This is a genomic window from Abyssisolibacter sp. ZYX002, assembly GCF_056892235.1.
This window is the reverse complement of sequence record NZ_JARMXH010000003.1, coordinates 346,030-461,372: the sequence shown is the minus strand read 5'-3', so window position 1 is coordinate 461,372 and position 115,343 is coordinate 346,030. Positions and strand designations below refer to the sequence as shown.

Below are 115,343 nucleotides of genomic sequence, written 5' to 3'. Positions count from 1 at the left end.
TGGCTCTAGAGTAGGATTTTCTGTCTCTGTAATTGTATCACCCACTCTTGCTTCTCCTACATTTTTGATACTTGCTGCTATATATCCAACATCTCCTGCTTCTAACTTGTCTACTGCTACCATTTTAGGGCAGAATATTCCTACTTCTGTTACTTCAAACTCGCTACCTGTTGCCATCATCTTTATTTTTGTGCCTTTTCTAACTGTCCCTTCAACCACTCTCGTATACGCTATAACACCTTTATATGCATCATAGTATGAATCAAATATAAGTGCTTTTAGTGATGCATTTTTGTCCCCAGTTGGAGGTGGTACGTTGTCAACTATATCTTCTAACACATCTTCTATGTTTATACCATCTTTAGCAGATATAAGTGGTGCATCCTGTGCATCTAGCCCTATTATGTCTTCTATTTCTTGCTTAATTTCATCCGGTCTTGCACTCGGTAGGTCTATTTTGTTGATAACTGGAAGTATTTCTAAGTCTTGATCTATAGCTAAGTAAACATTTGCAAGTGTTTGTGCCTCTATTCCTTGCGCTGCATCAACTACTAGCACTGCTCCTTCACAAGCAGCTAAGCTCCTAGATACTTCATAGTTAAAATCAACATGACCCGGTGTATCTATTAGATTCAGTATATATTCATTTCCATCCTTAGCTTTATATATTAATCTAGTTGTTTGTAGTTTTATTGTTATTCCACGTTCTTTTTCTAAATCCATGCTATCTAATATTTGGTCTGTCATTTCTCTTTTTGTTAACAATCCCGTTTTTTCTATCAATCTATCCGCCAATGTAGATTTTCCATGATCTATATGTGCAACGATAGAAAAATTCCTTATTCTATCTTGTCTATTCATATTATCCTCCTTAGTTTTAATGGAAGTAGTCTTTTACAATTATACCATAAGATTATTTTAGATAAAATAAATATTATTTTATAACATAATATTTACACTTAAAAAAAGAGAAAACCATCCGTCTTTCTCTTTTTTGTTCTTATTTTATCACTTTTCTTATGGAATCATATACATCTTCAGCTTTTTTAATTATGGTATCTTTTAAATTATCTATTAATTGTTTTTCTACTGTATAGTTCTTGCCAAATATCGTTGCTGTGTATTTTTCATTCTTACTATCTATGTAAAATACTCTCTTATTTTTTATACCCATAAACTCTGAAAAACTATTGTCTACTATCACTATTCCTATTAGTAATAAATTTATAATAACCAATAAAGCCATGAATTTTTTAAATTTGTTCTTCTTTCTATTTTTATATCGCTCTATTCTACTATTCACAAAAATCACCACGTGATTATTATAGTCAATTTTTAATCATTGTATACTATTTTTAGTCTAATACACCAAACCTACCATCAAACGGAAAATATCTAAATACGGCTTTTCCTTTAACTGCATCTACTTTCACTGTACCAAAGTATCTACTATCTTTACTAGCTCCCATATGTCTATTGTCCCCCAGTACAAAAATCTCCCCGTCTGGAACTTTTATTTCTAAACTTCCTTCTGTTCTAATGTCTGATTCAGTATAGTTCTCCACATAAAGCTCGCCATTGACGTAAACATGACCATCTATTATTTCTACTTTATCTCCTTCAATTCCTACTACACGCTTAATATAGTCTTTGTTAGGATCATCTGGCGCTTTTATGACAACTATATCTCCTTGTTTTGGCTCTGTTAGTAGATATCCAATTTTGTTTGTAAATAGTCTGTCTTTGTTATGTAATGTTGGAAACATTGAACTACCTACTACGTATGTTGTATCAAATAAAAACATTTTTATAATAAATGCTACTACTACAGCTACTACTATACTTCTAATCCATTCTTTGATTTCTTTCTTAACTTCTCTCTTATTGTTCATAAATAATCCCCCCATTACATGGCTAAAAACATTATAACACTTTTATAGATAAATTAAAAGTTAACCTAATACATCTATAACGATAGGTTAACTTGTTGATATTTGATTATTTTATAATATTCTTTATTGCTACATCTAAAACATCTGCTAGTAATGTTGCAGTGTGATTTGCTTCTTCTATTGTATTAAGATTACTTCCTACCTCTAGTAGCATTGAATAATCACTTATAAACAAATTATATCGTCCATATGGTTTTATCACTAAACCTTTACAAAGCCCTGGATACATACGCTCTGATATTGACATTATGTATTTTGCAAACTTAGTAAGCTGGGTTTTATTTTTACAATCTGATCCTATAACAAATTTAAATGTAGCGGCTTTTTTATTATTTATATCTACCTTGGCTTCCTTTTTGGATCTACTTAGATATGCTGCATTAGATGGTATGCCATCTCTATGTATGTCAATTAGAAATTTAATATTTTTTTCTTTTTTCATTTCACTTCTTATTGTGCTTAATGATCTGTCATATGATTTATTGTAAGACGGTAAATCGTGATATGTTTGTACTTGTTTTATTTTATGGCCTTTTTTATTTAACTCATTTGCTATTATCTCCCCTACCTTCATAACACTGAATTCTTTCTTCTTTGAATGAAAATTGTCGTCTTTTATTGGTAGATATACTTCTGTAGCATGTGTATGATATATCAAAACATATGGCTTATCTTCATTTACAATTTGTTTGCTGTTATAACCTAGTTCGCCTTTAATTTTGTTTATGTCTGCCAAACTTATGCTTCTACTATTAGTTTTAGTAGTTTTAGCTGTTTTTAATGCTTCTTCTATTATTATCACATCTTCTAATATTTTATCTTTAGGTATGTCAATACCTTGCGCATCTTTTATTTCTTCTAGTAAGGGTGTTGTATTTGTTTTATACACTGGCGTAGCTATCTGTGGACCATCTAGCTCTTTGTTATCCTCTCCCGCTACTGCGTCTTTATCTGATGATGGCAATTTGCTAGCTATGTAATTTTGGATTCTATCGCTATTAAATATATATGATAATGCGCTTCTTATAAGGCTTTTTTGAGCATTATCTTCACAAACCTCTGCGTATGTAACCTGCATAAAAGAATTGCTAGACATTATAACATTTAAAAAAAAATCTAATCCTTTGTTGTCCAGTTTTTCTTTTGTTTCTATATTACTAACGGCTTGTACCGAACCTTTACTTGATATTATATTTTTAACACTAAAGAATCCAACTATAAAAATCATTAAACATATTCCTGCTATTGTTACATATTGTAACCCTTTATCTTTGATAAGTACTCCTTTAGACATAAAAACACTCCTCTGAAACATACTTTATCTGTTTACGTTTTCTTATCGTGAGTATATAAGATTATATTCCAGAGAAGCTATAATTATGTGTATAATTTTATTTATTAGTTAATGTATCTATTAACATCTTTAAGGTCTATTCCGTGATGCAGTGATATATTTAATCCGTTTGCTATGATAAGTGATATATCGTCTATTATAGTATCTACCTCTTTAGGTGTAACCATTAAATTTCCCATATATGGATTAAGCATTTGGGAAATCATTTGGTACTTTTCTTGATCCTCTAAACCCTCTAATAACCCATAGAATTCCCCACCTTTCTCTGTATGGTTTTTCATGTCTGTTATTATCAGATCTATAGTATCATTAACCATTGTAGCTGCATCTACTACTGTAGGAACTCCTATCGCATAAACTGGTACTCCTAAATATTCTTTGTTTAGTGATTTTCTATTGTTGCCAACGCCTGCACCTGGGTTTATTCCTGTGTCTGATATCTGAATAGTACTACTGACTCTCTCCATCTTTCTAGATGCTAATGCGTCTATAGCTATTACAACATCTGGTTTTGATTTTTCCACTATTCCTTTGATAATTTCACCAGTTTCCAGTCCAGTAATACCCATTACACCTGGTGATATTGCAGATACATCAGCCATTGTATCATCCTCTGTTTTGTTATACGCCTTAAAAAAATGTCTCGTAACAAATACTTTTTCTACTACCTTGGGCCCTAACGCATCAGGTGTAACATTCCAGTTTCCTAAACCTACTACTAAGCTTTTAGTATGCTTGTCAGTATTTATTAATGCTTTTAACTCTTTTGCTAACACTTGGCTTATTTCATCTTTTAAGTCTTGGTCAGCTTGCTTTAAAGCAGCTGATTCTATAGTTATATAACTTCCTATTTTTTTACCTAATTTTTCTTCTCCCTCTTTGTTTAGTACTTTAACTCTAGTTATCTTATAGTCTTTCTCTTCTTTTACATCAACCTCTACACCCGATATTTCTACATCTCTACCTTCTTTATAGAGTTCTCTACTCTCTATGGCTAAGTCAGTTCTGACTTGAAACACAATACCCACCTCACTTTTTTTGATTATTTTTATGTTTACTCTAATTTAAAAATTTATTCAAAAACACATATATTAATCTATCCCCTTATATATTTTATATGTATTAACCCTTGCTTTTTTATGATATTCGTGGTAAAATACTGTTTGTTAAGCTACAAAGGAGGTGTACTGATGGCTAATATTAAATCAGCTAAGAAAAGAATAAGTGTTATAAACACTAAAACAGCTCTAAACAGACAAAGAAAATCTGAAGTTAGGACATATATCAAGAAACTTGATAAAGCTATAGAGAGCAAAAACTTTGATGATGCAAAGATGTTATTAAGAACTATTGAGAAAAAACTTGATAAAGCGGTTGCTAAAGGAACATTCCACAAGAGTACTGCATCAAGAAAAATAAGCAGACTTAATAAAAAAGTTAATGCTGCTATGTAATAATAAAATGTTGAAAACTCACGTGAATTTTCAAAACTTCGGACTATAGCCGAAGTTTTTTTATTTTCTCAATAATGGGGTCAGGCTTGAATTGTTGAATAATTAATCTCTATTTATTGCTTTTGATATAGCTGACAATGAAATATTTAACCTCTTTGCTAGTTCTGTATTTGTTATGTTGCAATCTCTTTCAGCTTTTAGTATTATCTTTTGTCTAGCTTTTGATATGCTTCTTGCTCGCCCTTTTGACATTAATTTTTCTATTGTTATTTGTTCTTCTTTTACTACCTCATTTATAATTTCTTCTATATCTTTTTGTTTTCTTTTTTGTTTTTCTGCAGTAACTTCTTCTAGTATCTCATACTCTGCTTTTTCTATGTTTTCTATTTCCTTATCAATGAACTTTGTGTATTCCTTTATTGCTATTGTTTTATTTGGAGATATCATATTAAGCACAAAATCAATGTCTGCTAGTTCGCCTATACCTTTCTGATATTCTTTATAACTACTCCACTCGTACTCAATATCTCCTTTTAACATTGCATTTCGTGGATTCATATGTATATATTTTGTTAAGTACAACAAATATCCATCCTTTTTACACAATATAGCTTTATACCTCTGTTGGAACACATGTCCTGTCCTTTTATTCTTTTTGTTATATCTTTGTGTGTATACCTGTTGTATTCCTTGCATTATTTTTGATAACGGTGTTTTTGCTACCTGTATTAGCATATGTACATGATTGTCCATAATACAATATGCATATAGTTTAAAGTCATATTTTTTCTTATATCTATATATTAAATCTTTGTAACTCTTCTTTTCACTTTCTTCTTTTAATATGTATTCTCCGTTATTTCCTCTTACCATCACATGATATAATGCACCTTCGTAGTGGATTCTCTGTTTTCTAGCCATTTATTTTCACCCCTTTTGTTATATTATACCACCTATTTCGTCAACTTTTCAAGCCTGACCCCATTTGGGGAAAATGGGATATTTGCTTATCCCTTCATAGTCAAATCTACAATCAACATTTCTACTGCTATCCTACTGTCTTTAGAGCTTACTTTGATACTTTTGTCTGTTTGTAAGCACCTCATTAGTGCTTTGCTTAATTCATTTTTGGTAAATGATCTGCTCTGATCCATTAGTTTTCTAGCAATAAAGCTTTGGATTTTCATCTCTTTAGCTATATCACTATAACTATATCCCTTTAATGCTAGTAACTTCGCTTCTGTTAATAATCTAAACTGCCTTATAATCATATACATAATTTTAGGAATTGGTTCTTGGTTTATTATTATGTTGTTAAGCTCTTCTAAGCAAACTGTAGTATTTTTTAGACCTATTGCATCTACTAGCCTAAATATATTATTGCTTATGGATTTAGTTATAACCTTGTCAATGCCAGAGTCTATTACATCTTCTCTATCTATGTTATAATCACAGATTTTTATTATTTCATTTTTTACATCAAACATACTCTTGTCTAAACTTTTATCATAATAATTAATCATTGATATAAAGTACTCTATTGTAGCTGTACTTATTTTCTTCTTCCTTGATTTAAACTCTTTGTTAACCCAAGAATATAACTCTCTTTCATTTATTTTGTTAAGCTCTATTATTCCTCCATGCTTCTTTATGAGTTTTACTATCTTTCTTCTATTATCTACTTTCTCTACATTGCAATAAAAAATAAGACACGTGCTATTATTTGGAGACTCAATATAATCTAATATCTCCTGTGTGATATTTTCACTCGTCTTTGATAAAAAAACTTCGTAGTCCTCTATTACTACTATTTTTTTTTCTGACATAAACGGAAGTGTTTCACATGCATTTATTATATCAGATGGTTTTATATCTTCTCTTATATGTATGTAGTTTAAATCAAAAAAAGCTTTGTTTATGTATTTTTTGATTATTTCATTAAGAACGACTGTTTTGAGATAGCTTTCTATACCATAGCATAAATACACAGGTTTTAAACATCCTTTTTTTACATCGTCTAATATAATTTTGTAACTCATTATCCCGCTCCTTCTGCAAATTATCACTATACATATAATCGTTTTTCTAGTGATACCATATTTTTTACTTACAACTGAAATTATACCATATTCCTGTTCACTTTTCTTAAAGAAATTTGCTGTAGATTGATATTTTACTACTATATGTATCGGTTTTAATTATTTGGAGCATAAAAAAAAGATATTTTTTCAATATCTTTTTTTGAGTATTTTATTCTTAATCAACAGATGTAAATAATTTATAAACTATCTTCCATCCCCCTTCAATGCAAAAGATGGAATCAGGCTTGAAATATTGAATAATTATTTTTTTTATTTTTCGCTTTTGATATAGCTGACAGTGATATTCTATTGTTTTATTCCCGAGTTTAGTCTAGATAATAGTCACAATAAATCTCTTAATAATAAGCAAAATCTTACTTCCTATTCTCTATCTGTTAATCTTCTCCATATTAATTTGACCTCTTTCACAATGATTCACATAGCCTATCTTTTTATAAAGGCCTACTGCATTTTCATTTAATACATCAGCATGTAAAAAACTTCTTTTAGCTCCTCTTTCAATTCCCCAGTTTATACAATGATTTAATAGAAGCTTACCTATCCCTTGGTTTTGCTCAGATGGCTTGACTGCTATTAATCTTAACCATAAACAAGTTCCTTTTTCAGAATCAAATCCGTAAAGATTAACCAATGCTATTCCAACTAACTTTTGATTTTTTTCTACTACAAGTATATCACTTGTTGATGATTCATTCCACTGGGTTAATTTTTCTACCTCCATACCATCAAAACCTCTAGACAAACCTGCACAAGCAAATGTTATTTTACTTCCTAATGCATATTCTTCATTATTTATAGGTCTTACTTTGATGTCATTGCTTTTATATAGGATATCCTGAATTTTAAGATCTTGATTCCAAAAATCCATAAATTCACTAACAACTCTAAACCCTTGTTGCTCCATATCGGGTAAAAATGAAGGTGGAATAAATTCAATATATATAGTTTTTTTGAATTCATTTATTACTTGGTTTAGTCCTTCAATAAAACTTTCCTTATCATTACTAGCCCAATACACATGTATCTTATTATTTGAATTTCCTAACTTATAACCGAAGAATGTATCTTCTTTAGCTATCAATACATTAACTTCTTCTAGAACTTCTTCTATCTCTTCATTATCCATATATTTAAAAGAAGTATACTTAAATGTTCTATATGTATTTAAATCATAATTCATTAAATCAGTCCTTTCTGTAATTATAACTTAGCTGTCATATTCATTGTTTATAGTTATTCTATATGTCACCAGTCAGATTCTATACACTCTATAAATTCTAAACTACAATAGGTATTACATTTTTTATTTCTTATGGTTTGTAACATTGTTTCCTCCTTGATATTTTTACCTTTTTTACCATCAACAAATCTTGAAGATTTTAATACACTATCTCCTTTTATATTGCCAAATGTTATATTTTATACTTTATTATACATGGTTTAAGCAATACTTTCAATTTGTTTAATAAATTCTTTGGATTACTTTTCTACTATTATTAGTTGTTATTTTTAGATAACAAGATAACAGACTGTAGTAAATGTTCAAGTTCAAGGCGTGTTAAAATTGAGTAGCAGAGCTTACTTAGAGGTAAGTGAGCAACGGAAATTTTAACACGGGCACAGAAATTGGGCTTTTCTCTACAGTCTGAAAGTTATTATTTAATATCTTTTTTCCAATATCTTATTCTTAATCAACAGATGTAAATAATTTTGAAACTATCTTCCATGTCCCTTCTATATTTTGTAGATGATAGAAATTAACAAAATCTTTACCCATTAGATTTGTTTCTATCAAAGTTGCACAACCAACAACTCCTTGTTCATCTACATTAATAACTCTAGCTGTATATTCTTTTTCTGCTGTTTTCCCATCTACATCATTGAAAAACATCTCCGGTGAGTCACCTACTAATTTATTTCCTACTAGATTCCCTGACATTATAGCTTTTTCGTGAAATAAACTTCTCAATAATTTTGAATTACCTGTCTTTGTTCCTTCTATATATAACTGCATTACTTTATATATAGCTTCCACAGCTTTTAAATTTTTCATTGTAACCCTCCTAGTAAATTTTATTAAAAAAAGTTTGTTCTTCTGAAAATAAATATGATAAAATAATTATAAAAGACTATAGCTATATTAGTCAATGTTTATTAATATTTTAACTAAATAAATATACTTATAATTTTTATTTTAATAAGGAGATGATAAATTTGAGTCATTTTGAAATAGTTAGTAAAGTTGAGGCGGGTGTTGATTCGTTAAAAGAAATTCAAAGTATCGTATCTAATTATTCTGCTAATAATATTTTACTTATAACTGACAAAGGAGTTAGAGCTGTTGGTTTAGTCGATAAGGTGCTAGAAAATATAGATACTACTAAACATAATGTATTGATATTTGATGAAGTTATGCCTAATCCTACTGATACTATGATTGAATCTTGTGTAAATACTTATAAAGATCAAAATATTGACCTAATTATTGCTGTCGGTGGCGGAAGCGCTATTGATTCTTCTAAAGCAATAAACGTATTACTATCGAACTCTGGTCAAATCAGTGACTATGAAGGCATGAACAAAGTCAAAAATGAAACACTACCATTAATAGCAATACCGACAACTGCAGGTACTGCTAGTGAAGTAACTGGTGTTTCTGTTATTACTGATACTAAAAGAAAAGTTAAGATGGTTATAGGCGGAATCAATGTTAATGCTGATTTTGCAATAGTTGATCCTACCTTGACATTAGGTTTACCACCAAGCATAACTGCTTCAACAGGAATGGATGCTCTTACTCACGCTTTAGAATCGTATGTATCAAAATTTGCTACTGTATTTACTGATACATGTGCACTTAGAGCTATAGAACTTATATCTAATAATATAGAGGAAGCTGTGCACAATGGAAAAAATATAGTTGCTAGAGAAAATATGATAAACGCTAGTGTATTGGCTGGCTTTGCATTCAATTGTGCTGTTCTTGGTCTAGTACATGGTATTGCTCACCCATTAGGTGCTCATTTTAATGTTCCTCATGGTATTGCCAATGCTATAATGTTACCATATGTTGTTGAATACAATGCTCCTTTTATGGGATCTAAGTTAGAGAATATCGGTAAGGCTATGAATATTGATGGTGATATAACAGCTGAAAAAGTTGTTGCTAAAATAAAAGAACTTAATGACAATATTAAAATTCCTAGCTTATCTGATACAGGAGTTAAGGAATCCGATATTGATTTAATCGCAGATGCTACTATGAAAGAACCTAGTCTTTTTATGAATCCTAGAGAAGTAAAAATAGAAGAAGTTAAAGACATACTATTAAAAGCTTTAAGTGATAAGTAAACAACAGTATACGTATACGTTACAATAAATAAAATAACCTTTAACCTAGCCAAATAAAAATGATCGTTAATTTCTGTTATAATTATTAATGATCATTTTTTATATTTTCATGATATTAATATATTAAAAATAATAAAATTTATTTAGTTTATAATCATTTTTAATTCATTTAAACTTATCAGATTTACAAAACTCTTCTTTTTTATTAATAAACTTAATATGCACACAAAAATTGTATTCCATATAATCATTTTAAATACCTTAAACAATCCTATCAAACTGTTTTTGTTCATATTGTAACTAGTTATATTATAATCATCTTTAGTGATACTTATAGTTATCAACCCATCTGTATCTGTTCTAAAAACTTTTGTATTATACATACCTAATCTATCTATAACTGCTTTGTGTGGATGTCCATAAACATTTGTACCGACTGAGATTATACCATATTCGGGTTTGCTTTTTTCTAAGAATTTTGCACTAGATGACGTTTTGCTACCATGATGAGCAACTTTGAGTATGTCTATGTCTTCTATATCATTTATAATTTTTGATTCTGATTCTAGCTCTATATCTCCTGTGAACAGTATTTTAGTGTTAAAAATCTTCATTAACATAACTATTGATTTGTCATTAGCACTTAATCCTTTTTCATTGTTTGATTTGGGATATATTATCTCTATGTTTGAATTAGAATCAATACTTAATTTATCCCCTTTTTTTAGTATTCCTATATCTACATCACTTTCTTTTGCTTTAATTATGATCTCTTTTGACAGTTTGTTATTGTAATCTATATATGATATATATAGTTTGTCCACGGATAGATTGTCTAATATATAAGGTACTCCAGCACAGTGGTCTGTATCAAAATGTGATATGAAAATACCATCTAAGTGTGTTATCCCGCTTTTTAATAGATAAGGTACTACTACCTTCTCGCCTGCACTAAATGAGCCATATAATATCCCTCCTGAATCTATGAGATAGTTTTTATTCCCAAGCTCTAAATGCATGCAATCACCTTGTCCAATATCTATAAACTCTATCTTGTAATCGTTGTAAAGCATATCTGTGAGTCCGATGCATAACACCACTAATACTGCATATACAAAAATTACGCGTTTTATTTCTCTACTTAAATCCTTTAATTTTATATACCCAAATAACATAAAAATACCCATGTAATACACTATTATTTCTGCTGTAGTCAATGATGGCAATATCATATTTAAACCTAGAATTTTATATAGTAAAATACTCATATATCTAAAAGATAAAATCAAACCGCCACAAAGTATACCTATTGCAGAACATATTTTAATACTTATAAGTGAAACTATCATCATTATAAATAATATTACTATAATCAGTGATATCAATGGTAGTGCTATGAAATTTACTATGATAGCAAATATAGGTACTTGATTAAAATGATAAGCTATAACTGGTAATATACCTAATTGAACTGCTATTATTGCACTTATTGATGAATTTGGAACTACCTTTTTTATTACTGGGGTAAGTAATAACAACGATATCGCAGCTGTAAATGAGAGTTGAAAACCAACACTAAAAATCCATAGTGGTTTAAACATAAGTATTAAAAAAGCTGCAAAACATAGACTATTTATAGAGTCATTTTTTCTATATATTACATCTGCAAACATACCACACGATAGCATTATCAATGCTCTTAGTACAGATGGTGGATATCCTATCAACCCTCCATATAACCATAGTAGTATCAAGCATACAATCACTCTGATTCTCTTTTGATATATGAACAATTTTAATAAGTATAGTATTATAGCACTTAGTATCCAAACATGAAAACCTGATACAGCTATTATATGCGCCATACCTATACTTCTGATAGTTTTGCTATCCTTCTCACTTAACGCTGTTTTGTCACTAAATATAATCGCCTTTGCTATTTGACTACATTCAGGCGAAAGCGAGATATCCATACTTTTTTTTAGTTTTTCTTTAACGTCAATAATAAATTTAGGTATTGTTGATAATCTACTTCTTTCTATTATTTGTATGTCAACAGCTTTGCACTTTGTCATAGTAAATATATCATCCATCATTAAATATAATCTATAATCAAATAATTTGGGGTTCGTATTGGTACTCGGTAAGCTTACTTTTGATTTATACTCTACATAATCACCTATTTTAAGCTCATTATTTCCTATACATTTAAGGATAATTTTTTCGCTTACCTTTAAAAACTCCTCTTTATTTTTTATATACTCTGTTTTTACTATATAATTTGTACTGTACTCATTCTGCGATATTTTATCTGAAATAATGCCTCTAATTATAACCATATCACCATTAAAATTTGTCATTTCGCTCTTGTGCAAATTTAGCTGTATTACTATCATGCCTAGTAACGTAACAAGAATCAGAAATGTTATATTGTTATGCATATAAACTGTGATAAATACTAAAATACAACTAAGTATTATAACTATATATAAATCTATATCTATAAAAAAACCAGCTAATAATCCCAAAATAAAAAATATAGTCAACATTGCAAAAGGTTTTTTCATATCATCAGCCTTTCTTTAGAGAGTTAACTATATTTTATAATATTTGGTTGTTTTTGTATATATTCTTTTATATTCCATATTTCCGATGTCTCTGAACTGTATACCCACAACGAACGACCTTCCCTGTAGTGGTGCTATAGCACCCAATGAAGAGATGTGCGTAGCAAACGAAAAATATGTTAAGTAAAATTACATACGGAAACACCTTATATTTAACCTTAAAATTATCTGTATAGTTTCTACAAATTACTGTTTAACTTCCTTGTGATTATCAAGTTGCTGTTGTTTCTTAACTTTTGTACACTTTTTTATGCCCAATAGATCAAATCTCTATTCTATTGAATTAATATATCTTTCTTCTATCAAACTAGCTAATCCCTTTGCTCCAATATTATTCAAATGAATGCCATCAATAGTACTTGCACACCCTCTCTTATTACTTATATATTTAGAAAATGGTAAATAAGTAGTTAAAACTGTATCATATATAACATCAAAAGGTTCTTTAGATATGAAATATGCATTTTGTTCATTTTTTGCTTTAATCACCTTTTTTTGCCATGCATTGAAATCAATATAGTCAATACTAAACTCTTTAGTCAAAATATTTATAGCTTCATTAAAAATATCAACAGTATAATTTAGTTTCGTATTTAATTCTTCTCCTATACATGGAATGCTTACAATCTTAATATTTTTTGTGTAGTTTAAAAGCATATGTATTAATTGACGATATTTAGACTTAAATTCCTCCTTATTTTTACATGGTATGCTTCCCCGTTTAAACAAATAATCTGTTTTTATTCTCCATTTAACTGAGTATGTTCTTAGGTATGGTAGTAGTATATCATTTGCACCAATTTCAATTAAGTAATCGTTGTAATTTGAATTTTCCAAAGTATATGTTATTCGTTTGCAGACACCAATTAATGTATCCCCACCTAAACCATAGTTTTTAAATCCTTTTTTGCTTTTAATGTATTTTAAGTATGTAAGTCCTGGTCTACCCTGTGTAATACTATCTCCAAAGCATAAAACCATTTAATCCTTAACTCCTTTAACTATTTAAAATAAAATATTTTTCTATGATATAATTATATCATTTACCTCTATAGAAGTCTTCTCTAAACATCTGAAAATACAGCTAATTATTATAACTATATATAAATCTATATCTATAATAAAACATCTAATAATCCGAAAATAAAAATATAGTAAACATCACAAAAGGTTTTTTTATATCATCAGCCTTTCTTTAGAGTTTTACTATATTTTATAATATTTGGTTGTTTTTGACATCAATCGCTTTATATTTACTTAAACTATATTATTAGAAATACAAAAAATATAAAACCCGCAAAATCAATTATAGCTATTGCTACAACTAAATTCTTAAGATTAATATTTCTTGATGTAGATAATAGATATATTATTATAACTGCATCTATAATTATATAGTAAACACAAAAATATATGTTACTTAAGAATTTTACCAATAGCAACTTATTATGTAATAGTATTAGCATTAGTATCCATTTTCCTATGCTTATGACTTCTGTTTTTATTTCTCCTTCGCCATAATCTTCGCTATAATATCCTTGTGAATTCACTGCTTCCTTTATTATATCTTTGTCTCTATACATTTTTCCCCCTTTATAATTAAAATCATAGTCATTTCAAACTATATATCTTTATGTCATCTTTTTAATATACAAGTACATATAATACAAAACCTATGAGTGATAGTATTAGACCTGCTTTTCCATAATTCTTCAAATTTGCATTGTTAGAACATATTAATGCTATAGTTGTGATGATATTAACTATAGGTATAGCAGTAGCTATCAATATCAGTATCCAGCACCCCACGCTAACTGTATCATCACCTCCACCATAGTATCCATTTGATTTTGATGCATTATTCATCATTTCATAATCATTCATAAGATTCCCCCTATTTTATTTTAATACATAAAAAGAAACTAGTTAATTGTCAAATCTAGCTTCTTTTTTAAGTCATATTTTATGCAGTTATAACTGTTCCACTTTCTCCTTTTAATGCATCTTTTGCTTTTGCTAATGAAGCTATTAATGACTTCCTTCCTTTTTTCGATTCTGCAAACATCATAGCTGCCTTTACCTTTGGCAACATACTACCTGGTGCAAAATGTCCTTCTTCTATATATTTGTTAGCTTCTTCTATGCTCATAGTTTCTAAATCTTTTTGATTAGGTTTACCAAAGTTAATAGAAACTCTATCTACTGCTGTTAATATGACTAACATATCAGCGTCTAAATCTTCTGCTAATTTTTCTGAAGCTAAATCTTTGTCAATAACAGCAGCTGTTCCTTCTAAGCCATTTGCTGTCTCTATTACTGGTATACCTCCACCGCCTACTGTTATGACTATTTGACCTGCATCTATTAGCGTTTTGACTGTCTCTATCTCTACTATTCTCTTAGGCATTGGTGATGCTACCACTCTTCTGTAACCTCTTCCTGAATCTTCTACTACATTGTAACCTTTTTCTTTTACTAGTGCATCTGCCTCTTCTTTTGAATAAAACGGCCCTATGGGCTTTGTTGGATTTAAGAAAGCGTTGTCCTCTTTATCAACAACTACCTGTGTTACTATTGATGATACTGGACTTTTGATTCCTCTACGCCTTAACTCATCTCCCAGACTTTGTTGTATATGGTATCCTATCATACCTTGGCTCATAGCACCACAAACATCAAATGGCATTGCTGGTGTTACACTGTTTGCAGCTTCGTTTTGCAATACGATTCTTCCCACTTGAGGACCATTACCATGTGCTATTATCAATTCGTACCCTTCTTTTATAAGGTCTGCTAAGTATACGACTGTTTTCTTTATAACTTCTAGCTGCGAATCAGCTGTAGCTGGTTTTCCGCTCTCTTGTAGTGCATTACCCCCTAAAGCAACTACTACTTTTTTCAATTAAATCCCTCCTAATATAAATTGGGTGATGATAAATCAACACCCAATTTTATTTATGTGTATTGTTTATAATTATTTGCCTAAAGTAGCAACCATAACAGCTTTGATTGTATGCATTCTGTTTTCTGCTTCATCAAACACTACAGAATGTTTACTCTCAAACACTTCGTCAGTTACTTCCATTGCATCTATTCCATATTTTTCATATGTTTCTTTCCCAATAGTTGTATTTGTATCATGGAATGCTGGTAAGCAATGCATAAATAAAACTTCTTCATCAGCGTTCTTGATCATATTCATATTAACTTGGTATGGCAATAATTCTTTAATTCTCTTAGCCCATACTTCGTCTGGCTCACCCATTGATACCCAAACATCAGTGTAGATTACATCTACTCCTTTTGTTCCTTCTTCTACTGAGTCTGTTGTTGTTATCTTAGCTCCTGTCTCTTTAGCTATTTCTTTTGCCTTTGCTATCAAGCTTTCTTCTGGGAATAAATCTTTTGGAGATACGATTCTGAAATCCATACCCATCTTCGCTGCACCAATCATAAGTGAGTTACCCATGTTGTTTCTTCCATCTCCTACATATGCAAACTTGATATCTTTTAAGTGTCCTTTGTGCTCTATTATAGTTAAGAAGTCAGCTAATATTTGAGTTGGATGGAATTCATCAGTTAATCCATTCCACACTGGTACTCCTGAATATTTAGCTAAAGCTTCAACTTTATCTTGTGAAAATCCTCTATACTCTATTCCGTCGTACATTCTACCAAGCACTCTTGCAGTATCAGCGATAGATTCTTTTTTGCCCATTTGGCTACCTGTTGGTCCTAAGTATGTAACTCCAGCACCTTGATCCATAGCTCCAACTTCAAAAGCACATCTTGTTCTTGTAGACGCTTTCTCAAATATTAAAGCAACATTTTTACCTTCCATAGTCTTTTGCTCTGTTCCTGTATATTTAGCCCTTTTTAAATCCCTAGATAAATCTAATAAAAATTTTATTTCTTTAGGTGTAAAATCTAACAATGTTAAAAAACTTCTTCCTCTTAAATTAACTGGCATTTTAATATTCCTCCTTATATTCGCTTTTTCTAATTTATATTTATAATTTTGTTATTATAAATCATCTCTAATCAAAGGCATACTCATACACCTAGGTCCACCTCTACCTCTTGAAAGCTCAGAACTTGGTATGATGTGTGTTTTTATGCCATGCTCCTGCAAAATTTTATTAGTTACATGGTTTCTAGAATATACTATAACCTCCCCTGGAGATATTGCTAATGTATTTGAACCATCATTCCATTGCTCTCTTGCCGAGTCAATAGGGTCTCCTCCTGCACACCTTATCAATGTAACTGAATCTAAATTTAGATATTTCTTCAATATCTCACTTAGATCTGCTTGTTCTTTTGCTATCTTAAAACCGTTTGCGCTATTGATATCTTTTTTAATTGAATATACAGTGAGTGGTCCTTCTATCTCTGGATGTATTGTGAATTTATCGTAGTCAATCATAGTGAAAACTGTATCAAGATGCATAAATGCCCTTTTCTTTGGTATATCAAATGCTAATATAGTCTCAAAGCTCTCTTCACTTATAAATAAGTTTTGAGCAAACCTCTCTATTGCACCTGCATCTGTTCTCTGAGATATACCTATTGCTAATACTTTATCGCTTAAAACAAGCTCGTCTCCACCCTCTAATGAAAGTTCTTCATCTCTATTAAACCATATTGGGATATTAAAATCTCTAAATCTTGGGTGGTATTGGAATATATATTTTGCAAATATAGTTTCTCTGTTTCTTGTTTCTGTTCTCATATGGTTCAGCGTAATACCCGTTCCTATTGTAGCAAATGGGTCTCTTGTAAAATATAAATTTGGTAAAGGATCTAGTATGAATGGATAGTTTGATTTAACCATCTCTGAAAGTGATATTTTCTTATAAGATTTAAGCTCTTTTGTCCTTATACCCGACATCAATTTGTCTATTAATTCCTTATCATTAAACTGTTCAAGGTATTCCTTTAGTTGCTCTTTAACACCTATTCCTCTTATTCTTGATTCATTTAAAAACCGGTCTATAAATTTATCTCTTACTATCTCATCAACTATAGACTCAGCCATTAGATTTTCTAGGTACAACACTTCTACTCCATTGTCACTAAGCACATTTGCAAATGCATCGTGCTCTTTTTTTGCAACTTCTAGATATGGGATATCATCAAATAGCAATCTCTCCATCAATGCAGGTGTAATATTTTCTATTTCTTTACCTGGTCTATGTAGTAATACAGTTCTTAATGTACCTATTTCTGATTTAACATTTAAAGGTGTTTTTGCAGATTTAGTCAAAACTTTAGCCTCCCTAAAAATAATGATAGTCTTAACTAATTTGCCTCAATTTTGATTATATTAACTGCCCCAAATTTTGTCAAGACTTGTAGTTTGACGTATTTTTATAACTCATGCATTTTTATGCATTTTGCGTATATTGATAAGGTTTAATATTTACTCATTACAATTAATCGCCTCTAGATCTTTTTTTACTTGTAGATTATATACTCATTTGAGTTATATTTATACATCAAAAATATTTATTCTTAACTATAATCTTCCCCATAAATAATATGTATATTCTCTTTTTCATTGATTTAAAATAGCACATTGACACAATAAAAATAGATGCCATAAAGACATCTATTATAAACCTATACTCTATATACCTTCATAATTTCACTAAGCTCAAATTCTACTCTACTTTCTGCTAAAGCTTCTCTTTTTATTTCCTTTAGATCATACTCAGGCCAAAAATGTGTTAATATAAGCTTTGTGACATTTGCTTTTGTAGCTACCTCAGCAGCTTGTTTTGCTGACATATGTGGAGTATCTTTTTTTCTATCTTTTTCTAAAACTCCTGCTTCACATAAAAATACATCTGCATCGCGTGCAAAATTGATAATATTTTGACTATATGCTGTATCAGCTGAATAAACAAAACTCTTATTATCACATCGAACTTTTATTGAATAACATTCAACTGGATGCATTGTCCTCTTAAATGTTACTATTAGTCCTTTTACACGTATTTCCTGTTCTTCTTTTATAGGCATAATATTAAATGATTCATTATAATTCATGAGTTGCAATATGTTCTCGTTGTCCATTGGTGTATATAGTGGCATTGATACTTTATCAGTTTTATCCATATTTAGTCCAATTGCATATCTCATTATAAATATATCGCTAACGTGATCTGCATGTAAATGAGAAATAAATATAGCGTCTATTTCATCTATAGGACAAACTTTTTTTAGATTAGATAATACTCCATTTCCACAATCAATCAATATCTTAGTATCTTTTGTTTCTATAAGATACCCAGAACATGCACCTCCTGCTGTTGGATAAGGTCCATTATTCCCTAAAATCGTTAATTTCAAAAAACGTCACCCCTTAAACTAATATTCACTATACATATTATGATATAACAATTATTAGTTTTTATCCAACATTTTATTTATTGTATTAGTTTTGCTTATAGCAGATACTATTAAATACGCTATAACACTCCCTAATATGAATTGTAATATATTTGCTGGTATGCTGAATATAGGCACTACCATATTTCCTTTTAGTATACCTCCTGCAAAATAGTATCCTATTATCATCCACACTCCTGCTAGTGACATGCCTAACATATTGTTTATGTTCATGTATTCGTTCTTTTTATTAGATAGTATTGATATTGTAACTATAAGTAATGGTATTAATATAATAGCTATTGTTATAATATGCTCGACTCTTGTTATCATTTTTGACAGCTCGCCTACACTAGTTAACTCAAACTTTTCTATAAGTAGCTTTGTTATATCTGGTTTTTTTAGTATACCTGAAAGTAAAGTCCTTATCCAAAATGCTAGACCAATCCACACCGTTATCAATGAACCACTAACTATTACTCTCATCTTCATTGATCTCTTATTTGAGTTGTGAGCTATCACTCCAACTATTAGACCCATAAGTCCTTTTATTATTAATGTTGGTAATGCCCAATGTGGGTATTCTAAGTACAAATCGGCTAATGCTGAGCCTAGTCCTCCAGCTATTGCTCCATATTTCCACCCAAACAATATCGCTGAAATAAATATCATACTATCGCCTGCATTAACGTATCCTTCTGTAAACGGCACTGGAATATGTGGTATTATTGCTGTTGCTACAAAGACCAGTGTAATACACAACCCACCAAAAACTATAAATCTAATTTTGTCTCTACTCATTATGAACCACCTCTACAATTGTATCGTTGTTTTCTCACTAATTATACTACAATACAATTGCATTTAGAATCGTTATAGCATAATCCAGCTATACGTTTTTCTTTTGTATGGGTACACTTATGTTATGCTTCTATTTCTTTCTCTCTTTTGAATATTGCAACTATACTTCTTCCTTTGCTGTTATTGTTAATTCCCACTAACTCCCATCCTTGATTTCCTAGCTCGTTTAGTTTCTCTTCATGTTGCTTTGTCAAAACCATAGATACCATTCCATGTGTTCTTAGATTTTCTATCTTATACTCAAATTTTTTCAAATTCATCACCTCATTATATTATTCTACCTAGCATTATACTAATTTATTTACAATAATTTATCAATATTTTATTTATAATTATCTCTAAAAGAAGTATAATATTTGTATTAACTACTGTGAGGTGGAGTTACATGAAAAAATATATTAGCTTTATTATTCTAATATCGTCTATGTTGTTTTTGATTGGCTGTTCTAATAAAAAACAAGAATATCTAACTCAGTATATAACTGTTGATTTAAAGCCAATTATAGATACTCAAAACGAGATTTTAGATGAGTACGAAAAGCTAACACAAAATAAATCCATAGAACCTGAGACGATGTTAAACGCTCTTGATAAGTCTATAATACCTAAAAGTAAAAACATTATTTTTAGCTTAGAAGGTATTCATAGTGAGTCTGCAGAAATAACTAGGATTCATAAAATTTTAGTTGATGGATATAAGCATCAATTTAGAGCTTTTATAACCTTTAGAGAAGGCTTATCAACAGATAATACTAATGTAATTTACTATGCCGAAAAATTGCTTGATGAAGCTAAAAAGCATATGTCCGATTTTAACAATGAAGTAGAGAAATTGAAAAATCTTAATTAACAAAGGGGGGCTTATTTATGACAGTAAAATTGTTTCTTGAAAATCCGTATATTAAACAAATCAAAGCAAATGTGGTTGATATAAAACACGAAGATGATAAATGCACTGTAGAACTTGACAAAACACTATTTTATCCACATATGTGTGGTGGACAACCTAGGGATAAAGGCAGTATTGATAATGTTAAAGTTATAGATGTAATCAAGGAAAATGAAAAAATAATACATATACTTGATAAAAGCATATACAATAAAGAAGTCTCTTTGTCCATTGATTGGCAAACTAGATTTGATCATATGCAACAACATACTGGCCAACACATACTTTCAGCATGCTTTAAAAAGTTGTACAACGTAGATACTGTAGGTTTTCACTTAGGTAGCACCTACACTTATATTGATGTAACTATGCATAACATCTCAGCTCAAGTTATTAAGAAAATAGAAAAGCTTGCTAACGAGGTAATATACTCTAATCTTCCTGTTAAAAACTTCGTTGTTCAAAAAGACATGTTAAAAGATATCCCGATCAGAAAAGAACCTATTGTAGACAAAGATATAAGAATTATTGAGATTGAAAGTATAGACTGCACTCCATGCGCTGGAACACATGTAAAAAATACTGGTGAAGTCGGAATTATTAAAATTAGAAAATGGGAGAACTATAAAGGAAATACTAGAATAGAGTTTGCTTGTGGTCAAAGGGCGTTGCTTGATTATGATAACAAAAACACTCAAATCAATAATATATCCAACTTGCTATCTGTGAAAGATACAGAATGCCAACAAGGCGTAGAAAATATTTTAAGAAATATGAATGAATATAATAAGCAAATCATAACTTTAAAAAAAGAAATTGCAGTTTATAATAAGCAAGCATTACTAAGCGCTAAACAAGCTTATAATAATGTAAATATTATAAAGCATATATTTAATGATGAAGACATTAATTTTAATGTACTTAGAAAAATTAGCCATGATATTATTAGTAATAATGAAAACTATGTTATAATAGTTGCTATAAAGTCTACCCATAAATGCCAGTTAATCATTGCCACTAGTGAAAATATTAGTTTAAGTGCTAAAGATATATTCTCTAGTGTTATTAGCATCATTGATGGAAAAGGTGGTGGCAACAATACTCTAGCACAGGGTGGTGGCACTAAGGTTGATAATTTGAGCCATTGTCTTTATATGGCTGAATCAATGATTAAAGAAATATTATAGAAAAGAGGATTAAAATGGCTATATACTATAGAAACAGAAATAGTAATAAAACTATAGAGGAAAAAGTAGCAGGTGTGAAGTATCTAAAATGGCTATCTGATTCATACTGCGGAAAGCTAACACTCAAATTTTTAATAAGAAAAAAACTTTTTTCTGTCCTTTATGGTAAACTACAAGACTCTAAATATAGTAAACGAAAAATCAAAGATTTCGTAGATAATTTTGGTATAGATATGAGTGAAGCTCTAAGAGAAAATATAAACGATTATAAGCATTTCAATGATTTCTTTACTAGAAAACTAAAAAAAGAAAGCAGAAAGATAGATGCTAGTAGCAATGTACTTGTATCTCCTGCTGACAGTAAGGTGTTTGCTTATGAAAACATAGACATAAATAATTTAATACAAGTAAAAGGATCTTATTATAGCCTTTATGAACTATTAGGTAATGATAAAAAGCAGGCTGAAAAGTATAATAATGGATCATTGTTTATATTTAGATTATGTCCGACCGATTACCATCGTTTTCACTTTCCTGATAGCGGTAGAATAAGCAAAGTAAAAAAAATTAGCGGAGAATATTATTCTGTTAATCCTATTAGCTTATCAAGTATACCTAAGGTTTATTGCTCTAATAAAAGACATATCTCTACTCTAGACTCTGATAATTTTAAAGATATATGTATCATTGAAGTTGGAGCTACTTGCGTCGGAACAATCGAGCAAACTTACACAAAAGAAATTGTTGGCAAAGGCGATGAAAAAGGTTATTTTAAATTCGGTGGTTCAACTGTGATAATGTTATTAGAGGAAAATGTCATAAAAATAGATGATGATTTAATTCAAAACACTAATGAAGGAATTGAAACCAGTGTATTTATGGGTGAAAAGATAGGAATGAAAGTATAGTTCTAAATGTATAAAAAACAGGGTCATTTGACCCTGTTTAGATTGATGACAAAGTCATCAAGATAGCAGACTTTAGTAAAAGTTCAATTTTAAGGCGTGTTAAAATTGAGTAGCAGAGCTTACTCAGAGGTAAGTGAGCAACGGAAATTTTAACAACAACGCAGAAATTGGGCTTTTGTCTACGGTCTGAACAGGGTCATTTGACCTTGTTCCCATTTACAAATCTCTCGTCTTATATAAAACTTGCGAAAGTATCATTGATATAATATACAATATTATTACTCCTAATACTGATAATAATGATATTTGATTGGCGTTGTACTTACTAAATGTCTTACCAAGCCAATTTGCAAAATTAGTACCTTTAACAAAACTTTCTATAATAGCTGGACTCATAATTATAATTAATGTTATTAACGAATTAATTAATTGTAATTTTTTGCCTCCAAATCTGAAATAAAATGGATAATATAGTGAAAAGTAAACCATAATTAACATTAAACTTATTAGTACACTCCATCCATTACAAGCTTGCCCCTCTATTGTATATAAATTATATGCCTCAATAACGAATACAGTTAAATTTGATACTACTAAAGCAATTCCTCCAATCAAAATTGTAGTTAATACTGTCGAAATGTATTTAGATATCACCACATCCTCCTTTTTGACCGGTAAACTACTAAAATATACTTCTGAGTTATTTTTATCATCATAACTATTTATCCAATACATACTTAAATATGTCAAATAGAATATCACCACAGGATAAATTAATATAGCTTTTTCAAATAGTGAAATTATCGGAATTCCTATCATAATTAAAAGTGGTATTAATTTTCTAATACATCTTATTAAAAATATATCTCTCATCAATAATCTAATCATATTGCATCAACTCCAGACCCTAAAAATTTTTATTGCTGTATATTCTTGCGGAAATAATGTAAGATATACATAGCATAGCTAGCAATATAGCTGGAATAACTGTATATATAATACTTTCACTAATAACCAATTTAGTTAGTATTGCGTCAATTAATGCTTTATTGGAGAAAAAAATAAATATTAAAACAAAAGACATTATCCATATAATTTTTGCTTTTTTATATCCTAACTTAAAAAACAAAGGGAACATAACACTTGACACTATTATAGGTATGCCTAATATTATAACAAAAGTTCTCAAATCTATTAATTCAAGTGGATTCATGGATACCTCCATCAGATTTAGAACCCCTAACAACTGAATAACAGCAAATGAAGATATAAGTGCTAAAACAAGAAAAATAATTACTCCTACATATCTTGATTTAACAAAATCTCTTCTTGTTATAGGTAGTGAATTCATTATAATTTCAACTTTACTCATATCATCATATATAAACGATGTTGATATAAATGTTAAAGCTATCACAAAAAATATTATTGGTATAAAATCAGTACCTTTTGTTTTAGCAAATACTAAACTCAGTAAAAATACAGATACAAGAGTCGTCAATATATTTCTCTTGGAAAATACTACTCTGATATCTCTCATTATTAAATTAAACATACTTATTACCCCCTAACAGTGTAAACCATTATATCCTCTAATGTTGCCTTTTCTATTACTGCATGGTTTCTATATAATTTTTTTATTTTTTCGCTATTTGTCAATGCCTCAAACCCATATGAATTTTTCCTTAGTCCAATAAAGTGACCCTTACTCTCTTCATTTATTAGCTCTAGACCACCTTTTATGATTGAATACTTTTCAAATATCTCTTCTTTTGACTCTGAAAACACTATTTGCCCTTTATTTATAAACGTTATATAGTCAGCTATTTTGTCTAAATCTGTTGTTATGTGTGTAGAGAAGAATATTGCTTTATTCTCATCTTCAATTAGTTCATATAATATATCAAGTATTTCACTTCTAAACACTGGGTCTAGACCTGCTGTTGGCTCATCCATGATTATGAGCTGTGCGTTATGTGATAATGCCACTGCAAGCGAAAACTTCATCTTCATTCCTTTAGATAGCTCTTTTATTCTTTTATCTCTATCTAAGTTAAACTGTAATAGATATCTATCAAATGCTTTATCATCCCACTCTTTATAAAATGGCGCTATGATTTTCTTCATTTGAGATATTTTTAAATCATCATAAAAATAGTTCTCATCATAGACAAAACCTATACGTTGCTTTACTTCTCGCTCGTATTTTATATTATCCTTACCAAAAATATTAATCTGACCACTATTTTTCTTTAATAAGTTCATTATTAGCTTTATAGTTGTACTCTTACCTGCTCCATTAGGTCCAATAAAACCCATTATATATCCTTTTTTCACAGTAAAACTGATGTTATCTAGTTTGAATTTATCGTAATCTTTACTTAAGTTTTTAATTTCTAAAATATTTTCGTTCATGTTATACCCTCCTAAATATCTTCAAATAAAATTGTAAGCATATCTATTAATTCTTGTAATGAAATCCCTAGCATTTTGCTTTCATTAACTGCTTCAGACAGTTTATCTTCTATAATTTTCATCTTTCTTTCTTTGAGTAACTCTTTGTTCTGAGGTGCTACGAATGATCCCTTTCCTCTTACTGTTTCTATAAATCCCTCTCTTTCTAATATCTCATAAGCTCTCTTGGTTGTTATGACACTTATTTGAAGCTCCCTTGAAAGCTTTCTGATTGATGGCAGAGCATCGCCTTCTTCTAAATCATTTTGCAAAATTAAAGTCTTGATTTGGTCAACTATTTGCTCATATATAGGTTGACTTGATGAGTTGGAAATTATTATTCTCATAATTCACCTCATTTCATGAAATCACACTGTGTATTTCGTATATACTGTATATATATTATATGAACAGTATATACACACTATTACTTTTTGTCAATACTTTTATAATAAAAAATAACACCTATGCTAAGGTGTTATTTAACGGTGTATTTAAATGTTAGTATATAACCTATTTCTTTTCCAGATCAAGTCCCATAAAAACACAACTGTAGTATTTTCCATTGCTAAAATTTTCTTTTGTTAATATTCCTTCCTCTACAAAACCCATTTTCTTATACAACCTTATTCCTCTAGCATTGTCTTCTCTAACTCTCAGGTTTATTTTGGTTATACCATTTGCTTTTGCCCACACTATCAAATAATTTATAAGATGCGTACCTATTGACAGACCCCAGCTTTCTTTGTCTATCATTATACCTAGCTCTCCTACGTGCTTAGTCTTTTTACTATTATTGCTTCTAAAATTGAGCATACCAATTATCTTTGAATTTATTTCTGCAACTATATATAGTAGATTGTCTCTTTTGCTGAATCTTTCCAGCATGTTTTGCAGCTCTTTCACCGATAATGAATATTCATCTTTACCAAAAGGCAAAAAGTCCGTTTGCCCTCCCCCTTTATTTAATAACTCAATTAATTCTTTAGCATCTTCTAAAGTGGCATTTCTTATTATTAGTTCACTCCCATTTTTGAGATTATATTTATCCATAATTTCTCCCCTTATATTGATTTAATCTATTGCTATACCCATAGCAATACTACTATAAAAACTTCCTTCCATGTAAAAATCTCTAGTTATTACACCTTCTTTTACAAAGCCTATTTTTTCGTATAACTTTATTGCTCTTTTATTGTCCTCTCTTACTCTTAAATTTATCTTTCTAATATCATTTTGTTTTGCCCATTGTATCATATAAACGATTAAATATTTACCTACCTGCATACCCCAGTATTTTTTATCTACACTTATCCCAAATTCTCCAGTATGCTTAATTCTTTCTCTGTAACCTGCAGCAAAGCTTAAATTTGCTATTATTTCTCCCTTTACTTTTCCTACTACGAATAACTTATTGCTAGATTTGTTACTCTCTTTAATCATGTTTTTTTCTTTCTCTTCTGTAATACCAAATTCACCTTCTCCAAAAGTCAGATAATCTGACTGACCTGCAACTTTATTTACGTAATCAATTAATGCTTTTGCATCATCCTCAGTTGCTTTACTTAGAACTAAAACATCTCCATTTTTTAATTTAATTTCCAAGCGTCTCACCTCATTTTTTATTCTTCACATTGTTTACATGTCAGCAAAGGCTCGTACATCATGAGCGCATGATTTTCTGCTACGTACTCGTCACCTACTACACTACCTTGAAGGTTGTACACTCTTCTGTTAATTAGGTTATGTCTAACATAGCCTCCCCACACTTCGTGCGTTATCTTATGCTCTTTTTCATATACCTCATATCTCTTTGTAGGTTCATGTGTACTGTGCCAGCTTCCTTCTAGATATTTGTCTGTTACTTCTAATTTAAGTTGAAATGCTACTGGTGTATCATTGTATATCTGCAAGTCTCTATAGTTATATACGCATGTCGCACCAGAACCAAAAGGTTGTGTTCTTTTTGTATCCGGAAATACATCGTAGCTATGTCTATATCTTTCCACTACTTTTAGAGGTGTATGAAGCGTCATGAAGTATATCAAATTAGACAGTTGGCACAATCCTCCTCCTGTACCAGTTGTATATTTACCATACTTTAAAAACATTCCATCAACATACCCTTTTTTCTTTGTAGGTTTTCCTATAATCCTCCAATATGAAAGTGTCTGCCCTGGGTATACGATTATACCACTGAGTTTCTTGGTTGCTATTTTTAAGTTAATTACTTTGTTTTCTTGTACCCACATATCTACATCTTTAAGTTTTCTATAAAGTGGTGTTTTATGGGTATAATGAGTATAGCTAAGCAAGTCTTTTGATTTCACTCTTGCAAACTTTTTATGTGATAATAGCCATTTAATGTATCTTTTATATGTATAATAATTTTTACCTAAAAATATTCTAAAACTGCTTCTGTTTTTTGGTTTATATGAATGCAAGATTAATCACCTCTTTTCTATAATTTTAAAAAAAGAGCCTACTTTAGAGACTCTTGATTGATGACAAAGTCATCAGGATTGCAGACTTTTGTCTACGGTCTGAGAGTCTACTTGAGAGACTCTTTTTTATCTATGCTAATCTTTGTTTTATATAAGCATCTACTTTTTTTCTATCTGCAGCTTTTATTTTCATTGATACATCTCTACTTTTACTACCTAACCATTTAAAGCTACCTTTTTTCTCCTTTGTAGTAAAAGTCAATACGTAATACCTAGTTACTCCCTTTCTATTTTCCTTTGACTGTTTCGCACTCCATTTATATGACCCTATTCTATCCCAATTGAAGCTACCTTCTTGTGTAGATACTCCTATATCATTTATATAGTCTTTATCAGCTCCTTTTAATATCCAAAATACACCTATACTGAACCAAAGTATTGCATTTAGTAAATACACTGAAGCATCTAGCAGTGTTTGATTACTCGGATCAGGTGTATATGTTAGGTATCCTCTAAAATATCTATAAGCTAGATATATAAATACAACGGAAAGAATCATTAACAATGAATTATACCTTCTCAAACCTTTTACATATGCTTTTTTTAGTCTCAACATTACTATAAGCCTAAAACCTATAAGTGAAAATATCAGACTTCCAAAAATTATAGTGCTTGGAGTTATCCTCAAATCGTCTCTTCCTTTCTTTATTGGTACTTTATATATTTTTATCACCAATAATATTATACTACGTTAGAACTCTTTTTTAAACTAAAAATGTCTATGTTCTGTTCTAGTTATTATTTCATCCTGTAATTCTTTGTTCAAATTATTGAAGTAATCGCTATACCCTGCTACTCTTACTATTAGATTTTTATACTCCTGTGGATTAGCTTGTGCTTTTTTAAGTGTATCTAGGTCAACCACATTAAACTGGATATGGTGACCATCCAATTTAAAATATACACGTATTAGTTCTTTCATACTCGCGATTCCTTTTTCGCTATGCAGAAGATCAGGTGTAAACTTTTGATTTAATAGCGTTCCTCCTGTTTTTAAATGATCCATTTTAGAGGCTGATTTTATAACTGCAGTTGGTCCATTGACATCTGCCCCTTGAACTGGAGATATTCCCTCAGACAATGGCATCCCAGCTTTTCTACCATCTGGTGAAGCTCCTATTACACTTCCAAAGTAAACATGACATGTAGTTGGTAGCATTTGTATTCTGTATTTGCCACCATTAACTGTATTTCTATCATCTACTGCATTATAGAACATATCAAAAGCTATCTGCATGATCTCATCAGCATAGTCAAGGTCATTGCCATATTTAGGTGTTTTAGTTACTATTCTATTTCTTAATTTTTCATTCCCTAAAAAATTATCATTGAGTATATTAACTAATTCTTTTATCTTTACTAGTTTATTATCATACACATGATATTTGATTGCTGATAGTGAATCTGTTAAACTTGCTATTCCCACGCCTTGTATATATCTTGTATTATATCTTGCTCCTCCGTTATTATAATCTCTCCCTTTTTTTATACAATCCTCTATGACTATTGACATGAATGGAGCAGGCATATACTTAGCATAAAGCATTTCTATTATATTGTTACCCCTTATTTTTATATCTATAAAGTATTTTAGCTGTTTACCAAATGCTTTAAGTATATCATCAAACGTAGTATGCTCATTCATTTGACCAGTTTCTAAACCTACCTTTTTTCCTGTTCTTGTATCTAATCCATTGTTAAGTGTTATTTCTAGTATCTTTACTAGGTTAAGATATCCTGTTAGTATATATGATTCTTTGCCAAAGCACCCTACTTCTACACACCCACTAGTACCTCCACATCTTGCATCTTCTAGACTTTTCCCTTGCCTTATTAACTCCTTTACTACTGCATCTGTGTTAAATACTGATGGAAAACCCATTCCTTCTCTTATTACTTCCAATGCTTTTTTTATAAAATGATCTGGGTTTTTTCTACTAATTTGAACATTTGTACTTGGCTGTAATATTTTCATATCACTTATAACTTCTAACAATAAATATGATACATCATTTACTCCATTTGTCCCATCTGGCTTAATTCCACCAATATTTATATTACAAAAATCTGTATAAGTCCCACTTTCCTCTAATGTAATACCTACTTTAGGAGGTGCTGGCTGATTATTGAACTTAACCCAAAAGCACTCTAACAATTCTTTTGCAGACTCTCTTGTAAGTGTACCTTCTTCTATCTCTTTCTCATAAAATGGATATAAATGCTGATCTAGTTTTCCCGGGCAAAATGAATCCCATGTGTTTAATTCTGTTATTACGCCTAGATGTACAAACCAATACATCTGTAAGGCTTCTCTAAACGTTCTAGGTTTATTAGCTGGAACATAATCACATATGTCTGCTATATCTAATAATTCATATTTCCTCATTTCATTTTCTTCTTTGTATGCCATCTCTTTTGCTAAGTCAGAGTGCCTTTTTGCAAATATAATTATAGCATCTGCACAAATCATCATAGCTTTAAGTTCTTCTTGTTTATCAAACGCATCTACATCTGAAATATAGTCTATATCATCTAAAGCTCTTTGTATCTGTTTCTTAAAGTCCACAAAACCCATTTTGTAGATTTTATTATCCGCTACTGTATGTCCTGGAGCTCTTTGTTCCATGAATTCTGTAAATATACCAGCATTGTAACATTCTTTCCACTCGGATGTCATTTGCTTAAATATCAAAGCTCTCATGGATTTATCTTTCCAGTAAGGTATTATTTGTGATTTTTGTTGTTCTAAAATCTCATCACTTACTTTAAATAATATCTTTTGTCTATCATTCATAATTTTTAAATCTTCTAATGTGTGGCAACAAAGCTCTGGATATGTTGGCGTTGATTGAGGATACTCTCCCCTCTCGCCAACTATCAATTCATGATTATTTATGCAGATGGTCTTATTTTCCATCACATGCTTAAATGACAACGCTCTTAACACTGGTATAGATACTTTCCCTTGATATTTTTTGTATGCCTGTGTTGCTAATACAGCTCTTTCTATAGAAATCTTAGGCTCTGATGAAAGACTCTGTTTTCTTAATTTTCTTACTCTTTCATTCATTTTCTATCCTCCTATCTTAACATTTAAGTTATATTTCTTTAGATATGAAGCTATTTGTTCATAATATTCATGTGAACGTGTTTTAATATCATTTAATGCATAATTTCTACCAAGTTTTGTGTATTTGTCTTTGAAAATATTATGATAAGGTAGTAAAAAAACGTTTCTTTGATTTATTGAATTTAAAAACTCTCCTATTTTTAATATATTTTCTATGCCATCATTTATTGTTGGTATTATAGGTATGCGAATCCAAATATTTTTTGAGTGTGTGATTAGTTTTTGTAGGTTTTTTAGTATCTGTTTATTACTGTGACCAGTGAGTTTTATATGCTTTTCTTCATCCATATGTTTTATATCATATAGGAATAAATCAACTTTACCTATTATTTTTTCTATATCTTCTTCACTGCAGTAGCCTGATGTATCTATGGCTGTATGCAATCCTTTTGACTTGGCATGATCTAATAGATTGTTCAAAAAGTCAATCTGCATCATTGGCTCACCTCCAGAAAAAGTAACGCCTCCTCCTGATTCTTCATAAAACATTCTATCCTTTATGACTTCATCTATTATTTCTTTTACTGACTTACTATGCCCTAATATCTTTATAGCCTCTGAAGGACATTGACTTTCACATTCACTGCACATACTGCAGGTTTCAAAGTTGACACTTATATTACTTTGACTTTCTGTAAAGCAACCATTTTTACAGTTGTCTACACAAGATTTACAACTAATACACTTTTTATCATCATAAGTTATTTCCTTGTATGTATTTTGGCTCTCAGGATTATGACACCATATACAATCCAGTGGACATCCTTTTAGAAATACTGTTGTTCTAATACCAGGACCATCGTTGATACTATATTTTTGTATATTAAAAATCATACCATTCATGGCAACACTCCTTGTAAAAATATGGACATTTATTTACTTTATTCTTTAATCTTATCTTACAATATTTCAACAATTGACAATAATAATCCTTTTTATCTAGATATATTTATAGGGTTTACTTATTGATTGTATTATGTTACAATACTACCAATATAAATTTAGAGAGGTAATTAGTTATGAACAATTACAAAAGATTTGACGGCCTGTAACAACGTTCTCGAGGCCCTCCATTTGTTTGTTCCTTAAATTAATAATAGACTAAAATGGAGGATTAAATAGTGAAAAATAAAATATTATATGATAAAATTAAAGATTATTTAAACGTAGATTTTAAAGGTTGGGATTTCAGTTATATTAGTGATAAAATGAAAGAATTCCCATTACCTTGGAACTATGCTATTGAAGTAGAAAAACATCTACACAGTAGCAACGCTATGCTAGATATGGGAACTGGCGGTGGTGAGTTCTTATACTCATTAAAACCTTTACCAAAGTTGACATGTGCAACAGAAGGTTATAAACCGAACATAAAAATAGCTAGAGACAATCTTAAGCCGTTAGGCATCAAAGTATTTGAAGTTAATGATGATGAAAATCTTCCATTTGATGATTCTAAGTTTGATTTAGTAATAAACAGACATGAATCTTTTAATGCTAATGAAGTAAGTAGAATCATGAAAAAAGACGGAATATTCATTACTCAGCAAGTTGGAGGTATGAATGATTCTGATATAAACTCTATGTTTGGTGCAAAGCAAAGTGAATATTTAGATATTTGTTTATGTAAATTTTCTGAGAATATTAAATCAATAAAACTTACCATAGTTAAGGAAAAGGAATGTTTGACTAAAGTAAGATTTTATGATGTATGTGCTTTAGCATATTATTTACTAAAATGCATACCTTGGCAGATAAAAGATTTCTCTGTTGATAAGTATTTTGATAAGTTAGTCTATATAGACAATGTAATAAAAAGACAAGATTATATTGATTTTATTAGTCATAGATTTATGATTATAGCACAGAAATAGTGTATAGGTAAATATAAAATCCTATGAAAAGAAAAGTACTTTTTAAAATATCTTCTAGCGAGTGGGGATTGGTGTAAGCCCATAAGATTATTAAAGAGGAAGAGAGTCTTTGAGGAGTTTTCCTGAAATAGCAGTAGGGATAAACGCATGCCTGCGTTATTGGTTAGAGTGGGGACATCTCGATAATATTTTATACGAGATATACCCAATTAGAGTGGTACCACGGATATACCCGTCTCTTTGTTGAGGCGGTTTTTTTGTTATATTTTACTTAACACGAAAGGATGTTTTTTATGAAATTAATATCAGAAATTTTAACATTGATTTTCAAAAAAGGATTTGTAAAAGCTGGTTACAATGAAAAATACGGCATTGTCAATTTATCAAATAGACTTGATTTATGTCAATACCAGTGTAATGGGTGTCTTTCTGCTGCTAAAATCTACAAAAAATCACCTATAGACATCGCTCATTCTGTTGTGAAAAATATAAAACCCAATAGTCACTTTAAAGAAATAAGTGTAGTAAAACCTGGTTTTATAAATATAACTCTATCAGATGACTTTATAACTGATTACATCAATGATATGTATAAAGATGATAAATTAGGTTGTGATAACGAAAAAACACCTAAAACCATCATTGTAGACTATGGTGGCGCAAATATTGCTAAACCTTTACATGTAGGACATTTACGTTCTGCTATTATTGGCGAAAGCATTAAAAGAATAAATCGATTTAAAGGACATAATGTAACCAGTGATGTTCACTTAGGTGACTGGGGACTTCAAATGGGCATGGTCATAACTGAGCTTAAGGAAAGAAAACCTCATCTGCCATATTTTGATGATAATTATGATAGACATCCATCTGAGCCACCACTTACTATTGATGAGCTATCTGACATTTACCCTACTGGTAGTAAAAAAGCTAAAGAAAATACAAAGGTAATGGACGAAGCTAGATTAGCTACTGCTAAACTTCAAGAAGGTCATAAAGGGTATATGGCTCTATGGAAATATATATATGATATATCTATAGCTGATTTAAAGAAAAACTATGGTAAATTAAATGTACAGTTTGATCTATGGAAAGGTGAAAGTGACTGTCAAAGCTGTATTCCTAAAGTGGTAGATTATCTAAAACAGTGTGGTATAACAGAGGTGAGTAATGGTGCTTTGATTGTTCCCGTAGAACTTGATACTGATAAAAAACCAATGCCTCCTTTTATGGTACTGAAATCTGATGGTGCCGCTTTATATAGTACTACTGATTTAACTACTATATATCAGCGTATTGATGAATATAACCCTGATGATATAATATATGTCGTTGATAAAAGACAAAATCTACACTTTGAACAAGTTTTTAGGTGCGCTAGAAAATCTAATATAGCAAAAGATAACTTATATCTTAAATTTATCGGTTTTGGAACCATGAACGGTAAGGATGGAAAGCCTTTCAAAACACGTGATGGAGGTATAATGCGTCTTGAAGATGTCATCAAAATTCTTGAAAATGGTGCTAGAGAAAAACTTTTAGCAGGAAATGAGAACTATGATAATGAGTTAATAGATGATATTTCTATCAAAGTAGGATTAGCTGCTTTAAAATACTCTGATTTATCTAATCAATTCACTAAGGATTATGTGTTTGATCTAGAGAGATTTACTAATTTTCATGGTAAAACAGGACCATATATACAATACAGTATCGTAAGAATGAAATCTATTCTTAAAAAAGTAGATGTATCCGAATGGTCTAACCATACTATTTCTAACCCTCAGAGTGAAACTGAAATGAATATCATGCTAAAATTAATCGAGTTTAACTCAACGATAGATATAGCTTATAGAGATTATTCTCCTAGCAAAATATGTGATTATGCTTATGAAGTAAGTACTCTGTTTAACCGTTTTTACCATGAAACTAGAATTATCTCTGAAGATAATAAAGAGTTTAAGTCTTCTTGGATAAATTTACTGAGTTTAGGCATTAAGGTTCTTGAAAAATCACTTTGGTTACTTGGAATAGATTCTTTAGAACGTATGTAGGTAAAAAATATTTTTTTTTAAAATCAAAGGTTATCTAGTTTAAAAAGGTTGTTTAATATCTCTCTTTGCTCGCTATACCTCAACAAACTAGATAATCTTAAAATCAAAATTTATATTGACGCTTTTTTCCTAAAGATTTATAATAAAGTAATTGAGAAACTATTTTGAATTATTAGATTTATTTGAATTTACATATGAAAGGGAGGGGATTATACGTGCAAAAAATTGATTTAGAAAAATATTTACCAAAACTTAAACCATATACTGAATTACGACAGCAAGAAAATCGTTTTATGAGTATCCAACTGGTAAATGGTAACCTAGTAAAAAATGAGAAAAGAATCACTAGTGGAGTTTCTGCTAGAACTTTTAAAAATGGTTATTGGGGGTTTGCTTCAAATCCCGTTGTCAATAATGAAACTATTGATGAGGTATTAAATATAGCCAAGAAAAATGCTGATTTTCTGGCTTCTAAAGGGGATTTGAACTTACCAATGCATGAAGGGAAAACGATAGCAGAAAGTCACGATTATTCTACTAAAAAGAAAAGGCTCTCTCAAAACCAATTGATAGAATTTTTGAATCAAGTAGATAAATATATTTTTGAAAAGTATCCTAACTTAACTTCTAGAGCGATTATATTAGCATGTGTTGACATGGAGAAGAACTTAATTACATCTCATGGAACTACATCTTATTTAAATTGGCCAAGAACAAATATATATATTGAAATGACAATGACAAACGATGATGGGCCAAATAGTATGCTAGAAAGTTTCGGTGGATTTGGACACTTTGAAGATGTTTTTGAATCAATTGAAGATTTGAAGTCTGGTATTGACACATTGTACACTGAATTGTCTGCCAAAAACAATGGTATTATACCAACTGCAGGTACTCATGAAGTGATTTTAGATGCTAGTTTAGCAGGTATATTAGCACATGAAGCATTAGGTCATACTGTTGAAGCTGATTTTGTGCGAATTGGGTCAATCGCTGGAGATTACTTAAACGAAAAGGTTGCAAGTGAATTAATCACGTTAGTTGATTTTGCTAATAGTTATAATGGAAAAATATTACCATGCCCAATATTTATAGATGATGAAGGGGTTGAGTCTAAAGATGCATGGATAATTAAAGACGGTATTTTAGGTTCTTATTTACATAACAGAGATTCTGCTTTAGAATTTTCAATGGAGAACACTGGTAATGCAAGAGCCTGGGATTATTCTGATGAGCCTCTTATACGAATGAGAAACACTTGTATTTTACCTGGATCTTCTAAGTTAGAAGAAATGATAGCTTCAATTGAAGATGGCTATTATTTTACTAAAACAAATAATGGACAAGCAGATTCTACTGGTGAATTTATGTTTGCAGTTACATGTGGTTATGAAATAAAAAATGGTAAACTCGGTAGATCAATTAAAGACACGACGATTTCTGGTAAAGCATTTGATGTATTAGCATCTGTATCAATGGTGTCAGACGATATGAAGTGGACACCTGGTGGGTTCTGTGGCAAGAAACAAATGATTCCTACCGCAATGGGTGGCCCTGCAATCAAGTGTAAAATCAATGTGGGAGGTCAGTAATGAATTATAATAATAAGTTAGAATACGCTCTAAAAGCTATGAAAAATGCAGGAGCTGATAAGGCTCAATGTGAATTGATTGTTAGTGAAAAACATGAGTTAAATACGCAAGCAGGAGAAATTAATTTATTTCGTACAAATGTTAATACAACTTTAAAACTTAAGTATATCAGAAACCAACAACAAGGTACTTTAACATTGAACAAGATTGATGATTTAGCAATTGATGAAGGTGTTAAACAGTTGCAATTGATAACTGATGCATCTCCAGTAGATGATGCTTATGATATTGCAGATAAATTAGAAGGTGAATTCATGATTGGGATATTAGAACCCGATCTTGATAAAATATATAATTCCTTAAAGGAATTTGCTTCTGAAATGAAGGATCAATATAGTAAAATAGCAGGTGATGCCATTTTATCCTTTGATCTGAAAAATAGGTTTCTTTCTAACACAAATGGTTTAAATTTAACTGAAAACAATGGAAGCTATAATTTTCAAATAGAGTTCACTGCAAAAGATGGTGAGAAGATAACTTCATTCAACTATACAATTGTCAGCATGACAGATCTTAAGAAAAAACTGATGGAAACTGGTTCAATTAGAACATTGCTTGATCAGTCAGTTTTAGAGTTAGAATCACAACCACTAGGTGATAAATTTGTTGGTGATATTATCATAACACCAGATTGTTTATTAGAATTATTAAGAGGTTATGAAGATATTGCTTTAAAAGATGCTCCAATTATTGGTCAAAAGAGTAAATTGCTTAATAAAATTAATAAATCAGTTGCAAGCGAAAAATTGAGTTGGTATTCTAATCCTAGAACTGTGAGTGTAGGCGAATGTATTACCATAGATGGCTTTGAAGCTAAAGATATGCCAATTATTGACAAAGGTGTACTTAAAAACTTTATGTTGACCCAGTACGGTGCAAATAAATCTAATCTATCTAGATCAAATAATTATGGTAACTATCATGTTATATCTCCTGGTGAGAAATCTTTAAGTGAAATTATAAAAAACGTTGATAAAGGTATATTGTTCTGTCGTTTTTCTGGAGGTCATCCTAGTAGTGATGGTAGCTTCTCAGGTGTTGCAAAAAATTCATTTTATATTGAAAATGGAAAAATTGTTCGCCCAATCAGTGAAACAATGGTCTCTGGTAATTTATTTTCATTGTTCAACGATATAAAAGCGATATCATCAGAAACAGTTGATGCAGGAAATACGTCTCTACCTTGGATTCATTCAACTGGTACAACTATATCAGGATAAACTAAATGATTTTATCATTAACTAAAAATGACCTAGGAAACTAGGTTATTTTTTATTTTATGCTTTTCATTATTTTTTATTTTAATATAGGATTTTATTAAATTTATGCATTATAAATAATATATCAGATGAAGCAAGTTTGTATTTATAGCTGTTTTTAATATAAACTCTTTAAATAATAAAATAAAGTTAGTCAAGTTTAAAGTCTGCCCCTTCGATCTTTAAATCCATTTAATAAAATTAATAATCTATGGCAATAATCTCAATTATATGTTATCATTTCTTTGGGGGTAAAAATTATGAACTACGCAGTATTTATTGTATTAGCAGTGTCTACTGTATTTTATTACACTATTAGATTTTATTTAAATAAGTATAAAGATTTAAACATACCGCTATTACCAGAAAGATATTATGATAACCCAACTTTAACTTTAATTCAAGCAATAATGACGATGGTATCAATATTAGCTGGCTATATTGTCACAAAGTTTTTTCTGGACTTATTCTTCTATTAATAAGGTAAAAACACAGCCTATAATATTAAGTAGTTGCTACCCAAAATTAAGCCAACATTTAAATCATAACTTTCCGATTTCCATCTTACTATTCTCTATTCATCAATGAATCTTTTTATAGCTGAAATAAAGTATGTACAAATAAAAATAACAAATACTATACTAAAGCTTCCTCCTATTATAAATCTAACAGATAATGCTTCTGCTAATACCCCGCCCAATCCCATAGCTAATGGTACAAGACTGGTAGATAGTGTCCTTTTAAATCCATGCACTTTCCCTCTCATATTAGTTGGTATATTGGCTTGAAGAGTTCTCTGAATTATGCTATTTGTAATAGCGATTCCAAAACTATGTATCGCAAGTAATAAAGTAATCACTATAAAATTATTTGATAATGAGACCATAACCATACAAACTGAAGTTATTAAACCACTAAAAAGAAAAATTGTTGACTTTTTTAGCTTTTTAAATGAAATCATCGTCACTGCAAATAATCCCACTAAAGTTCCTACTACTTGAAAAGCTATAGCTATCCCATATAGGGTAGGTCCTAATTGTTTACTACTATTAAAAAATGGCAGAATTAACATTCTCGCCATAGAACCAAAAAAATTAAGGCAGGCTATTATAAGATATAAATGCTTTAAACCACTAAGATTCTTTACAAATTTTATCCCAAGTTTTAAGTCTTCAAAAAAGCTCGTTTTATTCTTACTATACTTAATGTCAGGTATTTTTATAAAGATAGTACTTACTGTAGCATACAAATAACTTATACCATTGAATAAAAATAATATGGGTGCGCCAATAAGTTCGAATAAACTTCCTCCTATAGCATTCCCTGAAATTCTTATAGTGCTATTCGTAATTCTAGTAATTGAATTTGCTTTTATCAACTTATTATTTGGTACAATATCAGGCATAGACGAATTTATAGTAGGTCCAAAAAAACATCCGCATATTCCATTTATAACTCCACCTAATACAATCATCCATACTTGTATAAATCCAGCTATTGCACCAATACCTATAAAAACTATTACTAACCCTCTCATGCCATCTGTTATAATAAGTATTTTTTTTCGGTTGTATCTATCTACAACTACACCAGCAATAGGTGAAATAAATATACGTGGTAAGGTTACCGTCATCATTAATAGCCCCATCAGCCCTGTAGACCCTGTTACAGCAAGTATCCAAAACCCTAAAGCAATATCATATACGGTGTTACCAATATTAGAAATAAACTGTGCCTGCCAAAGTAATACGAAATTTCTCTTCCACGAAGCCTCTTTTATATCCTTACTTTCTATTTTTATCATATATTCCCCCTGCAATATGTTCCCTATATATCCAACTTTATCCTAAACATAGTAGCTTCGTACTTTCGTCCATTGCTAACACTGATATCTCCCCCGTGCTTAACAATAATATTTTTACTTATAGCTAGTCCAAGCCCTGAACCACCATCACTTTTTCTGACTTTATCTCCTCTGACAAAAGGATCAAATAAATGTTCTTTTACATCTTGTGGTATACCTACTCCGTCGTCAGCTATTTCCAGATAGACTTTGTCCTTCTTTCTATATAGTTCTATTCTTACCTTTGTATTCTTTGGGTTGTATTTTATTACATTTTCTAATATATTTGCGATAGCAGAGTTCATTAGATGGTTATCAAAACTAACATTAATAATTTCACTTGGTATGTTAAGTATAACTTTAAAATCTTTATCTTCCATTTGTTGATAATATTCTGCAACTATTTGACGTAAAAATTCTGTAAAATTATTCTCTTTTTTATAAACATTATAATCAACATTTTCAAGCTTCACATAGTCAAACATATCATTGATTAATTGATCTACTCTTTGTGATTTTTTATATATTGTCTCGTAACATGATTCTTTGTCTTTTTCTTTTACTATCCCATCTTTTAAAGCCTTTATATAACCTATGATAGTAGTCATAGGTGTCTTAATATCATGTGACACATCAGCAAGCAGTCTCATTTTACTCGCTTCTAGCTTCTTTTTTTCCTTCTGTGTTTTTTCTATAGTCCCAGCCATATCATTAAATGCATCACGTATAAGTAAGTATTCTCTCTCTGCTTTAAAATCAAGTCTCATGCTGTAATTCCCCGATGTCATTACTTTTATTCCATTCATTAATTTATGAAGAGGTTTGATAATCCTCTTTGATGTCCATCTCCCATAAAATATTGTATTTATTATGATACTAATAATTATTAATATCAATCCTGCAATTATTGGATCGTATACTGCCTTCATAAATTTATACGGTGCGTTTATAAAACTATAATTTACCTTTACACTATCTAAAGGAATTTTGACTACACAGTAGTAAGTCCTATCATCTTTTTTGAATTGCTGTATTGTGCCATGGTATCTATCATGATTGTTTTTGGTTATATCTAATATATTAAAAATATCATCCCTAGTATAATGTTTTATTATGTCTTTCTTATCACCTTTGACATAGATAACATCTAGTTTTTCATCCAATATTTCGACCCATCCACCAATATCTTTAATACTACTTATGTCTATGTTTTCGTAGTCTGCTCTGACAAGTTTAGAAGCTACTACTTTCATAACTTTATTATCTTGTATTTCTTTTGTTGTATAATTAACTACTCCTAGTACTATAATTAAAGAAGATATTAACATGATAAATAAGGATAACATATAGTTCTTGACTATCAGAGCAAATATGCCCTTGTTCCTTGATCTCTTCATTAACTTTCACTACCTTTATTTAACTTAATATTATCTATTTTATAACCTAACCCTCTAATTGTTTTAATATAAACAGGTTGCTTTGGATTTTGCTCTATTTTATTTCTAAGATTACTTATATGCACCATTATGGTGTTATCATCACCATAAAATTGATCTTTCCAGACTTCTTCAAATATCTGTTTTTTTGTAAACACTCTTGATGGGTTTTGCATGAGCATTTTTAGTATTAGGAATTCACGAGATGTCAGTTCTATACTATTACCATCTTTATACAGTGTACAACTTGGTAAATCCAGTCTTAGGTTTCCAAGCTGTAGATAATCACTCTCTACTTGCCTCTTGGTATTATTGTACTTACTACATCTACGTAATTGAGCCTTTATACGCGCAATGACCTCCATGGGATTAAATGGCTTTGTCATATAATCATCTGCACCTAACTCTAAACCTAAAATCTTATCATGATGTTCACGTTTGGCTGATAACATGAGAATCGGTATTTTGTAATTTTCTCTTATTTTTTTAATCAATCTATAACCGTCAATGCCTGGCATCATTATATCAAGTATAGCCATATCAATACTCTGCTCTTTAATAAATTTTAGTGCATCAATACCATTATAAGCTTTCACTACTGTATATCCTTCTGATTCAAGGTATAGCTCTAAAAGATTTACTATATCTTTTTCGTCATCTACTATTAATATTCGCTCGCTCATAAAATCCTCCCTATTATTATATCTTCTACTATCATACCATACCTTGAAAATGAATACATTATTATATGTTGTTAATCAGAGAAGCAAATTTATCATATAAACTTCCTTCCATCATAAATATCTCATCTGCAATCTTTAATCCTAGCTTATGTGATATCAGTAACATTGCCATACCACTTTCATAATATTTATGTTTCGAGCAACCTAATTCTTTCGTATCCTTAATAGCTTGATCATAATTCTCTTTATCTGCTAGAATCTCTAATACTTTCAACTGAACATAGTAGGCTGTTCCTTCGATTAGTTCATAGAAATCTTCGCTATTTACTAACTGTTTACATTCCTCTTTGGTTAAGTTACTCTCTAGGTATTTATTGCGCTTATTTCTAATCTGTATATATCTTCGAGCATTGATTAAACAAAGTTCACTTGTCTTTGCTGTTAAAGCATTATACAATGTTTCTCCCTCTTCTTTAGTATATTTACTAAGTACTTCATCCTGCTTTATTTTTATCATTAACGCCTCGTCAAGCTTTATCTCAGTCTCTTCTAGCTTTTTAAAGTGTGTAAACTGATAAGCATGAAAAGCTTCATGGTAAAGTATAGCTATGTATTCTTCGTCCGTCATGTTACTTTCACTAAATCCAAAGCTATTTTTAATCATCTTGCTTTCATCACCTATGCCTTCTACAAACTCTTTTACATTTCCTAATTCGTCATAGGAAGGCACTAATACGTTCATTTTACCATCTACTCTATATGCTGTTGCTGCTAAAACTGGTAGTATTTCTTTTCGTTTTTTTATCTCTTCATTATAAAATACATATTCCATATCTTGAGCTTTTATAGCTACTGGATAATCACTAATTCTTAATCCTTTCCATACTTTCTCTTCAACTATACTCTCTATTTCTTTTGAATACTTGTATAGCTCGTAGTTTTTTTTATCAAGTCCTTTATTAGATGTAACAAAACATGAAATCACCAATAAAACACCCACTATAAAATATATCTTGTAGAATTTATCTATTTTGCTCATTAATACACCTTCTTTCTGAAATTAACCAATAATAACGTTAATACTATATAAGCAAATAACAACTGGTATATAATGGGGGATGTTTGCACTGTTTTTCCAGTTATATATAGCCCAACTTGTTTATTTACTGTATATAAATCGGGAACTATATACAATAACCCCCTTAACACTGTACCTCCAAATCCATCTAATGTCTTTACATATATTGCAAGCATGTTATGAAAACTTCCTAATAGATAAATCACTATACTTAATAGTCCATTGATTGTTAAAGAGAATTTGATACTAAATAAGCTAACAATTGCACTTATTGTAACTGTATTTACAGCCATAATAATGAACGCAATAATATGCCTATGTAAATATATTTCGCTTCCTCTTACAATATTGAAGACTATTATACTCGTATACAATATTCCTAGGCAAATTATAGACATAATCATATTGCTTAATGCAAGCCCTAATGCATATTCGTGTGGTTTAACTCCTCTTATCAAGACAAGATGATGTGTCTTGTTATCAATCTCTTTTGGTATTGTTACTAGCGATAATGTTACTGCTAGTATACTTGCTATAAAACTTACCATAACAATTAATACTGGTATAACTTCATTAAAAGTTACCATCATACGTCCTTTGTAAGAAAAGCTCCCACTAAGAGCTAATAATAGTATAATCCCAATACCTATGCCACTAACAATAAATATCGTTTTATTTCTTATTTTTGCTCTGATACTGTTTTTCATAATTGTTAACATAAGTTACCTCCATTCGTTTTATATTAAACTTTAAATACTTACTGATTAATAATATCAAGAAATATATTCTCTAGACTCGTATGATCTTGTAATTCATCTGCAGTCCATTCCTTCATAATCTTACCTTTATCAATAATTATTCCTCTATCTGCAACTCTCTGTACATCTCCTAAAATATGAGAATTGAGTATTATAGTTTTTCCTTTTTCTTTAAGTTCTTTTATTAAATTTAGAATATGTACCCTACCAACAGCATCAAGTCCTGCTGATGGTTCATCTAAAAGCAATATATCTGGATTGCCTAATAAAGACTGTGCTATTGCTAAGCGTTGTAACATTCCCTTTGAATAATTTCTAACCTTCTTTTCTCTGTTATCCCACAAACCTACTTGCTTTAAAATGGTTTCTATCTGATTATTCTTACTTTTTTTTGGTATCCTTTGAAGCTTAGAAAAGAAATCCATAACTTCTACCGCTGATAAAAATCCATGAAAATATGGTGTCTCTGGAGAATAAGCGATACTTACACCTTCATCCCTATAAATCCTACCTGCTGTTGGTTTTACCAAACCTAGTATCATTTTAATAGTAGTAGTTTTGCCTGCTCCATTGCTACCTAAAAGTGCAAATACTTCCTTTTCTCTAACATGAAAACTAAGATTATTAACTACTATGTTTTTATTATATTTCTTAGTTAACCCTTCACATTTCAACATTATCATCACCTCTGTATATATACTAACAACACATTCTTTTGCGAGTCTAAACCAAATCTTAAGCTAACCTAAAGTTTAAGGAAAGTATCTAAATGCAATAAAAAAACCGCCTTAATTTGGCAGTTTTTTTACCCTTTTCATCTAATATCCTTTTAAGCTCCCTTATATCTTCTTTTGTAAGATGCTTTATCTCTAAAATTTGCAATCATACTATAGTTTTTCTAATTATAGGAATTTAAATATTTCTTTAGGTATTTTTCTCCTAATGGGTTAACAGGCTTATTGTTTTCTCTTACTTCAAAGTGTAAATGAGACCCTCTAGCTTTTCCCGTTTCACCTACCTTTGCTATCACTTGATGCTTGCTCACTATTTGTCCCTCTTTAACAAGTATATTACTACAATGTGCATAAAGAGATTTTATATCATTACCATGGTTTATTAGTACAACTTTTCCATATTCACCATCAAAGCATGCTTTTTCAACTATCCCTGCTTCGACGGAAATTATATCAGTATCTTTAGTTGCACGAATATCAATTCCGCTATGATCAACTATTTTCTTTATTATTGGATGCATTCGCTTTCCAAACCTACCAGTTATTCTATTAAATTCAGTTGGTAAAGGCCAACACATATCAATATTTTTATTTTCGTTTTGCTCTAAAACTAAAGAAAAAAAATCTTTTTTGGGGATATCTTTTTCATACTCACTATTTTTAACTTCTCCTTTAGCACTTGTCAAGAACATAACCCCTAGTACACCTACTATCATAACTGTTGCAAAAGTTGCTTTTACTGCGTTTTTCCTAAATTTAGCTATCATTTTTATCCTCCTTTTTAAACTGTATTTAGTTCCAATAGTCCCTTCCACTATCCCTATATTTTTTGTTTCCATGTTTTTTGAAATCAGACTGAGTATTGTTTTGCCATATTGTATTTTCTTATCTTCACTTATGTAATTTAACGCAACTGTGTCACAACATATTTCGCAATCATTTTTCATAACCTTAAACCCTAACCACACTAAAGGATTAAACCAATATATTGATTTTAATATTGCTAATATCCAAAACAGTAATAAATCTCGTCTTTTATGATGCGCTAACTCATGCATTAATACGTATCTCAGCTTTGTATCATCTAATAAGTCATCAATATTTGAAGGCAATAAAATTTTAGTCTTAAATACTCCATAAATTGATGGCATATCAACTACATCTGTTAGAAATACAGGAATATCTTTTCTTATGTTCATTTTATTTTTACATTCACTACATATCTTTTGCAGTTTATTGTTTGAAGGTAAACTATACAGTTCCATCTGTTTATTGAAATACATGTTTTTAACTATTACTGCTATTATTAATGAAACTGTTATTATAAACCACACGCTTAATATTAGAAACTGATGATTATCTAATAAGCTACCTACTCCTTGAGTAGTCTGCATATTTGTGTTAACTATTTGCTCTGATATAGGAAAATTTGCTACTTTTATTGCTACTGAGACTTCACTAACTAAATCACTTGTATTGACAATATCCTTTGTACTCGTACTAACCAAGTTATAAACACTTAAAGCTGATTTTGGGGAAAAAGGTACTATTAACTTAACTAATAGAATATACCAAATATAGTAGTTAAATTTAATAAAACTTCTCTCTTTTAGTAGTTGTTTAATCAGCAATATCACTATTATTATTAGGCTTGATTTTACAGTTGTATCTATTAGCAATTTTAGTATGACATCACTCATATTACACTACCTTTCTTTATCCTTCTCATCCAATATCTTTTTAAGCTCCCTTATATCTTCTTTTGTGAGATGCTCTGTCTCTAGAAAATTTGCAATCATTGGCTTTAATGCTCCTCCATATATCTTTTGTAGAAAAGATTTGTTCTCTGCTCTTACACATTCTTCTTTGTTCAATAATGGTGAGTAGTAGTAAGCTCTATTTTTCACTTCATAAGTTATAATACTTTTTTTGACTAATCTGCTAAGTAAAGTTTTAATAGTTGTAGGCTTCCAATTGGTCTTCGCTGATAATTGTTTCATTATATCGCTAGATGTATGCGGTGGATTATACCATAATACCTGCATTATTAGCCACTCTGAATCTGTTATTTGTGGTAGTTTTCTCATATTTTCACCTCCTCGACTACGATTGTAGTCTTGTGTATAGTCTACACCTGTAGTCATTGAATGTCAAGGATTTTCTGTATATTGAATCATAAAAAATGACCAGCAATCGTATAATTTTTACGATAAAATGGTCATTTTTAAATATATCAATATTTTTTATTTAATTTTCTGAGCAAGGATTGAGTACCAGCTAATTTCATCAAAATCTTTTTCAAATTCTCCATGTTTAGTTTTACCTTGATAATAATTCCATATATAATCCATATCAAAGCATTTTCTAATTTCAAAACCAAAATCATTTAATATTTTCTCATAGTCTTTAAGCTTTAAAGGATAATAAGTTGGAGCAAATACAAATGAAACTTTTTCATGTTTACCCATCTTATCTGTAGATGTCGCAAATATAAAATCTACTGACCCATTATCGTGCCAATCCCATATTTGATAAAGGCTAGTATGTTCTTCTTTTGTCATAACAAAGGGATCTCTTGGAGTAAAAATTGGTCTTTCTTTTAAAATTTTATCCCAATTTCTTATATCTATATAAATTAATCCCCTATCATTAATCTTGTTAGATATATTCTTTATAAAATCTCTAACATCTTCATTATTCACATGTGGCAATGAATTGCCTGTTGAAATAATACAATCATATGTATTTTGCAAATTAGTTTTTAAACTCCTAAAATCAGATATAAAAAGCTCCACGTCATACTCTATTTCTTTTAAATTTTCTTTTGCTTTTTTTAATAGATTTTCACTCAAATCTGAACCTGATATTTTATAGCCCAGTTTAGCTAAAGGCAATGTCGTCCCTCCTGCTCCTATTGAGCAGTCATGAAGTGTTGTTATATCATAATCTTCGAAAACTTTCCTATAAAAATCTAGTAGCTTACTTTGCTGGTTTTGTGACATGTTTTGATTGTATAGCGCTGATGATTTGTACAAATCCATGCATCCTCACTCCTTTTTATGACTTTTAATGTAATATTTGATACACTTATTATAGCACTAAAAAAGAGTTAAATCTTTCGCTTTCTAATATAACTTTTATAATTAATAAATTTAAAAAAACACAAAGTTTGTTTAAGAAATTTATATATGATTATCGTATTTTCATTGTTATATTAACCTATTTTGTATCTATTAAATTCAACCTTATTATTACTTTTGTTCCTTTACCGATATTACTACTAATCTTGAAAACTCCTTTATGCAACTCTATTATTTCTTTACTTATTGCAAGTCCTAATCCACTGCCACTTGTATCTTCACTTCCTTTATAGAATTTGTCTGTAACTTTCTTTAGTTGGTTTTTAGCTATTCCAATTCCACTATCTTCAATTTCTATAATTGCATATTCATCTTCTTTAGAAACTGTTATATTTATATACCCTTCATTTTTATTAAACTTAAAACTGTTATCAATTACATTAATCAACACCTGTTTTAATCTATTATAATCTCCTAGGATTTTCATATCTTGCTCATATTCTTTAATATTAATTATTATAGATTCTTTATTACTTCTTTGTTCAAAGAGATGTGCTACATCATTTATCAATATCCCTATAGCAACTGTTGTCAGTTTAAGTTCTAGCTCTTTTCTTTCTATCCTTGAAAAATCTAATAATTCTTCTACTAATCGTGTTAAGCGTATTGTCTCTGTGTTAATTATATTTAGCCCTGCCATCATATCATCTTTAGTTGTATCATTTTCAAGTAAAGTTTCACTCCATCCTTTAATTGCTGTTAATGGTGTTCTTAGTTCATGTGAAATTGATGCTATAAACTGGTTTTTGATTTCTTGAGCTTTTTTTATCTCACTAGCCATATTATTAATTGAATCTGTAAGTTCTCCTATCTCATCACCGTATTGCTTGTTTATCCTCTCTGTAAAATCACCTAGTGCATATAGCTTTGATACCCTTGATATCTCTCTTATTGGATTTATTATCGATTTTGAAAATATAGTACTTAATAGTATCATTATTAATAGTATCATTATGCATATGACAATAGATATCTCTATTATCGCCATTATAGCTTTATTTGCTTTTTCAAGTGAAACTATTCCGCGGATTACTCCCTCCACCCTGTTATTAAAGTACAAAGGCTTTGATACTATCATAACTTTTTCTTTACTGTAATAGTCCATTATTTCATACCCTGTTTTACCTTTTAGTGCTTGAAAAAAATCTTTGGATTTTATTTTAAGGTTTATATTTGTTTTATTTGATGTGTATATGAGTTCTCCTAATCTGTCAACTATCTGTATTTCTATATTGTTTTCTGTATTATTATCATTATATAGCTCATCTATTGCATTTTTAAAACTCACACTTCTCTTTGCTAGGAATTTGTTATAGATAGTTATTGTTACTTCTAGGTTCTTAACTATTTCAGACTTTACATATCCATGATAATAATTCTTTATTAATATAACAAAACCCACTTCAAAACACATAAGAATAACTATAGGTATTAGTAGATAGGTTCTTAACCATCGTTTTTTTATCCCTTTCATTTATTCATCTTCCCATTTATATCCATATCCCCAAACAGTTTTTATATGCATAGGATTTGATGGATCTTTTTCTATTTTTCTTCTTAATCTACTTACATTTACATCGAGTGTATTTAATGACCCAAAATAGTTTTTCCCCCAAATGTGATCTAACATATTATTTTTTGAAAGTACTTTATTTTGATTTTCTAAAAAATACTTAACTATCTCAAACTCAGTCTGCGTGGTGCTTATGAACAAGCCATCTTTGTAAAGTTTTCTTTTATCTATATTAAGTACAAATCTTTTAGTCTTTATTGTAGCTTGATTACTAATTTTTACTCTTCTACTGAGTGACTTGATTCTCAATATTAATTCTTTAGGGCTGAAAGGTTTTGTTACATAATCATCAGCCCCATGTGATAATCCTTCTATTTTATCTTCCTGCAACGATTTTGCGCTAAGCATTATTACCCCTATTTCTTTATCTGTTTTTCTGATATTTTTTAATACCTCAATCCCATTAAGTGTAGGCACCATGATATCTAGTATAGCAATATCTATAATTTCATTTTTTATTATAGATATTGCTTGCTCTCCATTTATTGCTTCATATACTTTATAACCTTCTCTTGATAGATTCAGCTTTATAAAGCTTCGGATACTGTCTTCATCCTCTAGTAACAATATATTCACTACTTCCTCCACCCAACTATAAAATTATTCTTTAATTCTTGATTTAGATTATATTCGTTATATAAGTCTTTATCTTTAATTTTTACGAAATACATTTTGTTTTGATAACTTTTTAGATATTCGTATGTTTCATCTAATTTACTCGCTGTCTCTTTATCAGATACAGTTACAATATCAAATATTGTTTTATCTTTACCATCTTGTTTTATTGTATATAAATCTTTATTAATTAAATCATCATGGATACTAGTATACGAGATTTTATCTTGCATTTCATATGGTAATAATATGTGATAATTATTGTAATGATTTCCTATCCCCTTAGCTACTAATTCAATGTTATTCTCTTTGTCCCATCTAAACCACTTAATACCCATCTTTCTATTTTCTATACTATTCGTTAGATTATAGTACATAGGTATTTCTAGTATGCCATCTTTATTGATATCTAGTGCTTTTCCTGTATTCATTATATGATTTAGCTCAAAAGCTCCTTTATCTCTAGTATTATTGAAATTTAGTTTTATAGGGTTTGTAAGTTTATCATCTTGATAAACTAGCAAATGGTTTATAGACGTATTAGCTCCTAGTATACTTCGTACATATACACCTTTTATATCCTTTGCTACATTTCCTGTCACCAAATCTCGAACTTCTGCATCTCCCAGCATTTCTTCACTTACCATACTATATCCATCTTCTTTGTACTGATATAACCTTACATTTGTAAATAACATATCTTCCTTAAATGCTGTAAGTATTTCTAGTTTATTATCTTCATTCATATCAACTAGTTTATATTGTTCTAATGGTATGCTAGCTAATTCATGTAATGACTTGTTATATTTATAGATATTTAATGTATAGTTGTTTGCAATGCTTGGATTATTTTCTTTCATTTTTGTTATAATTTCAATTACTCCATCTGCATTTATATCTTCAAACTGAACTGTACTAAGTTCTTTCCCATTGTTATTTATTTCGTCTATCAACTTTAATTTGTTATTAATTATATTGTATACTGCAATTTTCAAAACCTTATTTAGTTCTTCATTTTTATTTTGATAAAACACTATTAATTCATTCTCATTATCATTATTTAAATCTAACATATTTATTGAATTAATGCTATCTTCTAATAGTTTAAAATTTTGTGGTATGTTCTTTTCTATTAGACTATGTATGTTTTTGTTTATTATACTTGATTTAGGTTTTGCCATTATATCCTCCATTGCATATTTACATCCTCCAAATAATAAACTTGTTATACATGCTGTTATTATTAATCCTCTTTTCATATTTTTCCCTCCATTGATGTGTTTGTAATGTGTTTGTCTATATTATATAAATTAATTATTTATAAATCTTGACAAAGTTATTACAATATTTATTAAAATAAAAAATAGAGGCGCTTGCTTGCACCTCTCAGACTGTAGAAAAAAGCCCAATTTCTGCGTTGTTGTTAAAATTTCCGTTGCTCACTTACCTCTAAGTAAGCTCTGCTACTCAATTTTAACACGCCTTGAAATTGAACTCTTACTATAGTCTGCTATCTTGATGACTTTGTCATCAACCTAAGAGGTGCTATGCTTGCACCTCTATTTTTATTTTACTACTTATCGTATTTTAAAATTCTCATTATTAATGTTTTTTCTAGTTCGTTAACGCTACTAAAGTCCATATTTTCTATATAAAAATATTCCATATCATCATGCATCTTTTTTGCTGCTGATATATTTGATATTGCTGTTGCTATAAGAAATTCAAATATTTTTCTATCTTCCTCTATTTCATTTTTATATTTACTTACTATATCTTCTACTAAAAAGCTTTCTAAATCAACTAATTTAAAATTTTTCTGACTAAAGCACTTACTGCTAGTAAGCCCTACTTTTAATTTTGGAATATATATTGTTTCTATTTTATTTGGTTTTAATGGTGTATGATACACTTCCACGTAATATCCTAGCTCTGTAGCTCTCTTGTAAATCTTACGCATCATTGTTGTCTTTCCTGAGCCTATATCTCCTTTTAAGTAGTAAACTCTTTCTGCGTTTTGTAAAATTGATTCTGTGTATTCTACCCATCCAGTAGGGGTATATGCGCTACCAAATAGATGTCTTTGTTTTCCTTCTATTACACTTGCCTCTTGCCCACAAAATATCTCTTTTATCAATGTATCACAAACTACGTTTGTAAGCCCAAATTCTAATGCTTCTTTATTTTTGTCTTCTATTGATTCATAAACATACCTTGCTGAAGCTAAGTATTTATAAGCTCTTCTAAACAATCTGCCCACTTCTTTGTTACACTTTATAATCTCTTTTTTATTTTTTTCCATACCTTCAACGTCCCAATAATCACCTAGATGTATTATCTCCACCGTTAACCTCTTTGGGACAAATGAAACGCTTTTTTAAAATTGATGTTTCTTCTGTGTATATTCCGATTTCTTGATTTCCACTACAATATGTTGGATTCTACGCGATTGCAAAATCAACATATTGTAGTAGAAGAATAATTAATTATTTTACCTTATATATTAATCAAACAATTGTATAGATGGATCTCCGAATACTGTCCATGTATTAAATGTCACTATATCATCAGCTGAACCATTTTGTAACATTTTAGTTGCACCTGTATAACAGATAGCTCCAAATGTTTTTGCTGTTTTATTGACAATTATATCATTTATGCCATCTTGTCCTCTCATTGGTGGTACCCAAGGCTGGCTGACTGTTGACATATATGTTGCAATAGCTCCTATTGGATTACCTCTTACATCCTTTGAACGAAGCCATACTTCAGCAAAACAAGTACGGTCAAAGAATTTACCATTTACGCATGCTACACTAATGATAAACGGTAACTTTCTCGCATTTGTTAATTTCTTAATATCAGCATTACTAAATCCTGTTGTTCCAAATGATTCAGAGCTTCCATGTCCGCAGTAATTAACAATACCTCTTCCTGCATTTAAACTATTTGTAACCTGCTGTGCCGTTGCTCCAGGATCATATATTTGATCAATATGTGTGTAGCCTACACCGAGTAGCTTACCACGAATGATATCCATATGTTGGTTATCATATTCACCGTTATGGCCTGGGCCTAGATTAGAAGCAATACCGGTTCCTTTTTTGTACCATGGTCTATTGCTATAGCCATTTTGTTCGAAATCTAAGGTACGTTTTACTTGCGTCTCTACATCAGCGATGCTTTCTGCTGAAAAACGTCCTACAAAAATATCTGGATAATTGTCATTACCTGATACTTTCGTATATTCAGGATCAGATACCCCTTTATTATAAGTAGGTGCATGATAAGTAGGTGAAGAAACTTGTGCGTAATCGCCTACCAATAGAACATAAACTAAATCTTTATGTTTATTATAATAATTCTGAATATAAGTCTTTATTTCTGACGCTTTATTACTTGATGAAACCTGAGAGATATTCACCATCTCTGTGCTAATTCCTTTTTTATTCTTCCAAGCCACAAAAGGTTTCATTGCATTATTATATGCATCGTTAGTGATAACTAACATTTTTTGGCTAGTGGCTCTATGACTTTTGCTAGATACTTTATTGTAATTTAAAAACATAAAATCATACGTGCCTTCAAATGCTGGAGTTATTTGAGTGGTTGCCATAGAAACTGAACTTGAATTGACAATCTCTACTGTAACAGAACGATATACTCTTAATGTTTGAGTTGATCCTTGGTAACGAAATGCATTAACAATGATATTAGCACCACGTAAGTCTCTCATAATAAAAGGTTTGCTTATAGATGCTATTCCATTTGGATACCAATCTGAGCTTTCATAAGTATCACTAAACGTATATGGAACTGTTGAAGGATCTATATCTCTTGTAATAGACCCCTTAGATGGTGCAATAGGTGTTAATGTGAAATCTTCATATTCTGTATCAATAATTTTCAACTCTGCATCCCCATCCATTGGGATAATAATACTACCATTTAAACGAGGAAGCTCTGGGTGACCTTTTTCCTGTAATAACCTAGTATCTTCACAAATTATTTTGTTATATATTTCATCATCAATCGTTACGGATTCAGTTGTAAAGTTCTTAATATTAAACTTGATAACTGTACGCTCGCTATTTGATTCCTCTACTATTGCTTCGATGTCACTTTGTTCACTTATGTTTGTCTCAGGAATTGCATAGGATACGGAACCATTAACAACAAATAATAATTGAGCAACTGCGAATACTAAAACACACATGATAGCTAAATTCTTTCTTCTTAAACTATAGAACATTTCAATTCTCCTTTTTGAGTACTTATTATTTTTTTATTTTATTTATGCTTTCTCAAATTTAACAATATCGTAGCATATACACGGTTTGGTAATACCTTTATAGCTACCATTCCTCTATTTTTCGTTGAATTAAGCCTTATCTCAAATCCTTCATAACGAATACCAAGTCATTATCAACATATCCATAATTTAAGACATGTTTAAAATTGCATTATGAAGTAAAATAACCTACTAAATTCAACAATTCTACATCTCCTAATTAGTTCTAAACTCCTCCTCAAATGCTGTTAGAGCCTGTCCCATCCCAACCATTCTTTCAGTGAGCTTTACTCACTGCTACTAAAAAACTTGATTCTTCACTACAATATGTTGGATTCCACACAATTGCAAAATCAACATATTGTAGTAGAAGAAGAATTAACTATTTTCGTTATAGATTAATCAAACAATTGTATAGATGGATCTCCGAATACTGTCCATGTATTAAATGTTAATATATCATAATTCGAACCATTTTGTAGCATTTTACTAGTACCTGTATAGCAGATAGCACCAAATGTTTTTGCTGTTTTATTTACAATTATATCATTTATTGCATCTTGTCCTGTCATTGGTGGAACCCAAGGTTGATTAACTGTTGACATAAGAGTTGCAATAGCACCTATTGGATTACCGCTTGCATCTTTTGAACGAAGCCATACTTCTGCAAAACAAGTTTGGTTGAAGAATTGACCATTTACGCATGCTACACTGATGATAAACGGTAACTTTTCTACATTCTTTAAGTTCTTAATATCATCATTATTAAATTCTGTTGTTCCAAACGATTCAGGGCTTCCATGTCCACAGTAATTGATAATACCTCTTCCTGTATTTAAACTATCTGTAACCTGCTGTGCCGTTGCTCCAGGATCATATATTTGATCAATTTCTGTGTACCCTGCACCCAGTAGCTTACCACGAATGATATCCATATGTTGTTTATCATATTCACCGTTATGACCTGGTCCTTCATCAGAAGCAATACCGGTTCCTTTTTTGTACCAAGACATATTGTTATAGCCATTTTGTTCGAAATCTAAGGTACGTTTTACTTGCGTCTCTACATCAGCTATACTTTCTGCTGAAAAACGTCCTACAAAGATATCTGGATAATCGTCATTACCTGAGACTTTTGTATATTCAGGATCGGATACACCATCACTATACTTAGGTGAAGAAATATGCTCGTAATCGCCTACCAATAGAACATAAACTAAATCGTTATGTTTGTTATAATAATTCTGAATATAAGTTTTTATTTCTGATGCTTGATTGCTTGGCGAAACTTGAGAGATATTTACCATCTCAGTGCTGATTCCTTTTTTATTCTTCCAAGCCACAAAAGATGTCATTGCATTACTATATGCGTCGTTAGTAATAACTAACATTTTTGGACTAGAAGCACTATGGCTTTTAATAGGAGCTTCTTTGTAATTTAAAAACATATAATCATACATGCCTTCAAATGCTGGAGTTATTTGAGTGCTTGCCATAGAAGCTGTACTTGAATTGACAATCTCTACTGTAACAGAACGATATACTCTTAATGTCTGAGTTGATCCTTGGTAACGAAATGCATTAACAATAACATTAGCGCCACGTAAGTCTCTCATGATAAAAGGTTTGCTTATAGATGCTATTCCATTTGGATACCAATCTGAGCTTTCATAAGTATCACTAAACGTATATGGAACTGTTGAAGGATCTATATCTCTTGTAATATTCCCTTTAGATGGTACGATAGGTGTTAAGTCAAAATCTTCATACTCTGTATCAATAATTTTCAACTCTGCATCCCCATCCATTGGGATAATAATACTACTATTCAAACGAGGAAGCTCTGGGTAACCTTTTTCTTCTAATAATCTGGTATCATCACAAATTATTTTGTTATAGATTTCATTATCAATCATTACGGATTCAGTGGTAAAATTCTTAATGTTAAACTTAATAACCGTACGCTGGCTATTTGATTCTTTCACTATTGCTTCAATATCACTCTGATTACTTGTGTTTGTCTCTGGAATCATTGCATAAGATATGGAGCTATTAATAATAAATAACAATTGAGCAACTACAAATATTAATGCACACATGATAGCTAAATTCTTTTTCCTTAAACTATAGAACATTTTAATTCTCCTTTTTAAATTATTTAATTTCGAGACAAATTTGTTATTTCTTCCTCCTTTCTTCAATACTATCGTGCATAATTGGGTAGATTGATTGGTTGATTTTTGATAATAATTTTCAGTCTCGAAAACATTTAATCTCTTCTAGTATTTCAATTAGTATTACAATTACTTCATCTAATTTCATCAAAGCATTCGATAAATTTTTTTGTTTGCTCTATTGTCCCTGTACTAACTCTTATCCAATTATTCCAATTCCATAAATGTCCAGGCCTTATAATTACACCTTTTTTCATAAGTTCCTCGAAAATGTCTTGAGAGCTTCTCTTTACATTTACAAATATAAAATTTGAATTTGAATTTATATATTCGAATCCTTTACTCTCAAAATATTCTTTCATTAATGCCATTGACTTATAGTTTAATTCAACTGTCTTATTTATATGTTCTTTATCTCCTAAGGCTCCTATAGCAGCTACTTGTGCAAGTTTATTAACATTAAATACTCCCTTTACTTTTCCCATCTCTTTTACTATCTCCTTAGAAGATAAAGCATAACCAATTCTTACTCCTGCTATACCCGCTACCTTAGAGAAAGTTCTCAATATGATAGTGTTAGGTCTATCTTTCAAAATATTCAAGCTCTCAGGGTATTCAGGATTTACTTTTGCATAATCATAATATGCTTCATCAAATATCACTATTATATTATTAGGTATCTTTTTTATAAATCTATCTATATCTTCTCTACTAGTAATATTGCCAGTAGGATTATTCGGATTACATATATATATCAACTTTGTTTTTTCTGTAATACTATTTATCATGTTATCAATATCATGAGCATACTTTTTCAAAGGAATTTTAACTGGTACTCCTCCCATATGATGAACACTAGAGCCATATAATCCAAATGTTGTCTTTGCCATAATCGCTTCGTCTCCATCATTTATAAACGTCTGTGCAACAATACTTAATATCTGTTCTCCTCCATTGCCAACAATAACATTTTCATACTCTAATCCACAATTCTCAGCAATAGTTGTCCTAAGTTTAATTGCTGCTGCATCTGGATATATATGAATATTTTCAACCTCATTTTTAATAGCATCTATAGCCATTGGAGAAGGTCCTAATGGATTCTCATTTGATGCAAGTTTCTCTATCTCTTCTATTCCATATTCTTTCTTCACTTCTTCTATTGGTTTCCCTGGAATATAAGGATTCATAGTAGCAAGTTGTTCCCTATATAAACTCTTCATGTAACACCCTCCATTTAATTAAATTTGTACACATTTTCATCTTTTGATATGCTTTTTTTAGTTCAACTAAATCAACAGCCTAATTTTCTGTTAATAATTTTACACTAAAAACCTCCTCACTGTTTAAGTTATACTATTCTTTATAGCAATAAACATGCCATCCATTTTTATCCTATTTTTCAAACCCTTAACTATTGTAGCGTTTATAAAAGGGTTGAAAGGTATTAGTTGTACATACCTTTTAACCCTTTAAATCAATACATCTATATTTTTAATATTCCTATGGATTGTAAGAATATCATTAAAATAATGAAAGGTATTAAATATTTGATAAAGAAGTACCATATATTAATCAAGCTAAAACTATGTATCCTATCACCTGTTACTTGATTATAAACATCTTCTTTTCTCCATAAATGCCCTACCAAAATAGCTCCGAAAAAACCTACTAAAGGGAATGAAATATTGGAAACAAAAAAGTCATACATATCAAACAAGTTCTTTCCACCAATCTTGACATTACTCCAAGCTCCAAAACTCATTAGTGGTGGAATACCAAGCACAAATACAAACAAAGTAGTAAGCCATGTTGCCTTTGCTCTACTTGTCTTAGTTTTTTCAACAGTAAAAGCTGCTGCTACTTCCAACATACCTATAGAAGATGTAAGTGCTGCTACAACTAATAACCCAAAAAATACTATAGCGAATAATGTCCCCATAGGCATGTTACTAAATACCTGTGGTAATGTTACAAAAGCCAAACCAGAACCTGAACCAACTTCCATATTAAAAGCAAACACAGCAGGAATTATAACAAAACCAGCCAACAATGCAACTCCAGTATCTGCAAGTGTAACAGCCATGGCAGTTCTAGGTATATTTTCTTCTTTACTTAAATAGCTAGCATATGTAACCATACATCCAGATCCGATACTAAGAGAGAAAAAAGCTTGCCCTAATGCACTAGCTACTATTGAGCCATCAATCTTAGAAAAGTCAGGTTTTAAATACCATATAATCCCTTCCATAGCACCTGGTAAGGTTATTGATCTTATAGCTAATACGATTAACATTACAAATAATAACGGCATTAATACATTACAATACTTTTCTATACCTTTTGATATACCCTTTGATACTACAATAGCTGTAAGTAATAGAAAAACAATCTGATAGATAACCATCTGAAATGGATTGCTTAAAAAAGTTTCAAACATAGCACCTAGTTTATCTGGAGCTAATCCAATTAACTTCCCTGATACAGCTTGTATAACATAATATATAGTCCAACCCCCTATAATTGCATAAAATGAAAATAAAACTATCGCTGCAATCATTGCTAAATAGCCTACAGCTTTAAATTTTTTACATAGTTTCCCATAGCTCTCTATAGCATTGGCTCTTCCATTTCTACCAATAGCAAATTCAGCTATTACGAGGCTTGCACCTATAACAATAATGCATACCAAGTATAAAAAAACAAATGCTCCTCCTCCATTGTTTCCTGTTACATAAGGAAATCTCCATAAATTGCCTAAACCTACTGCTGAGCCTGCTGCTGCTAGTATAAAACCAAGCTTGGAATTAAACTGATCTCTCTTTTTATCTGTTATACTTTTCATCAATACTCCTCCTAGATTTAGTATTATATTTTATTTGCACCAAGAGATATATAAAATTCTCACCTCCAGTATGTTATCTTTAGCACAAATGAAAATCTAAATATTATGTAATTCATAACTTTTCAAAAGTTAATAGTCTGATAATTCAGAATTATCTGTAATTAACTGCAAGAAGTATTCCAATGATATTCAGCTTCTTATACTTAATTCACTAAATCAAAGCTAATAATATATATTTTTTATATATAAACAAAGGGTTAAAAGGTATTATTATTTTATACCCTTTAACCCTTACCTAAATACTGAATTACCCTATTTCCATATTCAGTAATAACTGTGCCACTTCTACCTTTGTATATCTCTACAAGCAAGTGCTTTTCAAGGTTTAATAATATCTTTCTAATCTCTTGCTCACTAATATATAGTCCTGATTCTCTAGCCCTTTGATAAAGACTACGTCTTCCCATACGCTTATTATTTCTAAAACCTAGTTCTAACTCTTCAAGAATAAAAATATATTTATCGTAATGTTTACCAACAATCTCTATAAATCTATCAACTAAGTCTACTTCCTCTTTATCTAGTAGTTTTTCATTAGCTTGTTCACGTAAATCCATTGGTAAATCTCCAATATCTATTATGCTCAAACCTAAATTCACAAAGTATTCAACATAGTTACTTAGTTCTCTAACATTACCCTTCCAGCTATGTTCTAATAGAACTTTTTCAGCCCGCTTTGTTAACGTAAAATCACTATTAAAACTACGTTTTATCTGAACCATCAGTGGTATAATATCACTAACACGTGTTCTTAAAGGAGGAGTTTTTAATGGCAATACATTTAATCTATAATATAAGTCTTGTCTAAATTTGCCCTCATTAACCATTACTTTAAGATTTCTATTAGTAGCTGCTATCAATCTTAAGTTAATATTTATTAACCTATCACCACCTAATCTCATAACCTCTCTTTCTTGAAGAACTCTTAATAGTCTCATTTGTAACTTCATAGGCATTTCTCCAACCTCATCTAAAAATAAAGTTCCTCTATGAGCTAGTTCAAAAAGACCTGGTTTCCCACCTTTCTTAGCTCCAGTAAACGCCCCTTCTTCATAACCAAAAAGTTCACTTTCTAATAAATTCTCAGGTAAGGCTCCACAATTTACTGCCACAAATTGATATTCTCTTCTACTAGAATTATTATGTATAGCTTGTGCAAATAATTCTTTACCAGTCCCACTTTCACCAGTTATTAGTATCGAAGAAATTGATTTTGACATACGCTTAGCTATTTCTTTACATCTTTTAATAGCATTACTTTCACCTATAATATCATCAAATGTATACTTTGCTTTATGCCCTTTACTCATTACTTTTGCTCTAAGCTTATGTTGTTTACGCTCTGACTCGCTGAAATTTCTTATAACTGCCACAGCACCATACAATTTACCTGAATGAGTTATAGGATCAACTGAGACGATAACATCATTATCATCTATTTTTATAAGTTTATCTTTTAATGCAAATTTATTATTAAGAATTTCTTTAAAAGGTATCTGTGGATATGATTCAATACCATTTATGTTTATTAGGTTCTTTTTTACTCCTAATATCCTCTTAGCATTATCATTATAAGAAAATATTAATCCGTTATTATTTATAGCTAATACTCCTTCATCTATTACTTGGAGTATTATTTCTAACTGACTCTCAAATTTATTCATCTTTCCTAGTATTCCAGACAAACCAAAAGCAGATGTAATTATTTCTTTATAACTCTTTTTAATATTTTGCCTAGTCAACACTTCTTCTAATTTTAGTTTTATTGCTATATCCATTATAGTGCTTATATCCAATATACAATTGCCTATGTTAACTATTTCAATTGGTATTTCTAATTGTGAAGATTGTCCCATTATTATAATAAAATCGCCAACACATTTATTATAGTTATCCTTAGTAACTGGTATAATATTAAGATGTGTAATACCAATTTGATATAGCACCCTTATCATTCCTTTTGCCATATCCATGCTCTCATCTAGTAATAAAACATTACTCCCTTTACTAATCTCATTTAATTTATACATTCCTCTACGAGATATAGTTCTATTAGCAAAAATAATCTGACTATTACTATCAATATAATCCTTAACTACTTCCAATTCTTCATAGGATGTTATTAATACAATGTCATCGGTTACCTTTGAACTAAGTCCATTTTTATCTATATAATATTTTACAATACTTAAACTATCAGCGTATAGCGATTCAATCTGTTCACTAAATACTTCAATAGCTTTGGTATTATGACTGACTATAGCTACAGTCTTTCCCATAGATTAGCACCTACCATTAATTTTCTCTTTTTACGTATGATTATATTTATTCTATATATTTGTATCAACACCTTTTTCTAAATTTAAATAGTATTTGACAGTATCAAGATTTCTACTTCTATTATAATAAATTCATAACCTCTTGAGTAACGATGGTTTACTCTAGCCTGAGAAGGAAATCCAGAAAATTTCATCTTTTAGGGATTAGATCATATGTTTTTTGTTCTTTTACATATCTATTATTTTCTTATGCCCAAGCAATATAATATTATTGCTTGTTGAACATACAGTAAATTTTTCTTAAACTCATACCCAACAAAATAAACAGAATCTATTACATCCTTGCTTACTTCCTCGCCTCTATAAAATGGTGGACATGGATTTAATATTGCATTAGGCTTACATTTTTTCATTCTCTCTAAAGTTATTTGATATTTATCAGTATAACCTCGATTTCGCAGTTCTTTTGGTAGTGGGTCTGTTAATATTACATCACTCATTTTTAGTACGTCCTCTAGCTCAGTGTGAAAACTATAGTTTTTATTATCTTCTATTATACGATTCCCTATTAACCCAACATGATTTATCTTAAAATTCATAACTTCAGCAGCAATCCTCCAAGAATTTGATATGTTAGCGTTTTCTCCTACGAATGTATATACTAAAGATTCATAGTCTTCTCGTATTTTACTAATAGAATATGTATCTGATAATATCTCGCACGGATGATTATATGATGTCATTGCATTAATTACAGGTATTGCTGAGTTTGAAGCTAGTTTACATACCTTGTCATAATCCGAATATCTCACTATTACACCATCAGCCCAATTTTCTATGTATTTTATAACATCTATTAATTCTTCTTTCTTATCAAGTGTTGTTGGTGGAAAAAGTACACATTCTCCTCCTAAGTCTTTAATACCTTTCTCAAATGATAACCTTGTTCTAACACTTGACTCAGGAAAAAATAATACAAAAGTTTTACCTAATAACAGCTTTTCATTGTTGTTTTTAAGATAGTCTGCAATACTGAAAATTTCATGAATATTTTTAATATTTAGACTATCAATACTTAAAAAATTCATAATCAATCCTCCTAACTTATCTAACCTAAAATTATGCAATTCATCTAACTAATATAGACCAAATTCTTTTTTCTTATTATATCATATTTAAGTCAATGTTTAACAAATATTTAATCGTCAAAAAAAACTTGACGCAGAATCGCGAAGAATGTAAAATATATTTAACGTCAAAATATATTTGGCGAATAATTTAACTTACAGGAGGAAAGACATGAAAGAAATATTTAAGTTTAAAAGTTTTATGAAATTGTATATTGCCAATAATGTATCTCGTTTTGGTGACTCAATTGATATGATAGCTTATGGTTTTATGGTATATCAATTAACTGGATCAAAGCTCTTATTGGCTACAATATATGTCTTTAATATGCTTCCAAATCTATTGTTTTCTTCTTTTATGGGTACAATGGTTGGATTCTTTTCAAAGAAAAAATTAATTATTATTGGAGATTTTCTTAGAAGTGCTATTGTTTTGTTAACTGCTTACTTATACTACGCAAAATTATTAGAAACATGGCATTTATTTGTTCTAACTTTTTTAACTTCTACTATTGAGAGTTTTGTTTCACCTAGCAAATATGTTACTATTACTAAACTTATTGATGAAAAACATTATTTAACGGTTAATTCCACACTACAATCAATAACTAAATTTAGTGAATTAATTGGACTTGCTCTAGCTGGAACTATCATTGGAGCAATTGGAGTATCTGGCGCTATGATTGTAAATGCTATTACATTTATTACATCTGGCTTTATTATAACAACTATTGTATTCCCTGTTGAAAGCCACCAAGAGCTTACATCTAATAATTATATTAAATCTTATAAGGAAGGCTTTCAATTTCTTTTTAATCACAAAACGTTTTTAGTAGTAATCATTAGTTTTGCCCTTTTAAATTTTTTAGTTACACCTATAAATGCACTTGCTCCTGCTTATGTAGATGAAATCTTAAATATGGGAGCTCAAGGTTTGAGTTACTTTTCACTTTCTTTTGTTATTGGTAATATAATTGGAGGTTTTATTGTTGGTAAAATAGGAAGTAAATTTGCTATATCAAAACTTACATTCGTTGGTTTATTTGTTTCAGGCATATTTTATTCTACACTTAGTTTACCAGCGTTTACTACTTATTTTCCTCCAATATACTTTGCATGTTTATCTATGCTTTTAATGGGTATATTTTTGCCTTTTTGTTGGGGTGCTATGTCTACATTTATAATGACTAACGTCCCTAAGGAAATGCATGCTCGCTTTATATCTATAAATAATATGATTGGTATGAGTGCAACTCCTTTAGGTGCTTTTGTATCTGGAATTGTAGTAACATATATAGGATTAAAATATCTATTATTACTATTTGGAATAATATTTGTGCTTTTGGCATTTATCCCTTATACAGCTTTGGCAAAATTTGAAAATAATAACTTACCAATAGTTGATAGTCATATAGCTGGTTAATTTTTTTAATTTTATAGTTAACGTTAGTATCTTTGTTGTATAATAGATATAGGTGATTAAAATGAAAAAAATACTATATTTACGGAATAACAAGGACATGAGAATGATAACTGATCCTTATAGATTAAAAATCCTTCAGATTATTATGAAAAATGAAAAGATATCTCTTACTGTACAAGAGATTGCTAATAAGCTGGGTGATCCCCATGGAAAAGTATATTATCATGTGAAAAAGCTTGCTGATTACGGAGCTTTAGAAATTCATAAAACGGAAAACATAAATGGTATTACAGCTAAATATTATAAACTTACATTTGATGATATAGACTTTGGCAAGGATCCAGAGAATAAGTCCAATTACGATTTTAAAGTTAATCAAGCAATGAAAATGGTAGCTCAATTTTACAATGATAGTAGAGATGATTACTTAAAATCAATCAAACGGTATGCTGAAAATAATAAAGATAAAGAAGATGAAAAAGCTAAGGATGATTGTTTTATTTATTTATCTAATGTATATCTTAATGATGAAATTTTTCCTAAATTTAAAGCCGATGTAATTGAATTGATAAAAAAATATTCTACAAAAGGAAATAACGATGTATCTCATGATAAAAAAGGGGTATTTTTAGCTGTCTATCCTGAATTTGATGATTGATAGAATACTTGATTTGCATATAGTCTTTATTATTATAATTTTAGAGGGGATGTTGACCATCCCCTTTCAGACTGTAGACAAAAGCCCAGTTTCTGCGTTGTTATTAAAATTTCCGTTGCTCACTTACCTCTAACTCAATTTTAAAACGCCTTGAAATTGAACTCTTACTACAGTCTGCTATTTAGATGACTTTGTCATCAACCTAAAAGGGATGTTAACCATCCCCTTTATCTATATATTTTATTTGATGTTTTTAACCCATGAAACTATATCATCTATTACGACAGTTTGAACTTTATTTGGAGCGTTATAGTCTTCCACTGTACGAAGACCTGAGCTTTCCATAAATAAATGATTCAGATTGTTGTATAACTTAAATATGACATTTTTCCTATTACCACATACTTCTTTCCAAAGCTCAAAATCTTTGTCTGAGTAAATTTGAAAGTCTTTGCTGCCTTGCATTATCAGCATTGGTATGTTTATTTTATCTATGAAATTCTTTCCACCAGCTTTATTCAAGCTGTACCAATATGATGCAGGTATACCTAGATAAGTTTTTCCATCGTCTTTGTCTAACTTAAGTATTTTATCTACATCTGCTTTAACTTTTTCCATTTGTAAGTCCATTTTTTTCTTATCATCATCAGACAGTTTAGGTCTAACAGATTTTTGTATTTCAAGATTTTGATCAAGGGAAATTTCTGCTAAATTACGTAATGTTCCTGCCATTACTACTATCCCTTTTACCTCTTTGTTGTCTGATGATACTTTAGGTGCTAACATTCCTCCTAAACTATGTCCTAATACTATTATTCTATTATTATCTATACGAGTATCTTCTTTTAGCTGAGATATTGCACTATTTACATCATCCAATACTTCATGCTCTATTGTTTGATTTTTTTTTGCTAAATCCGGTCTTACTCTATATCGTTTGTCATAGCGCAACGAAGCTATCCCTTTTTTTGCTAAACCATGAGCTATATCCTTAAATGGAGTATTACCTGTTGTTCCTATTGTTTCATTCATATCTTGAGGACCTGACCCAGCAATCATTAATACAACTGGTGGCTTTTCTACACCTGTTGGCAGTGTAAGCATGCCTGATAATTCATACTTCCCGACTTTAAAAGTTACTTCTTTATAATCTTTATCTTCTTGTGGAATTGCAAAATAATTAGTCCATAACCCAACTATTTGCCCTCTATCATCAACTGTAAATGTGTTTAATAGTCCATTTTTCTCATATTGACTAACTACCTTTACTATAAAATGCCCTTCTTTTTTTTCTATTGTAGTTTGATAATGCTTAACATAGCTTCCTATAGAAGCAACTGTTTTCTTCCATCCTTGTTCTAATTGATCTATAGATATTTTCTTAGCTGTATCTTCTGTGAATTTATTGTAAATTTCATCAAAATCACCTTTTGTCATGCTTATTACTAATCTCTCTGCTTCTGCTTTTATATCTTTTTCACTAATATTCTTAGTTATATCTTTGTTCTTACATCCTACTAGACATATTAATAATGTAACTATAATTGTTATTTTACATAATGTTTTCATTTATATCCCTCCTATATTTTATAATAATGTTCCAATCAAACTACATCCTATTATGAATGTTAATAATCCACATATCATTAATATTGCAAGTGGTTTTGCAAAGTTAATTGTATAACCAACTCCAAATCGTTTTTCTACAAATAACGAAGCATCGTTTTTGTTGTAATAGAACTTACCTGAAATCCAATGTTTATCATCATCTCTGTTTATAACAGCACTGTTTACTCCTTTTTTATGTCCACCGCTATGCCCAACTTTTATACTTAAAAACAACGTAAGTGCTATAAGAAATATTGTCACTATACCTCCTATTATAAAGCCTGTTTTAACCTGTATTAGATTAAACAATCCAAGTTCTACTAACGAAAATTGACCTATTAAAAGCAATCCAAATATCACAGTAAAATATGACCAAGCCTTTTTATGTAACTTTGCATGTTTTTTACTTATTTCTATGTTATCTGGATCTATATACGGCGGTGTATGCTTTATAGTCATATATATTATTAAACATGTCACTAATATAGCTATCTGTATAATTATCGGAAAAAGCACAGCAATTATACTTTTGTCTATATACTTTGTAATATGTCCTGACATGTTAACTTTTATAGGAAGCTTACTTGGTGCATCTTCATATAGAAGAATTGCACTTATTCCTGTTGCTACTATCATAGCTATATGAATTAAAAAACACCAAACCGAACATACGAGTTTTGAAGATATAAACTCTATATCTACTACTCTTATATTTCTTGCTTCTTTTGCCCAGTTCTTTGTTTTTTTGTACCCCTTTACTTTTTTATTAACTATGGAGTATATCACAAATATACTAACTAAATAAAGCATCGCTGATATATTGTATATGGAAAGCTTATTCTTTACTAAGAAGTTAAGCAATACTGCACCTAGTGTTATTATTATTGCTGATAACATACTAAGCTTTATATATAACTTCTTAAATCCAACAATTTCTTTTGTCTTTTTCTGATCAGTTGGTATTGTAACACCAAAAACTACATCTTTGCGCCCTATTAAAGGTGTCATAATCAAGGTAATTGCAACAATTATATATATAGTCCAATCCATAACTGTGTCAATAGTATTCATAACAAACCTCCTTATAAATTGTGTTATATTTGATTGTAGATTTTACCAATAATACTGTTTATCTCATCTGCTGTTAGTCCTCTACATTTTGCTTCTGTCACTATACTTTCTAGTTTTTCTTCCAGTATATTTAGATAAGCTTCATCAGCTCTATACTGATTTTTATCATTAATAACAACACCTTTTCTTTTTATTACAGAAACAAAACCATCTTGCTTCAATATATTGTATGCTTTATTAACTGTATGCATATTAACACTAAGACTAGAAGCTAGTGCTCTTGAAGAAGGTAGCTGCTTTCCTTTAGTCAACTCCCCTTTTAATATTCCTTTAATGATTGCGTCTCTTATCTGTTCATAAATAGGTTTATCTATAGACATATCTATCTGTATTAACATATTTACTCCTTTCGTCAATGTTTTATTCTATTTGTTATATATTATATAGAACAGATAGAGCAATGTCAAGAAAAAAAAGATGTCAAATCAACATCCTTTTAAATTTATAAAAAATCATCTTATTAAAATTGAGTAGCTTAGCTTATCTAGAAATAAGAACAATAAGTTTTAACAACAACTACGTATTTTTTTACAGTATTTTTAATTAATCTAAGTATTTTTCTAGTCCAATTAGTGCAAATGTCTTATCGCTATACTCCTTATCTCCTGATATTGTAAACACTTTGTCAAACCCTGCTCTGGTCCAAAATCTAAGCCCTTTCCAGTTCTTAAGATAAACTCCTATACCTATTTTTCTATAATCTGTTTTATTTGATTCTTTAATAACTAATTCTATCACTTCTCTGGCATAACCATTGTTTTGATATTTTTTATCTATTAAAAACATACCAATCCAAATAGTATCTTCTGCTGGATAGCCATAGTATAAATCAAAAAAACCTATAAGTTCATTACCTTTTTTAAGATATATGGATTTCAATCTGTAATTATCTTTGCTAGCAGTTTGTATTGGTGGCAAATCTCCATTTTTAAGACATTTCTCTATATAATCATCTTCAAACTCTTCTCCCTCTAGCTTAATCTTATCATCCCATGACATACAAATATTTTGTAGCCTTTCACACTCTATTGTAGACGAGTTTTTGATAACTAATCTATTAGACTCCATTCTTTCTTTTATTTTCATAACCTTCTCTCCTCTCCCATCATATATCAATTATTTTATCATATTGTTTGTATTTTTTCAAACAACAATATGTTTTGTTTGTTTTTTTGACTTGCGAATAGACAAAATAAAATCACCAGTAAAACTGATGATTTTGGTTCTATTTTAATTTTATCTTTCTTTTTTTGATAATATTTGTAATTTTGTCGTTTTGATACTTAGCTTCTAACCAAATTCTTTCTTTTGCTTTATCTTTTTTAATAAATATATCTAGTTTTATCTCCTTATTTCTTATTCCATCGTCAAAGAAAATACCAATAGTCTCTATGTCCTTAGGTTCATATCCCACTTCTTTCACAGCTTCAATTGCATATCTTCTTGGCTTACTTAGCCTTGATAGTTCATAATTATATGTATCTATTACTATAAATACAACTATAATTGAAATTATCCCATACATGATTACCTTGTATTTATTTACTTTTGACTTGAATATTTGTGAAATCACCGCTCCTTGTACCCCTACAATAAGTAAGTCTCTGTCTACTAACAAATACCTTTTAGCTATTATATAAAGTCCATATGTAGTGAAAGTTATTATTATCATCCCTACCCAATTATACTTTTTATCGACTATGTATTTACTATATAAAAATATAATAGCTGCTATCAGTGATATACTTCCCATCACAATAATGAATTGTGAAAAGACATCGGTTCTCATATAGATATACTTTGATATATACGCTACACTAATTAAAAATTGTACCATACTAAAAATGTTATACCTTAAACCTTTTTCTTTTATTACTTTGCACTTTACTATGTCTAATATTAATACTAGTCCTAATAAAATAAACAATTCTATAAAGTTCATTTAAACACCGCCTATAGATAATTAATATTTCTTAATTTTAATTATTTTATTTTTATAATATTCAACATCAAAAAGTAATCTCCTAAGGGAGTCTACTTCCTCTCCAAAGATTCTTACAACTATTGGTTCAAATCTAGTTTTTGAATAACCTTTTATTTCATGTTCTTTAGCAATTTCATATCCTCTATTCTCCAGTTCTTTAATTGCATACCTTTCTGGCTTATTGTAGTTTCTCCCAAACGCTATAATAGCACATACTATAATGGCAGTGATAATATTAATAGTAATAATTTTATCATCTTTTAAATCTCTATTTTCCCACGTATCTAGCACTAAACTACCTATAAAAGAGTAATATAATGCTTTAAGTATATTATTAAGTGAATATCTTTGTAATACTAAATAAGACAATAAAATAATCATCATTAAAATAGGTGCAATAAAACAGTTATCATTATACTTCTTAGAATTTTTCAAATAAAGATAAACCCAACTACTTATTAATAAAAATAAAGTCAATGATATAAAAAACTCTGACCAATTATCAGTGCTAATATAGATAATATATGCTAACATAGGTATTCCTATAGCCGTCTTTAATCTCTCTATAATCTTAATTTCCTTATCTTTTTTTATTAATAATTCCTTGATTAATTCTAAAATAACTATAAATACAATACCTACAATTAATAATGTTAGATAATTCAAATAATTCCACCTTTCTAATAAACTCTATCCTTTATTATAGCATATAATATACTTAAAACATTTTAGTTTTTTTCATTTACTCTTGACACACACAATGTATTAGTGTACTATTTATATAACACACTAATACATCGTGTAGAAAGAAGGTGAGTAATGAAATTTGACAACAGCAAACCTATATACAAGCAAATTATAGATGACATAAAAAAGGATATAGTTTTAGGCAAAAGAAATGTAGGTGACAAGTTGCCATCCACTAGAGAACTAGCTGTTCTCTATACTGTTAATCCTAATACAGCTCAGAGAGTTTATAAGGAAATAGAGCTAGAAGGTATTGCTTTTACTAAAAGAGGTAAAGGCACATATATTAATGAATCTAAAGATATAGTTAATGAACTCAAAAATCAAATGGCAAACGATGTAATTCATAATTTTATATGTGGCATGAATGAGTTAGGCTATAGCTATGATGAAATGCTAAAAATTATCAAAACTAGAAAATTAAAAGAAGGTGGAAATAATGCAAATATTAAAAATAGATAATCTTTCAAAGGGGTTCTTTTCTAAGAAAGCACTAAGTAATGTTTCAATTGATTTATCACAAGGAAAAATCTATGGCTTACTAGGCCCAAATGGAAGTGGTAAAACAACACTTATGCGCATTGTAACTGGTTTACTTAAAGCTACATCTGGTAGTGTACTAGTAAATGGATGTGAATTAGGAGTAGAAACTAAAAGAATAATATCTTTTATGCCTACTGAAAATTATTTGTATCCTATGATGAAGATTAAAAATGTAAGACAATACTTCCGTGATATGTATAATGATTTTGATACTAACAAATTCGATAGTTTAATTAAGTTCATGGGTTTAAGTGATGATCTTAAGGTTTCTTCTCTATCTACTGGTATGTCAGGAAGATTAAAGTTAGCACTATGTCTTTCTAGGGATGCTAAGCTATATTTATTTGATGAACCGTTAAGTGGTATTGATTTTATATCTAGAGAAAAGATTATTGAAACAATAATAAGTGAAATGACTCCCGAAAAAACAATGGTTATATCTAGTCATTTGGTTGATGAAATGGAAAAATTGCTTGATACTGCTATATTATTAAAAGAAGGACATATAGCTGGCACTCATAATTTAGAAGAACTTAGAATTAAGTATAACAAATCCATTCAAGATTTATATAAGGAGGTATTCTCATAATGTTTAATTTATTAAAATACGAAGTTTATAAGAAATATAAAACTCTACTTGCATCTCTAACTATAATCGCTATTATAGAATTAATATGCATATATTACCTTTACGATTCTTTTAATAAAGCTGGTTCAGCTATCATTATTTACACGCTTCTCGGTATCGCAGGAATGGTATTTTTGTTAGTTGAAAACATAAATACATATAAGTCTGATTTGTTCAAGAAATCTGGATATATGCTCTTTTTGACTCCTAACAATGGATATAAAATACTAGGTAGTAAAGTAATCTTTTCTCTAGTTGAAAATATTGTTGGATTTTTAATATACTTTTCGCTAGGTTTAATGAACTATAAAATACTTTTAAGTAATTATACCGAGCACGAAGTCCTTAGATTCTTCAGTACTATACAACAAAACTTATCACATTATGACATAAGTATACTAAATGTGTTTTATGTATGTCTTATCATTGTTTTTGCATGGTTTAATTTTACTCTTAGTATATATCTAGCTATGACTATTTATAAAAGTGTGTTATCTAATGTAAAACGTGGTGGACTAATAAGTTTTGGATTATTTCTAGTTATAAACTTCTTTATACAAAAGTTTTATGATTTGTTTTTTAGTGAAGTATTTAATATAGATTTTACTACTAAAAGTATGCTATTCCCTAGTTTATTTACTCTTGGAATTGTAAGTGTAGCATTGTTCTTTAGTACTTCTTACTTGCTTGATAAGAAAGTTAATCTGTAGCTTAAAATAACCCTCTAGAGTGATTATTCTCCTGAGGGTTATTTCTTTATTCAAGTTCCACAAATTTTCTAATAATCTTTTTTTCAAGTTTTTTATAAAATACATACGTAAGTATCAATATAACTACGAAGTCTACTAAAAATATGGTATTAGTATTTATAGATGATTTAATCATGAAAACTGTTAACGCCCCTATTGCTAAAAGTAATGCTGCATTTACAACTAAAGATATCATTACGTTCATATTTTGTTTTACTGCTCTCTGTGGGTTAGTCCAATTTAGTAGAGGTCTTCCTATATCTACAAACATTCCAACTATTATCATGAGCTCTGATCCAATTATACCTAATAACATACCAATGTATACTGTCATGTTAATCTCCATAGATATATTAAGCCCTACTATCATTAATACTAATAATAAAAACTGAGGAATCAAAGCACTTAAACTTCTTCCTATTATTTGATCTTTTGCACTTGTAGGAATTATCCTAGACGTCCAAAAATACTTTCCTTCTCTTGAAAATGTAGTTGATGCTACTGGTGTAATTGCACACATCGCCATGATAATACCTGCCACCGAGAAATTTATATATCCTGTTGGTATCGACGATATTAATTGATTAAAATTACCTATGTTAATTCCAGTAATTATTGGTATCATGAATATAATGGGTAATATAATAACTACTGAATAACAGTTAAATAAATATATTGGTGTCTTTAATATTGTAATTACATCTATTTTACACACTGCAAAATATGGTGGTTTTGCTTTGATAATTTCTTTATTGAATTGTGTTTTTGAAAGTTGTTTTTTCTTAGATACAACTTCGTTTCCGCCTATGATACCACCTAAGTAAACTTTGTCTCCTACTATTAGGAATACTACGAAGATAAGTACATTCATTAGGGCAAATAACGCAAAATTGATAAGACTCTCTATAGTAACTGTACTAGAAAGTGCATTACCTAGCCATTTGGCTAATATATTAGTTTTCCCTAATAAATTTACTAAAGTTTCATTATTCTCAAGCAGTTGTTTTACAAAATTTCCTCCTTGCCCCATTGCCATTGCATATTTTTGTATATATATTTGCAATCCTATCGCAACAAAAGTCATCAAAAACAAGAATATACCTCTTATCAAATTTTTCTTATTTCCTAAATTGATTATTCTAGATGAAAGTATAATTATTATAGTACTTAAGGCCAATGGAAAAACAGGTATTATTAGTAATGCTAATGCCATAATAAAATAATATGATCCAACTGCATTTGTATTTATTCCATTGATTATAAATGCAGGTGCTAAAGTTAAAAAAACTATTATATACTCATAAATTAATAGTAAGTTGAATTTCGACCATATTATATTTCTAGGCTTTATTGGTAGTGATAAGAACATCTCGGTTTCTCTTGAGAAAAAATAATATGCCATTACATATGGTATACTAAATATAAATATAATAAAACTTTCGATGCTATATATAAGCGCATTAAATATATTAATCTGATTTATAGCAATAAATTGTAGATTGATAACATTTAAAAACTTCAAGTAATATCTATACGTAAAAATAATAAATATCATTATAACAGCAGTTATCAAAAGCTTTCTTAACTGCTCTCTGTTCATTTTCTTTAGATTTAAGCTTCCAAATCCAAACATATTAATTAAACCTAACTTAGTTAATGATATTATCTCTCTCATTTTTCAGTCAACTCCAAGAATATTTTTTCTAATGATTTTTCACCTTCTAACGCTCTTAGTTCTTGCATTGTTCCTTCGGCTATTATTTGTCCTTTGCTGATTATTGCTATCCTATCACATAGTTTTTCAGCAACTTCTAATACATGTGTTGAAAAAAATACCGATTTGCCTCTATCGCACATTTCTCTCATGATTTGTTTTAAGTTGAAGGCTGCTTTAGGATCTAACCCAACCATTGGTTCATCCAATATAAATAAATCTGGCTCATGAATCAGAGCGCCTATCAATGCAATTTTTTGTTTCATCCCATGTGAATAACTGCCTATCACATCATTGACTGCATCTTTCATCTCAAATATTTCTAGATACCTACTTATTCTCTCTTTTCTATCTTTACTATTTACCTTATAAACATCAGCCATAAATTTTAGGTATGTAATGCCTTTTAGCTTATCAAATAACTCTGGTTTATCTGGAATATAGCTTATTTGTTGTTTGGCATTTATTATGTCTGTTTGATTGTCTATATTATTAACTAGTATTTTTCCATTAGTTGGTTTTAGAAGTCCAACTATCATTTTTATAGTTGTTGTCTTACCAGCACCATTCGGCCCTAAGAATCCAAATATTTCTCCTTTTTTAACTGAAAAGCTTATATCATCCACTGCTTTTACACTGCCTTTTGCATATGTCTTCGTAAGACTGTTTACTTTTAGCATATCTTCCTCCTTTTTCAATTTGTATTTTTATTATGCTTTTAATTATATACAATAATGCCTAATGTATGCAATATATATTTACTACTTATTCATTCTATTATTTATATTTCAAGCTTTTAAGAAGATTTTCACTTTATTTTTCTTGTTTATTACTATTTTTTCTATATATTCATCAATCAAAAACTTCATATCATTTTCTCCTATATGTTCGTAATCTAGCTCTTTCATTGCTAATTTAGTAATATTATCTATTCGTAGTTCATTATTAAATGGTGTCATTTTATTGTTCTTATTTATTTCTTCTCTAATCAATTTTTCTAAATTGATAATATCATTATTTTTTTTATTATATACTTTTTTATCTAATTGCCCATCTATATACAGTTCTAATAATCTATTTTTATTATCAAGTAGTTTATTTAGTAGTTTATTTTGTTTTTCAAGCTTTGAAATATTACAGTCTTCATCTAAACTGTCTCTTAACACTTTTTCTATATTACTTACAAATACTTTTTTAGCTTGTTTATTATAGATATTTTTAAGTTTTCTAATAAACTGCTTTTTCAATAGTTCCTCCTTAATATATGTACCATTCATACATGCTTTTTTCCCATTACTATGATTATTACTACATTTATAAACAACCATTTCTCGATCTTTATTTCTCATAGTCTTCTTTCTATATCTCTTTTTACAACTAGCACAATACACTACTCCTGAAAACAAAGATTTGCTCTTACCAATTCCTTTTTTTATATAGTTTTCTTTATTGTTATTAATCTTTTTTTGTACGCTCTCCCATATTTCTTTATTTATTATTGGAATATGATTTTCTTTGATTGTTATATATTTCATTTCTCCGTTATTCTTCTTTCTAACATGTGTTAAGTAATCCTGTGTATAATATTTTTTTTGCTTTAATTCTCCTTTATATTTTTCATTTTGTAAGATTCTTCTTATTGACGAATGGTTTAATTTACCTCCCATCTTACCTCTATTGATTCCTATATCTGCTAACTTCTTGACTATATTATGAAGTGAACAATCATCAAGTAAATACCAATCGTAAATCTTCTTTACTATTTCTGCTTCTTTCTCATTTACTATGAGTTTTTTGTCTACTAAATCATATCCAAGTATTCTATTGGCTCCAAATACTACTCCATTTTTCATGGCTTGTTCTTGACCTACTTTAACTCTTTCTGATATCTTCCTTGATTCTTCTTGAGCTAACGTCGCCATCAATGATAATCGTAACTCTCCATCATTATCACCTGTATTAATATTATCTATTTTGAAATACACATCAACATTGTACTTCTTGAGTTCTCTTGTAAATCTCAATGTATCTACTGTATTTCTAGCAAACCTTGATACTTCTTTTGTCAATATGATATCGAACTTCCCTAGTAAAGCATCGTGTATCATATCATTAAAACCTTTTCTATTTTTTATTGATGTTCCACTTAGTCCTTCATCTATATATAATCCACAAAATTTCAGTTCTTTATTTTTATCTATATATTCTAACCACATCTTTTTTTGATTTTCTAGTGAACTTCTCTGATCTTCATGGTCGCTACTAACTCTACAATAAGCAACTGCCCTTTTTTTCATTATCACCCTCCTGATTATATATTCGCTTTAGCTTTCCTATGATTATACTGTACTCATTTTTACTAATCATATTGCTTTTTACAAGTTTTGTCATGAAAACTTTACTGCTTTTATATAGCCAGAGGTTGTCTTTATCTGATTTCAAATTAAATCCCTCCTTATATAAAAGCTTATGTATGAAGGGATTTGTCCTATTAATAAACAGTTTTATTGTATAAAAAAACTGACATCTGGTATGATACTTTTACAGTGTCAGATTTCTATTTTATATATCTGTTGTCTCTATGTCTTCTATTACTGCTTTATAGGCTAAAGCAATTCCTAGTACTGCAAGAATTATTGGTATAATCCTTATACTTGCTAATGAAAAACCATTACTATTTGAATTTAGTATTGAAGTTACTATTATTGACGTTACCATAGTAGCTGATACGGTTTTCTTTCGCATACCAATGTACAATGGTATTAATGCTATAAATGATGTAGTCGTTGCACTAAATAATGTATCATACAACACCTCTTTTATCATAGTTAAACTCATGTGTTCCTGTGTTATTGGATATATTTTTTCTAAAATGTATAAGTCAAGTACTATTATACTTATTCCTATTAATATAGCTAAAAATGTTAATGATGTAACTAATATTAATTTTGCTATCATTAACTTTTTCCTTGATACTGGATATTGAAACAATACACTGATTGTATTATCTGTGTATTCTCCTATTATTATATCACCGATTAACACTCCTGCAAAAATAACAAATATCCCATTAACTATAGATTCAGCTAAATTCATTATTCTACTATACGATGTAAATGTAAAATCTTTATTATACTGAGCCACTAATAGTGTTAATATGAGAATAGCAACGATTACTTTTGTAATAATGAGAATACCTTTTATATATTTACCTATTTCAACTTTTCTAAGTTCTAGCTTTATTAGTCTCATCATTTCACTTCACCTCCATTTGTTATGCTTAGGAAGTAATCCTCTAATGAGCTAGTGCCTTTTATCATAGTTTGTATGAGAATATTATTTAGTATTAAAGCCTTGGATATCTCTTTTAACGATATATTTTGATCATATATTCTAATTTTGTTTTGATCTATTATTTTAAAGTTAGACAGTTTTAATTTATCATCAAGTATCATAGATGCCTTTCTAACATTATCTACTTGTAAATCAACATACTCTGTAGTTTCTCTCTTAATATCGTTCATTTGAATCTCTTGTATCAGACGGCCTTTTGATATTATCCCAATAGTATCTGCTATCTGCTCTACCTCAGTTAATATATGACTAGAAACAAGTATGCTCATACCATATTGTTTTGATAGCATTGTTAGTAAATCTCTAACATCTTTTATTCCCTCAGGGTCTAATCCATTAATTGGCTCATCTAATAATAATAACTCTGGTTTTGTTATAATAGCTCTTGCTATACCCAACCTTTGTTTCATACCTAGTGAATAATTTTTTACTGGTTTATTTTCAATGCCTCTTAAATTAACTATCTTTAGAACTTCATCTATAGCTTTTTTATCATAAAACCCCATGTAATCACAATGGATCTTTAAATTTTCTTTGCCTGTTAAATTAGTGTAAAACACTGGATATTCTATAATAGCTCCAATTCTTTTAAATACTTCATATGAATTTTTTAATAGCTTCTCATTAAATATCTCTATCTCCCCATTAGTAGGCTTTATAAGATTAGTTATTAACTTTAGCAATGTTGTTTTTCCTGCACCGTTAGGCCCTAAAAAACCATATATTTCGCCTTTTTTAACACTCATATTTACATTAGATACAACTTCTATACCATTGTATATCTTTGTTAGATTATAGGTCTTTATAACATACGTCATACGCGCTCCCCTTTCATTTTTGTTAATATATTAGTATTATATGGGGTAAAGTTTTCTTTCTTCTTAAGCATTTATTACTTTTTTCTTAAGATTATTAATAATTTAGTCTATTTAACCTTATTGTAAACACTGTTTTTTCATATGGTTTACTATTTAGCTTTATTTGTCCTTTAAGATTCTCTACTAATTTTTTTGTTATAGTTAACCCTAAACCACTACCTTGATATTTTTTGTTTCTTGAATCTTCTAAAGTATATAATCTTTCAAACACTCTATCAGCATATATTTCATTTATTCCTTTTCCTTTATCCCAAACTTTTATATATACAAATTCCTTATCAGCGCTTACCTCTAGACCTATGATTTTCCCTTCATATCCGTAAGTTATAGCATTTGAAATAAGATTGTTTAGAATTCTATTCATTGCATCTTCATTTCCTAAAACATACACATCTTCATTAGGTATATTAATGTTCATATCTAGATTTTTATCTGTAAGGATTCCATAATAAGAAAGTATGCTTTTCCTACATATTTCACTTATATTAATTTTACTAAGAGTAATATCAATATCTCGTGATTCTATCTTAGATAATCTGAAAAAATCGTTTAATAAATCCACCAATTCTTCACTTTTTTCCTCTATTTTGCTAAGCAACATAGTCCTCTCTTGGTGTGTTAGTGAATTATCTGTATTTAATACCTCTATATATCCAAGTATTACTGTTAATGGTGTTTTTATATCATGTGAAATATTAGAAAGCATTCTTTTCATTTCTTCCTTTGTATTTGCATAATCTGCTGTAGCCTTATTGATACTGAATAAAACCTTATTTATTTCTACTAGTAGATTTTTAATATACATATCATCAGTTGTAAGCAATATTTTTTGATTACTTTTTTCTTCAGAGATTTTTTGTAAGACATCGTATATATATTTAACATTTTTGTTTTTAGTTTTTATCTTCTTATATTGAAAATATATGTATATAATCTGTATTATTACAACTATTATTAATAACATTTTTATCATACTAAAATTCACCTAACTTATATCCTATTCCCCAAATAGTCTTGATATATTTAGGGTCTGATGCATTATCTTCAATTTTTTCTCTTAATCTTCTTATATGAACATTTATCACATTAACATCGTTATAATATTCTTCCTCCCAGACAAATGAATATATTTGTGATTTAGTAAATACTCTTTTTGGATTTTTCATAAATATCTTTAATATTTCAAATTCTTTTGAAGTAAGGTTTATTGTTTTGTTGTTTTTCTTTACACTGTAATTATCTAAATCTACCTCTAAATTTCCTTTTTTTATAATATTGTTGTCATTTATTTCTTTTACATTGGAATATCTATTCGCTCTTCTTATAAGAGCTTTTACTCTCGCTGTTAATTCAATCATTGAAAATGGCTTAGTTATATAATCATCTGCCCCAAAGCCCAGTCCTATAGCTTTATCAACATCGCTATCTTTAGCGGACATTATAAGTATAGGAAGAAGGTTAATACTACGTATTATCTTCATAAGCTCTATACCATCTAACTTAGGCATCATTATATCTAGCAAGACTAAGTCAAATTTACCTTCTCTAAATTTGCTTATGCCTTCCTGACCATCAAATGCACATATAACATCAAACCCATCTTTTTTTAAATGTTCACTTATCATCTCACTGATACTCATATCATCTTCAACCAACAAAATTTTATTTGTCATCATTGTTCCCCTTCTATTACATACTTTTTAGATTAAATCGTCTCTTTCTTATTTATTCATTATATCACTTATTATCTCCTTTATAAAAAAACAAAGATACTCTTCTTATATAGCTGAAAAGTATCTTTAAATCATACGAGTTTGATTAATTTTGACAATAACAAATGTTTTGCTGTTTTTATTTATTTAAAGCCATCTCTTGTTTATTTATCCCTTCAAAAGCCCTAAATTCTTTATTTTCATCTCTACACAAAAATTGGATAACGTGTCTACCAGATGCACTTGATCTTACTAAACCACCAAGGGAAACCCAATGACCTGCCATGTAAAAATTGCTAAGCCCAGGTAATTTCATATGGTGCTTCTCAACCAAAGGTATAACATTTTCTTCTGTATCAGCAAATGGAATCCATGCCATAACTGAACCTTTATAGTTTGCAGTGTATCGAACAGCTGTAACTGGTGTTGAAACATCAACATATTCAACCTGTTCTTTAAGTCCTGGATATTTTTTATCCATAAATTCAATAATATATTTTCCAACCTTTTCTTTTTCTTTGTTATAAGCATCTCTATCTGTATCGTATAATTCCTTCCAACAATCATAATCAGAATAATAAAAGAACTGCATTACAGATTTACCTTCTGGTGCAAATTCTGGTGCATGGTGACAGTAATGTCTAGCTGTAAAACCTCTTTGATTACCGCTTCCAGTAAGTGGAGAGGTATCTTCTAGAAAATAAGTCGTACTATCTGGTTCATCACTTAGATCTCTATTTATTCCTAAAAATACTAATACAAATCCCTTATACGTCTTATACTTTTTATTTTCTAATCCTTCATATAGCTGTTTTATATCATCACTTATATATTTACCATCGAGCATATCAAATATTGTTGTTCTTCCATCTGCTGCAGATATTATAATATCTGCGAAGTGCTTAGTCCCATCTTCTAACATTATGCCTATTGCCTTATCATTTTCTACAAGTATTTTTTTAACTCGCTGTTCGTACATCATTTTTCCGCCTAGCTCTAAATATCTTTTTTCTATTGATTTTGCTAGCTCCAAAGATCCTCCTTCTGGATATCCAGCATTTTTTTCATACATAGCTGTTAAATTACACATATTAGGTAGTAACGGGAAGTCTGGCATTTGCTGTTGTAGTATATATTCAAAAGCTTTTCTCAATAATGGATGTTTAAATCGTTTTGCAAAATCTTTTATTTCAATACTTGTACTTTTCTGGAGTATTTCACCAAATGGCCTTAAAAATTCGTTCTTTATTTTTTGCTCGTCTTCTTGATTTACTAGCGGTATCGGTTTTAGCATAGGGAAGTTAACACCCATAAAAGCACTCATTCCATCACAAAATTCTTTAATCAAACTTTCATCCTCTGGAGATATTTCTAGTAGATGTTTTTCTAACTTATTTGGATCTATATAAAAATTAACAGTTTGTCCATCAGTATCTACTACACGATTGAATATATCTCTAAAGTAACGTATTTTTTTATCCTTTAGTGCTCCTAGTTCACTCCATATTTGATTCATGTCATTGCCTGGTTTTGTTCCAAGTAACCAATCTATACACTGATCAAATATGAATTCTTTTCTCTTCCATGCAGTACAACACCCGCCTGGTATAAAATGTAGTTCAAATATTTTAGACTCATAGTTGTTCATTTGAGCATAGCAACCTGTTGATAAGCCTGATATCCCTCCGCCAATTATAATTATAGACTTTTTTTCTTTACTCATATTTTTCCTCCTTTTTCTATTTCATTTATAATTAATCTAAAACAGTTCTAAATTTTTTATTATCTTTACTACACTGTGTCTGTATTGCATAGCGACCACAACATGCTACTCTTATCAATCCTCCATATGAAACCCATTGTCCAATCATATAGAAATTGTCAAGCCCCGGTATGTTAATCCCTACTTGTTTTGACCACACGTCAACTTCACTCGTTGCTATCCATCCCATTATAGAACCTTTGTAATTTTTTGTGTAACGCTCAATCGTAACTGGCGTACTAACATCAATAACTTCTATTTTTTCTCTAATATTTGGATATACGGTTTCAAGCTGTTTGATAACTATATTTGCTATTTTATCTTTTTCATCTTTATACGCCTGTCTATCTTTAGAAAGCTCTTTCCACTCGTCGTAATTTGCAACAAAGAAACTAGTTAATACTGACTTACCTTTAGGTGAATAGGATGGTTCTGTATGGCAATAGTGTCTTATTAATATTGACTTTTGTTCTTTACTTATAGTTCCTAATATATCTATTGGTTCATCTCTTAGGTAAATCTTCGAATGTGGTTCATCATTAAAATCCATATCTACTCCTAAGAATACCTTTACCATTGATGGATGAACTCGTGCATTTTCATACATTCCTTTAATGTTTTCATCTAGATACTTACCACCCAGTAAATCATATATGGTTGTTCTTCCATCACATGATGATATTATTATATCTGCATATAGCTCACTACCATCTTCTAATACGATACCTTTTGCCTTGTCATCTTCTATGATTATGTTTTTCACATATTTTTTATAGTAAATCTCACCACCAAATTCTTTGTACCTAGTCTCTAAAGACTTTGATAAACCATATGCTCCCCCTTCTGGATAACCCGCATTCTTGTTATACATATTTGACAATGTAAAAAGAGGTGGAAAAACTGAGTATTCTATGTCAGGATTATAAAAAATATATGAGATGATTTCACGAAGTCTAGGATCATTAAAACTATTGGCATAATCTTTAATCATTAGAGCATTATACTTTGTGAGTATGCCCATATAAGGGAAAAACTTTATAAATATACTCAGTTTATCTAATGGTCCATATAAATTCTCTGGCTTTTTATAGCTAAATGATGGTGACTTTGAAAATCGCTTTACTGATTTACATAAATGCTTTATTTTTTTCTTGTCTTCATCGTCGTCTGTAAACTTAAATAACTCTGATTTCAATTTAGCTGGGTCAGCATAAAAGGTACATATATCTCCTTTGCTTGTTTCTATTTGAAAAAGGTCATCGTAAAAAGCTACGTTTTTTCCTTTAAGCGCTCCAAGCTCTCTCCAAATTGAATGTTCCTGCATTTTAGGATCTATACCAACTATCCAATCCATCCCTCCATCAAAGTTATATCCTTTGCGCTTCCATGCAGTTGAGAGTCCACCTGGTATACTATGCATTTCAAAAATCTTTGTATCATATCCGTTCATTTGTGCATATATTCCTGCTGCTAATCCAGAAACTCCTCCGCCTATAATAATTATAGATTTACTTTTTTGTTTAATCATATAAACACTCCATTTTATTTAGTAAGATTTTGTTGATTTTATAAAAGTAGGGCTACCTTGAGGTAGCCCCCTCATATCTATCCTATAATGTCCTCTAAAATCTTCACATTTTCTTTTGCTTTAGATTCATCAAGCATATCAGCATGTTTTCCGATTCCTTGATAGTAATTATATTTTGTTGTAGATGAACCTTTCCAACTTTCTATTTTGAAGTCTCTGTGCTTACTTTCAGGATTTTCTTCTACAATAAAGTGAACTATTGCTTTTATATCTTCTAGATTTTTCTTACTATAGCAAAAATCTATATATTCTTTAGCCTGCTTCATTGTATGCTTATGAACTATATCCGAGCCAGTATGTTTCTTAAAATGCTCTGATAATTCTATTTCAAATTTTTTCATATCTGCATCTGATATTTCAAAGCTTCCATTAATCCTATAGGAGTCCATGATTATAACATCTAGTACCTCGTAACCTCTTCTCTCTAATTCTCTTCCAACTTCAAATGCAAGATTTCCACCTAATGAATATCCAAAAAGTGTATACCTGCCGCTGTTGTCTATCTCATAAATCATATCTGCGTATTGCTCAATCTTCTTATCATCTTCTATATAGTTGAAGGATACAAATCTTACATGAGGCATGTTGTATGCTATATTTTTATACACTATACTATATCCTCCTGCAGGTGGAAAACCAAATATGGTCTTAGTTCCTTTTTCATTGTATATTCCATATATTTGATCTCCATCTATTTCTTTTGCTGTGATACTATCAATTACTGATGCCATTGAATATAGTGATGGACTACTAAAGAGTTTATTTACACTTATGTTAATATCAAACTCCTGTCTAATCAAAATCATAAGCTCTACTAGATTAAGTGAATTTCCACCAAGATCAAAGAAATCATCATTTAAATCTATCCTTCTTATACCCAGAAGTTTACTCCACAGCTTGGCTAATTTCTTTTCATTTTCCGTCTGAGGCTTATTTTGTATTTCTTTTTCTAATGTTGGTACAGGCAATTTTTTTATATCTACTTTGCCATTGTTTGTAAGTGGAAACTCCTCAATTCTCAACATATAAGATGGAATCATATATGTTGGCAATTTTTTCTTGAGATATTTATTAGTTTTATTGATGTCAAGACTTGCAGGTGCCTTACAATATGCGCAAAGTAATTTTTCACCATTTGGCGCTTCTTTAGGAACAACAAATGCCTTTTCTACTTCAATAATACTTTCAAGTTGCTTTTCTATCTCGGATAGCTCTATTCTATGTCCTCTTATTTTTACTTGATTATCTATTCTTTGTAGCATCTTTATGTTTCCATCATTATTCCAAAGTGCTAAGTCTCCAGTTTTATATAATCTAATCTGCTTAGTTTTATCAAAGGAGTGATTAATAAATCTTTCCTTAGTTAATTCAGGTGCATTTACATAGCCTAGTGTTACACCATCTCCACCTATATATATTTCTCCTGGAATACCAACAGGAACAGGGTTCATCTCATTATCAAGGATATATATTTCTGTGTTTGCAAATGGCTTTCCTATAGGCACCGCACCATCAATTGTAAGTGTCCCTTGTGGTTCGTAATAGGTACTATCAATTGTTGCTTCAGTTAAACCGTAGGAACTTATTACCCTTGTATCTAGCGAGCATTGAAGCTTTAATTCTCTGTATTCATCCATATTCCAAACATCCGATCCAACTATGAGGATTTTCATAAAATCTAGCTTCTTGCCATCTTTTTTAATATAGTTCATCATATTTCTAATTATGGCAGGTACGAATTCTCCTATATTTACTCCTTCTTCTATCATGATGTCATATAAAAGTGGTATGTTAAGAAGTACTTCTTTTCTACATAATACTAACTTGCCTCCTGAGCATAATGCTCTTACGAAATCACCACTAAATACATCAAATGAAAAGCTTGCCATTTGAAGATGTGAGTATTCATCTTTTTTAAGTTCATATGTTTCTTCCCATGATTTATATATTGAAACAACATTCTTATGGCAAACCATAACTCCTTTTGGCTTTCCTAAGGAACCAGAAGTATATACAATATATGCCATATCATCTATGCTATTTATACTCTCAACTGTTGAATCATCTAATCTATAAGCCTCATTTTTCATTTCAGCAAATGATACTGTTTTTATGCTAAAATCACCCTCTTTGAAATCATTATTTGAATCATATATCATAAGTAATGATTTAGAGTTTTCTATAGCATAGTTTATTCTATCTTCTGGCCAATTAGCTTCAATTGGAACATAAGCCCCTCCTGATTTCATTATACCTATCAAAACTATAGCCATATCTACTGATTTTTTCATGCATACTATTACTGGTGTATTCGCTGTTACTCCTTTATCTCTTAAGTATCTTGCTATTTGATTGGATTTCTTATTTAATTCTTCGTATGTTATTGAATCTTTTGATTTATCTTCATATGGTACTGTAATAGCAACTTTTTGTGGATTTTCAAGAGATATTTTCTCTATCAATTGATGAACTGTTTCTTCCTTTTGATTTTCGTCTATATTTCCATTCCACTCTGTGAGTATCATTTTTCTTTCGTCATCTGTTAAAACACTATATTTTGATATATTTAAATCAGGGCTTTCTACTATTTTACTCATCAATTCTTTAAAATGCTTACTCATTCTAACTATAGTACTCTCGTAGAACAAGTCTGTATTGTATTTAAATGTTGCATGGAGTATTCCATTTTCTTCGTACATAGATAGAGTAATATCAAATTGCCCTTCTTCTTCTGGTATTGATAGTACTTGCATAGGGAATCCTTGGAAGTTTCCTACGTTTCCACTTTCAAACCCTGTTCTTTCAATATTGTGCATTAGATACACAAACATAACTTGGAATATCGCTGATCTACTTGGATCCCTTTTTAGTCCCAGTTTTTCAAGTAAAAGTGCAAATGGATAATCTTGATTTTCAAGTGCCATTAATACGTTTTCTTTTACTTCTCCTAAGAATTCCTTAAATGTAGGGTCTTCATCAAAGTTTGCCCAAAGAGGTAATGGATTAACAAAGTATCCATATACGTTTGAGAATTCAGGTTGGGTTCTTCCTGATACTGGACTTCCTATTATTACATCTTTTTGACCAGAATACTTATAAAGTAATGTATAGAAACTACTAAGCAATGTCATAAACAAAGTAGCACCGTTTTGTTTAGACACAGACACTAACTTCTCTGTAAGTTCTGCATCAATAGTAAATGAATATGATGTTCCATTATTTGTTTGAACAACTGGTCTAACTTTATCTGTAGGAATATTCAAAATAGGAATATCCTTTGGTAAGTTATTTTTCCAGAAGTTAAACATTTTTGTACCTTTTAAGCTGTTCATTTTCTCATTTTCCCAGAAAATATAGTCCTTGTAGCTTGTATCAATTTCCTTTAATGCTACTTCTTTATTTAATGCAAATTTAGCATAAAAGCCTTGTATTTCGTTTATAAACATATAATTTGACCAAGCATCTGAAACTATATGATGAATATTAACTGATAGATAGTAATCTTTTTCTGATTGTTTGTATAATGTAAATCTATAAAGTGGTCCTCTTTCAAGGTTAAATGGTTCTTTAGTGTTTTCTACAATCATATTTAAAATAGCTTCTTTGTCTTTACCTTGTGCATCTATGTGAGTTAAATATTCATTTCTATATTCATATATCTTCTGGCAAGGCTCTCCGTCTTCAATAAAGAAATTTGTCCTTAATTGTTCATGTCTCTTTACGATTTCTTCAACTGATTTATTAATGGCTTCTATGTTAAGCTCCACTGGTATATACAGTACTCCTGCAATATTGTAAGCTGAGCTTTCTGGATTAAGCTGATATAAGAACCATAGCGCCTTTTGCCCATATGATAAAGAGTATTTATCAATTACTTGAATATTATCATCTTGTTCATCTTTGCTATTTGCGTTTTGGGTATCAACATCAGACAGCCTCTCAGAAATATCCTTATATAATTCATTTGAAAGTTCTGCTATTGTTGTATTGCTTAAAAGCGTCACTATTTTAAACATATACCCAAAGTTTGATGAAATTTTATTTCTAAGCTCTGTTGCCATTATAGAATCTACACCTAGTACACTCAATGAAGCATCTGAAGCTACTTGAGACACATCGCATTTTAATATCCCTGCGATGGTTTCAGATAAACCATTTAGCACCAATACTTTCCTTTCACTTGGCTCTGAATTAATAAATACATTTTCAAAGTTTTCATCGTCACCACTGTCTTTCATGCTATCTTTTTCTATCAAATGTTCACACATAGAAATTGGTTTTGGATACCATAGTAAAGCCTTATCCCACTCAACATCACAAACCATCATTTGAGTTACATCTTGGCCCATCAGTCTTTCGAAGACCTTCATTCCTACTTCTGGTGCTATTACATCCATTCCTCTATTATTCTTGTAGAACTCACCAAGATTTAATTTTTTTATCATTCCAACTGCCCATGGTCCCCAGTTGATAGCTAATGCTGGCTGACCATTCATTTGCCTATAACTTGAAAGTGCGTTCAAAAATGCGTTTGCTGCACCATAATTTGTCTGGCCTGTAGCTGTTAAAATACACGCAACAGATGAGAATACGATGAAGTTTTCAACAGTTTCTTCTGAAAAATATTTATTGAGTAAATATCCACCATATACTTTTGTATCATATACTTTGCTAAAACTATCTATATCCATCTCTGAAATTACTGTATCTTTAACTATACCTGCCGAATGAACTATAGTTCTAACTGGCGGGTATCCCAAATCTTTTAATTCCTGTGCAAACTGACTTACTTGATTTTCGCTACTCATGTCTACACTCTTACATATAACTTGTACACCCATACTTTCTAACTCTTTAATAAAATTAATCTTTGCTAATACTGAGCTGTCAGAAACTTTTTTCCAATCTCTTCTTTCTGGTATCTCACTTCTACCTACCAGTACAAGCTTCGTTGCACCATGTAATGCCATTTTCTTTGATACAAGTTTTCCCAATGCTCCAAATGCACCCGTAATAATATGAATACCATCCTTATTAAAACTTAATGGGATAGGTTTCTTTACACTATCTGTCAGCATTAGTTTTGGAATATATCTACTATCATTTCTAACTACTATTTCTTTATCGTCTGTTTTATCCATAGTCACAATTTCAAAAACATTCTTTGCATCGTTTTTAGCTAATTCTTCTTCTAAATCTAAATCAATCAAGTAATCAAAGTTTTCAGTAAGTTCCTGTTGATATAGCACTCTTCCTAATCCCCAAGCTGGAGCTGCTAAAGGATGCATGTTACTCTCAAAGCCAATTCTTTGACTACCTCTTGTAATAATAGTAAGTTTACCTTTTATACCATATTCCACTATTAAGTTTGCTATTTGTATAATTGAGTAACTGGATTCTATTTTTGCTTTTTCTATATCATCAATTGTACAATTACCAAGATCAGGTAGGTTTGTATTTTCTAAATGGAGGATTTTTTTGCATTTATAGTTCTTCTGTTTGAAATATAAATCAAAAATATTGTTAAGTGCTTTTTTATCATTTCTAGGGATTTCTATATAATTTAAATCTTCGTCTATTTTTAATGTATCTGCGTATCTTATATTTAAATATCCATACCCTTTATCACTTAATATATTTGATATCTCATCTGCTAATCCGCCTCCGTCACCAAATACTACCCATAGTTCATTTTTATTCACAGATATCTCTTGCTCATTCTTTCCAAATTCTTTTTCTTCCCATTTTAAATCATAAAGCATTGTATCTACTCTATTTAAAGATACATTACTAGATACCTGATCTAGAGCTTTTGCACTAAAGTTCTTAATCTCACCTATTGCTTCACCTTTATTATTATAAATATATATTGAGCCAACTAAGTTCTTCGCAGTATTTTCTTTTATATCAGCAACTACCCAAATTTCTCCTTTGTATCCATTAGTTAGTCTTATTTTTTCTATTGAAACTGGCAATCTAATCTCACCTGTCTCACTTTCATCCCTCAAAAACTCTGTAGTAACAAAAGTCTGGAAGCATGCGTCTGTAATTGTTGGATGGAAATAACTTTCTTCTTCATTATAAAGCTCATCGTTTATGCATATCTTTGATATTATTTTTTCTTCAGATAACCATATTTTTTCAATGCCTTGGAAATAATATCCATATTCATATCCCATGCTATTTAGCTTATTATAACATTCCTCTTTGTCAAAGCTTTGAGTCATATTCTTTGTCAGGCTTGATATATCTATATCAGATGTAATTGACGTATTCTGTATAGTTTTAAGAATACCAGAGCAATGTATGTCTTTATTATCATTTTCTTCATCATATGAGATAATCTTAAAAGATGAATCCTTATCACTTACAAAGAATTGAACTTTCTTATCTTTATTTTCACTTAAAAATAATGCTTTTTTAAACTCTAGCTTTTCTATTGAGTAATTTCCTCCCCCTACTAAGTTATCTAATGCTGCAAAACCCATTTCAATATATCCTGCAGCTGGAAAAACGACATTACCCTGAATTAAATGATCTTTTAAATATTTAGCACTACTAGAATTTATAGAATTCTCCCAAGCATATGAACCAATTCTCATACTATAACCTAGTAAATGATGGTCGACATAACCAAGTCTTTTTCTCTCTACATTAAAAGGCTCTACCCAGTATTTGTCCTTCTTCCAAGTATAGTTTGGAAGATGTACAAAGTTACCTTGTTTATATAACTTGTCCCAATCAATAACAAACCCTGATATAAATAACTGTGAAAGCGCTAATGTGATATTTTCTAAGTCATCTTCTTTTCTCTTAAGGCTAGTTATAAGCTTAACATCCTTTTCTTCTCGTTCTCCACACTCGCTCATTGATGCTTTAAGTACTGGATGTGGGCCAACTTCTAAGAAAACAGAGTATCCATCTTGGAGCATCTTTGTAAATGCTTTAGCAAAGTATACTGAACCTCTAACATTTTTCCACCAATAGCCTGCATCTAACTCTGTACCATCTACCTCTTTGCCTAGTGCTGTTGAATATAGTCTTATCTTTGCTTTCATTGGTTTTATATCTTTTAAATCTTCAAACAATTCATCTTTTATCATATCCATACATGGACTATGATATGGTATTTTAACTTTTAAAAATTTAGCGAATACACCCTCAACTTCTAATTTTTTAGCAATAGCTTCTAAAGCTTCTTCTTTTCCTGCTAGAGTAACTGCACTTGGACTATTTATTGCCGCAATGGACACACTGTCACCATAAGGTTTAATTAAATTTAATGCATCCTCTTCATTTAATCCTACTGCCAACATTTTACCTGTTCCGCTAGTCTTTTGTTGTAATCTACTTCTGTTCATTATTACTTTAACTGCATCTTCAAATGTATATACACCTGCTTCATAAAATGCTGCTGCTTCACCAGTACTATGACCTATTAATGCATCTGGCTTTATTCCATAGTGGCGTAGTAGTTTGGATAAGGCTAATTGAAGTGCAAAATTTGCAGGCTGTGAAAGCCAGTTATTAGTCATATTTGAATCATTTTGTGATGCATTCATTTCTTCAACCAATGACCAATCAACCCATTTTCTCATTTCTTTATCACACTTGTCCATCATTTCTCTATATACAGGCTCTGTTTCATATAGTTTTCGTCCCATAGCCCACCATTGTGGCCCCATACCAGTAAATACCCATACTAGTTTTACTTTATCACCAGATAATTTTCTTCCTTTTACAATCATAGGATTCTCTTTTTCGTCAGCACACAATGATAATTTTTCTAGTAAATCTGCTTTTGAATTATAAACTAAACCCAATCTGTAATCTAGGTGTTGCCTTTTGTGACTTAATGTATAGCAAACATCCATTAATTCCTCGATACTCATCTTGGCTATATGCTCGTTGTATTTTAATGCCATCTCACTAAACACATCTTTATTTTTTGCAGAAAGAGGGAAAATCTTTGGTCTATTTATAGTTGTTTCCTCATTCTCTGTATTTACTTTATCTACTATAGGTGCCTCCTCTAATATGACGTGAGCATTTGTACCTCCGAATCCAAAAGAATTAACACTTGCTCTAGCTTTTCCCGAATGTTTTGGCCATTCTTCAAGTTTACTTGGTATTTCAAAAGACCACTTGTCCATCTCAATTTTAGGGTTTATTTCTTTTAGATGTAAATGAGGTGGTATTTTTTTATTTTTAAGACTAAGCGCAGTTTTAATTAAACCCGCTACGCCAGCTGCAGCTTCTGTATGTCCAAAATTTGTTTTAACCGACCCTATAAAGCATTTATCTTTTTTATCTCTCTCTATACTAAGCACTTGTCCTATGGAATTAGCTTCGATTGGATCTCCTACTGGTGTTCCAGTACCATGCGCTTCCACGTATTGAATTGTATTTGGCTTTATTCCTGCTTTTTGACAAACATCCACCATAAGATCAATCTGTGATTGAGGATTTGGCACTGTTATACCATTTGAATGTCCATCTTGGTTTGATCCATTTCCTATAATAACAGCATAAATATTATCCTTATCTTTTATTGCATCACTAAGTCTTTTTAATACTACTATTCCAACACCTTCAGAACGAACATAACCATTCGCGCTTTTATCAAAACCATGTGACCAACCATTTGGTGATAAAAATCCCCCTTTACATTCTGAGATTGTGTATTGTGGTGCAAACTGAAGTCCTGCACCTCCTGCTAATGCAAGGTTACTCTCTCCGTTTTTTAAACTCTCACATGCAAGGTGCGTAGCTACTAGTGAAGAACTACATGCTGTATCAATAGATAAACTTGGTCCTTTGAAGTCAAATACATATGAAATCCTATTTGATATCATCGTCATCATTACTCCAGTTGGTGTATGGGCTGCAATACCATCAAAACTACTTCCACCGTACTGAAGTAACTTATAGTCAAGTGTAAATGCACCCATGAAAACTCCTACTTGCTCGCCTGCTAACTCCTGCGCTTTTAAACCCGCATCTTCTAATGCCTCCCAAGCAACCTCCAACGCTTTTCTTTGTTGGGGATCCATATAATGGGCTTCTCTTGGTGAAATACCAAAAAAAGTTGGATCAAATTCATCTATACCTTCAATATAGCCACCTTTCATAGTATTGATTTTCCCAGGATTTTCTTTTGATGAATTATAAAAACTTCTCAAATCCCATCTTGATTTTGGAATCTCAGTTATACAATCTGTTCCACTTTCCAACACATTCCAATATGAAATTGGATCATTTATTCCACCTGGAAATCTACAACCCAATCCAATAATGGCTATTTTTTCGCTATTATTCTTGTTATTCATCTATATCTTCCTTTCTGTTAAGTTTTATAATTAAAATTTCGGGCAAATATGTTAATTTTTTCCTCCTTTCTTGAAACATAATCCTTATTATAGCATAATTTGGTAAATTTGTAAATTTATTTGGTGTTTTTTTGGTTTACTTTCCCAATAAATATCTCTTTTTAAAACAGTTTTTTATTTTAATAACAATAAAAAATCCATTTTTATATGGAAAAAACAGAATTATTAACGAATAAATCTACTAACTATACTCCCATTTGTCTCAACAGAAGTCTTTTGTTGATATATGTGAAATTGATACAAAAAAAGAAACCTTCTATCCGAAGGTTTCTTAGGTTGATGACAAAGTCATCAAGATAGCCGACTTTAGTAAAAGTTCAATTTCAAGGCGTGTTAAAATTGAGTAGCAGAGCTTACTTAGAGGTAAGTGAGCAACGGAAATTTTAACAACAACGTAGAAATTGGGCTTTTGTCTACAGTCTGAGAAACCTTCTAACCGAAGGTTTCTTAAGTTGATGACAAAGTCATCAAGATAGCCGACTTTAGTAAAAGTTCAATTTCAAGGCGTGTTAAAATTGAGTAGCAGAGCTTACTTAGAGGTAAGTGAGCAACGGAAATTTTAACAACAACGCTGAAATTGGGCTTTTGTCTACAGTCTGAGAAACCTTCTAACCGAAGGTTTCTTAAGTTGATGACAAAGTCATCAAGATAGCCGACTTTAGTAAAAGTTCAATTTCAAGGCGTGTTAAAATTGAGTAGCAGAGCTTACTTAGAGGTATGTGAGCAACGGAAATTTTAACAACAACGTAGAAATTGGGCTTTTGTCTACAGTCTGAGAAACCTTCTAACCGAAGGTTTCTTAGGTTCTTCTATATGATTGTTGTTAAACTTATGCTTACTTGTTTCGATTAATCATTCTAGCTAATTTAAATATTCTTTAATCCTTTTATCTAAGCAATAAGCTACTAAATACCATGAATACCACGTTATAAGAATCACTTTTCTATTAGTTATTGAATTTGCTAAAATCTACACTCATAGTCTCTTTACGATTTGTAAATATTGTTTTAATCTTTTCTAATGTATCATTTGTTTGGTTTCCAGCTATTGTTTCTAATGCTTTTAATGCTAACAGGATAGAATTGATATCTTCATTGTTTATTGGCGTTTTTATCAGTTTAAAGGTATCCATGATTTGATATCCTCCACCTATGCCTTTATGGGATACTCTCGGTATTCCAGCCATATTAATAGTGTTTATATTTCTTTGTATAGTTCTCTATGATACCTCAAATTGTTCTGCAAGCTTCTTCCCTGTTACAATCTTTCGATTTAACAGATAGGTAGTTATAGCAAGTAATCTATCAGTCCTCATGTCTAGTCTCCTCTTATTCTTACAACACGTTATTTTATCATTATATTATAATTCAGCTAAATTTCTTTTATAAACTAAAAATAGTTTCCCGATAAAACCTTATTTTTCTTTAACTTCTTATAAACATTAATCCTAATCTAATTCTACCAACTGTTCTTCTTTATTTTTATATATAAAGTCTTTAAGTTTTTGTATTAAAAATTGTTTTCCATGCCCAGGATATATTATCTTCGCATTTGTTTTAATTATTTTTTCCCAACTCTTATAATATTGGTCTAGATTGTTCAATAATAGAACACAATATTTTGTACCTAAGAACTGTAGCATATCTGACGCAACATCTCCAACAAAACAACTTCCATCTTCCAATAACAATGATATAGAATCATCTGTGTGTCCAGGTGTATATAATATTTCGCCTACCATATCTATTCCTATGTCTTGTAACTTGGTATCTTTGCTTATAATAATATCATTACTGGCAATCTTGTATTGAGGAAAAGGCTCTCTCCATATGTTGCTAACTTTTTTTATTAATTTAACCATTGTTGCAATCTTTTTATTTATATATTTTGCTCCATCCAAATCATTTTTTCCTTTTTCAACTCGAGATACAGCATTTACATGCATGATGATGCGACATGATGGATTACACGTTTTAATTTCGCTAACCAGTCCTGCATGATCATCATGGTGATGTGTTAATAAAATATAAGCTATGTCTTTAACTTCTATATCTAAATCTCTTAGTCTCTTATATAATAATTTTTTATGTTTTTCATACCCTGTGTCTATGAGTAAATATTTATCTTTAACAGGAATAAGATAACTTATTGTCTGTTTTAATTTGCATTTTATTATTTTCATTTTACCCCTCCTTTGGATAAATCGCTGATTGTTCTTTCTCTAGCTTAGCATAACCGTCTTTTAATCTTTTCTTTGCCATCTCTATGTAAGAGTAATTGATGGCTTCTACGGGACAGTTGTAATAACACTCACCACATAATATGCATTGTGATTTGTCTTTAATCATCTTGACTATACCCTCATGTTCTTCAAACATATTAATAGGACATCTCGCTATGCATCTTTTACATTTTATACATTTTTCATTATCTAATGTAACGTTCTTGTGTTTTTTATGGAAAAATGACTGACTAAAAGTATTAAACAATATCCTCTCAGGTAATTTAGCATATCTAAATGAACTACTAATATCTTTAATTTTCTTGTAATCTATTTTTGCTATTTTCATTATTTTTTCTACAGCTCTGCTTATTATTCCTTCTTCAAATTTATCTGGTTTATTTGTGTTAATTTTTTTTGACATAGCTTTTGTAAGAGTATGCTCTGAAGCAATTTTAACACCTATAATCGATTTCCTGCTCTTTCTTTTTATATGTCTACCCATTTCTTCTAACGCAATACTACTATGAACACCACCATAAGTTACAAATGGCACTGCTAAATAGCCATATTTTTCTCCAACTTCAGGTAGTTGGTCTATTGTGCTCAATATATTTTTTTCAACATGTCCTGCATATACTGGTCCTCCTATAAGCAAAACATCATGTTCATCAAGATCTTCTTTCAAAGAATCTTTAATGTTATTAGTATCTAAATATTCTTCGTTTTTGGTAATATTAATTAACTGAACTTTTGAGTGCCAGCTTTCAAATTCCCTCTTAAATAACTGAGCTACTTTTAAAGTATGACCTGATGGACTAAATACTATTATTGTTACTTTCATGGTTTCTCCCCCTTGATTTGATAATAATAATCTTTATCAATAATATGCTAAAAATTTTATAACTCTGGAATATATTTGTCTGCTATATCTAATAATCCCAATAACACTTGTATTTCGTCTTTACTTAAATCCTTTAAATAGCTTACTATTTTATCATTTAACTCTTGGTGAAATAATCTATGATTTTCATATGCTACTTTTCCTGACTCTGTTAATTTATAATATACTTCTTTTTTATTGTTTTTTATTTTATATTTCTCTATCAACTTTTTCTTTATTAGTTTTGTAGCAATTTGTGTTATTGCCCCATAAGTAATTCCTAATTTATTGGATAATTCTGAAGGCTTTATCTGCTCATTACATCCAATAGCGTCAATAAAGTGAATTTCAGATTGGTACATTAATTGATTTGTTCCAAATTTTCTTGGTTTTTTATCATTTCTACCTATTCTGTATTGTATCCTAGCCATTTGCTCAAGTATCTTATAGTAATTATTCATCTTATCATTCCTTATATATATAATTTATAAAAATATTTTAGTAACTAAAATATATCACATTATTTTTATTTCTGTCAATATTTTTTAGCAACTAAAATATTATCATTATATTTCTCTTACTATGATTTTAAGCCAGTTACGAGAAATAATACCGAGCGCCTATGTCGAATAAAATAAAACTTTAATTTTTTATTGGCTAAATAGCGTATAGGGTATTGTCTATGACAAAAAGAATCTACTCATCAATACTTGAAAGTATTGGTAATGCACCACTGGTAAAGTTAGACCGTTTAACATGTAATATTGAAGGTAATATATTCGCAATGAATTACACAAAAATACTTGCAAAGGAAGAGTGTATTTTTGCTGGTTTATCAATTGGGGCAAATGTTGCTGCTGCATTAAAATTACTTAAAGGTGACTACCGAGGTAAGAATATAGTAATTCTCTCTCCTGACTCGGGCACTAAATACTTAAGTACTGATTTGTGGGAGGATATCTAAGTGTTTATCTCAATTAATCAAATAATAACGAAAAGACTATCCACATATTAGTAGATAGTCTCTTTAAATTGATTGTATTCTGACTCTTTATTTAACATGCTATAAAATTTCTAGTCTCTTCTTCTTGGAGGTTAGTTCTGAATGTATTTTCAATAGCCTTTAATTCATCTATAAGTTTAACTTCTATCTTATCTATATCTTCGTTTTTATTGGGTGTAGTTGGCTTTATTAATCATACCGTTCATATATAGCTATATGTCATCTTAGTGTGTTTATTCATTTCGTTCAAATTATTTAGTAAAAACTCTATAGCTAACATTTCTATATTGTGAATTAAGAGCCTTAAGTCAAATCTTCTAAAACCTACCCAAGTTATTATCATTATATCCGCAAGTTAAGATATGTGCCTCTTTTAAAAAAATTGCATCATGAAGTAAAACAACCTAATGAATTCAAGAATTTTCCCATCTCTTTATTATCTCTAATTTCCTCCTCAAATGCTACTAAAGCATGTCCTATTCTAATCATTTCTATTTAAATAATCTTATTCTAGATACTTCTATTTCTTGATTCCTCACTATTCTCTTATAGATTAATCAAACAATTGTAAAGAAGGATCTCCGAATACAGTCCATGTATTAAATGTTTTTTTATCAGAATATGAACCATTTTGTAACATTTTACTAGCACCTGTATAACAGATAGCTCCAAATGTTTTTGCTGTTTTATTTACAATTAAATCATTTATGCCATCTTGCCCTGTCATTGGTGGTACCCAAGGCTGATTAATTGTTGACATATAAGTTGCAACAGCTCCTATTGGATTACCGCTAGCATCTTTTGAACGAAGCCATACTTCTGCAAAGCAAGTACGGTCATAGAATTTACCATTTACACATGCTACACTGATGATAAACGGTAACTTGTTCGCATTTGTTAATTTCTTAATATCATTATTATTAAATCCTGTTGTTCCAAATGAAGAAGAACTTCCATGTCCACAATAATTAACAATACCTCTTCCTGCATTTAAACTATTTGTAACTTGTTGTGATGTTGCTGTAGGATCATATATCTGATCAATATGTGTGTAGCCTACACCGAGTAGCTTATCTCGGATGATATCCATATGCTGGTTATCATATTCACCGTTATGGCCTGGTCCTTGATTAGATGCAATACCGGTTCCTGTTTTGTACCATGGCTTTTTGTTAAAACCGTTTTTTTCGAACTCTAATGTACGTCTTACTTGCGTATCTACATCATCAATACTCTCTGCTGAAAAACGTCCTACAAAGATATCTGGATAATTGTCATTACCTGAAACCTTAGTATATTCAGGATCGGATACCCCGCCATTCATGCTAGGTGAAGAAATATGTGCATAATCTCCTACCAATAGAACATAAACTAAATCTTTATGTTGATTATAATAATTCTGAATATAAGTCTTTATTTCTGACGCTTTGTTGCTTGGTGAAACTTGAGAGATATTTACCATCTCAGTGCTGATTCCTTTTTGATTCTTCCAATCTACAAAAGGTTGCATAGCATTACTATATGCGTCGTTAGTAATAACTAACATTTTCTGGCTAGCAGCTCTATGACTTTTCATAGGTGCTTCTTTGTAATTTAAAAACATATAATCATACGTGCCTTCAAATGCTGGAGTTATTTGAGTACTTGCTATAGAAGCTGTACTTGAATTAACGATCTCTACTGTAACAGAACGATATACTCTTAATGTTTGAGTTGATCCTTGGTAACGAAATGCATTAATAATAACATTAGCGCCACGTAAATCTCTCATGATAAAAGGTTTGCTTATAGATGCTATTCCATTTGGATACCATTCTGAGCTTTCATAAGTATCACTAAACGTATATGGAACTGTTGAAGGATCTATATCTCTTGTAATATTCCCTTTAGATGGTACGATAGGTGTTAAATCAAAATCTTCATACTCTGTATCAATAATTTTCAACTCTGCATCCCCATCCATTGGGATAATAATACTACCATTTAAACGAGGAAGCTCTGGGTGACCTTTTTCCTGTAATAACCTAGTATCCTCACAAATTATTTTGTTATATATTTCATCATCAATCGTTACGGATTCAGTTGTAAAGTTCTTAATATTAAACTTGATAACTGTACGCTCGCTATTTGATTCCTCTACTATTGCTTCGATGTCACTTTGCTCACTTGTGTTTGTCTCAGGAATTGCATAGGATACGGAACCATTAGCAACAAATAATAATTGAGCAACTGCGAATACTAAAACACACATGATAGCTAAATTCTTTCTTCTTAAACTATAAAACATTTTAATCCTCCTCTTTAAATATTATTTAAATTCAATACAGATTTGTTATTTTTTTCCTCCTTTCTTAATTTTTAATACTATTATAGCATATTTTAGTAAATGTGTAAAATGTTTTCTATTTACTTTTTCCCAATAAATTTCTATCATAGAACATTATGACTGTCTAGCCATCCTTTTATTACAATAATATTAAAAAAAACGCACAAAAAAATATATTATTTAAAAATCAAATTATTAACAATCGAAATCTCTGTTGTTTCAATAGGTATATTTATTTCAGCACCTTATATTTACATAGCTTAAAAGATGTTATACGATATGTTAGAAATAAACATCTAGCTTCATGTAGTTTCTTGGTAAAGATTAGTATTCTCAATACTACACTTGATTTTGATAATAAAAAAATCCTAGGAAATAGATTTCTCTTTTCTACTTCTTAGAATCTTTAACTCTTCTATACCTTGTCCTGTCTACCCACAAAAATATCATGCACAACCTTATATTCATACCTAAACTACATCTGTTTGTCTACATCCCAAATGGGTGTATAGTCTCATCTACTGCCCCGGGGTTTACTGGATCTACTACATGTGGCGCTGTTCCGTCTAATAACGCTACTCTAAGCTTAGGTATTACTATGCCGTCTAATGAATTATTATCTGATGAGCAGTGGTGTTTTTCGATATCATAACCTCTTTCTAGCATTTCTTTTCCTATTTTCTTCATAAGTGATGATTTACCAACTCCTGGTCCCCCTTTTATAACGAATATTCTATTAGCGTCTTTTTCTATCATGTACTGGTAATACGAGTAAAACCCTTCTGATGTATTTCCGCCTGGAAACATATCTCTTGATATTGACATACACGCTCTCCTCTCTTTTTATTGTATTGATTTTAAATTCTCTTTCTTAATTAACAATATTATTATATATTATTCTAGTTTTTTCATTATGTTTTAATTTTTTATATATTTAATAATAAAAAAAGCATTGCTAGACAAGTTTTATATAACTTACCTAAAATCAATGCAGTTTATCGTGAGCATATCAGAACAGATTACACCCATATTTAAAATATTCGCAGTAATTATCTTTTTTATTATTATTTTTATATCTACTACGCAAAGTTGATGGTGTACATTTGTAAAATACTTTAAAGTACTTTATTAAATATTTAGGATCTGAAAAACCACATTCAAAACTTATCTGCAAAATATTAGACTCTGTTTTAAGTAGCTGTTTTATAGCTTCTTCTGCCATAAGGCAATACTTAATCCATGTAAATGTATGTCCAAATTTTTTTTTAATATCTTTTCTTAAATAGTCATAGTTTATGTTGTAATGCCTTGCTATTTCTGTTAAACTCGCTTCTTTTAATTTACCATTAGATGAAAAAACACTCTCGTATATTTTTTTATATCTCATTATTTGTTTTCTATCAAGCCCTTTAAAATCTTTTCCACATCTTGTTATGTCAAAATTATCTACTATGTACATCAATAGCTTCATTATTACTTCACATATTTCTTTGTCATAGTCATAATCTACTAAATTAGTCATTGTAAATAACAATTCAATAATATAATTCTGTATTTTTTTAAATTTTTTCGTGTTACTCAATTGTTTCTGTGATACTGTATTACAATTTATATATATCCTGTCGAAATCTTTAATTTTCACTCTACAAAATGTCTGGTCAATAAATATACAAAGCACTCTATTGTCTGTGCTTATACCTTCTAAATTATGAACCTCTCCCACATTTATTACAACTATATCGTTTCTATTAAGAATATATTCTTTTGTCTTTTTACTTAGCTTTATCGTTCCCTTTAGTACATTGATTATAGCTATAGAATCATGCCAATAATATGCATGCTCATTTATATTCCTAATGACAACCTGTAAATCCCCTCGCTTATCACTTATCATTTTCAGTCATGCCCCTCCTTATATAACAATAACATATGCATTGATTAATATTATCAATCTAGGAATTCGCATGCATCATCCTTAGCATAAATTATTAACAAAGAAGTGTCTTAAAAGACAGCCCCTTGTATAACTATACAATAAATTGCTGTTATATCTTAATAATTTATCATATTTTCATTAAGAATTAACCTGAAATATTCAAGTTTAATGCTATATAGTGTACAATTTTGAACGACTATCTTTCCCTAATGAGCAATTACCTATACTCAAACTATTTATGGATACTCTTTTTACACCTAGAAAAAATAACATAGAACGATTTTAGCCTATGTCTTTATACATATGGTAAAAGATTTAAATACTGTAATTTCTAATACCCTATTAATACGTATTTATTCAACATTTACAAATAATTTTACTATATCAGGATCAAACTGTGTTCCTGCATGCTTAATTAATTCTCTTTTGGCTTGTTCTATTGTTAGTGTTTCGTTATAAGGCCTTTTATTGGTCATAGCATCAAATGCGTCAGCTATAGTTATAATCCTAGCTAGTATAGGTATTTCTGTATTCTTTAATCCTTGAGGATAGCCTTTACCATCCCATCTTTCATGATGACTTAATACACTATCTGCTATTTGAGCTAGTTCTGGAACAGTCTGCATTATTCTACAACCTATTTCACAGTGTCTTTTTATCTCATCCCATTCTTCTTTACTTAATTTTCGTTCTTTTTTTAGTAAATCATTTTTTATAACCACATTTCCTATATCGTGATATGTAGCTAATAGCTTTAATCTATCCATCTCACTTGGCGTTAATTTCATCAAATTTGCTATCTTCAGGCTAATTGCTTTAACTCTTTTTATATGTTCTTTGTCTTTGTATGTAATACTATCTAAATTACTCTGTATAGTCTTAATTACAAGATTCCTTAACGTTTTTCCTTCTACCAATTTTTTCTTATACATCATATCTTCTGCCTGCTTCAATATTTTGGTTATATTTTCTTGATATTCATTTTTGGTAGCATATCCGAGTGAAATACTGTATTGGTTTGTTGCATCTGTATTTTTAATACAAAAACTCTTTATTTTATTACACACTTTTTTTGCCTCTGTAGCTGTGGTATTTTTAAGCAAGATGACAAATTCGTCTCCCCCCCATCTAGTAGCTAAATCATCTGGTCTAGTAGCTTTTTTTATTGCATCTGCTATACTTTTTAATAACTTATCTCCTTTTTGATGTCCGAATATATCATTAGTCATTTTAAGACCATTAACGTCTCCCATTATTATTGATATGGGCATGCTTTCTTCTATATCTACAGAGTCGATATAATCTTCAAAGTATTCTCTATTAAATAATCCTGTAACGCTATCAAAATCACTTAAGTTTTTAATTTCTGAATATTTTTTAATGGGTAATTCTACATTTTCAATTATTTCCAATACAACATCGCCATTATATCCTTTTATTGATAATGGAGTTGCTATTATTGACACTTCAAAACACAATGTATCACTTTTATATCTTTCAATTTTCAAATTGTCTAACTTAATTCTATGCAATGTATTTAAAGCTATATTAATTATATTATTTGCTGATTTATCTGTATGTTTGTCCACAATTTTTATTGCATCTGTTAGATTGTTGTTTAATAAATCACTCTCATCACAGCTAAATATCTCTAATGCTTTTTTATTTATCCTTTTTATTATTCCACTTTTATCTATTAACAATATTCCATTACTAACTAAATCTATTGTCGTATTCAATAGCTTATTCTCTGTAACTAAATTTTCTACTTCATATTCAATTTTTTTTATTTTATCTATGATTAAATCACATTTAGCTTCAGGAGTACCTTTACTTATTTTTTTAATGTTATTGCTGGCTATAATAGATAGAGAATGTATGTTATTTATTTCAAAACTTGTCCATTGTCTATATAAATCTGTTTGTTCAAAGCAAATGAAAGCATTACCTATAAAAATTGGCGCTATTAATATGGATTTAACATTTTCTTTTATTAATCTCTCTCTAATGTCATCATTGTTAATATTTTCAACATTGCTGTAGTGAAGAACTTGATTGCTTTTTAGTTCATTTTTCACCCATTTATAAAAGTCTTCTGATATATATTTGGGTTGATTAATGTCAGACCACTCAATAATGTTTTTTATTTTTTTCCCTTCCGTACTATAATCAAAGATGTATATTTTGTTTACTCCAAGAGAATTACCTACCAGCTCAAAACACTTATACATATACTCTCTTGTAGCTAAGTTGTAGCTTGATAGCTTGGATATTTTATACATAACTGAATTATATCCTTCTGTAACCTCAGATGATTCTATTATCTTTTCCTTTTTATTTTTATCTCCTTGATTACTATTAATCTCACTAGAATCTTTGCTAAAAATAGTTAGCATTTTATTAGCTTCTATTAGAATTTTGAACTTTATGTCTTCTGTTATTTCTCCACATGTGAACTTTATATCCTTACTCGAGTCAACGTTATACAAAAGTGACTTCTTTAATAATGATGTTATACATTCTCGATGCTCTTGTGGAAAAATTTCTACTATTTTTTCGCCTAAAAACATATTAAAATTACGTCTACCTTCGTTATCTAATAATGCACTAGACAACTTCTTGTTATAATCTAATTCTATAGTTAAATTATCTAAATATTCCATGATGTTTTCTATCATAAAGAATGCTCCTTTATTAAATATTAAATAAAGCAGCTTTAGGTCTATGTCTCTAATTTTAATAGCTGCTTGATTTACTACATAGAATAATATCTTATATGTACATTTTGGTAATGCATTTATATCTTTCCTGTAAAACAATATAATTGTTAATTATAGCTTAAAAGTGTAACTTTTTCTTTGACAATTCGGGTATTTGAGTTATTATTTTTATTAATTGAGCTTAATTTACTATATTTTTGTCTTATTTATGCAAATGTGTTGACATCTAACTTCTGACATATTATAATACCATCATCATTGATTCTAAAGGAGGATGATCGATATATTAACTTATTTATTAATACTATTCGTCAAGGTAATTGAAGTTACTTTAGCTACAACTAGAATTGTATTTATAACAAAAGGCGAACGTGTTAAAGGAGCAGTAATTGGTTTTTTTGAAGTATTAATATGGGTTATGTTGATATCAACTGTTTTAACTAATCTATCGGAAGACCCTATTAAAGTATTAATTTATGCACTTGGATTTGCACTAGGTAATTATATTGGTTCTATTGTAGAAGAAAAAATAGGTGTAGGAACCACTAGAGTTGAGATGATTGTAAAACAGGAAAATGGTGATGAGCTGGCTAAAGTTATCAGAAGTCATGGTTTTGCTGTAACACTTATACAAGGTGAAGGTATGAACTTTAATAGAAAAGTCCTAATCTCTCACATACAAAGAAAAAGAACTAATGAATTTATTGAAATTGTTAAAGAAAAGGAAAAAAATGTTGTTATTACTATAAATGAAATAAAGGCTGTTTATGGCGGATATGGTATCTTAAAAAGATAGTATATTCATTAATATTTATGAATAATATATTTACATGAAGAAAAAATTTGGATTTTGGTACATATTAAAAACTTCTTTTGTAATTTTTATTTTTGCATCGTTAATCCATAGCTTATATGACATCACTAAACTTGAATTTTTAAAGCCTTTTGTTCCTATTAACGAAAGTATCTGGGAGCATCTAAAGATGATGTTTTATGCAGGTTTTATTTATGGAATAATTGAATGCTTTTGTGGATATAAAAAATACGATAATTTTCTTGTTGCTAGAGGAACTGCTAACATTATAATAACTTTTTTAGTTCCTATAGTTTATTATGTCTATACTTATTTTACTGGTAAAGGGTACTTATGGGTTGATATTCTAAATACTTTTATTATTTCTATTGTCGGACAGTTGATTTTTAGATATCTATTAACTTCTGATAAAAAATTAAAGCAATATAGTTTTATTGTTATTGTTTTTAATATATTAGTAATACTCATATTTGCTTACTTTACATATTATCCACTTAAATTAAAGATATTTATTCCACATTCTTAAAAATTTAGATTGCTCTTTCTTTAGATTGAGTAGTCTTATTTTGTATTGTTTAGTTCTTTCTTTGAGCTATTATTACTATTTATATCTTAGGTAATATTTGTTATAAAACGTATCTTTTCTAGTATTATAATAGATTACAATTATTTTTTTAAATGTAATCTATTATTATGTGTTGATAAATTACAACATTAATGTTATAATGTTGTATGTAATAAGTATTATGTAAATTCCCTCCCCTGATTTATGGAATTTACTGTTACTATAATATTTATTTGACTATTTTAATTCAATCCCCAACCCATTTAAAATCCCTAACTTTTTTGAATATATATAAAAAATATATTATATTGTTTTTATTTAAACTACGCAGATATGCTTATTTTTTGATTGAGTATTTTCCAATATCTTTAATAATGCATATTGTTAAATCATTAAATTGATATATTGTAACATTCATTTTTCTAAATATTATCAATGTAAAGAGGTGTTATTAATGAATAAAAACATAGAGATTTGTTTACGTAATCTAGATTATATTAAAAAAAATAATCCATTAGGCGTTCTATTTAAAACTGATAATAATTCGTATCTTTTTGATACAGGAACCTGTAAAGTTGTAAGGTGCAAAAACTTTGAATTTTATATATTAGATTGTATTCTATCTAACAGAACTCTAAGCCAAGATATTCTTATGGAACGATTTAGACTAGAAGAAGAAGATCTTGCAAAAAAACTTATAAATTTTTGCAACATAATAAAGTCAGAAGATTTGCTTAATGTAACCCTTAAACGTTCTTTTGTTTCCCCCAATCATAATAACTTAAAAGATAATATAGAATCAGATCTAAGACAACTAGTCCTTGAAGTAACTGAAAAATGCAATCTTAGATGTAAATATTGCACATACAGCAAAGACTTTAACAATACACGAAATCATGGTTATAAAAACATGAGTGTTGATATAGCACTTTCTGCTATTGATTATCTTAAAGAACACGGTAATAAAAAAGAAGTCGTCATCTCATTTTACGGTGGTGAGCCACTTATCATGGTTGACTTAATCAAAAAATGTGTGGCTTATGCTAGCAAAACTATAACTGATAGAAAGTTGATTTTTACTACTACCACTAATCTAACTTTGATGACTCCTAAATTAGCTAACTACATTAGCTCTATTGAGAATTTTATAGTTATAGGTAGTTTAGATGGCCCTAAAGACATACATGATAAGTACAGGGTAGACATTAATAATAGCGGAACCTTTGACAAAGCTATTAACGGCTTAAAATATTTGATAAATGCATTAGGAGACGATTGTAAGTCGCGTCTTTTGATAAATTCTGTTTATACTCCAATATATTCTAAGCAAAAACTAGACTATATTGCTAACTTTTTTAATGAAGACTGGCTACCAGAAGGTATTGCAAATATGATTACGTACCCTGAAGATGGCAGTGTTCCTTCTGAGTTTTATAAAGGTATGGATACTCGTTATGATGTTGAAGATTCTTTGTTCTCTTGGTGCAAACAAGATTTTGTAGACAATGTAATGCCAAATAATAAAAATAAATTATCATTTAAAGATGTAATTGATGGTGGTTTAAAAGCTGTCCATAAGAGAAGAGTATCTAGTAGCGCTGATTTTAATTTGCCTCTAAATGGATGCTGTGTACCAGGTGGACAACGTATTTTTATATCTCCTAACGGAGATATAAGGATATGCGAAAAAATAATGGGCCCTACCATAGTTGGAAACGTAACTAATTCTATAAATATATATATAATAAAATCTCTTTATATTGATGATTATTGTAAGTTATCTATTGATGATTGCTCTAATTGCTGGCTATCTAAAACATGTTCACTGTGTTATGCCCATTTTTATAAAAATGGTGTATTTGATACTGAGGGCAGAAAGAACCAGTGCAAAGTTAGTAAACTAAGCTTTAAGTCAGCGCTCGAGTTTTATTGGAACTGTTATGAAAAAAATCCTGAGATTTTTGATTTTATGTATAATGAAAAATCTCTATCTTCTTAAAATTTAACGAGAGAATCTACATATTATTCATATGTTTAAGGTAGATTACATTTTACGAAAGGAGGGCTTATTAATGGAAGTTATGATTACTCATCCTACACCACCTGGTGAAAAAAGCTGCGGTGATTGTGGTTGGACTTGGCATATAACACGTGCTATAGTTAATGCTGGAAAAACTAAACTTGAAGTAACTAACTAATTTGAATACTTAAAAGAGGCTGGAAATGTAACAGCCTCTTTTTTGGTCTGCTAATATTTCATTAAAAAATTATTATCCTTTAGCCATTTCTTGCAAAGATGATAATGTGGTATTTCTTTTTTAACTAATGCCCAAAACCTTTTAGAATGATTTAGCTCTATTGTGTGCATTAGCTCGTGAACTATAACATAATCAATGATATAGATAGGTGCAAACACTAATCTCCATGAGAAATTCAATGATTTTTTGCTACTACACGATCCCCATCTAGATTTTGCATGTGATATTTTTACCGTTTTATATATTATTCCTAAGCTTATGGAAAGGTCTCTTACTCTGCTCAAAATTATTTGATTTGCTTTTTGTTTATACCATTCTACCATTATATGATGTATATTGCTATTGCCACATGGAAAAACAATATTCTCACCATTAATAGTTACCTCTTTAGCATCATGTGATGCTTTTAAAGTATATTCTTCTCCAAGAAAAAGCATCTTAGCACCATCTATAAATCCATAACTTTGATATTTTTTATTATACATCTTTACTTTTTCTTGTTTTTTCTTAATCCAGTCAGCTTTTTTTATAACTATGTCCTTTAAATACTCAATATCAGTTCCCATAGGGCATCTTATTAAAAGATCTGCTTTATCGTTGATTACTAGCGATATAGTCCTTCTCTTTGATTCTATTATTTTTTCTATTTTTATATCCATAAATACTCCTAGTCAAAATCTAAAAAGAAGCTTATCAAATACAATCGACAACGCTTCTTTTTAATCTAATAAACTTATTTTAATGGTTCTAATTTAAATGTGTCTATCCAAAGATTACTCTTAACTTTAGTTGTTACATACATTTTAACAAAATCACCTTTGTTTGCATCTATATTACAACTATTTAATACCCATGTGTCACTAGGTATATATACTTTTTTAGTTTTTGTTGTAATCTTTTTGCCACCTTTTAAGTAATCTAACGATATTGTTATTTCTTGACCTTTATCTGTATATATCCAGTATGAAAACTCCGTTTTCTTTCCTTTGAATTCTTTAAATTTATCATTTAAATCTATTCCCGCTACTAAGTATTTTTTCTCTGCATCTTCGCCATTCTCTATTTTTAAAGAACTTTGCCCTTTGTGTATTTTATCATCACTAAGCTTAGCTAATGTTTCATCTTTAAATTTATTAGTAAAATCGTCATTATAATAATTTCCTATAACTTCAACATCATCTGTTTGCTTATCAATTACATCTGGAGTTGTATTCTTACCTATAACATCATCTTTTCCTTCTGTATCATTGTTTTCATTATCGCTCTTTGCTACTACTGGCTTTTGTGGGTCTTTGGTATCATTTGACGTAAATAACTTTAAACCACCAAAAGCTATAAATGCGCCTATTATCACCACTGCTGCTATCCCAGCTATAACGCTCTTTCTAGGTTTTCTTATTCTTCTATAGTTATATACATCTCCTATGTTTCTCCTAAAATTAGCTTCCTCTGTGTTCGTATCATCACTATCATCATTTTTATTATCTCTTGATACGCTAACTAGTCCATACACTCCAGAATTCTTAAGATCGTCTTTACATTGCTGTATGTCTAGATAATCATACTGTTTACACTTATTTATTATCTCTCTAACATCAGGAGGTATTAGTCCTTCATCTCTTGTTTCTTTATTATCGCTACCTGTAAATATATAAGAGATCATCTCTGCCAACGGCACAGAAAAACTATTTGGAGCATTGTCTACTTCTCCATCAAAAATGAATAGCCCTAGGTTTTTAATATTATTGTTTTCTTCTAACACGACATTGTATTTGTTGATCATTGCTTTTGATAAAAAATTGGGTAATCTATTATATGTATTTATATTATCCATTATTTTTTCTGTTATAGTAAATTGCTCTCCTAGACTCAGATGATTTCCTTCTATAAAAGCATGCAAATTATTCTCGTTATAATCCGATACTATAAACAGTCTACCATTAAACTCTTTAATACTCTTAATAGATTCAACTGCATTTTCTAGCTCCTGCTCATTGATATTATCTACTATCTGTTTATCTCCGATAGAATTAACATAAACCTTTTGATCATCATTTTTATCTCTGCATATAAATATTTTTTGAAAGTCATTTTCATAGAATATATCTAATATTTCTAAATCCTTGAAAACATGATTAACCATATACAATCTTCCCCTTTTAATGTTTGTTTTTTATTATCACAAGAACTCTATATAAGTCATTTTTATATATTCTCATAAAAAAAGCACACCGTATCTAAATATTGCTTCGACAATGTGCTAAAAAAATCCTTCTTTAATATATAAAAATAGATCAATTTGTACCTTTATTACTAATTGTTAGTTTAAATTATTATAAATTCTAAGCTAGGTAATATCTTTTTTAGTTTAAATGCAATAGGATGTTCTTGTAAATCTTCTGTATCAGGAGATATCCCCATTACTATATCGGTTATCTCTTTTTTTATCGCAAAATCCGACATTGCTTTGATTACATCCTTTGATCTAATAACTGTTAACTCAGCACCAGCATCTTTTGATACTCTAAAAAGATACTCCAAAGCCTCTCCGTCACTTGAGTTATCTAGAAATTTATCTTTTTCATTAACAACATGTATAATATAAAGCTTATCTTTTTCATTTTTTATAAGTTTATGTCCACTTAAAATCAATCTTTCGCAAGTTTTTTGTTGAGTTACACAAACCATAACATTTTGTATTCGCTGCATAATGTCTCCTTTCTACTATCCATACAAAAGTATTAATAACTCTGAATTTTAGTTTTTTCTAAGGTCAATAATCAAATTAATTTGTTACTATACTAGTATAACATTTTTAAGATGGTTTTTAAATATATTCATGCTCTATTTAATAAATTTTTAAGATTCAATATTTTTCTGTAATTTTGTTTAACAAAAATATAAATACATATGAAAGAGAGCTGTCTAAAGACAGCTCTCTAAAATATAATGAAAAATAGTTATTTTTTTACATTATAATTTTTTTCGACATTTTCTAAGAATTTAGTTATTTCTTTTCCTTTATAATAAGAACTGATACCCGCTGTAGTATTTATGATATTTGTTAACATCATTATATGATATATATTTGCAATATTTTTTACAGTGCTTTTTTTATTCTCTGTAGTAACTAAATCAAATTTATTCTCTTGTATATCTTTTACTTGCTTTTCGTATCGGTATTTATAATTAATATTTTCACTATCATTAAATGCTATAAACTCACCTCTAGCTAAATATGCTCCAACATTTAATGCTAACGGAAATCCAATTTTGCGTTTGGTCTTTAGATAACACAAACAAGTATCTTTGTGATTTAATTTTATTATTTCGTCATAAATTTCTTTATTACTTTCATTAATAACTATGATTTCTATATTTTTATAGCTTTGATTTAATATACTCTTTAGTGCTTTTATACTCTTTGCCATATCATTAATAATTATGACAGCTGATACTCTATCTTTAATATATTTCATAGATTGGTGGATATAGTCTTTATCATCTATACTCTTACTTTTTTGTCTCTTATGTGTTCTTATATAATATAAATTTTGCTTAATATTATCTACTACAAATCCATTCCTTACTATATCTCTAACAAAATACATATCATTTATAACTGGCACTAATTTCTTAGTCCCTATAATCTTTTCTATAACAAATCGCCTAATCATCAATGTTCCATAACATATGCAGTGTTTAACTCTAGCTGCAATATAATTATACTTGATTTCTTGTCTATTAAACGACAGCCAAAAGCTTCCGTTTATGCAATTTTTAATATCTTCGTCACAACTATAATAGCCCGTCGCTACACAAGATACACTTTTATTCTTCTGTAGATATTTTACCTGCTTATCTATCTTTGTTTTTTCACTTATATCATCCGAACCGTGAATAACTATATATTCTCCTTTACACATGAAAAAGCCAATGTTTAGTGCCCACCATTCATCACTATTTCTAGGCAATTTCATATATACTATATCATGAAAATACTCTTTATTATTGAAAATATATTCCCTTAATATTTCTTCTGTGTTATCTACCGAACAGTCATCTATAATTATTATTTCTATAAACTTATAAGTCTGATACTTTAGACTATCTATCGTTTCAGTAATATATTTTGAATAGTTATAAGTTGGAATAACTACACTCACCAAATCCTTTATATAACTCATATTCTATACCTCTACTCTAAAATAATGTGGATAAAGATTACTGTGCTTGATTATCCATTCTTTCATATCTTTTATCATTTTTTCATACTCAGGTGCTTCATACTCTAAGTCATTTCTTGTGTTCACTAAACTTTTATCTACCACATATTCACTATCTTGTTTTACTATAATATCATATCTTTTAAAGACTTTCTTAAACATCATCAATAGTTTGTATTTGCTAATAATTTCTTTTGAAACAATATTGTATAGTCCTCTTAAATCATTCCTAATACACACCTCTATTATCTTTGCTAGTTCTAATGTTGTTAATCCATTCCACAAAGCTTTATCATAACCTTTAATTTGTCCATGTTTCGACATAAACCAATTAAATAGCCCTATTCCATCTTCATTAACATCTGGTCCTACTATAGACATCCTAAGCGTTATATCTTTGTTATTTTTTAGTTCTCCTAATGCCTTTGTTCTTGAATATATAGTATTGCCATCTCTAAAGTCATCTTCTTTATATCTTCCCTTAAGTCCAGAAAATACACAGTCTGTACTCAGTTGAATAATTTTTGTATTTGTGTTCTTGTATTTATTAGACAAGTAATTTGGAAAATAACTATTTAGATATATAGCTTTATCAATATTTAACTTTGCATTATTATTTAGAACCCCTATACTATTAACTATGAAATCAAGCTGAAGTGTATTTAGATAATTGTCTATCTTATTTATATCCATCACATCTAATATTTTACTTTGAGGATTTAATTTATATCTATGAGACAGATTATACACATTAAAACCCTCTTTATTTTGTAAGAACATGGTTATAACATGCCCTGCCATACCCGTTGAACCTAATATTAATATATTATGCATTTACAACAACTTCCTTATATATTTATTTATATCATTATGCTATAATAATTAACAATAGAATAACTAACTAATTTATACTTTATTAATCAAGGTTGTACCTTAGTTCAATATATGTACTCTTCTTTTTATACGTTCCGTAGAATGTTCAGTAAAGTAATTTTGCTTAATCTTGAACAACTAAAAGCATGATTCATAATGTAAATAGGAATCATGCTTTTACGCTGAAATTTATATGAATTGTAACTATTTATTGCTAGGTTTATAAATCACTCCATCATTCTCCATAATAAAATCATAGATTATATCAACAACTTTTTTAATATGGCTGAAATCTATTATAGTTATATTATCTTCTGGAGTATGAATTTTGGCAGTTCCATTTTGTCCCAATATATATTCTTGTGTAATCATAATACTTGATATATCATGATTGTTAAATGCTATATTATCGCTATATGCACCATATTTATCTATAGTTTCCATACTATACTTAGAAAAATTCTTTTGTAATGCTTCTTTCAAAGTTGTATTTAGACCTGTGTCTTCATATTCACCGCTTAATACTATCTGTCCTCCTTCTTTCTTCCCTACACAATCAATGTTAATATTATAAAATTCGTCGTATTGCTTTTCAATATCTTTAACAAAATCAGAACTACATTCTATAAATAAATCCTCTTCCCCATTAAAAGCAGCTATAATTATATCTATATCAAAAGGTTCTTTTCTAGATTGATCTTTTAATTTTTTAGCCAACTCTAAAATAGTTGCGATACCTGATGCATTATCAACAGCACCAGTAAAAATAGTGTCCCCAGCCCATCCTACATGATCAAAATGTGCAGATAATACAACAGCCTTTGATGAATCTTTTCCTTTTATTTTACCTATAACACTATTGATAACTTTCTCACTTGGAACATATTTTATTTTTAATTTTACATAATCAACTCCTTTTGTTGTTAAGTCCTTATACAAATTATTAGAAATCTGCACTCTAGGTGTATTTCTTTTAAACATAGTTATAGTCCTAAAAAAAGTATCTCTTTCTTTGAATACACCCTTAGTTTTCAATTGATAAGTTTTTGTTTTATCATCTTTATCTAATACTAGTATTTTATCCTTTAGATTCTTATCTTTTGGATCAAATGTAATCTTCGCCTGTTCATTGTACTCTTTAATCATACTATCAACATAGTCTGCTCCATACTCATACACTTTGTTTGTACCATCTTTAAAAAACACCTCTAAATAGTGCTCTTGTTTGTCTGGATGATATATAGTTCCATTAATCTCATGATAATAGTCATCATCATATTCTTCAAGTTCTAATTCCTTGAACACAGTTGTAATATAATCAACTGTTTTATCATTTCCCTCTGTCCCTACTAATCTGCCCTTAAATTCATCTGATGTCAATACTCGCATTGTTTTTTCTATGGTATAATTGTGTGATTTGAAAACAGTACCATCATTAGTGATAATAAAATCATATATAGCATCTACTACATCATATATTTGTTTGAAATCCACTATAGACATATCATCATCTATTGTATGTATAGAAGTAGTATTATTTTCTCCTTGTATATCTTTCTGCCCTATTGTCACACCCGATATACCTCTTTCATTGAATGAAAGATGATCACTAAAGCCATATGTTTCATCTAAAACTTCAATATTGTTAGTAGTAAAACAATCAATTAAAGCTTCCTTTAGAGTATCATTTAACCCAGTATCTTTACGCTCACCATTTAACGTTATAACTCCTCCGTCTTTTTTTCCGATACAATCTATATTTATATTATATAATTCATCATATTTGCTTTGAAAATCTTTTGCAAAATCTTCACTACATGGTATTAAAGAATCTTCGCCATTGAAAGCAGCTATAATTATATCCATATCAAATTTTTCTTTTAATGATTGCTCTTTCAACTTCTTAGCAAGCTCTAGTATTATTGCTGTTCCTGAAGCATTGTCTATTGCACCACGATATATTGCATCTCCTATCCATCCTACATGGTCAAAATGTGCAGATATTACTACTGCTTTTGTAGAATCTTTTCCAGATATTTTTCCTATGACACTCTTAAGCTGAACCTCACTTGGAGTATATATTGATTTATATTTTACACTCTCAACGCCTTTGTTTTTTAAATCATTATATAAATTCTGTGAAATTTGAACATATGGGAACTTTAATTTTTTAAATACTCCAACACACCTAAAAAACCTATCTTTTACTTGAAGTACTCCTTTTGTATGTAATGAAAAAACCTTAACTTTTTGTTTTTTATCTAGAACAAGAATCTTATCTTTCAAATTTTCATCTTTCGGATCAAAAGTGATTTTTGCTATCATATCAATATTATCTTTGATTTGATAATCTATATAATCTTCACCATACTTGTAAATTTTACTTGTACCATCTTTAAAAATAACTTCTAAATGGTGTTGTTGACCTTCTGGATGATATATAGTCTTAAAGCTTTCGTGATAATAATCATCATCGAATTTTTCAAGCTTAAAAGCTTCAAATGCATTTGTAATATAATCGACAGCTTTGTCGTTTCCCTCTGTTCCTGCTAATCTGCCTTTAAAATCGTCTGATATCAGTGTCTGCATTGTTGTATCTATAGTGTATTGCTTTACTGTATACGCTTCTATCGTATAAAAAGAGCACACTATAGTTAATAAAGCTATTATTGATATCAATATTTTCCTTGATCTTTTCATTGCACTTCCTCCTTTTTATATTTAGAAATATTTTACACAATGGTATCATTTTTTGAAAATTCAGTCAATTATTTTGTGTAAATTATACAAAAACTTAACACTAAAGTTTTTACAAGTTAAAAAAATTTAATATTTACTCAATTAGGACTATAAAAAACTTAGGTTAATCACCTAAGTTTTTTATAGTTCTATTTCAAAATACAAAGCGTCCTTTATTGGGTTGTAAAGATAAGGCTCTGTTTCTTTAAATCCAAATCTTTTATATAACTTTACAGCACTTTTCATCCTCTTTAATGTATCCAATTT

At 29.7% G+C, this 115,343-nt stretch carries 99 protein-coding genes, 1 pseudogene and 1 other annotated feature (2 of these 101 only partly in view); of the genes and pseudogenes, 20 read left to right on the top strand and 80 right to left on the bottom strand.

The window, feature by feature from the left end:
* The 5 genes from lepA to gpr form a co-directional block, all read right to left on the bottom strand.
* Positions 1–861, bottom strand: partial view of a translation elongation factor 4 gene (lepA, locus tag P3X86_RS12205; RefSeq protein ID WP_483292975.1) — the 5' portion only. Its footprint begins 951 nt before the window's first position; only the first 861 of its 1,812 coding nucleotides appear in the window; its start codon is at positions 859–861; its stop codon lies off the left edge, out of view.
* A 139-nt stretch (positions 862–1,000) separates the two neighbouring features.
* Positions 1,001–1,303 carry a hypothetical protein gene (locus tag P3X86_RS12200; protein ID WP_483292974.1) on the bottom strand — a complete coding sequence of 101 codons (303 nt, stop codon included), beginning with the start codon at positions 1,301–1,303 and terminating at the stop codon, positions 1,001–1,003.
* Positions 1,304–1,355: 52 nt separating this feature from the next.
* The gene (lepB, locus tag P3X86_RS12195; RefSeq protein ID WP_483292973.1) at positions 1,356–1,892 is read right to left on the bottom strand and encodes a signal peptidase I; all 537 of its coding nucleotides are present in this window, start codon (positions 1,890–1,892) and stop codon (positions 1,356–1,358) included.
* Between the two features lie 106 nt (positions 1,893–1,998).
* The gene (gene spoIIP, locus P3X86_RS12190) at positions 1,999–3,246 is read right to left on the bottom strand and encodes a stage II sporulation protein P (protein WP_483292972.1); all 1,248 of its coding nucleotides are present in this window, start codon (positions 3,244–3,246) and stop codon (positions 1,999–2,001) included.
* A gap of 104 nt (positions 3,247–3,350) precedes the next feature.
* Positions 3,351–4,325, bottom strand: a complete 975-nt coding sequence (gene gpr, locus P3X86_RS12185) for a GPR endopeptidase (protein WP_483292971.1) — start codon at positions 4,323–4,325, stop codon at positions 3,351–3,353.
* Between the two features lie 171 nt (positions 4,326–4,496).
* Between gpr and rpsT the strand changes: the two genes are divergently transcribed.
* Positions 4,497–4,760, top strand: coding sequence for a 30S ribosomal protein S20 (gene rpsT, locus P3X86_RS12180; RefSeq protein WP_483292970.1), 264 nt, complete (start codon positions 4,497–4,499; stop codon positions 4,758–4,760).
* Positions 4,761–4,862: 102 nt separating this feature from the next.
* Here rpsT and P3X86_RS12175 read toward each other — a convergent pair whose 3' ends face one another.
* The 4 genes from P3X86_RS12175 to P3X86_RS12160 form a co-directional block, all read right to left on the bottom strand.
* Positions 4,863–5,681 (bottom strand): transposase, encoded by an 819-nt coding sequence (locus P3X86_RS12175; protein ID WP_483292969.1) that lies wholly within the window; start codon positions 5,679–5,681, stop codon positions 4,863–4,865.
* A gap of 86 nt (positions 5,682–5,767) precedes the next feature.
* On the bottom strand, positions 5,768–6,799 hold the full coding sequence (gene holA / locus P3X86_RS12170; RefSeq protein ID WP_483292968.1) for a DNA polymerase III subunit delta: 1,032 nt from the start codon (positions 6,797–6,799) through the stop codon (positions 5,768–5,770).
* A 430-nt stretch (positions 6,800–7,229) separates the two neighbouring features.
* On the bottom strand, positions 7,230–8,042 hold the full coding sequence (locus P3X86_RS12165) for a GNAT family N-acetyltransferase (protein ID WP_483292967.1): 813 nt from the start codon (positions 8,040–8,042) through the stop codon (positions 7,230–7,232).
* Positions 8,043–8,549: 507 nt separating this feature from the next.
* Positions 8,550–8,915, bottom strand: a complete 366-nt coding sequence (locus tag P3X86_RS12160) for a nuclear transport factor 2 family protein (protein ID WP_483292966.1) — start codon at positions 8,913–8,915, stop codon at positions 8,550–8,552.
* Between the two features lie 161 nt (positions 8,916–9,076).
* Here P3X86_RS12160 and P3X86_RS12155 point away from each other — a divergent pair, with 161 nt between their 5' ends.
* The gene (locus tag P3X86_RS12155) at positions 9,077–10,213 is read left to right on the top strand and encodes an iron-containing alcohol dehydrogenase family protein (protein ID WP_483292965.1); all 1,137 of its coding nucleotides are present in this window, start codon (positions 9,077–9,079) and stop codon (positions 10,211–10,213) included.
* Positions 10,214–10,356: 143 nt separating this feature from the next.
* Here the strand turns inward: P3X86_RS12155 and P3X86_RS12150 are convergent, their stop codons facing one another.
* The 10 genes from P3X86_RS12150 to P3X86_RS12105 form a co-directional block, all read right to left on the bottom strand.
* A complete protein-coding gene (locus tag P3X86_RS12150) occupies positions 10,357–12,780 on the bottom strand; it encodes a DNA internalization-related competence protein ComEC/Rec2 (RefSeq protein ID WP_483292964.1) in 2,424 nt (807 codons plus the stop codon).
* A 330-nt stretch (positions 12,781–13,110) separates the two neighbouring features.
* Positions 13,111–13,821 (bottom strand): SGNH/GDSL hydrolase family protein, encoded by a 711-nt coding sequence (locus P3X86_RS12145; RefSeq protein WP_483292963.1) that lies wholly within the window; start codon positions 13,819–13,821, stop codon positions 13,111–13,113.
* A gap of 281 nt (positions 13,822–14,102) precedes the next feature.
* Complete coding sequence (locus P3X86_RS12140) at positions 14,103–14,423, bottom strand: hypothetical protein (protein WP_483292962.1); 321 nt, start codon at positions 14,421–14,423, stop codon at positions 14,103–14,105.
* 61 nt (positions 14,424–14,484) lie between these two features.
* Positions 14,485–14,724 carry a hypothetical protein gene (locus P3X86_RS12135; protein ID WP_483292961.1) on the bottom strand — a complete coding sequence of 80 codons (240 nt, stop codon included), beginning with the start codon at positions 14,722–14,724 and terminating at the stop codon, positions 14,485–14,487.
* A gap of 79 nt (positions 14,725–14,803) precedes the next feature.
* The gene (gene arcC / locus P3X86_RS12130) at positions 14,804–15,742 is read right to left on the bottom strand and encodes a carbamate kinase (protein ID WP_483292960.1); all 939 of its coding nucleotides are present in this window, start codon (positions 15,740–15,742) and stop codon (positions 14,804–14,806) included.
* Between the two features lie 72 nt (positions 15,743–15,814).
* Positions 15,815–16,810, bottom strand: a complete 996-nt coding sequence (argF, locus tag P3X86_RS12125; RefSeq protein ID WP_483292959.1) for an ornithine carbamoyltransferase — start codon at positions 16,808–16,810, stop codon at positions 15,815–15,817.
* Between the two features lie 54 nt (positions 16,811–16,864).
* Positions 16,865–18,106, bottom strand: coding sequence for an arginine deiminase (gene arcA / locus P3X86_RS12120; RefSeq protein WP_483292958.1), 1,242 nt, complete (start codon positions 18,104–18,106; stop codon positions 16,865–16,867).
* 356 nt (positions 18,107–18,462) lie between these two features.
* Positions 18,463–19,194, bottom strand: a complete 732-nt coding sequence (locus tag P3X86_RS12115) for an MBL fold metallo-hydrolase (RefSeq protein ID WP_483292957.1) — start codon at positions 19,192–19,194, stop codon at positions 18,463–18,465.
* 54 nt (positions 19,195–19,248) lie between these two features.
* Positions 19,249–20,034 (bottom strand): ECF transporter S component, encoded by a 786-nt coding sequence (locus P3X86_RS12110; protein ID WP_483292956.1) that lies wholly within the window; start codon positions 20,032–20,034, stop codon positions 19,249–19,251.
* Positions 20,035–20,156: 122 nt separating this feature from the next.
* Positions 20,157–20,348: a DUF4177 domain-containing protein gene (locus P3X86_RS12105; RefSeq protein WP_483292955.1), complete on the bottom strand. Its 192-nt coding sequence runs from the start codon at positions 20,346–20,348 to the stop codon at positions 20,157–20,159.
* A 131-nt stretch (positions 20,349–20,479) separates the two neighbouring features.
* Between P3X86_RS12105 and P3X86_RS12100 the strand changes: the two genes are divergently transcribed.
* The 3 genes from P3X86_RS12100 to P3X86_RS12090 are packed head-to-tail and all read left to right on the top strand — an operon-like array spanning position 20,480 to position 23,078.
* The gene (locus P3X86_RS12100; RefSeq protein WP_483292954.1) at positions 20,480–20,944 is read left to right on the top strand and encodes a hypothetical protein; all 465 of its coding nucleotides are present in this window, start codon (positions 20,480–20,482) and stop codon (positions 20,942–20,944) included.
* A 17-nt stretch (positions 20,945–20,961) separates the two neighbouring features.
* Positions 20,962–22,170, top strand: a complete 1,209-nt coding sequence (locus P3X86_RS12095) for an alanyl-tRNA editing protein (protein ID WP_483292953.1) — start codon at positions 20,962–20,964, stop codon at positions 22,168–22,170.
* A 14-nt stretch (positions 22,171–22,184) separates the two neighbouring features.
* Positions 22,185–23,078 (top strand): phosphatidylserine decarboxylase, encoded by an 894-nt coding sequence (locus P3X86_RS12090; protein ID WP_483292952.1) that lies wholly within the window; start codon positions 22,185–22,187, stop codon positions 23,076–23,078.
* Between the two features lie 216 nt (positions 23,079–23,294).
* On the opposite strand, the gene P3X86_RS12085 is transcribed toward P3X86_RS12090, so the two are convergent.
* The 10 genes from P3X86_RS12085 to P3X86_RS12040 form a co-directional block, all read right to left on the bottom strand.
* Positions 23,295–23,966: an ABC-2 transporter permease gene (locus P3X86_RS12085; protein WP_483292951.1), complete on the bottom strand. Its 672-nt coding sequence runs from the start codon at positions 23,964–23,966 to the stop codon at positions 23,295–23,297.
* A 19-nt stretch (positions 23,967–23,985) separates the two neighbouring features.
* Positions 23,986–24,633 (bottom strand): ABC-2 transporter permease, encoded by a 648-nt coding sequence (locus P3X86_RS12080; protein WP_483292950.1) that lies wholly within the window; start codon positions 24,631–24,633, stop codon positions 23,986–23,988.
* 5 nt (positions 24,634–24,638) lie between these two features.
* Positions 24,639–25,493 (bottom strand): ABC transporter ATP-binding protein, encoded by an 855-nt coding sequence (locus P3X86_RS12075; RefSeq protein ID WP_483292949.1) that lies wholly within the window; start codon positions 25,491–25,493, stop codon positions 24,639–24,641.
* An 11-nt stretch (positions 25,494–25,504) separates the two neighbouring features.
* Positions 25,505–25,879, bottom strand: a complete 375-nt coding sequence (locus P3X86_RS12070; protein ID WP_483292948.1) for a GntR family transcriptional regulator — start codon at positions 25,877–25,879, stop codon at positions 25,505–25,507.
* Positions 25,880–26,045: 166 nt separating this feature from the next.
* Entirely contained in the window at positions 26,046–26,585 is a 540-nt protein-coding gene (locus P3X86_RS12065; protein ID WP_483292947.1) for a GNAT family N-acetyltransferase, read from the bottom strand.
* 21 nt (positions 26,586–26,606) lie between these two features.
* A complete protein-coding gene (locus tag P3X86_RS12060; protein WP_483292946.1) occupies positions 26,607–27,137 on the bottom strand; it encodes a GNAT family N-acetyltransferase in 531 nt (176 codons plus the stop codon).
* A 17-nt stretch (positions 27,138–27,154) separates the two neighbouring features.
* A complete protein-coding gene (locus P3X86_RS12055; protein ID WP_483292945.1) occupies positions 27,155–27,976 on the bottom strand; it encodes a VanW family protein in 822 nt (273 codons plus the stop codon).
* A 130-nt stretch (positions 27,977–28,106) separates the two neighbouring features.
* Positions 28,107–28,664 carry a hypothetical protein gene (locus tag P3X86_RS12050; protein WP_483292944.1) on the bottom strand — a complete coding sequence of 186 codons (558 nt, stop codon included), beginning with the start codon at positions 28,662–28,664 and terminating at the stop codon, positions 28,107–28,109.
* A gap of 81 nt (positions 28,665–28,745) precedes the next feature.
* Complete coding sequence (gene hypD, locus P3X86_RS12045) at positions 28,746–31,106, bottom strand: trans-4-hydroxy-L-proline dehydratase (RefSeq protein ID WP_483292943.1); 2,361 nt, start codon at positions 31,104–31,106, stop codon at positions 28,746–28,748.
* A 3-nt stretch (positions 31,107–31,109) separates the two neighbouring features.
* Positions 31,110–32,009, bottom strand: coding sequence for a glycyl-radical enzyme activating protein (locus tag P3X86_RS12040; RefSeq protein ID WP_483292942.1), 900 nt, complete (start codon positions 32,007–32,009; stop codon positions 31,110–31,112).
* Between the two features lie 278 nt (positions 32,010–32,287).
* Between P3X86_RS12040 and P3X86_RS12035 the strand changes: the two genes are divergently transcribed.
* The 5 genes from P3X86_RS12035 (at position 32,288) to P3X86_RS12015 (ending at position 38,487) form a co-directional block, all read left to right on the top strand.
* Positions 32,288–33,040 (top strand): class I SAM-dependent methyltransferase, encoded by a 753-nt coding sequence (locus tag P3X86_RS12035; protein WP_483292941.1) that lies wholly within the window; start codon positions 32,288–32,290, stop codon positions 33,038–33,040.
* 14 nt (positions 33,041–33,054) lie between these two features.
* Positions 33,055–33,283: a binding site (T-box leader), on the top strand.
* A 50-nt stretch (positions 33,284–33,333) separates the two neighbouring features.
* A complete protein-coding gene (gene argS, locus P3X86_RS12030) occupies positions 33,334–35,094 on the top strand; it encodes an arginine--tRNA ligase (protein WP_483292940.1) in 1,761 nt (586 codons plus the stop codon).
* A 215-nt stretch (positions 35,095–35,309) separates the two neighbouring features.
* Entirely contained in the window at positions 35,310–36,689 is a 1,380-nt protein-coding gene (locus tag P3X86_RS12025; protein WP_483292939.1) for a TldD/PmbA family protein, read from the top strand.
* Entirely contained in the window at positions 36,689–37,969 is a 1,281-nt protein-coding gene (locus P3X86_RS12020; protein ID WP_483292938.1) for a metallopeptidase TldD-related protein, read from the top strand. The genes P3X86_RS12025 and P3X86_RS12020 overlap by 1 nt, the downstream gene beginning before the upstream one ends.
* Before the next feature lie 299 nt (positions 37,970–38,268).
* Complete coding sequence (locus P3X86_RS12015; protein WP_483292937.1) at positions 38,269–38,487, top strand: hypothetical protein; 219 nt, start codon at positions 38,269–38,271, stop codon at positions 38,485–38,487.
* A gap of 95 nt (positions 38,488–38,582) precedes the next feature.
* On the opposite strand, the gene P3X86_RS12010 is transcribed toward P3X86_RS12015, so the two are convergent.
* From P3X86_RS12010 to P3X86_RS11920, 19 genes are all read right to left on the bottom strand, one after another.
* Positions 38,583–39,812 carry an MFS transporter gene (locus P3X86_RS12010; protein WP_483292936.1) on the bottom strand — a complete coding sequence of 410 codons (1,230 nt, stop codon included), beginning with the start codon at positions 39,810–39,812 and terminating at the stop codon, positions 38,583–38,585.
* Between the two features lie 23 nt (positions 39,813–39,835).
* Complete coding sequence (locus P3X86_RS12005; RefSeq protein WP_483292935.1) at positions 39,836–41,248, bottom strand: sensor histidine kinase; 1,413 nt, start codon at positions 41,246–41,248, stop codon at positions 39,836–39,838.
* Positions 41,248–41,970 (bottom strand): response regulator transcription factor, encoded by a 723-nt coding sequence (locus P3X86_RS12000; protein WP_483292934.1) that lies wholly within the window; start codon positions 41,968–41,970, stop codon positions 41,248–41,250. Before P3X86_RS12000 ends, P3X86_RS12005 begins: the two co-directional genes overlap by 1 nt.
* A gap of 61 nt (positions 41,971–42,031) precedes the next feature.
* The gene (locus P3X86_RS11995; RefSeq protein WP_483292933.1) at positions 42,032–43,009 is read right to left on the bottom strand and encodes a hypothetical protein; all 978 of its coding nucleotides are present in this window, start codon (positions 43,007–43,009) and stop codon (positions 42,032–42,034) included.
* The gene (locus P3X86_RS11990; protein ID WP_483292932.1) at positions 43,009–43,767 is read right to left on the bottom strand and encodes a hypothetical protein; all 759 of its coding nucleotides are present in this window, start codon (positions 43,765–43,767) and stop codon (positions 43,009–43,011) included. The genes P3X86_RS11995 and P3X86_RS11990 overlap by 1 nt, the downstream gene beginning before the upstream one ends.
* Positions 43,768–43,805: 38 nt before the next feature.
* A complete protein-coding gene (locus P3X86_RS11985; protein WP_483292931.1) occupies positions 43,806–44,483 on the bottom strand; it encodes an ABC transporter ATP-binding protein in 678 nt (225 codons plus the stop codon).
* 221 nt (positions 44,484–44,704) lie between these two features.
* Positions 44,705–46,240, bottom strand: coding sequence for a M56 family metallopeptidase (locus P3X86_RS11980; RefSeq protein WP_483292930.1), 1,536 nt, complete (start codon positions 46,238–46,240; stop codon positions 44,705–44,707).
* A 6-nt stretch (positions 46,241–46,246) separates the two neighbouring features.
* Complete coding sequence (locus tag P3X86_RS11975; protein ID WP_483292929.1) at positions 46,247–46,627, bottom strand: BlaI/MecI/CopY family transcriptional regulator; 381 nt, start codon at positions 46,625–46,627, stop codon at positions 46,247–46,249.
* A gap of 156 nt (positions 46,628–46,783) precedes the next feature.
* Positions 46,784–47,581, bottom strand: coding sequence for a class I SAM-dependent methyltransferase (locus P3X86_RS11970; RefSeq protein ID WP_483292928.1), 798 nt, complete (start codon positions 47,579–47,581; stop codon positions 46,784–46,786).
* A 178-nt stretch (positions 47,582–47,759) separates the two neighbouring features.
* On the bottom strand, positions 47,760–49,154 hold the full coding sequence (locus P3X86_RS11965) for a sensor histidine kinase (protein WP_483292927.1): 1,395 nt from the start codon (positions 49,152–49,154) through the stop codon (positions 47,760–47,762).
* Positions 49,155–49,829, bottom strand: coding sequence for a response regulator transcription factor (locus P3X86_RS11960; RefSeq protein WP_483292926.1), 675 nt, complete (start codon positions 49,827–49,829; stop codon positions 49,155–49,157). It abuts the gene before it with no gap.
* Complete coding sequence (locus P3X86_RS11955; RefSeq protein ID WP_483292925.1) at positions 49,829–51,127, bottom strand: hypothetical protein; 1,299 nt, start codon at positions 51,125–51,127, stop codon at positions 49,829–49,831. The genes P3X86_RS11960 and P3X86_RS11955 overlap by 1 nt, the downstream gene beginning before the upstream one ends.
* Before the next feature lie 314 nt (positions 51,128–51,441).
* A complete protein-coding gene (locus P3X86_RS11950; protein ID WP_483292924.1) occupies positions 51,442–52,212 on the bottom strand; it encodes a hypothetical protein in 771 nt (256 codons plus the stop codon).
* Positions 52,213–52,371: 159 nt separating this feature from the next.
* Positions 52,372–54,120, bottom strand: a complete 1,749-nt coding sequence (locus tag P3X86_RS11945) for a C25 family cysteine peptidase (protein WP_483292923.1) — start codon at positions 54,118–54,120, stop codon at positions 52,372–52,374.
* 437 nt (positions 54,121–54,557) lie between these two features.
* Positions 54,558–56,294 carry a C25 family cysteine peptidase gene (locus P3X86_RS11940; protein ID WP_483292922.1) on the bottom strand — a complete coding sequence of 579 codons (1,737 nt, stop codon included), beginning with the start codon at positions 56,292–56,294 and terminating at the stop codon, positions 54,558–54,560.
* Between the two features lie 173 nt (positions 56,295–56,467).
* Positions 56,468–57,556, bottom strand: coding sequence for a histidinol-phosphate transaminase (gene hisC / locus P3X86_RS11935; protein WP_483292921.1), 1,089 nt, complete (start codon positions 57,554–57,556; stop codon positions 56,468–56,470).
* Between the two features lie 263 nt (positions 57,557–57,819).
* Positions 57,820–59,178: a sodium-dependent transporter gene (locus tag P3X86_RS11930; RefSeq protein ID WP_483292920.1), complete on the bottom strand. Its 1,359-nt coding sequence runs from the start codon at positions 59,176–59,178 to the stop codon at positions 57,820–57,822.
* 284 nt (positions 59,179–59,462) lie between these two features.
* A complete protein-coding gene (locus tag P3X86_RS11925; RefSeq protein WP_483292919.1) occupies positions 59,463–61,517 on the bottom strand; it encodes a sigma-54 interaction domain-containing protein in 2,055 nt (684 codons plus the stop codon).
* A gap of 239 nt (positions 61,518–61,756) precedes the next feature.
* Positions 61,757–62,605, bottom strand: a complete 849-nt coding sequence (locus tag P3X86_RS11920; RefSeq protein WP_483292918.1) for an ornithine carbamoyltransferase — start codon at positions 62,603–62,605, stop codon at positions 61,757–61,759.
* Between the two features lie 211 nt (positions 62,606–62,816).
* Here P3X86_RS11920 and P3X86_RS11915 point away from each other — a divergent pair, with 211 nt between their 5' ends.
* Together P3X86_RS11915 and P3X86_RS11910 are read left to right on the top strand one after the other, a co-directional pair.
* The gene (locus tag P3X86_RS11915; RefSeq protein ID WP_483292917.1) at positions 62,817–64,067 is read left to right on the top strand and encodes an MFS transporter; all 1,251 of its coding nucleotides are present in this window, start codon (positions 62,817–62,819) and stop codon (positions 64,065–64,067) included.
* 61 nt (positions 64,068–64,128) lie between these two features.
* Positions 64,129–64,725: a helix-turn-helix domain-containing protein gene (locus P3X86_RS11910; RefSeq protein ID WP_483292916.1), complete on the top strand. Its 597-nt coding sequence runs from the start codon at positions 64,129–64,131 to the stop codon at positions 64,723–64,725.
* Positions 64,726–64,965: 240 nt separating this feature from the next.
* Here the strand turns inward: P3X86_RS11910 and P3X86_RS11905 are convergent, their stop codons facing one another.
* The 6 genes from P3X86_RS11905 to P3X86_RS11880 form a co-directional block, all read right to left on the bottom strand.
* On the bottom strand, positions 64,966–66,294 hold the full coding sequence (locus tag P3X86_RS11905) for an alpha/beta hydrolase (protein ID WP_483292915.1): 1,329 nt from the start codon (positions 66,292–66,294) through the stop codon (positions 64,966–64,968).
* Between the two features lie 18 nt (positions 66,295–66,312).
* On the bottom strand, positions 66,313–67,404 hold the full coding sequence (locus P3X86_RS11900; protein WP_483292914.1) for a DUF5808 domain-containing protein: 1,092 nt from the start codon (positions 67,402–67,404) through the stop codon (positions 66,313–66,315).
* A 23-nt stretch (positions 67,405–67,427) separates the two neighbouring features.
* The gene (locus tag P3X86_RS11895) at positions 67,428–67,802 is read right to left on the bottom strand and encodes a GntR family transcriptional regulator (RefSeq protein WP_483292913.1); all 375 of its coding nucleotides are present in this window, start codon (positions 67,800–67,802) and stop codon (positions 67,428–67,430) included.
* Between the two features lie 205 nt (positions 67,803–68,007).
* Positions 68,008–68,550 (bottom strand): GNAT family N-acetyltransferase, encoded by a 543-nt coding sequence (locus P3X86_RS11890; RefSeq protein WP_483292912.1) that lies wholly within the window; start codon positions 68,548–68,550, stop codon positions 68,008–68,010.
* Positions 68,551–68,689: 139 nt separating this feature from the next.
* The gene (locus tag P3X86_RS11885; protein WP_483292911.1) at positions 68,690–69,406 is read right to left on the bottom strand and encodes a hypothetical protein; all 717 of its coding nucleotides are present in this window, start codon (positions 69,404–69,406) and stop codon (positions 68,690–68,692) included.
* A gap of 21 nt (positions 69,407–69,427) precedes the next feature.
* Entirely contained in the window at positions 69,428–70,114 is a 687-nt protein-coding gene (locus P3X86_RS11880) for a hypothetical protein (protein WP_483292910.1), read from the bottom strand.
* A 153-nt stretch (positions 70,115–70,267) separates the two neighbouring features.
* Between P3X86_RS11880 and P3X86_RS11875 the strand changes: the two genes are divergently transcribed.
* The 3 genes from P3X86_RS11875 to P3X86_RS11865 are packed head-to-tail and all read left to right on the top strand — an operon-like array spanning position 70,268 to position 72,076.
* Positions 70,268–70,657 (top strand): GntR family transcriptional regulator, encoded by a 390-nt coding sequence (locus P3X86_RS11875; RefSeq protein WP_483292909.1) that lies wholly within the window; start codon positions 70,268–70,270, stop codon positions 70,655–70,657.
* Positions 70,635–71,327 carry an ABC transporter ATP-binding protein gene (locus P3X86_RS11870; protein ID WP_483292908.1) on the top strand — a complete coding sequence of 231 codons (693 nt, stop codon included), beginning with the start codon at positions 70,635–70,637 and terminating at the stop codon, positions 71,325–71,327. Before P3X86_RS11875 ends, P3X86_RS11870 begins: the two co-directional genes overlap by 23 nt.
* Positions 71,327–72,076 (top strand): hypothetical protein, encoded by a 750-nt coding sequence (locus P3X86_RS11865; RefSeq protein ID WP_483292907.1) that lies wholly within the window; start codon positions 71,327–71,329, stop codon positions 72,074–72,076. Before P3X86_RS11870 ends, P3X86_RS11865 begins: the two co-directional genes overlap by 1 nt.
* A gap of 46 nt (positions 72,077–72,122) precedes the next feature.
* On the opposite strand, the gene P3X86_RS11860 is transcribed toward P3X86_RS11865, so the two are convergent.
* The 15 genes from P3X86_RS11860 to P3X86_RS11790 all read right to left on the bottom strand — a co-directional run bounded on the left by P3X86_RS11860 (position 72,123) and on the right by P3X86_RS11790 (position 96,077).
* Positions 72,123–73,790 carry a putative ABC transporter permease subunit gene (locus tag P3X86_RS11860; RefSeq protein ID WP_483292906.1) on the bottom strand — a complete coding sequence of 556 codons (1,668 nt, stop codon included), beginning with the start codon at positions 73,788–73,790 and terminating at the stop codon, positions 72,123–72,125.
* Positions 73,787–74,509 carry an ABC transporter ATP-binding protein gene (locus P3X86_RS11855; RefSeq protein ID WP_483292905.1) on the bottom strand — a complete coding sequence of 241 codons (723 nt, stop codon included), beginning with the start codon at positions 74,507–74,509 and terminating at the stop codon, positions 73,787–73,789. Before P3X86_RS11855 ends, P3X86_RS11860 begins: the two co-directional genes overlap by 4 nt.
* Positions 74,510–74,617: 108 nt before the next feature.
* Positions 74,618–76,126 (bottom strand): recombinase family protein, encoded by a 1,509-nt coding sequence (locus P3X86_RS11850; RefSeq protein ID WP_483292904.1) that lies wholly within the window; start codon positions 76,124–76,126, stop codon positions 74,618–74,620.
* Entirely contained in the window at positions 76,098–76,271 is a 174-nt protein-coding gene (locus P3X86_RS11845) for a hypothetical protein (RefSeq protein ID WP_483292903.1), read from the bottom strand. Before P3X86_RS11845 ends, P3X86_RS11850 begins: the two co-directional genes overlap by 29 nt.
* Before the next feature lie 120 nt (positions 76,272–76,391).
* The gene (locus P3X86_RS11840; RefSeq protein WP_483292902.1) at positions 76,392–77,084 is read right to left on the bottom strand and encodes an ABC transporter permease; all 693 of its coding nucleotides are present in this window, start codon (positions 77,082–77,084) and stop codon (positions 76,392–76,394) included.
* Positions 77,081–78,001 carry an ABC transporter ATP-binding protein gene (locus P3X86_RS11835; RefSeq protein WP_483292901.1) on the bottom strand — a complete coding sequence of 307 codons (921 nt, stop codon included), beginning with the start codon at positions 77,999–78,001 and terminating at the stop codon, positions 77,081–77,083. The genes P3X86_RS11840 and P3X86_RS11835 overlap by 4 nt, the downstream gene beginning before the upstream one ends.
* A gap of 94 nt (positions 78,002–78,095) precedes the next feature.
* On the bottom strand, positions 78,096–79,034 hold the full coding sequence (locus tag P3X86_RS11830; RefSeq protein WP_483292900.1) for a sensor histidine kinase: 939 nt from the start codon (positions 79,032–79,034) through the stop codon (positions 78,096–78,098).
* A 1-nt stretch (position 79,035) separates the two neighbouring features.
* On the bottom strand, positions 79,036–79,734 hold the full coding sequence (locus P3X86_RS11825) for a response regulator transcription factor (RefSeq protein ID WP_483292899.1): 699 nt from the start codon (positions 79,732–79,734) through the stop codon (positions 79,036–79,038).
* A 178-nt stretch (positions 79,735–79,912) separates the two neighbouring features.
* Complete coding sequence (locus P3X86_RS11820; RefSeq protein ID WP_483292898.1) at positions 79,913–81,496, bottom strand: phytoene desaturase family protein; 1,584 nt, start codon at positions 81,494–81,496, stop codon at positions 79,913–79,915.
* A 31-nt stretch (positions 81,497–81,527) separates the two neighbouring features.
* Positions 81,528–83,063, bottom strand: a complete 1,536-nt coding sequence (locus P3X86_RS11815; protein WP_483292897.1) for a phytoene desaturase family protein — start codon at positions 83,061–83,063, stop codon at positions 81,528–81,530.
* A 77-nt stretch (positions 83,064–83,140) separates the two neighbouring features.
* The gene (locus P3X86_RS11810; RefSeq protein ID WP_483292896.1) at positions 83,141–92,452 is read right to left on the bottom strand and encodes an amino acid adenylation domain-containing protein; all 9,312 of its coding nucleotides are present in this window, start codon (positions 92,450–92,452) and stop codon (positions 83,141–83,143) included.
* Positions 92,453–93,458: 1,006 nt separating this feature from the next.
* Positions 93,459–93,644 carry a hypothetical protein gene (locus tag P3X86_RS11805; protein WP_483292895.1) on the bottom strand — a complete coding sequence of 62 codons (186 nt, stop codon included), beginning with the start codon at positions 93,642–93,644 and terminating at the stop codon, positions 93,459–93,461.
* Positions 93,645–93,959: 315 nt separating this feature from the next.
* On the bottom strand, positions 93,960–94,694 hold the full coding sequence (locus P3X86_RS11800) for an MBL fold metallo-hydrolase (RefSeq protein WP_483292894.1): 735 nt from the start codon (positions 94,692–94,694) through the stop codon (positions 93,960–93,962).
* Between the two features lies 1 nt (position 94,695).
* Complete coding sequence (locus P3X86_RS11795; protein WP_483292893.1) at positions 94,696–95,577, bottom strand: EFR1 family ferrodoxin; 882 nt, start codon at positions 95,575–95,577, stop codon at positions 94,696–94,698.
* A 56-nt stretch (positions 95,578–95,633) separates the two neighbouring features.
* Positions 95,634–96,077, bottom strand: coding sequence for a MarR family transcriptional regulator (locus P3X86_RS11790; protein ID WP_483292892.1), 444 nt, complete (start codon positions 96,075–96,077; stop codon positions 95,634–95,636).
* Positions 96,078–96,298: 221 nt separating this feature from the next.
* Here P3X86_RS11790 and P3X86_RS11785 point away from each other — a divergent pair, with 221 nt between their 5' ends.
* The gene (locus P3X86_RS11785; protein ID WP_483292891.1) at positions 96,299–96,580 is read left to right on the top strand and encodes a hypothetical protein; all 282 of its coding nucleotides are present in this window, start codon (positions 96,299–96,301) and stop codon (positions 96,578–96,580) included.
* 592 nt (positions 96,581–97,172) lie between these two features.
* Here the strand turns inward: P3X86_RS11785 and P3X86_RS11780 are convergent.
* The 4 genes and pseudogenes from P3X86_RS11780 to P3X86_RS11765 all read right to left on the bottom strand — a co-directional run bounded on the left by P3X86_RS11780 (position 97,173) and on the right by P3X86_RS11765 (position 103,559).
* Positions 97,173–98,906: a C25 family cysteine peptidase gene (locus tag P3X86_RS11780; RefSeq protein WP_483292890.1), complete on the bottom strand. Its 1,734-nt coding sequence runs from the start codon at positions 98,904–98,906 to the stop codon at positions 97,173–97,175.
* Positions 98,907–99,449: 543 nt separating this feature from the next.
* Positions 99,450–99,770 (bottom strand): annotated as a pseudogene (locus P3X86_RS11775) (hypothetical protein); the annotation flags it as partial.
* Positions 99,771–99,954: 184 nt separating this feature from the next.
* The gene (locus P3X86_RS11770) at positions 99,955–100,839 is read right to left on the bottom strand and encodes a helix-turn-helix domain-containing protein (RefSeq protein ID WP_483292889.1); all 885 of its coding nucleotides are present in this window, start codon (positions 100,837–100,839) and stop codon (positions 99,955–99,957) included.
* Between the two features lie 395 nt (positions 100,840–101,234).
* A complete protein-coding gene (locus P3X86_RS11765; protein WP_483292888.1) occupies positions 101,235–103,559 on the bottom strand; it encodes a bifunctional diguanylate cyclase/phosphohydrolase in 2,325 nt (774 codons plus the stop codon).
* Between the two features lie 316 nt (positions 103,560–103,875).
* Between P3X86_RS11765 and P3X86_RS11760 the strand changes: the two genes are divergently transcribed.
* The 4 genes from P3X86_RS11760 (at position 103,876) to P3X86_RS11745 (ending at position 107,178) form a co-directional block, all read left to right on the top strand.
* Positions 103,876–104,397 (top strand): DUF2179 domain-containing protein, encoded by a 522-nt coding sequence (locus P3X86_RS11760; protein WP_483292887.1) that lies wholly within the window; start codon positions 103,876–103,878, stop codon positions 104,395–104,397.
* A gap of 34 nt (positions 104,398–104,431) precedes the next feature.
* Positions 104,432–104,941, top strand: a complete 510-nt coding sequence (locus P3X86_RS11755) for a DUF6512 family protein (RefSeq protein WP_483292886.1) — start codon at positions 104,432–104,434, stop codon at positions 104,939–104,941.
* A gap of 493 nt (positions 104,942–105,434) precedes the next feature.
* Positions 105,435–106,979 carry a radical SAM protein gene (locus tag P3X86_RS11750; protein WP_483292885.1) on the top strand — a complete coding sequence of 515 codons (1,545 nt, stop codon included), beginning with the start codon at positions 105,435–105,437 and terminating at the stop codon, positions 106,977–106,979.
* Between the two features lie 73 nt (positions 106,980–107,052).
* Entirely contained in the window at positions 107,053–107,178 is a 126-nt protein-coding gene (locus P3X86_RS11745) for a hypothetical protein (protein ID WP_483292884.1), read from the top strand.
* 50 nt (positions 107,179–107,228) lie between these two features.
* Here P3X86_RS11745 and P3X86_RS11740 read toward each other — a convergent pair whose 3' ends face one another.
* The 7 genes from P3X86_RS11740 to P3X86_RS11710 all read right to left on the bottom strand — a co-directional run.
* Positions 107,229–107,897 (bottom strand): M48 family metallopeptidase, encoded by a 669-nt coding sequence (locus tag P3X86_RS11740; RefSeq protein WP_483292883.1) that lies wholly within the window; start codon positions 107,895–107,897, stop codon positions 107,229–107,231.
* A gap of 74 nt (positions 107,898–107,971) precedes the next feature.
* Positions 107,972–109,381: a hypothetical protein gene (locus P3X86_RS11735; protein WP_483292882.1), complete on the bottom strand. Its 1,410-nt coding sequence runs from the start codon at positions 109,379–109,381 to the stop codon at positions 107,972–107,974.
* Positions 109,382–109,563: 182 nt separating this feature from the next.
* A complete protein-coding gene (locus P3X86_RS11730) occupies positions 109,564–109,947 on the bottom strand; it encodes an adenine nucleotide alpha hydrolase family protein (RefSeq protein ID WP_483292881.1) in 384 nt (127 codons plus the stop codon).
* A 251-nt stretch (positions 109,948–110,198) separates the two neighbouring features.
* Positions 110,199–111,425, bottom strand: coding sequence for a glycosyltransferase family 2 protein (locus P3X86_RS11725; protein WP_483292880.1), 1,227 nt, complete (start codon positions 111,423–111,425; stop codon positions 110,199–110,201).
* Between the two features lie 3 nt (positions 111,426–111,428).
* Positions 111,429–112,298 carry a sugar nucleotide-binding protein gene (locus P3X86_RS11720; RefSeq protein ID WP_483292879.1) on the bottom strand — a complete coding sequence of 290 codons (870 nt, stop codon included), beginning with the start codon at positions 112,296–112,298 and terminating at the stop codon, positions 111,429–111,431.
* A 243-nt stretch (positions 112,299–112,541) separates the two neighbouring features.
* A complete protein-coding gene (locus tag P3X86_RS11715) occupies positions 112,542–115,037 on the bottom strand; it encodes a M28 family peptidase (protein WP_483292878.1) in 2,496 nt (831 codons plus the stop codon).
* A 180-nt stretch (positions 115,038–115,217) separates the two neighbouring features.
* On the bottom strand, positions 115,218–115,343 hold the 3' portion of the coding sequence (locus P3X86_RS11710) for a GNAT family N-acetyltransferase (RefSeq protein WP_483292877.1). The gene runs 336 nt beyond the window's last position; the window shows 126 of its 462 coding nt (coding positions 337–462); its start codon lies off the right edge, out of view; it ends in the stop codon at positions 115,218–115,220.

Bases quoted from the DNA above. Each gene is read 5' to 3' on its own strand.
- P3X86_RS12110 (WP_483292956.1), bottom strand. From the start codon at position 20,034: ATGAGTAGAGACAAAATTAGATTTATAGTTTTTGGTGGGTTGTGTATT.
- P3X86_RS12020 (WP_483292938.1), top strand. From the start codon at position 36,689: ATGAATTATAATAATAAGTTAGAATACGCTCTAAAAGCTATGAAAAAT.
- P3X86_RS11975 (WP_483292929.1), bottom strand. From the start codon at position 46,627: ATGAGAAAACTACCACAAATAACAGATTCAGAGTGGCTAATAATGCAG.
- P3X86_RS11765 (WP_483292888.1), bottom strand. From the start codon at position 103,559: ATGATAGAAAACATCATGGAATATTTAGATAATTTAACTATAGAATTA.
- P3X86_RS11795 (WP_483292893.1), bottom strand. From the start codon at position 95,577: ATGAAAGTAACAATAATAGTATTTAGTCCATCAGGTCATACTTTAAAA.
- P3X86_RS11790 (WP_483292892.1), bottom strand. From the start codon at position 96,077: ATGAATAATTACTATAAGATACTTGAGCAAATGGCTAGGATACAATAC.
- P3X86_RS11855 (WP_483292905.1), bottom strand. From the start codon at position 74,509: ATGCTAAAAGTAAACAGTCTTACGAAGACATATGCAAAAGGCAGTGTA.
- P3X86_RS12000 (WP_483292934.1), bottom strand. From the start codon at position 41,970: ATGAGCGAGCGAATATTAATAGTAGATGACGAAAAAGATATAGTAAAT.
- P3X86_RS11720 (WP_483292879.1), bottom strand. From the start codon at position 112,298: ATGCATAATATATTAATATTAGGTTCAACGGGTATGGCAGGGCATGTT.
- P3X86_RS11850 (WP_483292904.1), bottom strand. From the start codon at position 76,126: ATGAAAAAAAGGGCAGTTGCTTATTGTAGAGTTAGTAGCGACCATGAA.
- P3X86_RS11930 (WP_483292920.1), bottom strand. From the start codon at position 59,178: ATGAAAAGTATAACAGATAAAAAGAGAGATCAGTTTAATTCCAAGCTT.
- P3X86_RS11905 (WP_483292915.1), bottom strand. From the start codon at position 66,294: ATGAAAACATTATGTAAAATAACAATTATAGTTACATTATTAATATGT.
- argS (WP_483292940.1), top strand. From the start codon at position 33,334: ATGAAATTAATATCAGAAATTTTAACATTGATTTTCAAAAAAGGATTT.
- P3X86_RS11805 (WP_483292895.1), bottom strand. From the start codon at position 93,644: ATGGATACCTTTAAACTGATAAAAACGCCAATAAACAATGAAGATATC.
- P3X86_RS11865 (WP_483292907.1), top strand. From the start codon at position 71,327: ATGTTTAATTTATTAAAATACGAAGTTTATAAGAAATATAAAACTCTA.
- hisC (WP_483292921.1), bottom strand. From the start codon at position 57,556: ATGAAGAGTTTATATAGGGAACAACTTGCTACTATGAATCCTTATATT.
- P3X86_RS11910 (WP_483292916.1), top strand. From the start codon at position 64,129: ATGAAAAAAATACTATATTTACGGAATAACAAGGACATGAGAATGATA.
- P3X86_RS12095 (WP_483292953.1), top strand. From the start codon at position 20,962: ATGACAGTAAAATTGTTTCTTGAAAATCCGTATATTAAACAAATCAAA.
- P3X86_RS11895 (WP_483292913.1), bottom strand. From the start codon at position 67,802: ATGTTAATACAGATAGATATGTCTATAGATAAACCTATTTATGAACAG.
- P3X86_RS12100 (WP_483292954.1), top strand. From the start codon at position 20,480: ATGAAAAAATATATTAGCTTTATTATTCTAATATCGTCTATGTTGTTT.
- P3X86_RS12005 (WP_483292935.1), bottom strand. From the start codon at position 41,248: ATGAAGAGATCAAGGAACAAGGGCATATTTGCTCTGATAGTCAAGAAC.
- P3X86_RS11835 (WP_483292901.1), bottom strand. From the start codon at position 78,001: ATGACGTATGTTATAAAGACCTATAATCTAACAAAGATATACAATGGT.
- rpsT (WP_483292970.1), top strand. From the start codon at position 4,497: ATGGCTAATATTAAATCAGCTAAGAAAAGAATAAGTGTTATAAACACT.
- hypD (WP_483292943.1), bottom strand. From the start codon at position 31,106: ATGAATGAAAGAGTAAGAAAATTAAGAAAACAGAGTCTTTCATCAGAG.
- P3X86_RS11970 (WP_483292928.1), bottom strand. From the start codon at position 47,581: ATGGATTTGTACAAATCATCAGCGCTATACAATCAAAACATGTCACAA.
- P3X86_RS11840 (WP_483292902.1), bottom strand. From the start codon at position 77,084: ATGATGAGACTAATAAAGCTAGAACTTAGAAAAGTTGAAATAGGTAAA.
- P3X86_RS11995 (WP_483292933.1), bottom strand. From the start codon at position 43,009: ATGAGCAAAATAGATAAATTCTACAAGATATATTTTATAGTGGGTGTT.
- P3X86_RS11965 (WP_483292927.1), bottom strand. From the start codon at position 49,154: ATGAAAGGGATAAAAAAACGATGGTTAAGAACCTATCTACTAATACCT.
- P3X86_RS12150 (WP_483292964.1), bottom strand. From the start codon at position 12,780: ATGAAAAAACCTTTTGCAATGTTGACTATATTTTTTATTTTGGGATTA.
- argF (WP_483292959.1), bottom strand. From the start codon at position 16,810: ATGCCAGTTAATTTAAGAGGAAGAAGTTTTTTAACATTGTTAGATTTT.
- P3X86_RS11980 (WP_483292930.1), bottom strand. From the start codon at position 46,240: ATGAGTGATGTCATACTAAAATTGCTAATAGATACAACTGTAAAATCA.
- P3X86_RS12090 (WP_483292952.1), top strand. From the start codon at position 22,185: ATGGCTATATACTATAGAAACAGAAATAGTAATAAAACTATAGAGGAA.
- P3X86_RS12075 (WP_483292949.1), bottom strand. From the start codon at position 25,493: ATGAACGAAAATATTTTAGAAATTAAAAACTTAAGTAAAGATTACGAT.
- P3X86_RS11735 (WP_483292882.1), bottom strand. From the start codon at position 109,381: ATGGTTAATCATGTTTTCAAGGATTTAGAAATATTAGATATATTCTAT.
- holA (WP_483292968.1), bottom strand. From the start codon at position 6,799: ATGAGTTACAAAATTATATTAGACGATGTAAAAAAAGGATGTTTAAAA.
- P3X86_RS11940 (WP_483292922.1), bottom strand. From the start codon at position 56,294: ATGTTCTATAGTTTAAGGAAAAAGAATTTAGCTATCATGTGTGCATTA.
- P3X86_RS11715 (WP_483292878.1), bottom strand. From the start codon at position 115,037: ATGAAAAGATCAAGGAAAATATTGATATCAATAATAGCTTTATTAACT.
- P3X86_RS11740 (WP_483292883.1), bottom strand. From the start codon at position 107,897: ATGGATATAAAAATAGAAAAAATAATAGAATCAAAGAGAAGGACTATA.
- P3X86_RS11985 (WP_483292931.1), bottom strand. From the start codon at position 44,483: ATGTTGAAATGTGAAGGGTTAACTAAGAAATATAATAAAAACATAGTA.
- P3X86_RS12140 (WP_483292962.1), bottom strand. From the start codon at position 14,423: ATGTATAGAGACAAAGATATAATAAAGGAAGCAGTGAATTCACAAGGA.
- P3X86_RS12070 (WP_483292948.1), bottom strand. From the start codon at position 25,879: ATGAGAATAATAATTTCCAACTCATCAAGTCAACCTATATATGAGCAA.
- P3X86_RS11925 (WP_483292919.1), bottom strand. From the start codon at position 61,517: ATGGGAAAGACTGTAGCTATAGTCAGTCATAATACCAAAGCTATTGAA.
- P3X86_RS11870 (WP_483292908.1), top strand. From the start codon at position 70,635: ATGCAAATATTAAAAATAGATAATCTTTCAAAGGGGTTCTTTTCTAAG.
- P3X86_RS11955 (WP_483292925.1), bottom strand. From the start codon at position 51,127: ATGAAAAGAGGATTAATAATAACAGCATGTATAACAAGTTTATTATTT.
- P3X86_RS11745 (WP_483292884.1), top strand. From the start codon at position 107,053: ATGGAAGTTATGATTACTCATCCTACACCACCTGGTGAAAAAAGCTGC.
- P3X86_RS11785 (WP_483292891.1), top strand. From the start codon at position 96,299: ATGACAAAAAGAATCTACTCATCAATACTTGAAAGTATTGGTAATGCA.
- P3X86_RS12010 (WP_483292936.1), bottom strand. From the start codon at position 39,812: ATGATAAAAATAGAAAGTAAGGATATAAAAGAGGCTTCGTGGAAGAGA.
- P3X86_RS12065 (WP_483292947.1), bottom strand. From the start codon at position 26,585: ATGGATAAATATAATCTCAAAAATGGGAGTGAACTAATAATAAGAAAT.
- P3X86_RS11920 (WP_483292918.1), bottom strand. From the start codon at position 62,605: ATGAATTTTTTAAGTATTGATAGTCTAAATATTAAAAATATTCATGAA.
- P3X86_RS11750 (WP_483292885.1), top strand. From the start codon at position 105,435: ATGAATAAAAACATAGAGATTTGTTTACGTAATCTAGATTATATTAAA.
- P3X86_RS12145 (WP_483292963.1), bottom strand. From the start codon at position 13,821: ATGGTTTTATGCTTTGGAGATAGTATTACACAGGGTAGACCAGGACTT.
- P3X86_RS11825 (WP_483292899.1), bottom strand. From the start codon at position 79,734: ATGACAAATAAAATTTTGTTGGTTGAAGATGATATGAGTATCAGTGAG.
- P3X86_RS11810 (WP_483292896.1), bottom strand. From the start codon at position 92,452: ATGAATAACAAGAATAATAGCGAAAAAATAGCCATTATTGGATTGGGT.
- lepB (WP_483292973.1), bottom strand. From the start codon at position 1,892: ATGAACAATAAGAGAGAAGTTAAGAAAGAAATCAAAGAATGGATTAGA.
- P3X86_RS11830 (WP_483292900.1), bottom strand. From the start codon at position 79,034: ATGATAAAAATGTTATTAATAATAGTTGTAATAATACAGATTATATAC.
- P3X86_RS11815 (WP_483292897.1), bottom strand. From the start codon at position 83,063: ATGATTAAACAAAAAAGTAAATCTATAATTATTATAGGCGGAGGAGTT.
- P3X86_RS11755 (WP_483292886.1), top strand. From the start codon at position 104,432: ATGAAGAAAAAATTTGGATTTTGGTACATATTAAAAACTTCTTTTGTA.
- P3X86_RS12165 (WP_483292967.1), bottom strand. From the start codon at position 8,042: ATGAATTATGATTTAAATACATATAGAACATTTAAGTATACTTCTTTT.
- P3X86_RS11730 (WP_483292881.1), bottom strand. From the start codon at position 109,947: ATGCAGCGAATACAAAATGTTATGGTTTGTGTAACTCAACAAAAAACT.
- P3X86_RS11820 (WP_483292898.1), bottom strand. From the start codon at position 81,496: ATGAGTAAAGAAAAAAAGTCTATAATTATAATTGGCGGAGGGATATCA.
- P3X86_RS11800 (WP_483292894.1), bottom strand. From the start codon at position 94,694: ATGAAAATAATAAAATGCAAATTAAAACAGACAATAAGTTATCTTATT.
- P3X86_RS11885 (WP_483292911.1), bottom strand. From the start codon at position 69,406: ATGAACTTTATAGAATTGTTTATTTTATTAGGACTAGTATTAATATTA.
- P3X86_RS12015 (WP_483292937.1), top strand. From the start codon at position 38,269: ATGAACTACGCAGTATTTATTGTATTAGCAGTGTCTACTGTATTTTAT.
- P3X86_RS11915 (WP_483292917.1), top strand. From the start codon at position 62,817: ATGAAAGAAATATTTAAGTTTAAAAGTTTTATGAAATTGTATATTGCC.
- P3X86_RS12040 (WP_483292942.1), bottom strand. From the start codon at position 32,009: ATGAATGGTATGATTTTTAATATACAAAAATATAGTATCAACGATGGT.
- P3X86_RS11780 (WP_483292890.1), bottom strand. From the start codon at position 98,906: ATGTTTTATAGTTTAAGAAGAAAGAATTTAGCTATCATGTGTGTTTTA.
- P3X86_RS12175 (WP_483292969.1), bottom strand. From the start codon at position 5,681: ATGGCTAGAAAACAGAGAATCCACTACGAAGGTGCATTATATCATGTG.
- P3X86_RS11860 (WP_483292906.1), bottom strand. From the start codon at position 73,790: ATGAGAGAGATAATATCATTAACTAAGTTAGGTTTAATTAATATGTTT.
- P3X86_RS11990 (WP_483292932.1), bottom strand. From the start codon at position 43,767: ATGTTAACAATTATGAAAAACAGTATCAGAGCAAAAATAAGAAATAAA.
- P3X86_RS11875 (WP_483292909.1), top strand. From the start codon at position 70,268: ATGAAATTTGACAACAGCAAACCTATATACAAGCAAATTATAGATGAC.
- P3X86_RS11770 (WP_483292889.1), bottom strand. From the start codon at position 100,839: ATGATAAGTGATAAGCGAGGGGATTTACAGGTTGTCATTAGGAATATA.
- P3X86_RS12135 (WP_483292961.1), bottom strand. From the start codon at position 14,724: ATGAATGATTATGAAATGATGAATAATGCATCAAAATCAAATGGATAC.
- P3X86_RS12085 (WP_483292951.1), bottom strand. From the start codon at position 23,966: ATGATTAGATTATTGATGAGAGATATATTTTTAATAAGATGTATTAGA.
- P3X86_RS11760 (WP_483292887.1), top strand. From the start codon at position 103,876: ATGATCGATATATTAACTTATTTATTAATACTATTCGTCAAGGTAATT.
- P3X86_RS11890 (WP_483292912.1), bottom strand. From the start codon at position 68,550: ATGAAAATAAAAGAAAGAATGGAGTCTAATAGATTAGTTATCAAAAAC.
- P3X86_RS12160 (WP_483292966.1), bottom strand. From the start codon at position 8,915: ATGAAAAATTTAAAAGCTGTGGAAGCTATATATAAAGTAATGCAGTTA.
- P3X86_RS11725 (WP_483292880.1), bottom strand. From the start codon at position 111,425: ATGAGTTATATAAAGGATTTGGTGAGTGTAGTTATTCCAACTTATAAC.
- spoIIP (WP_483292972.1), bottom strand. From the start codon at position 3,246: ATGTCTAAAGGAGTACTTATCAAAGATAAAGGGTTACAATATGTAACA.
- P3X86_RS11945 (WP_483292923.1), bottom strand. From the start codon at position 54,120: ATGTTCTATAGTTTAAGAAGAAAGAATTTAGCTATCATGTGTGTTTTA.
- P3X86_RS11900 (WP_483292914.1), bottom strand. From the start codon at position 67,404: ATGAATACTATTGACACAGTTATGGATTGGACTATATATATAATTGTT.
- P3X86_RS12080 (WP_483292950.1), bottom strand. From the start codon at position 24,633: ATGTTTAATTTAATAATGAGAGATATCAGAGTAGTATTTTCCAAGAGA.